This window comes from Phenylobacterium glaciei (genome assembly GCF_016772415.1).
In the GTDB taxonomy this organism is placed as follows: domain Bacteria; phylum Pseudomonadota; class Alphaproteobacteria; order Caulobacterales; family Caulobacteraceae; genus Phenylobacterium; species Phenylobacterium glaciei.
This window is the reverse complement of record NZ_JAGSGD010000001.1, coordinates 776,195-887,217: the sequence shown is the minus strand read 5'-3', so window position 1 is coordinate 887,217 and position 111,023 is coordinate 776,195. Positions and strand designations below refer to the sequence as shown.

Annotated in this window: 109 protein-coding genes, 1 tRNA gene and 2 pseudogenes (1 of these 112 cut by a window edge); 64 read left to right on the top strand and 48 right to left on the bottom strand. The window is 67.4% G+C overall.

The window, feature by feature from the left end; genetic code table 11:
* The 5 genes and pseudogenes from JKL49_RS04350 to JKL49_RS04335 form a co-directional block, all read left to right on the top strand.
* Positions 1-1,094: the 3' portion of an acyl-CoA dehydrogenase family protein gene (locus JKL49_RS04350; protein WP_215338485.1), read on the top strand. Its footprint begins 118 nt before the window's first position; only the last 1,094 of its 1,212 coding nucleotides appear in the window; its start codon lies beyond the left edge, outside the window; it ends in the stop codon at positions 1,092-1,094.
* Positions 1,095-1,164: 70 nt separating this feature from the next.
* Positions 1,165-2,382 (top strand): acyl-CoA dehydrogenase family protein, encoded by a 1,218-nt coding sequence (locus JKL49_RS04345; RefSeq protein WP_215338484.1) that lies wholly within the window; start codon positions 1,165-1,167, stop codon positions 2,380-2,382.
* 102 nt (positions 2,383-2,484) lie between these two features.
* Positions 2,485-3,696 (top strand): acyl-CoA dehydrogenase family protein, encoded by a 1,212-nt coding sequence (locus JKL49_RS04340; RefSeq protein WP_215338483.1) that lies wholly within the window; start codon positions 2,485-2,487, stop codon positions 3,694-3,696.
* An 18-nt stretch (positions 3,697-3,714) separates the two neighbouring features.
* Positions 3,715-3,836, top strand: a pseudogene (locus JKL49_RS21365) (hypothetical protein); the annotation flags it as partial.
* A 25-nt stretch (positions 3,837-3,861) separates the two neighbouring features.
* Entirely contained in the window at positions 3,862-4,950 is a 1,089-nt protein-coding gene (locus JKL49_RS04335; protein WP_215338482.1) for an acyl-CoA dehydrogenase family protein, read from the top strand.
* A 101-nt stretch (positions 4,951-5,051) separates the two neighbouring features.
* On the opposite strand, the gene JKL49_RS04330 is transcribed toward JKL49_RS04335, so the two are convergent.
* Both JKL49_RS04330 and JKL49_RS04325 read right to left on the bottom strand, forming a co-directional pair.
* Complete coding sequence (locus JKL49_RS04330; RefSeq protein WP_215338481.1) at positions 5,052-6,008, bottom strand: retron St85 family RNA-directed DNA polymerase; 957 nt, start codon at positions 6,006-6,008, stop codon at positions 5,052-5,054.
* Positions 6,005-6,922, bottom strand: coding sequence for a retron St85 family effector protein (locus JKL49_RS04325; RefSeq protein ID WP_283816658.1), 918 nt, complete (start codon positions 6,920-6,922; stop codon positions 6,005-6,007). Before JKL49_RS04325 ends, JKL49_RS04330 begins: the two co-directional genes overlap by 4 nt.
* Before the next feature lie 273 nt (positions 6,923-7,195).
* Here JKL49_RS04325 and JKL49_RS04320 point away from each other — a divergent pair, with 273 nt between their 5' ends.
* The 7 genes from JKL49_RS04320 to JKL49_RS04290 all read left to right on the top strand — a co-directional run bounded on the left by JKL49_RS04320 (position 7,196) and on the right by JKL49_RS04290 (position 12,633).
* Entirely contained in the window at positions 7,196-7,612 is a 417-nt protein-coding gene (locus JKL49_RS04320) for a PaaI family thioesterase (protein WP_215338479.1), read from the top strand.
* Positions 7,613-8,260: 648 nt separating this feature from the next.
* Positions 8,261-8,506, top strand: a complete 246-nt coding sequence (locus tag JKL49_RS04315) for a hypothetical protein (RefSeq protein WP_215338478.1) — start codon at positions 8,261-8,263, stop codon at positions 8,504-8,506.
* Between the two features lie 250 nt (positions 8,507-8,756).
* Positions 8,757-9,269, top strand: coding sequence for a hypothetical protein (locus tag JKL49_RS04310; RefSeq protein ID WP_215338477.1), 513 nt, complete (start codon positions 8,757-8,759; stop codon positions 9,267-9,269).
* A 116-nt stretch (positions 9,270-9,385) separates the two neighbouring features.
* Positions 9,386-10,003 (top strand): terminase small subunit-like protein, encoded by a 618-nt coding sequence (locus JKL49_RS04305; protein WP_215338476.1) that lies wholly within the window; start codon positions 9,386-9,388, stop codon positions 10,001-10,003.
* A gap of 119 nt (positions 10,004-10,122) precedes the next feature.
* The gene (locus JKL49_RS04300; RefSeq protein WP_215338475.1) at positions 10,123-10,449 is read left to right on the top strand and encodes a hypothetical protein; all 327 of its coding nucleotides are present in this window, start codon (positions 10,123-10,125) and stop codon (positions 10,447-10,449) included.
* A gap of 194 nt (positions 10,450-10,643) precedes the next feature.
* Complete coding sequence (locus JKL49_RS04295) at positions 10,644-11,420, top strand: EAL domain-containing protein (RefSeq protein WP_215338474.1); 777 nt, start codon at positions 10,644-10,646, stop codon at positions 11,418-11,420.
* 46 nt (positions 11,421-11,466) lie between these two features.
* On the top strand, positions 11,467-12,633 hold the full coding sequence (locus JKL49_RS04290) for a patatin-like phospholipase family protein (RefSeq protein ID WP_215338473.1): 1,167 nt from the start codon (positions 11,467-11,469) through the stop codon (positions 12,631-12,633).
* On the opposite strand, the gene JKL49_RS04285 is transcribed toward JKL49_RS04290, so the two are convergent.
* On the bottom strand, positions 12,630-13,823 hold the full coding sequence (locus JKL49_RS04285) for an NADPH-dependent FMN reductase (protein WP_215338472.1): 1,194 nt from the start codon (positions 13,821-13,823) through the stop codon (positions 12,630-12,632). The genes JKL49_RS04290 and JKL49_RS04285 overlap by 4 nt on opposite strands.
* An 87-nt stretch (positions 13,824-13,910) precedes the next feature.
* Between JKL49_RS04285 and JKL49_RS04280 the strand changes: the two genes are divergently transcribed.
* Together JKL49_RS04280 and JKL49_RS04275 are read left to right on the top strand one after the other, a co-directional pair.
* Positions 13,911-14,330, top strand: a complete 420-nt coding sequence (locus JKL49_RS04280; protein ID WP_215338471.1) for a CBS domain-containing protein — start codon at positions 13,911-13,913, stop codon at positions 14,328-14,330.
* Positions 14,331-14,407: 77 nt separating this feature from the next.
* Positions 14,408-14,638: a hypothetical protein gene (locus JKL49_RS04275; protein ID WP_215338470.1), complete on the top strand. Its 231-nt coding sequence runs from the start codon at positions 14,408-14,410 to the stop codon at positions 14,636-14,638.
* Here JKL49_RS04275 and JKL49_RS04270 read toward each other — a convergent pair.
* The 3 genes from JKL49_RS04270 to JKL49_RS04260 all read right to left on the bottom strand — a co-directional run bounded on the left by JKL49_RS04270 (position 14,635) and on the right by JKL49_RS04260 (position 17,630).
* Positions 14,635-15,654: a lysine-2,3-aminomutase-like protein gene (locus JKL49_RS04270; RefSeq protein WP_215338469.1), complete on the bottom strand. Its 1,020-nt coding sequence runs from the start codon at positions 15,652-15,654 to the stop codon at positions 14,635-14,637. The genes JKL49_RS04275 and JKL49_RS04270 overlap by 4 nt on opposite strands.
* 133 nt (positions 15,655-15,787) lie before the next feature.
* The gene (locus tag JKL49_RS04265) at positions 15,788-16,366 is read right to left on the bottom strand and encodes a hypothetical protein (protein ID WP_215338468.1); all 579 of its coding nucleotides are present in this window, start codon (positions 16,364-16,366) and stop codon (positions 15,788-15,790) included.
* Between the two features lie 253 nt (positions 16,367-16,619).
* On the bottom strand, positions 16,620-17,630 hold the full coding sequence (locus JKL49_RS04260) for a zinc-dependent alcohol dehydrogenase family protein (protein ID WP_215338467.1): 1,011 nt from the start codon (positions 17,628-17,630) through the stop codon (positions 16,620-16,622).
* A gap of 747 nt (positions 17,631-18,377) precedes the next feature.
* On the opposite strand from JKL49_RS04260, the gene JKL49_RS04255 reads away from it, so the two are divergent.
* Positions 18,378-19,802: a hypothetical protein gene (locus JKL49_RS04255; protein WP_215338466.1), complete on the top strand. Its 1,425-nt coding sequence runs from the start codon at positions 18,378-18,380 to the stop codon at positions 19,800-19,802.
* Between the two features lie 327 nt (positions 19,803-20,129).
* On the opposite strand, the gene JKL49_RS04250 is transcribed toward JKL49_RS04255, so the two are convergent.
* Entirely contained in the window at positions 20,130-21,905 is a 1,776-nt protein-coding gene (locus JKL49_RS04250; RefSeq protein WP_215338465.1) for a DUF885 domain-containing protein, read from the bottom strand.
* A 113-nt stretch (positions 21,906-22,018) separates the two neighbouring features.
* On the opposite strand from JKL49_RS04250, the gene JKL49_RS04245 reads away from it, so the two are divergent.
* The 4 genes from JKL49_RS04245 to JKL49_RS21170 all read left to right on the top strand — a co-directional run bounded on the left by JKL49_RS04245 (position 22,019) and on the right by JKL49_RS21170 (position 24,214).
* Positions 22,019-22,531 (top strand): MOSC domain-containing protein, encoded by a 513-nt coding sequence (locus JKL49_RS04245; RefSeq protein WP_215338464.1) that lies wholly within the window; start codon positions 22,019-22,021, stop codon positions 22,529-22,531.
* Between the two features lie 12 nt (positions 22,532-22,543).
* Positions 22,544-22,918: a GFA family protein gene (locus tag JKL49_RS04240; RefSeq protein ID WP_215338463.1), complete on the top strand. Its 375-nt coding sequence runs from the start codon at positions 22,544-22,546 to the stop codon at positions 22,916-22,918.
* Positions 22,919-22,933: 15 nt separating this feature from the next.
* Positions 22,934-23,839 carry a PhzF family phenazine biosynthesis protein gene (locus JKL49_RS04235; RefSeq protein WP_215338462.1) on the top strand — a complete coding sequence of 302 codons (906 nt, stop codon included), beginning with the start codon at positions 22,934-22,936 and terminating at the stop codon, positions 23,837-23,839.
* 240 nt (positions 23,840-24,079) lie between these two features.
* Positions 24,080-24,214 (top strand): hypothetical protein, encoded by a 135-nt coding sequence (locus JKL49_RS21170; protein ID WP_283816614.1) that lies wholly within the window; start codon positions 24,080-24,082, stop codon positions 24,212-24,214.
* Positions 24,215-24,220: 6 nt separating this feature from the next.
* On the opposite strand, the gene JKL49_RS04230 is transcribed toward JKL49_RS21170, so the two are convergent.
* Both JKL49_RS04230 and JKL49_RS04225 read right to left on the bottom strand, forming a co-directional pair.
* Positions 24,221-24,610: a response regulator gene (locus JKL49_RS04230; protein WP_215338461.1), complete on the bottom strand. Its 390-nt coding sequence runs from the start codon at positions 24,608-24,610 to the stop codon at positions 24,221-24,223.
* 148 nt (positions 24,611-24,758) lie between these two features.
* Positions 24,759-26,021, bottom strand: coding sequence for a cytochrome P450 (locus JKL49_RS04225; protein WP_215338460.1), 1,263 nt, complete (start codon positions 26,019-26,021; stop codon positions 24,759-24,761).
* Between the two features lie 93 nt (positions 26,022-26,114).
* Here JKL49_RS04225 and JKL49_RS04220 point away from each other — a divergent pair, with 93 nt between their 5' ends.
* From JKL49_RS04220 to JKL49_RS04210, 3 genes are all read left to right on the top strand, one after another.
* The gene (locus JKL49_RS04220; RefSeq protein ID WP_215338459.1) at positions 26,115-26,654 is read left to right on the top strand and encodes an AAA family ATPase; all 540 of its coding nucleotides are present in this window, start codon (positions 26,115-26,117) and stop codon (positions 26,652-26,654) included.
* A gap of 65 nt (positions 26,655-26,719) precedes the next feature.
* On the top strand, positions 26,720-27,211 hold the full coding sequence (locus JKL49_RS04215; protein WP_215338458.1) for a pyridoxamine 5'-phosphate oxidase family protein: 492 nt from the start codon (positions 26,720-26,722) through the stop codon (positions 27,209-27,211).
* A 356-nt stretch (positions 27,212-27,567) separates the two neighbouring features.
* Complete coding sequence (locus JKL49_RS04210) at positions 27,568-28,263, top strand: Crp/Fnr family transcriptional regulator (RefSeq protein WP_249778020.1); 696 nt, start codon at positions 27,568-27,570, stop codon at positions 28,261-28,263.
* On the opposite strand, the gene JKL49_RS04205 is transcribed toward JKL49_RS04210, so the two are convergent.
* From JKL49_RS04205 to JKL49_RS04195, 3 genes are all read right to left on the bottom strand, one after another.
* Positions 28,260-28,850 (bottom strand): sensor histidine kinase, encoded by a 591-nt coding sequence (locus JKL49_RS04205; protein WP_215338456.1) that lies wholly within the window; start codon positions 28,848-28,850, stop codon positions 28,260-28,262. The two genes, JKL49_RS04210 and JKL49_RS04205, sit on opposite strands and share 4 nt — an antisense overlap.
* A 200-nt stretch (positions 28,851-29,050) precedes the next feature.
* Positions 29,051-30,124 (bottom strand): ribosome small subunit-dependent GTPase A, encoded by a 1,074-nt coding sequence (gene rsgA / locus JKL49_RS04200; RefSeq protein ID WP_215338455.1) that lies wholly within the window; start codon positions 30,122-30,124, stop codon positions 29,051-29,053.
* A 307-nt stretch (positions 30,125-30,431) separates the two neighbouring features.
* On the bottom strand, positions 30,432-30,893 hold the full coding sequence (locus JKL49_RS04195; RefSeq protein ID WP_215338454.1) for an Lrp/AsnC family transcriptional regulator: 462 nt from the start codon (positions 30,891-30,893) through the stop codon (positions 30,432-30,434).
* Between the two features lie 114 nt (positions 30,894-31,007).
* On the opposite strand from JKL49_RS04195, the gene JKL49_RS04190 reads away from it, so the two are divergent.
* A complete protein-coding gene (locus JKL49_RS04190) occupies positions 31,008-31,244 on the top strand; it encodes a DUF6356 family protein (protein ID WP_215338453.1) in 237 nt (78 codons plus the stop codon).
* A gap of 159 nt (positions 31,245-31,403) precedes the next feature.
* Here JKL49_RS04190 and JKL49_RS04185 read toward each other — a convergent pair whose 3' ends face one another.
* The 4 genes and pseudogenes from JKL49_RS04185 to bla form a co-directional block, all read right to left on the bottom strand.
* On the bottom strand, positions 31,404-31,799 hold the full coding sequence (locus tag JKL49_RS04185) for a VOC family protein (protein WP_249778019.1): 396 nt from the start codon (positions 31,797-31,799) through the stop codon (positions 31,404-31,406).
* Positions 31,800-31,831: 32 nt separating this feature from the next.
* Positions 31,832-32,422, bottom strand: a complete 591-nt coding sequence (locus JKL49_RS04180) for a TetR/AcrR family transcriptional regulator (RefSeq protein WP_215338452.1) — start codon at positions 32,420-32,422, stop codon at positions 31,832-31,834.
* A gap of 48 nt (positions 32,423-32,470) precedes the next feature.
* On the bottom strand, positions 32,471-33,754 hold the full coding sequence (locus JKL49_RS04175) for a cytochrome P450 (protein WP_215338451.1): 1,284 nt from the start codon (positions 33,752-33,754) through the stop codon (positions 32,471-32,473).
* A gap of 94 nt (positions 33,755-33,848) precedes the next feature.
* Positions 33,849-34,622, bottom strand: a pseudogene (gene bla, locus JKL49_RS04170) (subclass B3 metallo-beta-lactamase); the annotation flags it as partial.
* 257 nt (positions 34,623-34,879) lie between these two features.
* Here bla and JKL49_RS04165 point away from each other — a divergent pair.
* On the top strand, positions 34,880-35,581 hold the full coding sequence (locus JKL49_RS04165) for a YgdI/YgdR family lipoprotein (protein ID WP_215338450.1): 702 nt from the start codon (positions 34,880-34,882) through the stop codon (positions 35,579-35,581).
* 25 nt (positions 35,582-35,606) lie between these two features.
* Positions 35,607-36,212, top strand: coding sequence for a hypothetical protein (locus tag JKL49_RS04160; protein ID WP_215338449.1), 606 nt, complete (start codon positions 35,607-35,609; stop codon positions 36,210-36,212).
* Between the two features lie 8 nt (positions 36,213-36,220).
* Here the strand turns inward: JKL49_RS04160 and JKL49_RS04155 are convergent.
* The 5 genes from JKL49_RS04155 to JKL49_RS04135 all read right to left on the bottom strand — a co-directional run bounded on the left by JKL49_RS04155 (position 36,221) and on the right by JKL49_RS04135 (position 38,659).
* A tRNA-Gly gene (locus tag JKL49_RS04155) sits at positions 36,221-36,295 on the bottom strand.
* Positions 36,296-36,362: 67 nt separating this feature from the next.
* On the bottom strand, positions 36,363-36,563 hold the full coding sequence (locus JKL49_RS04150; protein ID WP_215338448.1) for a hypothetical protein: 201 nt from the start codon (positions 36,561-36,563) through the stop codon (positions 36,363-36,365).
* A 252-nt stretch (positions 36,564-36,815) separates the two neighbouring features.
* Positions 36,816-37,844 carry a 2'-deoxycytidine 5'-triphosphate deaminase gene (locus tag JKL49_RS04145; RefSeq protein ID WP_215338447.1) on the bottom strand — a complete coding sequence of 343 codons (1,029 nt, stop codon included), beginning with the start codon at positions 37,842-37,844 and terminating at the stop codon, positions 36,816-36,818.
* A gap of 251 nt (positions 37,845-38,095) precedes the next feature.
* Complete coding sequence (locus JKL49_RS04140; protein WP_215338446.1) at positions 38,096-38,317, bottom strand: hypothetical protein; 222 nt, start codon at positions 38,315-38,317, stop codon at positions 38,096-38,098.
* 120 nt (positions 38,318-38,437) lie between these two features.
* Positions 38,438-38,659, bottom strand: coding sequence for a hypothetical protein (locus JKL49_RS04135; RefSeq protein WP_215338445.1), 222 nt, complete (start codon positions 38,657-38,659; stop codon positions 38,438-38,440).
* Positions 38,660-38,867: 208 nt separating this feature from the next.
* On the opposite strand from JKL49_RS04135, the gene metZ reads away from it, so the two are divergent.
* Complete coding sequence (metZ, locus tag JKL49_RS04130; RefSeq protein WP_215338444.1) at positions 38,868-40,052, top strand: O-succinylhomoserine sulfhydrylase; 1,185 nt, start codon at positions 38,868-38,870, stop codon at positions 40,050-40,052.
* Positions 40,053-40,092: 40 nt separating this feature from the next.
* On the opposite strand, the gene JKL49_RS04125 is transcribed toward metZ, so the two are convergent.
* From JKL49_RS04125 to JKL49_RS04115, 3 genes are read right to left on the bottom strand one after another with little or no spacing between them, the layout of a single operon-like run.
* A complete protein-coding gene (locus tag JKL49_RS04125; protein WP_215338443.1) occupies positions 40,093-41,811 on the bottom strand; it encodes a glucosidase family protein in 1,719 nt (572 codons plus the stop codon).
* Positions 41,805-42,791, bottom strand: coding sequence for a helix-turn-helix transcriptional regulator (locus JKL49_RS04120; protein ID WP_215338442.1), 987 nt, complete (start codon positions 42,789-42,791; stop codon positions 41,805-41,807). Before JKL49_RS04120 ends, JKL49_RS04125 begins: the two co-directional genes overlap by 7 nt.
* 55 nt (positions 42,792-42,846) lie before the next feature.
* Positions 42,847-43,389, bottom strand: coding sequence for an NADPH-dependent FMN reductase (locus tag JKL49_RS04115; RefSeq protein WP_215338441.1), 543 nt, complete (start codon positions 43,387-43,389; stop codon positions 42,847-42,849).
* Positions 43,390-43,546: 157 nt separating this feature from the next.
* Here JKL49_RS04115 and JKL49_RS04110 point away from each other — a divergent pair, with 157 nt between their 5' ends.
* Complete coding sequence (locus JKL49_RS04110; protein ID WP_215338440.1) at positions 43,547-43,942, top strand: hypothetical protein; 396 nt, start codon at positions 43,547-43,549, stop codon at positions 43,940-43,942.
* 48 nt (positions 43,943-43,990) lie between these two features.
* On the opposite strand, the gene JKL49_RS04105 is transcribed toward JKL49_RS04110, so the two are convergent.
* Positions 43,991-44,722, bottom strand: coding sequence for a hypothetical protein (locus JKL49_RS04105; RefSeq protein ID WP_215338439.1), 732 nt, complete (start codon positions 44,720-44,722; stop codon positions 43,991-43,993).
* Positions 44,723-44,788: 66 nt separating this feature from the next.
* Between JKL49_RS04105 and JKL49_RS04100 the strand changes: the two genes are divergently transcribed.
* A complete protein-coding gene (locus JKL49_RS04100; protein WP_215338438.1) occupies positions 44,789-45,280 on the top strand; it encodes a hypothetical protein in 492 nt (163 codons plus the stop codon).
* A gap of 58 nt (positions 45,281-45,338) precedes the next feature.
* Here the strand turns inward: JKL49_RS04100 and fghA are convergent, their stop codons facing one another.
* From fghA to JKL49_RS04075, 5 genes are all read right to left on the bottom strand, one after another.
* Entirely contained in the window at positions 45,339-46,163 is an 825-nt protein-coding gene (fghA, locus tag JKL49_RS04095) for an S-formylglutathione hydrolase (protein WP_215338437.1), read from the bottom strand.
* 2 nt (positions 46,164-46,165) lie between these two features.
* Positions 46,166-47,275, bottom strand: coding sequence for an S-(hydroxymethyl)glutathione dehydrogenase/class III alcohol dehydrogenase (locus tag JKL49_RS04090; protein WP_215338436.1), 1,110 nt, complete (start codon positions 47,273-47,275; stop codon positions 46,166-46,168).
* 68 nt (positions 47,276-47,343) lie between these two features.
* Positions 47,344-48,807, bottom strand: a complete 1,464-nt coding sequence (locus JKL49_RS04085; RefSeq protein WP_347340352.1) for an ATP-binding protein — start codon at positions 48,805-48,807, stop codon at positions 47,344-47,346.
* Complete coding sequence (locus JKL49_RS04080; protein WP_215338435.1) at positions 48,804-49,535, bottom strand: response regulator; 732 nt, start codon at positions 49,533-49,535, stop codon at positions 48,804-48,806. Before JKL49_RS04080 ends, JKL49_RS04085 begins: the two co-directional genes overlap by 4 nt.
* Positions 49,536-49,617: 82 nt before the next feature.
* Positions 49,618-50,163, bottom strand: a complete 546-nt coding sequence (locus JKL49_RS04075) for a Spy/CpxP family protein refolding chaperone (protein ID WP_215338434.1) — start codon at positions 50,161-50,163, stop codon at positions 49,618-49,620.
* A gap of 263 nt (positions 50,164-50,426) precedes the next feature.
* Between JKL49_RS04075 and JKL49_RS04070 the strand changes: the two genes are divergently transcribed.
* On the top strand, positions 50,427-50,741 hold the full coding sequence (locus JKL49_RS04070) for a GNAT family N-acetyltransferase (RefSeq protein WP_215338433.1): 315 nt from the start codon (positions 50,427-50,429) through the stop codon (positions 50,739-50,741).
* Here the strand turns inward: JKL49_RS04070 and JKL49_RS04065 are convergent.
* Together JKL49_RS04065 and JKL49_RS04060 are read right to left on the bottom strand one after the other, a co-directional pair.
* Positions 50,738-51,820, bottom strand: coding sequence for an acyl-CoA dehydrogenase family protein (locus tag JKL49_RS04065; protein ID WP_215338432.1), 1,083 nt, complete (start codon positions 51,818-51,820; stop codon positions 50,738-50,740). The two genes, JKL49_RS04070 and JKL49_RS04065, sit on opposite strands and share 4 nt — an antisense overlap.
* Complete coding sequence (locus tag JKL49_RS04060) at positions 51,820-53,013, bottom strand: acyl-CoA dehydrogenase family protein (RefSeq protein WP_215338431.1); 1,194 nt, start codon at positions 53,011-53,013, stop codon at positions 51,820-51,822. The genes JKL49_RS04065 and JKL49_RS04060 overlap by 1 nt, the downstream gene beginning before the upstream one ends.
* 471 nt (positions 53,014-53,484) lie before the next feature.
* Between JKL49_RS04060 and JKL49_RS04055 the strand changes: the two genes are divergently transcribed.
* The 15 genes from JKL49_RS04055 to JKL49_RS03985 all read left to right on the top strand — a co-directional run bounded on the left by JKL49_RS04055 (position 53,485) and on the right by JKL49_RS03985 (position 66,044).
* Positions 53,485-55,125, top strand: a complete 1,641-nt coding sequence (locus tag JKL49_RS04055; RefSeq protein WP_215338430.1) for a globin-coupled sensor protein — start codon at positions 53,485-53,487, stop codon at positions 55,123-55,125.
* The gene (locus tag JKL49_RS04050; RefSeq protein ID WP_215338429.1) at positions 55,125-55,433 is read left to right on the top strand and encodes an STAS domain-containing protein; all 309 of its coding nucleotides are present in this window, start codon (positions 55,125-55,127) and stop codon (positions 55,431-55,433) included. Before JKL49_RS04055 ends, JKL49_RS04050 begins: the two co-directional genes overlap by 1 nt.
* Positions 55,430-55,801 (top strand): response regulator, encoded by a 372-nt coding sequence (locus JKL49_RS04045; RefSeq protein WP_215338428.1) that lies wholly within the window; start codon positions 55,430-55,432, stop codon positions 55,799-55,801. Before JKL49_RS04050 ends, JKL49_RS04045 begins: the two co-directional genes overlap by 4 nt.
* Before the next feature lie 29 nt (positions 55,802-55,830).
* Positions 55,831-58,218: a chemotaxis protein CheA gene (locus JKL49_RS04040; protein ID WP_215338427.1), complete on the top strand. Its 2,388-nt coding sequence runs from the start codon at positions 55,831-55,833 to the stop codon at positions 58,216-58,218.
* A gap of 2 nt (positions 58,219-58,220) precedes the next feature.
* Positions 58,221-58,688 (top strand): chemotaxis protein CheW, encoded by a 468-nt coding sequence (locus tag JKL49_RS04035; RefSeq protein WP_215338426.1) that lies wholly within the window; start codon positions 58,221-58,223, stop codon positions 58,686-58,688.
* The gene (locus JKL49_RS04030) at positions 58,685-59,563 is read left to right on the top strand and encodes a CheR family methyltransferase (protein ID WP_215338425.1); all 879 of its coding nucleotides are present in this window, start codon (positions 58,685-58,687) and stop codon (positions 59,561-59,563) included. Before JKL49_RS04035 ends, JKL49_RS04030 begins: the two co-directional genes overlap by 4 nt.
* Entirely contained in the window at positions 59,560-60,609 is a 1,050-nt protein-coding gene (locus JKL49_RS04025; protein ID WP_215338424.1) for a protein-glutamate methylesterase/protein-glutamine glutaminase, read from the top strand. The genes JKL49_RS04030 and JKL49_RS04025 overlap by 4 nt, the downstream gene beginning before the upstream one ends.
* The gene (locus JKL49_RS04020; RefSeq protein ID WP_215338423.1) at positions 60,609-60,998 is read left to right on the top strand and encodes a response regulator; all 390 of its coding nucleotides are present in this window, start codon (positions 60,609-60,611) and stop codon (positions 60,996-60,998) included. The genes JKL49_RS04025 and JKL49_RS04020 overlap by 1 nt, the downstream gene beginning before the upstream one ends.
* Complete coding sequence (locus JKL49_RS04015) at positions 60,995-61,552, top strand: chemotaxis protein CheD (RefSeq protein ID WP_215338422.1); 558 nt, start codon at positions 60,995-60,997, stop codon at positions 61,550-61,552. Before JKL49_RS04020 ends, JKL49_RS04015 begins: the two co-directional genes overlap by 4 nt.
* Positions 61,552-61,917: a hypothetical protein gene (locus tag JKL49_RS04010; protein ID WP_215338421.1), complete on the top strand. Its 366-nt coding sequence runs from the start codon at positions 61,552-61,554 to the stop codon at positions 61,915-61,917. The genes JKL49_RS04015 and JKL49_RS04010 overlap by 1 nt, the downstream gene beginning before the upstream one ends.
* Positions 61,918-61,944: 27 nt before the next feature.
* Positions 61,945-62,541: a response regulator gene (locus JKL49_RS04005; protein WP_215338420.1), complete on the top strand. Its 597-nt coding sequence runs from the start codon at positions 61,945-61,947 to the stop codon at positions 62,539-62,541.
* Complete coding sequence (locus tag JKL49_RS04000) at positions 62,538-62,990, top strand: hypothetical protein (protein ID WP_215338419.1); 453 nt, start codon at positions 62,538-62,540, stop codon at positions 62,988-62,990. The genes JKL49_RS04005 and JKL49_RS04000 overlap by 4 nt, the downstream gene beginning before the upstream one ends.
* Positions 62,991-63,150: 160 nt before the next feature.
* Positions 63,151-64,188, top strand: coding sequence for a purine-nucleoside phosphorylase (locus tag JKL49_RS03995; protein ID WP_215338418.1), 1,038 nt, complete (start codon positions 63,151-63,153; stop codon positions 64,186-64,188).
* Positions 64,185-65,510 carry an NCS2 family permease gene (locus tag JKL49_RS03990; RefSeq protein WP_215338417.1) on the top strand — a complete coding sequence of 442 codons (1,326 nt, stop codon included), beginning with the start codon at positions 64,185-64,187 and terminating at the stop codon, positions 65,508-65,510. Before JKL49_RS03995 ends, JKL49_RS03990 begins: the two co-directional genes overlap by 4 nt.
* 69 nt (positions 65,511-65,579) lie before the next feature.
* The gene (locus JKL49_RS03985) at positions 65,580-66,044 is read left to right on the top strand and encodes a hypothetical protein (RefSeq protein ID WP_215338416.1); all 465 of its coding nucleotides are present in this window, start codon (positions 65,580-65,582) and stop codon (positions 66,042-66,044) included.
* A gap of 158 nt (positions 66,045-66,202) precedes the next feature.
* On the opposite strand, the gene JKL49_RS03980 is transcribed toward JKL49_RS03985, so the two are convergent.
* From JKL49_RS03980 to JKL49_RS03970, 3 genes are all read right to left on the bottom strand, one after another.
* Entirely contained in the window at positions 66,203-66,655 is a 453-nt protein-coding gene (locus tag JKL49_RS03980) for a hypothetical protein (RefSeq protein WP_249778018.1), read from the bottom strand.
* A gap of 165 nt (positions 66,656-66,820) precedes the next feature.
* Positions 66,821-67,603 (bottom strand): MBL fold metallo-hydrolase, encoded by a 783-nt coding sequence (locus JKL49_RS03975; RefSeq protein WP_215338415.1) that lies wholly within the window; start codon positions 67,601-67,603, stop codon positions 66,821-66,823.
* Positions 67,603-69,213 carry a tetratricopeptide repeat-containing sulfotransferase family protein gene (locus JKL49_RS03970; protein ID WP_283816610.1) on the bottom strand — a complete coding sequence of 537 codons (1,611 nt, stop codon included), beginning with the start codon at positions 69,211-69,213 and terminating at the stop codon, positions 67,603-67,605. Before JKL49_RS03970 ends, JKL49_RS03975 begins: the two co-directional genes overlap by 1 nt.
* Before the next feature lie 105 nt (positions 69,214-69,318).
* On the opposite strand from JKL49_RS03970, the gene JKL49_RS03965 reads away from it, so the two are divergent.
* The 3 genes from JKL49_RS03965 to JKL49_RS03955 all read left to right on the top strand — a co-directional run bounded on the left by JKL49_RS03965 (position 69,319) and on the right by JKL49_RS03955 (position 74,525).
* Positions 69,319-71,778 carry a TonB-dependent receptor gene (locus tag JKL49_RS03965; protein ID WP_215338413.1) on the top strand — a complete coding sequence of 820 codons (2,460 nt, stop codon included), beginning with the start codon at positions 69,319-69,321 and terminating at the stop codon, positions 71,776-71,778.
* A gap of 215 nt (positions 71,779-71,993) precedes the next feature.
* Positions 71,994-73,184 carry an isopenicillin N synthase family dioxygenase gene (locus tag JKL49_RS03960; protein WP_215338412.1) on the top strand — a complete coding sequence of 397 codons (1,191 nt, stop codon included), beginning with the start codon at positions 71,994-71,996 and terminating at the stop codon, positions 73,182-73,184.
* 69 nt (positions 73,185-73,253) lie between these two features.
* Complete coding sequence (locus JKL49_RS03955) at positions 73,254-74,525, top strand: metal-dependent hydrolase family protein (protein ID WP_215338411.1); 1,272 nt, start codon at positions 73,254-73,256, stop codon at positions 74,523-74,525.
* Here the strand turns inward: JKL49_RS03955 and JKL49_RS03950 are convergent.
* Positions 74,513-76,252, bottom strand: coding sequence for a tetratricopeptide repeat protein (locus JKL49_RS03950; RefSeq protein WP_215338410.1), 1,740 nt, complete (start codon positions 76,250-76,252; stop codon positions 74,513-74,515). The two genes, JKL49_RS03955 and JKL49_RS03950, sit on opposite strands and share 13 nt — an antisense overlap.
* 72 nt (positions 76,253-76,324) lie before the next feature.
* On the bottom strand, positions 76,325-77,779 hold the full coding sequence (locus JKL49_RS03945) for an NAD-dependent succinate-semialdehyde dehydrogenase (RefSeq protein ID WP_215338409.1): 1,455 nt from the start codon (positions 77,777-77,779) through the stop codon (positions 76,325-76,327).
* Positions 77,780-78,039: 260 nt separating this feature from the next.
* On the opposite strand from JKL49_RS03945, the gene JKL49_RS03940 reads away from it, so the two are divergent.
* The 6 genes from JKL49_RS03940 to JKL49_RS03915 all read left to right on the top strand — a co-directional run bounded on the left by JKL49_RS03940 (position 78,040) and on the right by JKL49_RS03915 (position 83,234).
* Positions 78,040-79,134: an ABC transporter substrate-binding protein gene (locus JKL49_RS03940; RefSeq protein WP_215338408.1), complete on the top strand. Its 1,095-nt coding sequence runs from the start codon at positions 78,040-78,042 to the stop codon at positions 79,132-79,134.
* A 12-nt stretch (positions 79,135-79,146) separates the two neighbouring features.
* A complete protein-coding gene (locus JKL49_RS03935) occupies positions 79,147-80,199 on the top strand; it encodes an ABC transporter ATP-binding protein (RefSeq protein ID WP_215338407.1) in 1,053 nt (350 codons plus the stop codon).
* Positions 80,196-81,089 carry an ABC transporter permease gene (locus tag JKL49_RS03930; RefSeq protein ID WP_215338406.1) on the top strand — a complete coding sequence of 298 codons (894 nt, stop codon included), beginning with the start codon at positions 80,196-80,198 and terminating at the stop codon, positions 81,087-81,089. Before JKL49_RS03935 ends, JKL49_RS03930 begins: the two co-directional genes overlap by 4 nt.
* Positions 81,086-81,901 (top strand): ABC transporter permease, encoded by an 816-nt coding sequence (locus tag JKL49_RS03925; protein WP_215338405.1) that lies wholly within the window; start codon positions 81,086-81,088, stop codon positions 81,899-81,901. Before JKL49_RS03930 ends, JKL49_RS03925 begins: the two co-directional genes overlap by 4 nt.
* Before the next feature lie 3 nt (positions 81,902-81,904).
* Complete coding sequence (locus tag JKL49_RS03920) at positions 81,905-82,633, top strand: hypothetical protein (RefSeq protein WP_215338404.1); 729 nt, start codon at positions 81,905-81,907, stop codon at positions 82,631-82,633.
* 109 nt (positions 82,634-82,742) lie between these two features.
* Positions 82,743-83,234: a CopG family ribbon-helix-helix protein gene (locus JKL49_RS03915; protein WP_347340351.1), complete on the top strand. Its 492-nt coding sequence runs from the start codon at positions 82,743-82,745 to the stop codon at positions 83,232-83,234.
* Here JKL49_RS03915 and JKL49_RS21165 read toward each other — a convergent pair.
* Together JKL49_RS21165 and JKL49_RS03910 are read right to left on the bottom strand one after the other, a co-directional pair.
* On the bottom strand, positions 83,231-83,353 hold the full coding sequence (locus JKL49_RS21165; RefSeq protein ID WP_283816609.1) for a hypothetical protein: 123 nt from the start codon (positions 83,351-83,353) through the stop codon (positions 83,231-83,233). The genes JKL49_RS03915 and JKL49_RS21165 overlap by 4 nt on opposite strands.
* A gap of 282 nt (positions 83,354-83,635) precedes the next feature.
* A complete protein-coding gene (locus JKL49_RS03910; protein WP_215338403.1) occupies positions 83,636-84,628 on the bottom strand; it encodes an isopenicillin N synthase family dioxygenase in 993 nt (330 codons plus the stop codon).
* A 253-nt stretch (positions 84,629-84,881) separates the two neighbouring features.
* On the opposite strand from JKL49_RS03910, the gene JKL49_RS03905 reads away from it, so the two are divergent.
* Genes JKL49_RS03905 through JKL49_RS03895 form a run of 3 tightly spaced genes read left to right on the top strand, consistent with a single transcriptional unit; the run spans position 84,882 to position 87,618 of the window.
* On the top strand, positions 84,882-85,979 hold the full coding sequence (locus tag JKL49_RS03905) for a putative urea ABC transporter substrate-binding protein (RefSeq protein ID WP_215338402.1): 1,098 nt from the start codon (positions 84,882-84,884) through the stop codon (positions 85,977-85,979).
* A gap of 47 nt (positions 85,980-86,026) precedes the next feature.
* The gene (locus tag JKL49_RS03900; protein ID WP_215338401.1) at positions 86,027-86,851 is read left to right on the top strand and encodes an ABC transporter permease; all 825 of its coding nucleotides are present in this window, start codon (positions 86,027-86,029) and stop codon (positions 86,849-86,851) included.
* Complete coding sequence (locus tag JKL49_RS03895; protein ID WP_215338400.1) at positions 86,848-87,618, top strand: ABC transporter ATP-binding protein; 771 nt, start codon at positions 86,848-86,850, stop codon at positions 87,616-87,618. The genes JKL49_RS03900 and JKL49_RS03895 overlap by 4 nt, the downstream gene beginning before the upstream one ends.
* A 33-nt stretch (positions 87,619-87,651) precedes the next feature.
* Here JKL49_RS03895 and atzF read toward each other — a convergent pair whose 3' ends face one another.
* The 5 genes from atzF to JKL49_RS03870 are packed head-to-tail and all read right to left on the bottom strand — an operon-like array spanning position 87,652 to position 94,974.
* Positions 87,652-89,430: an allophanate hydrolase gene (gene atzF, locus JKL49_RS03890; protein ID WP_215338399.1), complete on the bottom strand. Its 1,779-nt coding sequence runs from the start codon at positions 89,428-89,430 to the stop codon at positions 87,652-87,654.
* A 6-nt stretch (positions 89,431-89,436) separates the two neighbouring features.
* A complete protein-coding gene (gene uca / locus JKL49_RS03885) occupies positions 89,437-93,060 on the bottom strand; it encodes an urea carboxylase (RefSeq protein ID WP_215338398.1) in 3,624 nt (1,207 codons plus the stop codon).
* 5 nt (positions 93,061-93,065) lie between these two features.
* Positions 93,066-93,695: an urea amidolyase associated protein UAAP2 gene (locus tag JKL49_RS03880; protein WP_215338397.1), complete on the bottom strand. Its 630-nt coding sequence runs from the start codon at positions 93,693-93,695 to the stop codon at positions 93,066-93,068.
* Complete coding sequence (locus JKL49_RS03875) at positions 93,692-94,516, bottom strand: urea amidolyase associated protein UAAP1 (RefSeq protein ID WP_215338396.1); 825 nt, start codon at positions 94,514-94,516, stop codon at positions 93,692-93,694. The genes JKL49_RS03880 and JKL49_RS03875 overlap by 4 nt, the downstream gene beginning before the upstream one ends.
* Positions 94,513-94,974, bottom strand: coding sequence for a CopG family ribbon-helix-helix protein (locus JKL49_RS03870; protein WP_215338395.1), 462 nt, complete (start codon positions 94,972-94,974; stop codon positions 94,513-94,515). Before JKL49_RS03870 ends, JKL49_RS03875 begins: the two co-directional genes overlap by 4 nt.
* A 192-nt stretch (positions 94,975-95,166) precedes the next feature.
* Here JKL49_RS03870 and JKL49_RS03865 point away from each other — a divergent pair, with 192 nt between their 5' ends.
* The 3 genes from JKL49_RS03865 to JKL49_RS03855 are packed head-to-tail and all read left to right on the top strand — an operon-like array spanning position 95,167 to position 98,289.
* Positions 95,167-96,846 (top strand): sulfatase-like hydrolase/transferase, encoded by a 1,680-nt coding sequence (locus JKL49_RS03865; RefSeq protein WP_215338394.1) that lies wholly within the window; start codon positions 95,167-95,169, stop codon positions 96,844-96,846.
* 4 nt (positions 96,847-96,850) lie between these two features.
* Positions 96,851-97,858, top strand: a complete 1,008-nt coding sequence (locus tag JKL49_RS03860; protein WP_215338393.1) for an alpha/beta fold hydrolase — start codon at positions 96,851-96,853, stop codon at positions 97,856-97,858.
* Positions 97,855-98,289: a hypothetical protein gene (locus tag JKL49_RS03855; protein WP_215338392.1), complete on the top strand. Its 435-nt coding sequence runs from the start codon at positions 97,855-97,857 to the stop codon at positions 98,287-98,289. The genes JKL49_RS03860 and JKL49_RS03855 overlap by 4 nt, the downstream gene beginning before the upstream one ends.
* Before the next feature lie 81 nt (positions 98,290-98,370).
* On the opposite strand, the gene JKL49_RS03850 is transcribed toward JKL49_RS03855, so the two are convergent.
* Positions 98,371-98,781: a DUF1330 domain-containing protein gene (locus JKL49_RS03850; RefSeq protein ID WP_215338391.1), complete on the bottom strand. Its 411-nt coding sequence runs from the start codon at positions 98,779-98,781 to the stop codon at positions 98,371-98,373.
* Positions 98,782-98,784: 3 nt separating this feature from the next.
* Positions 98,785-99,687 carry a haloalkane dehalogenase gene (locus JKL49_RS03845; RefSeq protein WP_215338390.1) on the bottom strand — a complete coding sequence of 301 codons (903 nt, stop codon included), beginning with the start codon at positions 99,685-99,687 and terminating at the stop codon, positions 98,785-98,787.
* A gap of 98 nt (positions 99,688-99,785) precedes the next feature.
* On the opposite strand from JKL49_RS03845, the gene JKL49_RS03840 reads away from it, so the two are divergent.
* The 5 genes from JKL49_RS03840 (at position 99,786) to ppc (ending at position 107,628) form a co-directional block, all read left to right on the top strand.
* Positions 99,786-100,880, top strand: a complete 1,095-nt coding sequence (locus JKL49_RS03840; RefSeq protein WP_215338389.1) for an MBL fold metallo-hydrolase — start codon at positions 99,786-99,788, stop codon at positions 100,878-100,880.
* Between the two features lie 11 nt (positions 100,881-100,891).
* Complete coding sequence (locus JKL49_RS03835; protein WP_215338388.1) at positions 100,892-101,914, top strand: glutathione S-transferase family protein; 1,023 nt, start codon at positions 100,892-100,894, stop codon at positions 101,912-101,914.
* 61 nt (positions 101,915-101,975) lie between these two features.
* The gene (locus tag JKL49_RS03830) at positions 101,976-102,572 is read left to right on the top strand and encodes a TetR/AcrR family transcriptional regulator (protein ID WP_215338387.1); all 597 of its coding nucleotides are present in this window, start codon (positions 101,976-101,978) and stop codon (positions 102,570-102,572) included.
* A gap of 73 nt (positions 102,573-102,645) precedes the next feature.
* On the top strand, positions 102,646-104,826 hold the full coding sequence (locus tag JKL49_RS03825) for a penicillin acylase family protein (protein WP_215338386.1): 2,181 nt from the start codon (positions 102,646-102,648) through the stop codon (positions 104,824-104,826).
* A gap of 117 nt (positions 104,827-104,943) precedes the next feature.
* Complete coding sequence (gene ppc / locus JKL49_RS03820) at positions 104,944-107,628, top strand: phosphoenolpyruvate carboxylase (protein ID WP_215338385.1); 2,685 nt, start codon at positions 104,944-104,946, stop codon at positions 107,626-107,628.
* Positions 107,629-107,662: 34 nt separating this feature from the next.
* Here the strand turns inward: ppc and JKL49_RS03815 are convergent, their stop codons facing one another.
* On the bottom strand, positions 107,663-109,162 hold the full coding sequence (locus tag JKL49_RS03815) for a flavin-containing monooxygenase (RefSeq protein ID WP_215338384.1): 1,500 nt from the start codon (positions 109,160-109,162) through the stop codon (positions 107,663-107,665).
* A 98-nt stretch (positions 109,163-109,260) separates the two neighbouring features.
* Positions 109,261-110,919, bottom strand: coding sequence for a M28 family metallopeptidase (locus tag JKL49_RS03810; protein WP_215338383.1), 1,659 nt, complete (start codon positions 110,917-110,919; stop codon positions 109,261-109,263).
* Positions 110,920-111,023: the final 104 nt, after the last annotated feature.

Genomic DNA, 111,023 nt, shown 5'->3' with positions numbered 1-111,023 from the left:
TGGGCGGGACCGAGACCCCCGACGCCAAGGCGTGGCGCGAAGCCATGGGCGCCAAGGGCTGGGGCACGCCCACCTGGCCCGCCCAATACGGCGCCGGCGGCCTCTCCCGCGCGGAAGCCCGGGTGCTGGCCGAGGAGATGGCCGCCATCGGCGCCCGCAACCCCATCGGCGGCATGGGGGTGATGATGTTCGGCCCCACCCTGGTGGAGTACGGCACCGAGGAGCTGAAGGCCCAGCACCTGCCGGGGATCATCAAGGGCGAGGTCCGCTGGTGCCAGGGCTATTCCGAGCCGGGCTCGGGCTCGGACCTTGCGAGTCTTCAAACTCGGGCCGAGGACAAGGGCGACCACTGGCTGGTAAATGGTTCAAAGATTTGGACTTCTGGCGCAAATCTGGCTGACCGTTGCTTCTGTCTGGTACGTACCGATACCTCAAAGAAGCATGAGGGCATCAGCTTCCTGCTGATCGACATGACCGCGCCCGGCGTCGAGGTGCGGCCCATCAAGCTGATCAACGGCACCTCGCCGTTCTGCGAGACCTTCTTCACCGACGTGAAGGTGCCCAAGGACCAGCTGTTTGGCCCGCTGAACGGCGGCTGGACGGTGGCCAAGCGCCTGCTGCAGTTCGAGCGCGACAACATCTCGGCAGGTCTCGGCGGCGGCAATCTGGGCGCGGCCCAGGCGACCATGACCGTCAACGAGGCGGCCAAGCACTATGTGGGCGTCGACGAGGACGGCGTGCTGGCCGACACTGACCTGCGCCGGCGGATCACCGATCACCTGATGGAGACCCGCGCCTTCCAGCTGACGGTCCGCCGGGCGGCCGACGAGGCCCGCTCGAACCAGGGCCCCTCCTCGGCCACCTCGATCATGAAGTACGCCGGCGCCAAGATCGCCCAGGACCGCAACGAGCTGATGGTCGAGGCCATGGGTCACAGCGGCCTGGGCTGGGAGGGCGAGGGCTTCGAGGGTAACGAACTGGCCACCGTGCGCGCCTGGCTGCGCTCGAAGGGCAACTCCATCGAGGGCGGCACCTCGGAGATCAATCTCAACGTGGTGTCCAAGCGCGTGCTGGCTTTACCCGACCCCAAGTAACGGGGACTCCGAACGGGCGTGTTTTGTGTTATACTGATAGCTAAGATTTTGAATTCAGGGAGAATTTTAAATGGCTGATTTCGGTGGTGCTGATCTAGACGCTTTCCGCGCCGATGCGCGCGCATGGCTCGAGGCGAATTTCCCCGCGTCCCTGGGCAAGGATCCGGAGGCCCTGCAGGCCGCGGCGATGAGCCCCGAGGCCCCCACCGGCGACTACGCCGTGTGGAAGGAGCGCATGGGCGCCAAGGGCTGGGGCGTTCCCACCTGGCCGGCGGCCTATGGCGGCGGCGGCTTGTCGGCCGGCGAGGCCCGCGTGCTGGCCTCGGAGATGGCCAAGATCGGCGCCGTGAACCCGATCGGCGGCATGGGCGTGGGCATGTTCGGTCCCACCCTGCTGGAATACGGCACCGAGGAACAGAAGCGTAAGTATATCCCCGACATCGTCACCGGTAAGGTGCGTTGGTGCCAAGGTTTCAGCGAGCCCGGCGCCGGCTCTGATCTGGCCTCTCTTCAGACGAAAGCTGAAGACAAGGGCGACCATTTCCTGGTGAACGGAAGCAAGATCTGGACGAGTGGCGGCCAATACGCCGACATGATCTTCTGCCTGGTCCGCACCGACAGCTCCAAGAAGCACGAAGGCATTTCCTTCGTGGTCTTCGAGATGCACCAGCCGGGCGTCGAGGTTCGTCCGATCCGCCTGATCGCCGGCTCTTCGCCGTTCTGCGAAACCTTCTTCACCGACGTGAAGGTGCCCAAGGAAAACCTGATCGGCCCGCTGAACGGCGGCTGGACGGTGGCCAAGCGGCTGCTGCAGCATGAGCGTTCGGGCATGGGCGGTCGGCAGGGCGAGGGCGGTAACCGCTCCAAGGCCGACATCCTGGGCGTGGTGGCCAAGAAGTATGTGGGTGAGGACGCCCAGGGCCGTCTGGCCGACAGCGATCTGCGCCACCGCATCATCGCCAACGAGATCGACCAGCGCGCCCTGCAACTGACCGTGCGCCGCGCGGCCCTGGAATCCCGCAGCAATTCGGGTCCGTCGGCCGCCACCTCGATCATGAAGAACGCCAACATGAAGGTCGCCCAGGACCGGGCCGAGCTGACCCTGGAGTTCATGGGCAACCAGGGCCTGGGCTGGGAAGGCGCGAATTTCACGGCCGAGGAACTGACCGCCGTGCGTGGCTGGCTTTCCGGCAAGGCGGGTTCGATCTATGGAGGATCCAACGAGGTGCAGAACAACATCATCTCCAAGCGGATCCTGGGCCTGCCGGACCACATCCTGCAGCACTGATACTGGGGGCGTCGCGCGCGACGCCCCACGGTCGTCCTTCTCCCGCAAGGGGAGAAGGGCAACATGTTTTGAACGACCTGATTTTCAAGGAGACTTTCTAAAATGGCAGACTTTGGCGGCGGCGACCTGGACGCCCTGCGCACGGAGGCCAAGGAGTGGATCGCGGCGAACTTCCCCGCGGGCCTCAAGGGCGCCCCCAACCCGATGATGCGGGAAGAGCGTTCCACGCCCTCCCCCGAGCAAGAAGCCTGGCGCAAGGCCATGGGCGAGAAGGGTTGGGGCGTTCCCACCTGGCCCGCGGCCTATGGCGGCGGCGGCCTGTCGGGCGCCGAGGCCCGCGTGATCCAGCAGGAGCTCTCCCGCGCCGGGGCCTATAACCCCATCGGCGGCATGGGCGTGATGATGTTTGGCCCCACCCTGCTGGAATACGGCACGGAAGCGCAGAAGCAGGAACACATCCCGCCGATCGTGAAGGGTGAGCTGCAATGGTGCCAGGGCTTCTCCGAGCCGGGCGCCGGCTCTGACCTTGCCAGTCTTCAGTGCAAGGCTGAAGACAAGGGCGATCACTTCGTCATTAACGGCCAGAAGATCTGGACGAGCGGCGCACAATTCGCTGACTGGTGTTTCTGCCTGGTCCGCACGGATACTTCGAAGAAGCATGAAGGCATCTCCTTCGTCCTGTTCACGATGCATCAGCCGGGCGTCGAAGTCCGTCCGATTCCTCTGATCGCCGGCAACTCTCCTTTCTGCGAAACCTTCTTCACCGACGCGATCGCCGACAAGAAGAACCTGGTGGGTCCGCTGAACGGCGGCTGGACCATCGCCAAGCGCCTGCTTCAGCATGAGCGTGGCGGACTGTCCGGCGCCGGTGGCGGCGGCGGGTTCGGCATGGGCGGCCGCGGCATCGTGCAGATGGCCAAGGACTATGTGGGTACGGAAGATGACGGACGCCTGTCCGACAGCGACCTGCGCACGCGCCTGATCATGAACGAGATGGAGGGCCGCGCCTTCCAGCAGACCGCCGTGCGCTCGATGATGGAATCCCGGTCCAATTCCGGTCCGTCCTCGGCGACCTCGATCATGAAGAACGCCGGCACCCACTGGATGCAGCAGCGCGCAGAACTGACCCTGGAGATCATGGGTCACCAGGGCCTGGGCTGGGGCGGCGAGGACTTCTCCGCCGAGGAGTTGATGGCCGTGCGCGGCTGGCTCGGCGGCAAGGCCACCACCATCTATGGCGGCAGCCAGGAAGTGCAGAGCAACATCATTTCCAAGCGCATCCTGGGTCTGCCCGACCTGACCAACAACAGCTGATGAGACTCCTCACCACGTCATCCCGGCCGTAGCGTAGCGGAGAGCCGGGACCCAGGGGCCGGAGCAATCCCCCCTGGGTCCCGGATCGGCCTACGGCCGTCCGGGATGACGTGGTGGTTATTCAACCAAATCACATTTGAGAATTGAGCTAGGGAAACAACGAAAATGGCCGTTCTGAACGAAGAACAGAGCATGCTTCGCGACGCCGCGAAGAGCTGGACCCAGGAAAAGAGCCCGGTGACCGCCTTCCGCAAGATGCGCGATAGCGGTGTGGACGTCGGATATGACGCCGCCGCCTGGAACGAAATGGCCGAGATGGGCTGGGCCGGCGTGATCATCCCCGAGGAATACGGCGGATCGGACTTCGGCTACCTGTCCATCGGCCTGATCCTGGAAGAGCTGGGCCGCACGCTGACGGCCTCCCCGCTGCTGGTCTCCGCCGTCGGCGCGGCCTCGGCCCTGGTCCTGGGCGGCTCTGACGCCCAGAAGTCCGAGTGGCTGCCGAAGATCGCCGAAGGCACCGCCGTTGGCGCCCTCGCCGTCGACGAAGGCGCCCACCACAACCCGGCCAAGGTCGAGACCACCTTCTCGGGCGGCAAGATCACCGGCAAGAAGAGCTTCGTCCTCGAAGGCTTCAAGGCCGACGTGCTGATCGTCTCGGCCAAGGGCCCCGACGGCGTGGGCTTCTACCTGGTCCGTGGCGATGACGCCGGCGTCAGCCGCACCCGTCTGGCCCTGGCCGACAGCCGCGGCGCGGCCAATATCGAGTTCAAGGGCGCGGCCGCCGAGCCCCTGACCGGCGGCGCCGCCGTCGTCGAACAGGTCCTCGACCGCGTTCGCGCCGCGCTCTGCGCCGAGATGCTGGGCGCCGCCGTCCAGGCCTTCGAAGTGACCCTGGACTACCTCAAGGTCCGCGTTCAGTTCGGCCAGGTCATCGGCTCCTTCCAGGCCCTGCAGCACCGCGCGGCCAAGATGTTCACCGATCTGGAACTGGCCCGCTCGGCCGTCGAAGCCGCCCTCCAGGCGATCGACGCCGGCACCCCCGACGTGCCGGAGCTGGTCAGCCTCGCCAAGGCCAAGATGGGCGACACCTTCCACCTCGTTTCCAACGAGATGGTCCAGATGCACGGCGGCATCGGCATGACCGACGCCCACGACGCCGGCTTCTACCTGAAGCGCGCCCGGGCCGCGGAAGCCGCCTTCGGCAACCAGGCGTTCCACCGCGACCGGTATGCGAAGATCCAGGGCTACTAAGACGCTTCGACCCTCGGCTTGCCGAGGGTCGGGTTTAGCGTTGGGCTAGAATTGAGAGACCCCGTCGGTGTGAGCCGGCGGGGTTTTTCTTTGGGGCAATCCTATGGCCTTTCCGGCTCATTTCCCGGTCTGACCGCCTTCTTCAGCTCTTCGATCGCCTCAACACCGTATTTCTTTTTCAATCGGGCGAGGAAAAGTGGCTCGGCAACATTTACGTAGGCGAGCATTCCGGCGAGCTGTTCCCGCTCCGAGGTCTCCAAAAGCCCTAATGTCTCTCGATGGACTGCCGCTCTTATCAAACGCTTCTTATCGCGCCCTAACGAAACATGACCATCATTGGCCAATATTAGCCCCGTAACTTGCCTCCTGAACTTCTTGGTTGCAAGTACAGTCTTTTCCTCATTTATCTTCAGTCTCGGGCCCCCGGCCGAGCGCAAAATCGCGCGGAGTCCTTTTTCAATTCCATTCAAATACCCGGTTCGTCTCGCGGAAAATGTCAGGTCATCAGCGTAGCGTGTGTAGCTAACCTGCTCTCCATCAATCATTTCCGCGATTGCGGCATCAATGTCCCACATTAGTATGTTTGACAGCGCCGGCGATGATGGCGCGCCGATAGCCAGCCTCAAGACACTGCTTCCCTTTTCACGACGGAAAAAGATCTGCTGAGTCAGGTAGATATCCTCCTCCGTCTCAAGGAGCCCTTTCTTCTCGCAATACACCCTCCAGTCGCGCGCTCGAATTGAGGGGAAGAAGTCTTCAAAATCAAACTTCAGCACCGGACCGTTGTGAGCATGCCTAGCCGCGTTGTCGCGCACGGACAATCCGGGCCTGTAGGCGGTCGCTGATGGATGGACGGGAAGCGTGGATAGTAACTTCTGAACCAGCACACGCTGAATTGCTTTTAGCTCTCTCGCTGGCTGCTCAATTCTACGATTTTTCCCATTTCTCTTGGGAATGTAGAAGGTCTTATACCGAGAGGGAGCAGTATATATAATCCTCCGCAGGGCCGGCTCGTTAAGCGCCGTCTCTTCCATAAGGATCTGGATGATTTTACTCACCTCGCTCCTCCGGAAACTTGAACGATGCCGCGGTAGCGGTCTGCGTCTGCAACCTTCCAGTGCTCGCGGATTAGCAGTCTGCGCCGGGATTTGTCTCTGGCATCGGGGTCGCTAGGCAAGCTGAGTTGTGCCGCATCAGCCACTGGCTCGGCAAAATAGAATTCTTGAGAGCCCTTTTGCATCGGCCGCACCCATCCGACGGTTTCGGCACAAAGAAGATATCCAGATATTCTTTCAGGCGTCTCCAGAACGTTCGCGGCTACTAGTAAACCTTCAATCTCACCGATGGTTAGACCACCAAATTCCTGGATCAACCCTGTTATCAATTTGATTTTGTGGCCCGATTTGCCCGGATCAAAGGTGGTGGGATTTCTGATACCGGACAACCGCTCTTCGATAGGACCCTGCAATCTATCTCGAACCGCATCCAAGTTTACTCTAGATGCGCTATTTCCGTTCATACCGATGTCATCGTCGTCCAGCACATATACAGATCTGGCACCAAACCTATTGGTTAGTGCGAGAAGAGGACCAAGTTTTACAAATGATTTTTCGGTAAATTTTTTGTCCCTTGGAACAACTAACAGACGTTCAGAAATCTCTTCAATTACCGAGAACGCTCCGAGCTCAGCAATACTTCCTTCGCTCTCCGGGAATATTATTACCAGCTCACACACTTGGGCCAGATCAGTTTCGAAGGACAAAAGGTCTCGATAGGCGGCCCTCGATAAGTAGTATACGTTCACGTCTTCAGCCATTATCATATGGCGCCCCTTAAGAACGGGGTTATCTATGATTTTGTAGAACGCATCTCTTAAGGACTGCGGATTTTTTATCTTGAGGTCGCTTATCGCGCCACCACACAAGAATACAACGGGCGTCGGAGCTTGGACGCGAATTGTATTCGCGTCCAAGTGGTCCGAGAACCAGTTCAACAATTAGCTTACCTCAAGAGACCCGAAAGAGCGGGATGGGTTATCGAGCGGAGCGTCCCGCTAGGGCGATAAACTATCGCGCTCTTTCGGGGCAATAAAACTCCGCAATCAGATGAGGTCCGGCGAAACGCCAGACCAAACGCCGAGGCGTTCAACGCGTAAGCCAGGAAAGAATTGGCTACACACCTCCAAGTGTCAAGGACTGTACGATCAACTATTCGATCTGAGAAATTGGGACCCGGGATGACCATCATGACGACCCTCAACGAAACCCTCGGCCAGCAGCGCGTGGTGTCGAACGCCGACGGGCGGACGGTGATCGAGTATCTGGCGGGGGCGCATATGTGCCACTCGGGCGGGGTGGTGCAGGGCGGATTCATCTCCGGCTGGATCGATGCGGCCATGGCGCATGCGGCGATGAGCGCCGCCGGGGGCGAGGTGACGCCCATGTCCCTGGAGCTGAAGGTCAGCTTCTTCGCGCCGGCGCGACCGGGCCTGGTGATCGCCGAGGGCTGGGTGGAGCGGCAGGGGCGCTCGGTCTGCTTCCTGGAGGGGCGGCTGACGGACGCGTCCGGCGCCGTGCTGGCCAAGGCCTCCTCCACGGCGCGGCTGATGGACCGGTCCCGGGTCGAGGGGGCGGCGCGGGCGGCGAGCACGACTCCTACCTGACCGTCATCCTCGGGCTCGTCCCGAGGATCACCGTCGAGGTCCAGAGCGTGAGGTGGCGCCGCGTGCGCCCTCCCCCCGACGCGGAGTCTATGGGTCCTCGGGACAAGCCCGAGGAGGACGGTTGAGGGGTGGGTGATGGATCGCGCGCGGGTCGAGGGGGCGGCGCGGGCGGCGACGAGGGCTCCCCCCACCTGACCGTCATCCTCGGGCTCGTCCCGAGGATCCATAATCACTGTCGAGGTCCAGAGCGTGAGGCGCCGCCGCCTGCGCCCTTCCCCCGACGCGGAGTCTATGGGTCCTCGGGACAAGCCCGAGGATGACGGTTGAGGGGCGGCTGATGGATCGCGCGCGGGTCGAGGGGGCGGCGCGGGCGGCGAGCACGACTCCTACCTGACCGTCATCCTCGGGCTTGTCCCGAGGATCCATGATCACCGTCGAGGTCCAGAGTGTGAGGTGGCGCCGCGTGCGCCCTCCCCCCGACGCGGAGTCTATGGGTCCTCGGGACAAGCCCGAGGATGACGGTTGAGGGGCGGCTGGTGGATCGCTCACGGGTCGGGGGGGCGCCTGGGCGTGAATTACGCCTTGGGATGGAACCTTGGCCGCCGTTACGCGATCACGCTTCATCCGGGAAATTTTTGGAGAGCTATCATGCGTAACATCCTTCTTGTCGCCACCGCCGCCTGCGCCGCCCTCAGCCTCGCCGCCTGCGAAAGCAAGGCCGACAAGGTCGCCGAAAAGCAGGCCGACGCTCTGGAAGCCCAGGCGGCCGCCACGCCGAATGAAGCCAAGGAGACGCAACTGAACGCCAAGGCCGACGCCATCGAGCAGCAGGCGGGCAACGCCGACGGTGGCGCCACCACCGCCAACACCCCCGACACCTCGCCGTCGAAGTAATCGATCCCGCTTCGACCCGCTGGCCGACGCCGGGCAGGGCCGCTGTTTCCGGACGCAACCGGAGGCGGCGGCCCTTTTCGTTGGGCGCTGTCGGCGCCGGTGGCTGGGGGCCCTCCGTCGCGGCGCTCCGTCCACCGGCTCCAGGTCCTTGGGGGCGGTGGCGCGGCGGGTCCTGGTCTGGATTTGGGCGGCAGGCGCTTGGCAGGGTCGGTGCGAGAGGTAAGCTGAGGCGCGCACGGAGACGCCGACCATGCTCGCCGCCCTGATCCTGGCCGCCGCGGCCGCCGCCTGTTCGCCGCCGGAGAGCAAGCTGGCGGCGCAGATGAGGCTGACCTACGAGGCCTTTGACGGGCGCGAGGCGGCCGACGGCTGGCGGAGCCTGAACGGGGAAGGGTGCACCGACGCGGCCGTGGCCCTGCTGAGCCGCTATGGGGCGGCCAACGCCGGGCGGCTGAGCGGCGAGCAGCGGCGCGAACTGGCATTCCACATCGGCCAGACCCTGGCCTTCGCCGGACGCAAGGCGCAGGCGATCCCCGCCTTCGAACAGGCCGACGCGCCCGAGGCGACGGCGGAGTGGCGGGCCTATGTCGCCGCGACCCTGGCCTTCCTGCGCGCGGACCCGGTGGCCCTCAAGGCGGCGCGGGCGCGCTATGCGGCGGTGGCCCCGGGCTCCATGCGGCTGAAGATGATCGACGGCTTCATCGCCTGTCCCCAGGCCGACTACATGACCGCGGCCTTCTGCCCGGCGGCGCCGTCGTCCTGATATTTGTTCTTGTTTTGTTCGACGAACCGTGAACCCTGTGGCATGCTGCCCCGGTGTCGAGGTTCGATGAGAATTGGGGGCCGACGAACCCGTGGCGGCATCCGCGGGATCGCTGCGTGCCGGACTTCGACCATACCGGCGGGTGGAAGCCCTCGGCCTACCGGGCGGCCATCGGGCGGGTGATCCTGGCCCGGGTGGAGGTGGGGGAGACCATCACCTCCATCGTCGCAGATCCGGAGATGCCCTGCCGGGCGACCCTGTACCGTTGGCTGAAGATGCATGAGGACTTCGCCGCCGAGTATGGGCAGGTGCGGCGGGTGCTGGCGGAGAACGCCCTGTGGTCGCGCGACCATGTGCAGGGCCAGCGGCGCGACTATGCGGTGCGGTTCGGCAAGGGCTTGCATAAGGGCGGGCAGAAGAGCCGCTACACCCTGTGCCGGGCCTGGGCCTTCTGCGAGGCGGTGGCCGACGGGATGACCCTGGCGCAGATGGCGCAGGACCCGACGCTGCCGACCCCGAAGATGGTCTATCGCTGGCTGCGGCAGCGGCGCGAGTTTCGGACCATGTATGAGCGCGCCCGGGCGACGCAGCGGCAGATGCTGCTGATCGATATCGACATGGTGGTGGACCGGGTCATGGGCCCCGGCGACCTGCCCGCCGCCAAGCGGCAGGTGGCCTGGCTTGAGGGCCGGATCGGGCGGCTGACGCCGAAGATGTACCGGACGCGGCTGTAGGGTCTCGCCCACCGCTCATCCCGGCGAAGGGCCGTTAGGGTGACGGTGCATTCCGCGGCGCGCTTCACGATCGGCGCCAGCGGCGCTATCATCGAACAACGTTCTGCGGAGGATCGGCGATGCGTCGAATTTGTGGGCTGCTGGTGGTGCTGATGACCCTGTCGGGCGGCGCGCGGGCCGAGACCTGGGTCGACACGCGACACATCACCTATGTCGATGTCGACAGCTTCCAACGCGGCGCCGACGGGCTGATCTACTATATGGAGAAGGACAAGTACGGCGACGATCACACGCCCCGGCAGGCGGCTGTCGATTGCGTGCGCCGACTGGCCTATTCGTCCTACGATCTCAAATACACGCCCGACTGGCGGTCGAAGGGCGAGGGGGTCATTCCCCGGACCATGGGCGAGGAACTGCTGGATTTCGTCTGTTCGCGGGTCCGGTAAGAGGCGTCACCTGGCTGAAGCAGCATCCAGACGATGCTCATCAGTCCTATGGGGATGGGATCTGGGCCGGGCTAAGGGACGTTTACGGCCGCTGAAGATGGCCGCGGCCGGGGCTGTGGGCTCGCGGTTGACGACCGATCCTTAACCGCTGTCCGGTAGGCTGGGATATTGGTCATCTCCTGGAGCGTATTTCCGTGTCCCGCCCCCTCCCCTGCGCCGGCTGCCGTGACGGCGAGGCCGTCGAGTTCGACATCGCCATGGCCTTCCAGCCGATCATGGACCTGCAGACCGGCGCCCCCTTCGCCTATGAGGCCCTGGTGCGCGGTCCCGCCGGGGAATCGGCGGCCAGCGTCCTGGCCAAGGTGACCCCGGAAAACCGCTACGCCTTCGACCAGCAGTGCCGGGTCAAGGCGATCCAGGGGGCGGCGCGGGCCGGCCTGCTGGAGGGTCCCGCCAAGCTCTCCATCAACTTCCTGCCCAACGCGGTCTATTCGCCCCAGGCCTGCATCCAGCTGACCCTGGCCACCGCGGCGGCGATCGATTTCCCCACAGAGCGGTTGATCTTCGAGTTCACCGAGAACGAGGAGATGGCCGATCCCGCCCACGTGGCCAACATCGTCGCCAGCTACCAGAAGATGGGCTTCGGCGTCGCCCTCGACGACTTCGGCGCCGGGCACGCGGGGCTGAACCTGCTGGCCCGGTTCCAGCCCGACATCATCAAGCTGGACATGGAGCTGATCCGTGGCCTGGACGCCAGCCTGCCACGGCGGATCATCATCGACGGGGTGATGAAGATGTGCGCGGCCCTGGGGATCGAGGTGATCGCCGAGGGCATCGAGACCCGCGAGGAGCTGGACGCCCTGCGCGAGATCGGGGTGCGCTACATCCAGGGTTATCTGTTCGCCAGGCCGGGCTTCCAGAGCCTGCCGGCGGTGGACCCGGTGGACCTGCGCGCCGCCCGCGCCGCCTGACGCCGCGCGTTGAGCCTGCGCCCGCGATGTGGTCTGGATATCGGCCATGTCCGACCGACACATCACCAAGCGTAGCGGCCTGTTCCGCACCCGCCTGCCCGCGCCGGCCGCCGGGGTGCGGGCCATGCTGCCGGGGTTCGAGGGGGTGCGGTTCAGTGTCGAGCAGGCCGAGGACAGCCTGAATGCGGCGGCCGACCGGCTGTCGTTGCCGCGCTCGGCGGTGGGGCGCAAGGACTTCAACATCCTGGCGATCTCCGGCGGGGCGGCGGGGGGCGCCTTCGGGGCCGGGGTGCTGGTGGGGATGACGCTGGCCGGCAAGCGGCCCGAGTTCGCCATCGTGACGGGGGTGAGCACCGGGGCGCTGATGGCCCCTTTCGCCTTCCTGGGCCCCAGCTGGGACGCGCGGCTGACCGACGCCTATACCGGCGGCCACGCGGCCGACCTGCTCTCCCTGCGGCGGCTGGCGCCGGCCTTTGGGGCCGGCATCTTCCAGGCGGCGAACCTGGAGGGGCTGGTGGACTCCTTCATCGACGCCGCGGTGGTCGAGGCCGTGGCGGTGGAGCACGCCAAGGGGCGCCGCCTGCTGGTGGCCACCACCAACCTCGACAGCCAGCAGACCGTCATCTGGGACATGGGGGAGATCGCCGCGCGGGGCGGCGAGACGGCTCTGGCCCTGTTCCGCGACATCCTGGTGGCCTCGGCCAGCCTGCCGGGCCTGTTCCCACCCCGCAGCTTCCCCTGCGAGGCCGAGGGCGTGGCCTATGAGGAGATGCACGTGGACGGCGGGGTCAGCGCCCCTCTGTTCATCATGCCTGAGGCCATGCTGCGGTGGAAACAGCTGGGCCGCAGGCTGAAGGGCGGGCGGATCTATGTGATGGTCAACACCGTGCTGGAGCAGGCGCCGCGCACCACCAGCCCGAACCTGGCGGCCATCCTGGTGCGCAGCTTCGACACCATGCTGCGGTTCTCGTACCGCAACGCCCTGTCCAATGCGGCGACCTTCTGCGCGGGCGTCGACCTGCCGCTCAGCTTCACCTCGATCCCGGACGCGGCGGAGAACGGCAACATGCTGTCCTTCGACACCGCCAACATGAAACGCATCTTCGACGAAGGCGTGGCGGCCGCCCAGGGTCCCGGCCTGTGGGTCACGCCGACGCCCGAACCCCCGACGCTGGGGCGGCTGATCGAGAGCCTGACGCGGCCGAAGGTCTAGCGGCCGAACAGCTTGGCGAGCCAGGAGCGTTTCGGCGACGCCTCCGACGGACCGGCGCGCGTGAATTCGACCTCGCCCCAGGCCTCGTTGTCCTGGTCGGGTCGCCAGCCGCACAGGGTGGCGGAAATCTCGCTGGCGATCTCGAAGACGTAGTCGGTATCGGACTCCTCCCCGCCCTCGGCGGCCTGCAGAGCCGCCAGCCGCGCGCCGATCGCCGCCAGTTCCGGCGGGAAATCTCCCTCCACGAACAGGTCGTCGGGACCTTGGCTGGGATCGTGGATGACGGACCAGAGGCGCTTGCCCTCAAGCCAGGCCTCGGCCCTGCTGCACATGACGGTCTCCGACATCCAGGCGGCAAGGACCCGGCCGTCGGCGGAGAGCCGCGCCATGGTCTTGGGCTTGAAGGGGCCTTCGTCGCCGTCGGCCAGGACCGTCCAGCCATTGGGCAGTTCCGCGCAGGCTTGGCCGCGCACCCCCGCGTCCGTTGGCTCTCCCGTATCGGTCAGGCCGGCGAGCGTCAGCACCTCCGCCTTGCCGCGTCCCTCGAACGCGAACCACGACATCTTGAACCCCACGCCATCCTCCCGGCCAAGCTTTGTCCGGCAGCCTAATGTTCCGCATTCGTTCTCGTCAAGCCGCCTTGAACTGCGCCACCCACGCCGCGAAGGCGACCGGGCGCTGGCCAGATACTTCTCAGTCGTCTCGTCGGTGAGCTTGCCGTCGGCGTCGAACTTCTCGTGGGCGCGGAAGACCAGCAGTTCGGGCTGGGGCATGGCGTAGGAGTTGGTGAACTCGAAGGCCTGGCGCAGCTGGCTCTGGCCGCGGGCCGAGCCGGTCATGCCGGGGCTGGCGCCGATGATCCCCACGGGCTTGGCGTCCAGGGCGGCCCCGCGCGGCGGGCGCGAGGCCCAGTCCAGGGCGTTCTTCATCACCGCCGGGACGCCGTGGTTGTACTCTGGCGTCACGAACAGCACCGCGTCGGCGGCGCGGATGGCGGCCTTCAGGGCGGCCACGCCCTCGGGATCGCCGGCGGCCTCGACGTCACCGTTGTAGAGCGGCACCGGCAGCAGATCGAAGGCCGCGATGGTCATGCCGGCCGGCGCGGCGGCCTGGGCGGCGCGCAGCAGGGCGCGGTTGTAGGAGGCCTGGCGAAGGCTGCCGGCCAAGCCCAGCACGCGGAGTTCGGTCATGGTCGTCAGGGCTCCTGCTGGGGGCAAGCGGAACGGGGAGCGGGTTTGCGGGTTTCGGTGTCTACTTCAACACACAAGGACGATCCCATGAAAGTCAGTGAAGCCATGACGGCCCAGGTCGCGACCGCCGGGCCGGCCGACAGCGTCCAGAAGGTCGCCGGCATCATGCTCAGCATCGAGACCGGCGCCGTGCCGATCGTCGAGGATGACAAGGTGGTGGGCCTGATCACCGACCGCGACATCGTCCTGCAGGTGGTGGCCAAGGGCGGCGCGCTCACCACGCCGGCCAGCGATGTGATGAGCGGCGACGTGCAGACCTGCAAGGAAGACGACAACCTGGCCGACGCCGCCGCCCAGATGGCCCATCACCAGATCCGCCGCCTGGTGGTCGCCAACGATGCCGGCAAGCTGGTGGGCATCCTGTCGCTCGGCGACATCGCCGTGGACTACGGCGCCAAGGTTGTCGGCAAGACGCTGGAAGAGATTTCGACGGACAACGACGCCTAAACCGATTTGACGCGCGTCAAGGCGCAGCCGCCCCCGCCGCGCCAGTCTCCAGGGGCCATCGCACCTGGAGACCCGCCATGGGTAACCTCGCCTATCGCGTCATCGCCATCGTCACCGCCGTGATCGGGCTCGCCATCGCGATCTTCGCGCTGATGGCGGCCTACCGCACCGAGGACGCGTGGTCGCGCCTGCTGTTCACCCTGGGCCTGCCCGCCAGCCTGCTGCTGCCGGCCGTGGGGGCCCTGTTGGTCATCGTGGGCGTGGTGATGTTCATCCACGCCGTGCGCGGCATGGAACGCAGCGACTAGGGCCGGTAGGGGTGGAAGGTCCCGTTCGGGTCCTCCACCGCGCCGTCGTTGGCCAGATAGTCCGGCCCGACCGGGACCTTGCCGTGACCGCCGGGGATATCCAGGACGTAGGTGGGCTGGGCTAGGCCTGAGAGCCGGCCGCGAAGCTCTCGCATCACCGCCTGGCCTTCAGCCAGGCTCGTGCGCAGGTGGCTGGTGCCGCGGGCGAGATCGCCGTGGTGCAGGTAGTAGGGCTTGATCCTCGTCTCCACCATGGCCCGCAGCAGGGCCTCCAGCACCGCAGGGTCGTCGTTGACACCCTTCAGCAGCACCGTCTGGCCGACCATCGGAATGCCGGCGTCGACGAATTTGGCGCAGGCCGACCGCGCCGCCGGCGTCAGCTCGGCGGCATGGTTGGCGTGCAGGGCGACATAGACCGCCTTGCCCTCCACTCTGAGTGCGGCCACCAGCTCATCGGTCACGGCGGCGGGATCGACGGCCGGGACGCGGGTGTGGATCCGCATCACCTTCACATGATCGATGGCCGCCAGCCGAGCCATGATGCTCGCCAGCCGACGCGGCGACAGCACCAGCGGATCACCGCCCGTGAGGATCACTTCCCAGATTTCCGGGTGTTCGGCGATGTAGGCGATGGCCGCGTCCAGGGCCTGGGCCGACAGGGCCGGAACCTCGCCCGTCGGCCCCACCATCTCGCGGCGGAAGCAGAACCGGCAATAGACCGCGCAGGTGTGGGTGACCTTCAGCAGCACCCGGTCGGGATAGCGGTGGACGATCCCCTCCACCGGCATGTGGGTGTTGTCGCCGACCGGATCGGCGTCCTCGCCGGGCAGAACGTTCAGCTCGGCCACGTCGGGCAGGAACTGGCGGGCGATATGGGCATCGTCCATCAGGTCGGCCATGGCGGGCGTCACGGCCACGGCGTACTGGGCCGCCACCCGCTCCAGGGCGGGCAGGCGCGCAGGCTCGATGAGGCCGGCTGCGGCCAGGGCCGGAAGGGTGCGGAGGGTGGCGGTCACGGGCCGCCCCTATGACGCAAACGGGGCCGCGCGGCAATGTTGCGAGGGGAGTTTGGTCGGGGCTGTAGGGGCTGACAGGCTCTAGCTCCCTCCGTCTCGGCGTTGTTCGCGCCGCGGAGGAATGGGAAGGCCCCTACCCGTCCCTGCCCTTCACCACCCGCTCGGCCGCCCGGTCCTCGAGATGGCGCTGTGCGTAGGTCTTGTCCTTCGGCGCGGTGGGCCAGCGGACGTCGCAGGTCCAGGTGGTGGCGGCGCATTTGGGGCAGGGCTTGGTGATCTTGGTGATCAGGTCGGTGTGGAGGGTGGCGGCGGCGCCGGTCTTGGCGGCGGTCAGCTGGGCGATGGCCTGGCGGGGCGTGACCAGCTTCTCCCACTTGCAGCCGCCGCAGCGGAACAGGATGCGGACCTCACGGTTGGCGGCCAGGCGCGAGAGGGGCAGGCCCGAGCCGGCCTTGTCGGCCTGGAAGGTCATGCTGCAGCCGCCCGGCATGTGGCAGAGCAGCAGGCGCTGGATCTCGGTCATGGCGACGGCGGCGTAGCCGCGCCGCAGCAGCAGTTCGAAGTCGAGGTGGTAGTTGCGCCGGCAGTCGCGGGTGTAGCAGGCGCCGCGCACGACCTGCTTGCGATGCAGATAGCCCCAGAGCGTGGGGTCGGGGACCAGCCGACCGTTGAAGACGCGCCAGCCCTTGGGCGGGGGAATGTACTCGCTCATGGACAGGCCTGCTCCGGTGTTGGAACAAACGCAGAACATGCCGTTATGGGCGACTCCGCCCTGGCTGTATTTTGGGGGGCGGCACAACCCGACCCTTACCCCCGCTCATCCCGGCGAAGGCCGGGACCCAGATACATCCACTGCTTTCAGGATTCCTGGTTCAGGTTCGTGACCTATGACCTGGGTCCCGGCCTTCGCCGGGATGAGCGGGGTTTGGGTGGCTGCGCTCAGCGCCCCTGCGGCCGACCTGCGATCAGATATCCACCACGATCTTGCCGAAGTGGGTGTTGGAGGCCTGGTGGCGGAAGGCGTCGGCGAGGTTTTCCAGGGGGAAGTGCTTGTCCAGCACCGGGCGGTAGCCGGCGACGTCGATGGCGCGGATCATGTCGAGCTGGTGGCGGCGGCTGCCGACGGTCAGGCCCTGGACCTTCAACTGCTTGCCCATGATGGCCACCGTCGGGACCGGACCGGCATAGCCCGCCAGGACGCCGATCAGGGCGATGTGGCCGCCGTTGCGGGTGGCGTTGATGGACTCCGGCAGGGTGCCCGAGCCGCCGATCTCCAGGATGTGGTCGACGCCGCGGCCGCCGGTGAGCTTGGCCGCCGCCGCGCCCCAGGCGGGCTCCGACTTGTAGTTGATCAGGTGGTCGGCCCCCAGCGCCTTCAGGCGCTCCAGCTTCTCGTCGGAGGAGGAGGTGGCGATGACCGTGCAGCCGAAGGCCTTGGCGATCTGCAGGCCATAGATGGAGACCCCGCCGGTGCCTTGGACGAGCACGGTCTCGCCACCCTTCAGCGCGCCGTCGGCCACCAGGCCGCGCCAGGCCGTGACGCCGGCGCAGGTGATGGTGGCGGCCTCGGCCGCGCTCCAGCCCTTCGGCGCGTGGGTGAAGGAGGTGGCGGGCGCCGTCACCTGTTCGCGGGCATAGCCGTCGGCGCCGTCGCCGGGCACGCCGGAGAAGCCGCCGTCCGGCGCGTCGACCCCGTCCAGCCAGGCGGGGAAGAAGGTGGAGACCACCAGGTCGCCCACCGCGAACTCGCGCACGCCCTCGCCCACCGCGGTCACCTCACCGGCCCCGTCGGACATGGGGATGCGGCCCTCGGGCGTCGGGATGGCGCCCAGGACCACCATGTAGTCGTGATAGTTCAGCGAGCTGGCCCGCAGCCGGACGCTGATCTCACCGGGACCGGGCGCCTTGGCGTCTGCGATATCGGCATAGCGCAGGGTGTCGAGGCCGGTGGGGTGGACGGTCTGGATGGCCTTCATGGGGGTCTCGCCTCGCCTTTTGATTTGTCGCGTTGGAGGCAGTGAGGCGCGGGTATCGTGGGGGAACGCAAGGGCGGTAGACCTCTGTCGCACGAAAGGTCCGGCGCGAAGGGCTAGGCTGGTGGCATGACAGGCAGGCCGTATGCGAAGCGCTCCGCAGTTTGGTGTTCAGGTTCCCTCCGGCGGAAGAGTCCGTCTAGATATTGCGCCGCTGCACCCGCTGCCAGCAGGGCCGGAAGCTTCCGCCTCACCGCCTACTAATGGCCGGTCCAGACGAGGTCCGCTCTGTGGCGGCGACCACCTTCCACTTCTTCCCCACAAAGCAAACGGTGATAACCTTCTATCAAAGCGGGAACTCAAAGCGTGAAAAATCAGGCAGGCCAGTGGATCGCTAGGACTCTGAGATCGGCCTTTGCTCACCTCCCACGACTCTCCCCCGCAGGGTGGCTTCTAGTTGCTCTTCCGGTATGGATCTTCCTAAGTTTCGTCGTAAGCGTGGGTCCCTCGCTACAGCATTCCGTCTTCTCTGCAATAGGAAGCGAAGCTCCAAATATCTATACAGCGGCATACTCTGACGACGTTGCGCGATTTCCGGAACTACAGGATTGGCTCCTAGGGGGCTTTTATTGGTTTTATCTTTCAATTTCCGCAATAATTGCGCTGATAGCTTTGGGGTCTGGATCCATTGGACGCGCACTGGTCAACGTTTGGGTAGGCTCCCTGGCCATTTGGAGCGTTGCGGATCTTTTGACCGCGAACGAAATTCACGTAGATGATCAAGTCGTCAATCTAGTTGGCAATTTCATTGGCGGCGCTCTAATCGCCGCTTTGCTTGGCTTAGCTCTAGCGATCTACGCTCTCGCTAAGAACTCGTTGCACTGGCGTCCATTCGTTAACGCGACAGCCGCTGGCGTATTGATAGTCTTACTCGGCGCCGGCATCTCTACCACCGCCTACTATGGGCTAAGGCTCTTCTATCAGCCGCTCCCTGCCAACTTCAGCGTCCTCCTCACACCCCCGGTTCAGGGGTTTTACTGGCCCAAGCCAACGGCGCTCGTAGGATCAGAGATAGCCGCCCGGTCGGATCGGCCATTCGATTTCTTGCCTACCGGCAGCACACGGGGCGCCGTGAGTGCCACGGGTAGCATTGGGGCGCTCGAGATTGAGTGGTTAAGGAAAGCCAAGGCCGGGCCCTACGATCTAGAAGTTCGCCTCACGGGGGACTGCCTATTCGACAACCTTGAGAAGGTCGAGGGAGGCCCTATCCTCATTCGAAAGCCCAACGTCCGACACATCAAAATCTCGCTCGACGAGGGCCTAAGCGATGTTCGTATTTCTAATATCAACCACCAAAATATTTCGTACAAGCCCAACAACGCGACATTCTATTGGCTTGATAATACTGAACCGATCACTCAGGGAAATATAAACGTTAAATATTTCACCTCTCAAGGAGATGAATTTACTTCTTCTTCTTCTGATCCATTCCAGATTCTCGCGGGTATGACTTTACTGAAGCCCGGAGATGGGAAGCTAATCTCAACACCGCGCACTCTAACGCTCAACGTGGATGGAAAATCCTCGATATATAAATTCACCACCCCGCGCCTCCGTCGAAGGGACGCCAAACTGGTATGTCATCCCCTTGCGCTACCAGCTTCTCAGGCTGGATCTCGCGCCCTGCGAGAGGTGCACCTAGGGATTTTGGTAGCGCTGAAGCGTCCACCCCAACCTACCGAGTACTTCGGAGATTCTGAAAGCACACTGAAGATTGGTGGATATCTGGGTTCCACGAATGTGGAGCTTGTGCCCTCAGAAAATCTTGCACGCTCTACTGGTGGCAAATTGGAGATGATATCGGCTCGTGGAAATTTATCCGAGTTCACGGTCGATGATCGGGAAATTACACTCAGGGCTCAGGACAATTTAGTTGCGACGGGCGAGGTCGATGCCACCTACGGTGACGAAGGTCGGCTTCGTCTGACTGGGAGGTCGGAGGCGCTTTGGAAGAATTCGACCCGGCTCAATACTACCCGTTGGGAGCGGTTGCCAAACGACATGCGCCTGTGGGTACTTGGCGCCATCATCGCGACGCTTGGCGGCATATTCACTTGGACCTCTGCAAGAGTTCGCCGCTTTCATGGCGAGGATATGCGCAATTGGGTCCTTTGAGCCGCGTTGCATTCCGTTTCCTTAAGCGCGCTGCGTCTAGATTCGCCGCCCAGCCGCTCGCAGTTGATCTCCCAGGGGGAACGCAAGGGCCCTCCGACGCCCGCTCTCTCTCTCCGGCGAAGCAGGGGCCCAGTTTCTTTCTCCAGGATTGGGCGTGATCCTCGTTCGTGGGTTCGTGAGGTTCGTGGTTCCATTCTTCAGCCTGTGAGGCGTCGAGGCCTATCAGGTTGATCACGAACCTCACGAACCTCACGAACAAGGGATCCTGATCGGAGGCCGTAGGTGAATCTGGGTCCCGGCCTTCGCCGGGATGAGCGGATCTGAGCGCTACGCGATCGGCAAATCAAACAGCAGCTGGCCGGCGAACCGCGCCGGGGGCGAGCCGTAGGCGAGGATGCCGTCGTGGTAGCGCTTCAGGGTGAAGGCCTTGCCCCACTTGGCTTCGGCCTGTTTGCGCAGGGCCTTGTGCTCCTCCCAGCCAACGAAATAGGTGGGCAGCTGGGCCTGGCTGAGCTGGGCGCGGACCCACTTGCCGGCGGCCTCGCGTTCCTGCTGGAAGGCCTGGACGGTCATCAGCTTCATGGCGTCATCGCGGCTGATCCCATCGACGTGGACGGCCTGGTCCAGCAGGGCGTTGGCGCAGACCCGCAGCTGCAGCTTCAGGTGGACCAGCAGGTAGAGGGGGTCTCGGTCCAGGTAGCCCTCGTCGGCCATGACGTCCTCGGCATAGCAGGCCCAGCCCTCGACGAAGGAACCTGACGACAGCACCGCGCGCAGCACCGAGGGGTAGGCGTTGGCGTGGGCCAGCTGCAGGTAGTGGCCGGGCATGGCCTCGTGGACGGTGACCTCCTGGATACCCAGGCTGTTGTATTCGCGCAGGAAGCTGTCGGCCTGGGCGTCGGTCCAGTCGTCGGGGATGGGGGAGATCTTGTAGTAGGTCTGCTGACCCTTATCGAGAGGACCCGGCGCGTCACAATAGGCCACAGCGACGCCGCGCTGGAACTCCGGCACCAGGCCGATCTTCACCGGATCGTTGGGGACCGTGACGATGTTCTTTTCACGGACGAAGGCGGTGGCCTGGACCAGGCAGGCCTCGGCGGCCTCCACCAGCTTGGTGCGGGGCGGCTTCTTGGCATAGGCGAATTCGAGCGCGGCCTCGATGGCGGCCTGACGCTCACCTTCGGTGGGGCTTTGGGGGGTCGGCGGGGCGCCGGGCTTGCCCACCAGGACCTTGGCCGAGATCGCGTACATGGTGGCGCGCAGGGCGGTCATTTCGGCGAGCGCCCGGGTCTTGATCTCGGCGCGGCTGAGGGGGGAGTTGAGCGCGAAGGCCAGCTTGGCGTCGTAGAGCTCGGCGCCCAGGCGGAACTCGCCCTTGGCGGCGGGGACCAGCACGGTCTCCAGCCATTTCTGGTGCTCGTCGATGGCGGCCTTGCAGGTCTTGGCGGCGGCTTCGAGCCGGGCGCGGTCTGCAGGCGGAAGTTTCGCTCCGTCGGCGACGATGCCATCCACCAGGGAATGGAGGCCCTTGTTCTGGCCCACCACGGTGTCGGCGTGGATTTTCGGTACGCGGGCCGGGACGAGGTTCGCCCGCGCCTGGGCCAGGAAAGCCGGCAGCCTTTCCATCCGCGCCGTGGCGCTGCGCAGGCGCACATCGAGGGGGGCGAATTCGCGGGCGGTGAGGGTGTAGAGGGCGCCGCCGGCCACCGCGTTCCAGGTCAGCGGGTCCCAGGCGTAGGGCTGCAGGGTCTGGGTGGTCCAGAGGTCGCTGCGGACCTGGTTCTCCAGGATGGCGGCGTCCACCTGGTTGGCGCGGCTGAGCTGAGCCCGCGGGGTGGCCTGCAGGGCGGTGAGAGTCTCGGTCGCGAGCTTCACCACCGCGGCGCGGCCCTTGGGGCCCATGTCGTCGATCAGGTCGTCGAAGCGGTGGTCGCCGATCTGGGTGGCGCCCACCGGGGAGAGCCGCAGAGAGGCGTCGACCCAACCCTTGGCCAGGGCCTCGAACTTCGCATCGGCCGGGGTGGCGGCCTGGGCGAGGGCGCCGAAGGTGAAAGGCGCCGCGGCGGTCATGCCGAGCAGGGTGCGGCGAGAGAAGTGGGGCATAGCGTTTCCTCAGACGTGTTACGTCGAGTGTTACCAAGGCTCAGGGAACGGGGGAATGGCTGGGCGTCTTAACAATCGGTCATCCCGCTGGAAGTCATCGCAGGCGGTGTGGCATGGACCGCCCCATGCTCAATCCCGACTCGCCGCTCGCCCGCCTGATGACCGCCCCGGTGCGGGCGGGCAGCATCACCTGGATCGGGCTGCGGCCGGCGGCGCACGCGCCGATGACGCCGGTCCCGTCCGCGACCCTCGTGGCCAGCCAGGGCATGGAGGGCGACCGCTACCGCACCCGCAACAACGGCGGCCGACAAGTGACCCTGATCCAGGCCGAGGACCTCGCGGCCATCGCCAGCTATCTGGGGCGGGACGCCGTCGGGCCGGAGGCGCTGCGCCGCAACATCGTGGTGCGGGGGATCAACCTACTGGCGCTGAAGGAGAAGCGGTTCCGGCTGGGCGGAGCCCTGTTGGCCTATAGCGGCGAGTGCCATCCCTGCTCGCGGATGGAGGCGATCCTGGGGACCGGCGGCTACAACGCCGTCCGCGGCCACGGCGGCATCACGGCGCGAATCCTGGATGGCGGGGCGGTGCGGGTCGGCGATAGTCTCGAGGTCCTGCCCGCCGACTGAGGAGACGTCCGCATGATCCAGGCCGCCTGCCATTGCGGCGCGGTGACCTATGAGGTCGAAACCGCGCCAACCGAGGTGACCGACTGCAACTGCAGTCTCTGTCACAAGCACGGGGCCTTGTGGGCCTATTACAGGCAGGGGGTGACGATCACCGGCGAGACGGTGGCCTACCTGCAGGGGGACAGGACGCTGACCACCCACCATTGCCCCACCTGCGGCTGCATCACCCACTGGAAGTCGGTCGATCCGGCCTATCTGCGCATGGGGGTGAACTCCCGTCTGATGCCGCCGGCGGTGCTGGAGGGCATGCCGGTGAAGCGGCTGGACGGCGCCCACGACTTCGAGACGCTGGGGCACTACGTCTTTGGAACTTTGCCAATTGGCTAATTCATGGCAAAGGCCGTGAAGCTTCACCGGAACACCACCATGCCCACCTACGCCTTCGTCACCCTCGACGTCTTCACTGACGCCATGTTCGGCGGCAACCCGCTGGCGGTATTTACCGACGCGCGCGGCATGAGCGACGCCCAGATGCTGTCCCTGGCCGGCGAGATGAACCTGTCGGAGACCACCTTCATCCTGCCGCCCGCCGATCCGGCCAACACGGCGCGCGTGCGGATCTTCCACCGGTCGGGCGAGATGCCCTTCGCCGGGCACCCCAGCATCGGCACCGGCTATGTGCTGGCCACGATGGGACATGCGGGCGCCCTGACCCTGGAGATGATCGCCGGCCTGGTGAAGGTGGAGATCGACCGCGACGCCGCGGGCGCCCCCAGGGGCGCGGTGATCGCCGCGCCGCAACCGCTCACCACCAACGGGGACATTCCCGCCGCCGAGGTGGCCGCCTGCGCGGGGTTGGCGGTGGCCGACGTGCTGAGCGCCAACCACGCCCCGATCCTGGCCACGGTGGGGGTGCCCTTCATCATCGCCGAGGTGGCGGCCGAGGCGCTCAGCCGCGCCGAGCCGGACGTGGCGGCGTTCCGCAAGGCCGAGGCCGAGCGGCCCGACCTGGCCGGGCGCTATTCCCTGCTGATCTATACCCGGCAGGGCCAGGACATCCGGGCCCGCATGTTCGCACCGCTGTCGGGCACCTATGAGGACCCGGCCACCGGCAGCGCCAATGCGACGCTGGCGGCCCTGCTGGTGTCGCTGGCCGGCGTGGACCAGGCCGCCTTCACCATCAGCCAGGGGGTTGAGATGGGGCGGCCCAGCGTGCTGAAGGCCGCCGCGCGCCGGACCCCGGACGGGGTGCGGGCCACAGTCGGCGGCGGCTGCGCGCCGATGTTCCGTGGCGAGGTGACGCTCTGAACGCTACCCGCTCATCCCGGCGACCGATCTTCGGCGGCGCGAAGCAGCCAAGGCCGGGACCCAGGTGAAACCACCGGATTCCGATACGAATTCGAGGCCGAGCCTGGGATAAATATCGAGCATCGAGGATGAATCTGGGTCCCGGCCTTCGCCGGGATGAGCGGTTGTCAGTGTGTCACGCTTGCGGCGCGGGGTTCGATACGCCAGATAGGCGACTGACTTGCAGGAGAGCGGCCCACAATGGCGCGGACACCCAACTACAGCTTCGAACGGATGGAACGCGACAAGGCCAAGGCCGCCAAGGACGCGATCAAGGCCGCCGCCAAGGCCGAGAAGAAAGCCGCCGCGGCCGCCGAGAAGGCGCCGAAGGACTAGCCGCGCTCAGGCGGCCATCGCCCGCCCCAGGGCCTCGGCGATCTCATAGGGCTCGAAGGGCTTGGAGACGAACTCCGACCCCGAGACGCCTTCGGCCACGTGACGGCCTGCCGCCGTGCCCGAAATGAACACCACAGCCAGGGCCGGATAGGTGGCGCGGGCCACCCGGGCGACCTCGAACCCGTCGGGGCCGGGCCCCAGGTCGACATCGGTGACCAGGGCGCCGAGCGGCGTACGCCGACTTAGTGTGTCGAAGGCGCCGTTGGCGTCATAGGCGTTCACGACATTGTAGCCGAGTTCCCGCAGCGTCGCCGTGGTCTCGAGGGAACAGATCGCGTTGTCATCGACGAACAAGATCGGGTCGTCATCAATGAAAGTGACGGGTGCGGTGGACATGGCCTGAACCTCTAGGAGGCCATACAACCATCCGTGGAAGTTTTGTTTCCGTCGTTCTCAGATTTATTTGTCGGATATGTGACTTAGTTCCTGTGAAGCTTGAACAAGATCTCGACACCATTCCAGCCAAGCTTGCGATTAGTTCATATTACTTTGGGATACGCACAGGCAGGTATTCGTACCCCTTCACGAAGTTGGAGGTCAGGCGCCGCGGCTCGCCCACGACCTCAATCAGCGGGAAGCGCTTCATCATCTCTTCCCAGACCACGCGCAGCTGCATCTCGGCCAGGCGCTGGCCGACGCAGCGATGAACGCCAAAGCCGAAGGCGACATGCTGGCGGGGCCGCTCGCGGTCGATGATGAAGGCGTCGGGGGTCTCGATGGCCGAGGCGTCGCGGTTGCCTGAGACGTACCACATGACCACCTTCTCGCCGGCCTTGATGGTCTTGCCGCCGATCTGCGCATCGGCCATCGCCGTGCGGCGCATGTGGGCCACGGGGCTCTGATAGCGGATGATCTCGGGGATCATGCCGCCGATCAGGCCGGGGTCGGCCCGCAGCTTGGCGTACTGGTCGGGGTTCTCGTTGAGGGCAAGCAAGCCGCCGGTGATGGAGTGGCGGGTGGTGTCGCTGCCGGCGACGATCAGCAGCACCAGGTTGCCGACGAACTTGTAGGGGTCGCCGCCGCCGTTGGTGGCCGGGTCATGGGCCAGCATGGAGATCAGGTCGTCATTGCGCGGACTGGCGGCGCGCTCGGCGAAGATTCCCACCAGCCGGCCGAAGGTGGCCATCAGCTCGGCCTGGCGGGCCGGCTCCCCGGCCGGCGAGCCGCCGCCCAGGATGGGGGCGGCCAGCAATAGGTCCGACGCGCGCGGTAGCAGGCGGCGCTCCTCGAAGGGGAAGTCCATCAGGGTGGCCAGCATCTGGGCGGTGAGCTCGACCGACACCTTGTCGACGAAGTCGAAGGTCTCTCCGCGCGGCAGCTCGTCGAGGATGGCCGCCGCCCGACTGCGGATCAGCGGCTCCATGCCCATCATGGCGCCCGAGGTGAACATCGGCGTCACCACCTTGCGCTGGGCCTCGTGGCGCGGGCTGTCCTGGCTGATGAAGCTGGCGCCGGCCGGGTCCTCGAAGGAGTCGCCCAGCGCGATGCCGCCCCTGTCCGAGGCTGAGGAGAAGGTGTTGTGGTCGCCGTCGACGGCGACGATGTCCTCGAACCTGGTCACCGACCAGTAGGGGCCGAAGGGGCTGGCCTTGCAGTAGTGGACCGGGTCCTCGGCGCGCAGCCGCTCGAACCAGGGCCAGTGGGTGTCGGTGCGGAACAGCTCCGGGTCGCCGACGTGGAAATCCTCAAGCGGGGTGGAATAGGCCCGGTCGCGGGCCTCCGCTGCAATGCGCGCGCCGTCGGCCATCTCGGCCTCCCTTCGATTGTGCGGCCTGAGCTTGACCGTCGTTGGCGAGATCAGAGACCATCGCCGCCGCACTGTCCATCGTGAGAGAGACCCATGCCGGGCCGCATCATCCTGCTGACCGGGCCGCCGGGCGCCGGCAAGACCACGACGGCGCCCCTGCTCTGCGCCAATGCGCCGGGGCCGCTGGCCGTGCACCTGGAGACCGATGTCTTCTACCGCAGCATCAAGAAGGGCTGGCTGGCGCCCTGGACGCCGGAGTCCCACCGCCAGAACCAGGTGGTGGTCGAGGCCATACTGGCGACCGCCGTGACCTACGCGCGAGGAGGCTATGAGGTGGTGGCCGACGGGATCATCACCGACTGGGTCAAGCAGCTGTTCGTGGACGGTGCGCGGGCGGCCGGTGTCGCCCTCGACTTCATCGTGCTGATCCCCGACCAGGCCATCGCCGCCGAGCGCGGCCGCACGCGGAGCGCCGATCCCCTGCCCCACTACAGCCCGTACGAGGCTCTCTACGGCAAGTTCGCCGCGGAGGACGCAGCCCATGCGGTGGACACCGGAAACGTGACGCCGGGGGACCTCGCGGCGGGCCTGCGGGAAGGGATCGCGGCTGGGCGGTTCAGGCTGGCGGGCTAGGAGAAGATCGGAACAAGCGCCCGGCTCCCGGGTTGATTCAGCAACCCCAACCCAAGGAGCTATCCATGAGCACCGACCAGCGCACCGACGCCGAACGCCGGCTGTGGGATGAGATCGAGAAGCACAATACCGGCATGCTGGGGGTCACCGGCGGCGCGGCGCATCACACCCAGCCGATGACCGCCTTCGCCGAGCCCAAGACCAACCAGATCTGGTTCTTCACCCGCACCGACACCGACCTGGCCCGCGAGATCGGCGAGGGGAAGAGCGCGATGTTCGTCCACCAGCAGAGGGACTTCCAGGCCTGCGTCGGCGGCCAGCTGACCCTGCAGCACGACACCGCTCGGGTCGACAAGTACTGGAACGCCGTGGTGGCCGCCTGGTACCCGGAGGGCAAGGCCGACCCGCGCCTGACCCTGCTGTGCCTGGACTGCGACGACGCCCAGGTCTGGATCAGCCAGGGCGGCCCGGTGAAGTTCTTCTGGGAAGTGGCCAAGGCCAACGCCACCCACACGACGCCGGACGTGGGCGTCAGCGCGAACGTCAACTTCCACTAGGATCTCCGGTTCCACGTGAGCTCGCCCCGCCGTCCCGCACGGCGGGGCGTTCTATTTGACGTCAGGGCGAATGATCTCACCAAGTTGGGGGACGCCAGATCCGCAGCAAGGTCAGAGCAGGCTCCGCAAAGCTTCTCAAACAACTCAAGAAACGCGAGATCAACGACCTCTGCCATAGGCGTGAATGTTTCTCGGCGACGTGGCGTTTTTCACTAGCGATCCTGTCATCGATTTTTACTGACTGCATTTCAGATTTGTGTCGAGTTCTCGACAGTCGATGTCGGGTGACCTCGATAACTTGCAACCTTCGCAGTCCGGCGACGTTTCGATTCCCCATGCAAAGGCTCCTTCTTTCCTTGCAAAATCGTCTGCTCGCCGCCCTGCCGCCGGCCGACCACGGGCTTGTGGGTCCCTACCTGACTCATCTCGACCTGGACCGCGGGCGCCTGCTCTATGACCCGGGCGATCCCATCGACATGGTCTATTTCCCCCATGACGGGGTCATCTCGCTGATGACCCTGACGGAAAACGGCGCGGCCATCGAGAGCGCCACCATCGGCCGCGAGGGCGCGCTGGGCCTGATGGCCGCGGTGTCGCCGCGCCAGTCGCTGTCGCGGGCCATCGTCCAGACCCCGTGCCGGGCGGCGCGCATCAGCGCGGCGCAATTGCACGAGGCCTGGGAGAAGAGCCCGGCCATCCGCCACCTGATCGACCACCACACCGAGGCCCTGTTCGGCCACGCCATCCAGTCGGTGGCCTGCAACGCCCTGCACTCGGTGGAGGCGCGGTTCTGCCGCTGGCTGCTGACCTGCCACGACCGGATCTCCACCAACACCGTGGCCCTGACCCAGGAGTTCCTGGCCGACATGCTGGGCGTGCAGCGGACCACGGTGACGGCCGTCGCCCGCGCCCTGCAGGAGCGCGGCTATATCCGCTATCGGCGGGGGATTGTGGACATTATCGACCGCGCCGGCCTCGAGGCCATGACCTGCGAGTGCTACGGCGTCGTCAAGCGCACCTACGAGCGCCTGTTGCCGGGCACCGACTTCTAGAGGCTGAAGACCAGCTTGGCGGTGCAGCTGGGCTGGGAGGTCAGGGTGAACTCGCCGCGCACCTGGGCCGCCAGGCTGCGCACGAACCACAGGCCGAACCGCTCGCGGGCCCGCTCCGGATCAAAACCCTGGCCGTCGTCGGTGACGGTGAGGTCGTGGCGGCCATCGGCGCCTTGGGTCAGGCTGATCTCCACCAGGCCGGGACGGTCGTCAGGGTAGCCGTGGGCGAGCGCATTGCCCACCAGCTCCTGGGCGATGAGGGCCAGCGTCGAGGCCGCGGTGTCGGGCGCCAGGACGGGGATGGCGGTGACCCGGACCTCGGCCTTGCGCCCAGCGTGGCGGCGGCGCCAGACGGGCGCCATCTCGGCGATATAGGCGGTGAAATCGACACCCTCCGGGGTGCGGTGGCGCTCCAGGGCGCCCAGGGAGCCTATGGCGTCGGCCATCCACAGCAGCTGGCGACGCGCCTCGGGATCGCCGGCCCGCTGGCTGCGCATCCGGCCAAGCGCCGACATCAGCTGGAAGGTGTTGGCCATCCGGTGCCGCATCTCGGAGGCGGCGCGTGCTTCAATGCTGTCGTCGCTCATGCAGCCGCAGCCCCACGCGGTTATGACCGCAAGTAAAATGTGACCGATGGACCTCGTCCGTCGCCCGTCCGACAGACTACTCAGGAATTCGTCATCAGCCCCACAAATTCAGCATCTTGCGACGAATCGTCAGCCCGTTGGGGGGGTATCGCCCAGGCTGGGTATCCTCCGTCGGTTCTCCCTGGTCTGCCGGTAACAAATCACTCCCCGCCCCTGTGTTTGTGTTTCAGGTGGGCGCGGGCGGCCTTGTTGCGGCCGATCCAGACCTTGCGCACCTCGGCGCGGGCCAGTGGGTCGTCCTTGAGGTCCAGGTGAGCCAGTTCGCGCTGCAGCTTGCCGAAGCTCTTCCAGCGGCCCTCGTCCAGGCTCCCGTCCTCCAGGGCGGCGCGGACCGCGCAGCCGGGCTCGGTGCGGTGGGCGCAATCGTGAAAGCGACACTGGGCGGCCAGGGCCTCGATGTCGCCGAAGGCCGCGGCCACGCCGGCCTCGTTGTCCCACAGTCCCAGCTCGCGCATGCCGGGCGTGTCCAGAACCAGGCCGCCCGACGGCAGCAAGATCAGCTCGCGGTGGGTGGTGGTGTGGCGGCCGCGCGCGCCCTCGTCGATGATGGCCTGGGTCGCCATCAGGGCTTCGCCTGCCAGCGCATTGACCAGGGTGGACTTGCCGACCCCTGACGAACCCAGCAGCACGGCGGTCTGGCCCGGCCCCAGCAGGGCCGCCAGGGCCTCGAGCCCCTGGCCCGTCACCGCCGAGACGGCGTGGACCGGGCAGCCGAAGGCGATGGACTCCACCTGCGCCACCAGGGCGCCCACGTCCTCGCAGGCGTCGGCCTTGGTGAGCACGACGACCGGCGCGGCGCCGCTCTCCCAGGCCACCGCGAGGTAGCGTTCCAGCCGGCGCAGACTGAGGTCGGCGTTGAGGGAAGCGGTCAGCAGGGCGATGTCGACATTGGCCGCCACCGTCTGCGGCGCGACGTTGGGGCCCGAGGCCCTGCGCACGAAGACGCTGGAGCGCGGCAGGACGGCGTGGATGGTGGCCGCGCCCTCGGCGGGCCGCGTGGCGCAGGCCACCCAGTCCCCGGCCACGGGATAGCCGCCCTCGCCGGCCTCATGGGCGAGCTTGCCGGAGAGCTCGGCGGAGAGGTCGCCGTCCGGGGTGGCGAGGCGATAGAGCCCGCGCTGCTGCACGGTGACCCGGCCGGGCGTGAGGCCGCGGTCGGCATGGGTCTGGAATTGGGCCTGGAGCTTGTCGCTCCAACCATAGGAGTTGAGCAATGGGATGATCCGTCGATCGGAAGGGACGTCTGAGCGCCCGGCCGACGGAGGAGTCTAGGGTATCAGAATACCCGGTCGGCGGCGCGGCGAAGGGGGGTCTGGATGAGCACAGTCATGGCGAAACCCTCCTTTCGAGGCGTGTTGGCGACGCGATGAGGCTAGGCGCGGGATTTCACAAGGTCAAGTCACAGCCAAATCCAGTCCGTCATCCCGGCCGTAGCGTAGCGGAGAGCCGGGACCCAGGGGCGGTGCGCTGGGCCCCTGGGTCCCGGATCGGCCTATCGGCCGTCCGGGATGACGGGATGGGTTACAGCGGCAGGGCCGTCGTGAACTTGATCTGCTCCATGGCGAAGGAGGAACTGACGTCGCCCAGTTCCGCCGTCGCGATCAGGCGCTTGTAGAATCGGTCATAGGCGCCGATGTCGGAGACCACGACCTTGAGCAGGTAGTCGGTCTCGCCGCTCATCCGGTAGAACTCTACCACCTCGGGCAGGGCCGAGGCGTTCCTGGCGAAGGCCGTCAGCCAGGCCTCGTCGTGGCGGGCGGTGCGGATGGAGACGAAGACCACGAGACCGAGATCCAGTTTCTCGCGGTCCAGCAGGGCGACGCGGCGCTCGATGACGCCGTCGTCGGTGAGGCGCTTGACCCGCTTCCAGCAGGGGGTTTGGGACAGGCCAACGATCTGGGCCAGGTCGGCGATGGAGATCGTGGCGTCGGTCTGCAGTTCCCGCAGGATCCGCCGGTCGATGGGATCGAGACCATCACTCATGCGAATGACCCTCTAGAGAGAATTCTATTCTCTTCTACCGGAGATTGGCGGCGAAATCGACAATGAATCTCTTGGTCGCCCAGGGCATCCTGTCTTCCGCAACGGGGTCCGGCCATGATCGAGAACTTCACCAAGCATCCGCATCAGGTCGGCGAGACCTATGGCGAGCACCTGGGCGCGGCGGCCGGCTTCGGCGCGACGCTGATCGCGGCGGGCATCGCCTGCGTGATCCACGCGGTCTTCCCCTTCCTGTTCGAGAAGACCGCCAGCCACTGCGTCGCCCGCCTGCATGGGAGCATGTCGCTGAGGGGACGGTTGCCCCGGCATGATGAGACGGTGGTGCAGATCTAGGCGGCGGGTGGCGCACCCCACCTCTCTGATCGTCATGGCCGGGCTTGTCCCGGCCACCCATGATCTCCGTGATGCAGCAAGCTAATCCGGCGGGCGCCGTGCGACCTGCGGCGAGGCGGAGATCATGGGTCCCCGGGACAAGCCCGGGGATGACGATTGTTACTGGGCGGGCGCTGGCGGCTCGATCAAATCCCAGCGGTTGCCGTAGAGGTCCTGGAAGACCACCACCACGCCATAGGGCTCCGTGCGTGGCGCCTCCAGGAAGGTCACCCCGGCTGCGGTCATCCGCGCATGGTCGCGGGCGAAGTCGTCGGTGTGGAGGAAGCCCATGACCCGGCCGCCGGTCTGGTGGCCGACGCTGGCCACCTGGGCCGCGCCGGAGGCCTGGGCCAGCAGCAGGCCCGCCCCGCCGCCGCCCGACGGCGTCACCACCACCCAGCGCTTGCCGCCGCCCATGTCGGTGTCCTCGGTAAGGGTGAAGCCCAGGCCGTGGACGTAGAAGTCGATGGCGTCGTCATAGTCGGCGACGACGAGGGTCATAAGGGCGATGCGCATGCCGCTCCCTCTAGCCGACCGACACGCCCGCGTCAGTCGGCGAAGCGCGGGGAGAGCAGGAAGCCAAAGCCTGCGATCACCTTGGCCACCAGGCGGCCGGCGGCGGCCGGATCGTCGTCGCCCTGCATCAGCACCGCCGAGGCGATGCCGCGCCCCAGGACCCAGATGGTGAGCGAGACCTCCTCCACCCGCTCGGGCGGCACCCGGTCGTCGCCCTGGAACGAGGTCTGGAAGGTGGCGAAGGCGGCCCGTTCGGCGGCGCGGACGGCGTCGTTGGCGGCGAGCGCCTGCTCGGTCTGCATCAGGGCGTAGAGCTGCGGGTTGCGGCGGATGAAGGTGAGGAAGGCGCGCGAGGCCGCGTCGATGCGGTGGGGAAACTTGCCGCTGCCCATCGCCTGGTCGATGGCCCTGGCCAGCTCCTCCCAGCCCTCGATGGCCAGAGCCGCCAGCAGGGCGTGCTTGTCGGCGAAGTGGTGGTAGAGGGTGGCGACGCCACTGCGCACCTCGGCGGCGATGGCGCGAAGGTGCAGACCATCGACGCCGCCGGCCTCCAACAGCATGCGCGCCGCGTCCAGGGCGCGGCGGCGCAAGCTTCCGGCGATCGCCCTCAGTTCATCCGGCACGGCGTCCTCCCGCGCGCAGCATGGGCGAGGACGCGCGCCGGGGCCAGCCTAGAGCTTGGACGGCAGGACGACCTTCATCTCTTCATAGCCCTTCACGAAGATCGAGAAGGAGCGCTTGGGCTCCTCCAGCAGCTGAATGTCGGGGAAGCGTTTCATGATCTCCTCCCAGATGATGGTCAGCTGCAGCTCGGCCAGGCGGTTGCCCACGCAGCGGTGGATGCCGAAGCCGAAGGACATGTGCTGGCGCGGCCGCTCGCGGTCGATGATGTAGCTGTCGGGGTTGGCGATGACGCTCGCATCGCGGTTGCCCGAGACGTACCACATGGCCACCTTGTCGCCCTGGTGGATGGTCTTGCCGCCAAGCTCGAAGTCCTGGGTCGCGGTGCGCGCCATGTGGGCCAGCGGCGTCTGCCAACGGATGGTCTCCGACACCATGGACGGGATCAGCGACGGATTGGCGCGAAGCTTCTCGTACTGGTCGGGATTCTGGTTCAGGGCCAGGACCGAGCCGGAGATGGTGTTCCGCGTCGTGTCGTTGCCGCCGATGATCAGCAGGGCCACGTTGGCGTGGAACTCCTGCTGCGTCATGTTGCGGGTGTCGGCCCCGTGAGCCAGCATGGAGATCAGGTCCCCGGCCGGCTCGGCGTTGACCCTCTGGTTCCAGAGCTCGGTGAAGTAGCCGAAGCACTCGGCCATCATCGCCCGCATCTCCATCAGGTCCGCGGCGGGGCCGAAGCCCGGCGCCGTGGTCATGACATCCGACCAGCGGGTGAGCTTGCGCCGCTCCTCGAAGGGAAAATCAAACAGGGTGGCGAGCGTCATGGTGGTGAGCTCTTTGGAGACCAGGTCCACCCAGTCGAATTCCTCGCCGATCGGCAGGCTGTCGAGGATCAGGCCGGCCCGCTCACGGATCAGCGGGGCCATGATCGACAGTGCGTGCGGCGAGACCGCCGGGCTGACCGTCTTGCGCTGCACGTCGTGGCGCGGCGGGTCCATGGCGATGAAGTTGGTGGCGGTGTTGTTGGGGTCGCGGAAGCCCTGGGCGGCCTTCGGCGTGAGCGTGATGCCCTTGGCCGAGGAGAACACCTGGTGGTTGGAGTCCACCGCCAGGATGTCGTTGTACTTGGTGATCGACCAGAAGGCCCCGTAGTTGCTGTCGGCCGTGTAGTGGACCGGGTCTTCGTTCCGCAGCCGCTCGAACATCGGCCACATGGCGTCGTCCCGGAACAGCGAGGCGCGCGCCGGGTTCAGCTCCTCGATGGGGGTCTCGTAGGCGGACTTGCGCGCGGCGGCCCGCTTGTCGTTCAGGATGTCCACGGCGCCGTCAGCCATCGAAAAGTCTCCTACCCTCAGGCGCGGTTGGTCCGCGCTTGCCCGCTATCGAGACCTTCCGAACACAGTTCGACAAGTGCGGTGTTGGCAGCAGCTACTTCGCCGCCTTGGCCTTGGCCTTGGCCAGCGCGTCCTCGAAGCCCTTCTGCTGGGCGTCGATGACCTTCAGGTAGCCAGCGCGGTCGATGAAGGGATTGGGGCCGGGCCGGCCGAGGCGGGCCTGCTTGGCGCCCGCGTCGAAGAACTCCGCGTGGGGGGCCAGGAAGACGTCGCCGGGGATGGATCGCGCGGTGGCGAAGGTGTGGCGGTAGTCGGCGACGATGCCGGGATACTGCTCGGGAACCAGGCTGTTGGCCGCGACACTGGCGCTGCAGAAATAGAGCGCGGTGTGGGCGCTGCCGTCCTTGTCCTTCACCGGCCAGGTCCAGGTGGTGCAGCCCTGGGTGTGGCCGGGCGTCAGGTGGGCCGTCAGTTTTAAGCCCCCCAGCTCGACCACGCCGCCGTCCTTCACCGCCCGGTCCACCTTCACGCCGGGAAAGTTCATGGTGGTGACCTTTTCCGAGCCCGGATAGACCCCCTTCTCCAGGGCGTAGCGCTCGGCTTCGGCCGCGATCATGGTCGCCCCGGTGTCGGCCTTCAGCTTGGCCAGGCCGCCCGAATGATCGAAGTGGCCGTGGCTGGTGAGCAGGATCTTCACGTCGCTGAGCTTGAAGCCCAGCTTGACGATGTTGGCCTCCACCAGGGCGGCGTTCTGCGGGAGCCCCACATCCAGCAGCACGGCGCCCTTGGGCGTCACGATCAGCAGGGCCGTCAGCCCCGCCGAGCCGACGGAATAGGTGTTGTCGATGATCTTGTAGGGGGCCGCCGGCTGGGCCCAATTGGCCTGGGCGAAGGCCGGGCGCGGCGGTCAGGGTCAGGGCGGCGGCGAGCAGGAGGGTCTTCATGGGAGGCTCCGCTGGAGGTGTCTTGAACCGACGGCAACTCTGGTGACGCGCATAGCTCGTGTCGATGCTGGAAAAGTTAATCTCAACAGATCCGTAGAGGTTCGGTGAACTACTGCCGCTTCCAACCAAAACTTGCGACGGCACGCCTCTCGCCCATAGGGTGAGGCAGGGGGAAATTCTGATGCTCAAAAAAATTACGCTGGCGATGGCAGCACTTAGCCTCGCGGGGTGCGTGAGCACTCAATCGGTGATGACACGCACGGACATGATCAATCGCCCGCCGCTCGATGTGGTGGCGCAGGCCGAACTTGGCGACACCATAGTCGAGAAGGGCAAGCTCACGACCTACGAAGGTCTGGATTTGAGAAACGAACTCACCTGGGGCGACGGCTGGCTGCTGAAGAAGTTCACCATCTCGCCCGGCAAGCTCAGAGCCCGGCAACAGGATGCCAAGTTCACATACTTCTACTCCGACAAGATGACCGTCTACGACGGCCTCCTGGGAACAGCGCCATACGGCGCTGGAGGCCTTTGCACGAAGAAGGTCGATCCAACTTTTGTCCGGGCTTTCATCGTGACCGGCGCATGTGGTGTGAATCCCAAGACCGCGCCTGAAGTACGTTCGACACGGGTTGTCGATCTCGATGCTCCGAACTTCCGGCAGGAGCTGATCTACAATGGGCGGTCAGGGGAAACCGTGAAGTTCCTCTACAGGGAATTCTCCGGTGACTATGCGCGTCCGCCGTTCTCCCAAGATGTGCAGTACGACCTAAAGGACGGCAACATGATTGGCTTCAAGGGGGCTCGGATCGAGATCGTGGAAGCATCCAATACGAAGCTCTCTTACCGCGTCCTCTCGTCATTCCCAGACCCGGCGGTCTGAATCTTTTCAGGTGAGCCAGACTTCAATGAAACACCCACTGGAGAGCGACGCCGAGCGCGCATTCGAACTGCTAAAGCAGACAACCGAACATGGCGTGCGGCAGGGCGTTCAGCTAGGAACCTGGTTGGTCGTAGGCAACGGCGGCGGGCTGGTCTTAACGATGCAGGCCATCATTCAAACGAATTCCTCGGCTGCCACACACCTCCTGCAACCGGCTGCCTACAGCTTTGCGCTTGGAGTCGTCCTGGCCTTCAGTGCGGCGATCATCACTTACGTCGCCTGGATTGCTGCCGTTAGTTGGATGACGCTTAGGTACGATGGCTTGGCTGGCATTGCCGCGGCTGACTTCATCGAGCGCGAAGGGGTGATCATTGAAGAAGGTTCGGAAACTCATCAACTAGTTGAGAGGTCCAAACAACGCGCTGGCAATACAAGCGGGGCGTTATGGACCGGCGCAGTCAGCGGCGCTGCGGTCGCCCTGCTTTTGGCCTCAGGAATATGTTTTGCTGCAGGCGTATATGGACCTCTGAAGGACATTCAAGTCCTCCAATCGCAGGCGGTAACCTCCGCGAAAAATTCCCCTAGAACCGAGCCGGAACGGGTGACTGCAAAACCTCGCATCCAAAAGTAGGTAAGCATTGGAGCGGGCGATGGGATTCGAACCCACGACATTCAGCTTGGGAAGCTGACGCTCTACCCCTGAGCTACGCCCGCGAAGGCCTTAGCGGGTAAGGCTTGCAGTGGGGGTTCTCTAGCGGGTCTCGCAGACCCACTCAAGCGCCTAACCGGTGATGACCCATTCGGCGACATAGGCCTGGGCCTTGCGGGCGAGGCCCGGGGGGCCGGAGAAGTAGAACTCGCTGCCGAACAGGGTGCGCTGTTCGCGCCAGGCCAGCGGGCCGGTGTCCTCGGTCTGCAAGATCTGCCGCAGGCGGTCGCGCTTTGCGGTGGGTACGAAGGCGATGTAGGTCGCGTCGGACATGGCGGGTTTTCCTGGTCCCTCACGCTCCAGAAAACCGCGAGTCGAACTTAAATATGGTTAACGCGATCAACAGCTTGGCTGTGGCGGCCTGCCGCAGGGTGCAATAAAACTCCGCTCATCCCGGCGAAGGCCGGGACCCAGATTTCATCCGTAGCCCCACAAGATGGCCCTCCCGCGGCAACCCGGGTCCGCATGAATCGGAATGGGCTTCACCTGGGTCCCGGCCTTCGCCGGGATGAGCGGAGAAGGTGGTCAGGCGTTAGTCGGCCAGCGTTGGAAGTGCTTGGAGAGCTTCAGGCCCTGGCGCTGGTAGTGACTGCCCTGGTCGCCGTAGAGCCGCGAGGGCTTGGCGGTCAGGGGCTCATAGACCAGGCGGGCGACGGTCTGGCCGTCCTCCAGCAGGAAGGGGGTCTCGTGGCTGCGGACCTCCAGCACGCCCTTGGAGCCCACGCCCTGGGCTTCCTCGGTGCCGAAGCCGGGGTCGAAGAAGCCGGCATAGTGGACGCGGAACTCGCCCACCGAGGGGTCGATGGGGGTCATCTCGGCGGCCTGCAGGACCGGGATCTCGATGGCCTCCTTCGAGGCCAGGATGTAGAACTCGCCGGGATCGAGCAGCAGTTCGCCATTCTGCGGGATCAGCGGCTCCCAGTAGTTGCGCGGGTCGTGGCCGTCGACATTGTCCATGTCGATGACGCCGGCATGGCGGCGCGCGCGGAAGCCGGCGATGCCGTCGGAGAGGTCGACGCCGACGCTCTTGGTCAGCAGCTTGGCGGGACTGCCGCGTTTCAGCCGCAGCTGGTTCAGCCGGGTGCCGGTGCGCACCAGGATGGAGAAGGTCTGGGGCGCGATCTCGATATAGGTGGGACCATCATAGCCCTCGATCACGTCGTCGAAGGCCGGCTGGTTGTCCGACAGCAGGCGCACGAAGACGTCGACGCGGCCGGTGGAGCTCTTGGGGTTGGCCCGGGCCGAGACGCCCGGCGGCAGGTGCAGGCGCTCCTGCAGCTCGGCGATATAGACGCAGCCTTTTTCGAGTACGGCCCCTCTGGTGAGATCCAGTTCGTGCATGGCCACGTCGGCGATGCGGCTGGCCACCGTGCGGCCCAGGCGGGGCAGGAAGCTCGCCCGTACCCGCCAGCAGCGGGCGGCCAAGCGCAGGTCGAGACTGGCGGGCTGCACCTGATCGGCGTCGAAGGGCGTCGCCGAAAGGATGGCGCCCTGGGTGATCAGCTCATCGATGGATTGGCAGGGGAGAATCCCCGCGCGGGTCGCGTCGGTCATCGGCGGGACACTCGCCGGGAGGGGCTGGATTGGCAAGTGCGGCGTGTTGGTTGGGGGGCGAGCTCATCCAACACAGGCCGTCATCCTCGGGCTTGTCCCGAGGATCCATGATCTCCGCCTATCCGCAGAGAGCGAACGTCGCCGCCGAGACCGATCTTCGCCACGGCGTTTATGGATCCTCGGGACAAGCCCGAGGATGACGGCCAGGTAGGGAGAGGGGGCTAGGGACTCTCCTCCCCTGCCCCGTCCGCCTAGTGCTTGCTCTTCCCGACCTTGCCGGCGATCTCCGACAGCATGGCGACGGCGGCGCCCACCCCGAACAGGGCGAGCGCCTCACCGAAGGTGGCGGCCGGGCGCAGCACCGCGGGAACCACGCTTTGCAGGGGGTCCGACAGGGCCAGGATCACGAGATTCAGCGCCCCGAAGAAGGTCAGGATCAGGCTGAAGACTCGGATCGCGAAATTGACCGGCATGGGGTCCTAGACCCTTTCCGGATCAGGTTGAATCAACCTGACCGGATAAAAAGGGTCTACCTTCCTGAACTTAGAGCATGTCCGGGCGGCGAACCGGTTCCCACTTGCGCCTGACATGCTCTAGTAGCTCTTGGCCGGACGCTTGGCGGCGATCTCAGCCAGCAGGTAGATCATGGCGCCGAGGCCGAGCAGGCTCACCGACTGGGCGAAGCCTTGGGTCAGCACCAGCTGAGCCGGAATCTTGGCGGTCATCGTCGCGGGCAGGAAGCCCAGGGCCACATTGAGCAGGCCCAGCACGACCATGATCAGGCCGAGAAGGCGAAACAGCATATTGAGCGGCATTTTGTAGTGTCCTCCCTATAGTTCACCGCAGGTTGCTCCGTTTTTAAGCAGACGCGAAGCCGATTCAGCCGCACGGCGAACGGCCAAGCTTGACCGGCACGTCCTGCTTGAGGTTCATGCCGCCCTCCCTGAAGGGCTTCGCAGGAAAACTGGATTCCGGTTTGGCGCGCGAGGGCGCTTTGTGCGGACGTCTGAAGAGGAGCGCCTCATGGCCGAAGATCCGAACACCTGGCAGCAAGAGACCAAGCTGGTGCGCGGCGGTATGGCCCGTTCCCCCTATGGCGAGATCTCCGAGGCGCTCTACCTGACCCAGAGCTTCGCCTATGAGAGCGCCAGCGCCGCCGACAAGCGGTTCTCCGGCGAGGAGCCGGGCTTCATCTACCAGCGCTTCGGGAACCCCACGACCCAGATGTTCGAGGACCGGCTGGCGCTTCTTGAAGGCGCTGAGCAGTGCCGGGCCACCGCCTCGGGCATGGCCGCGGTGCATGTGGCCCTGCAGGGGCTGGTGCGGACCGGCGACCACATCGTGGCGGGCCGGGCCCTGTTCGGCTCCTGCCGCTGGATCCTGTCGGAACTGATGCCGCGCTACGGGGTGGAGGTGACCTTCGTCGACGCCACCGACATCGAGGCGTGGAAGAACGCGGTACGCCCCAACACCAAGGTCTTCCTGGTGGAGACGCCTGCCAACCCGCTGCTTGAGGTGACCGCCATCGGCGCGGTGGCCGACGTGGCCCATGCCGCCGGCGCCAAGCTGGTGGTGGACAATGTCTTCGCCACCCCGATCTTCCAGAAGCCGCTCGCGCTCGGCGCCGACATTGTCGTCTATTCGGCCACCAAGCATATCGACGGCCAGGGCCGGGTGCTGGGGGGCGCGATCCTGGGCGCCAGCGAGCTGATGACCGAGAGCTACAAGGACCTGCTGCGCCACACCGGCCCGGCCCTGTCGCCCTTCAACGCCTGGGTGCTGCTGAAGGGCCTGGAGACCCTGGACCTGCGGGTGCGCCGCCAGACCGAGAACGCCGCCAAGATCGCCGACGCCATCGGCGCGCACGCCAAGTGCAATCAGGTGATCTATCCGGGCCGTCCCGATCACCCCCAGGCGGCCATCATCGCCAACCAGATGTCGGGGGGTGGCAATGTGGTGGCCTTCGACCTGGGGAGCCGCGAGGCCGCCTGGCGGTTCCTCGATACGCTCGCCATCGTCGACATCTCCAACAACCTGGGCGACGCCAAGTCGATGGCCACGCACCCGTCCACCACCACCCACCGCTCCATGCCCGAGGCCGAACGCCTGAGCATCGGCCTGACCGAGGGCTGGGTGCGTATGAGCGTCGGGCTCGAAGGCGCCGGGGATCTGACCCGGGACGTCGAACGGGCCCTCGACGCGGCCTAGAGATCTGACCACGTCCTCTCCCGCGCGGGAGAGGACGTGGTCAGTCGAGATCGCCCTTGAGCACGACGTCCTTGTGCGCCAGGGCCACCGCCGCCGGCAGGCTGGACCAGCCCTGCAGCAGCGACCCGCGGCCCCAGGGCGGGGAGAAGTATTCCACCGCCCCCATCCAGCCCTGGCTGAGGCAGAATTCCCACCAGCGGACCATCGGATAGCGCCAGCCCGGCAGGCCGCGCCGCAGGCGCTCGCCGGCATAGAGCCCGTCCAGCCAGGGCCAGTCGGAGCCGTTGTGGTAGCGGAACGGGAACACGGTCTTCGACCTCAGGTCGCCGCGCCGGCTGAAGGGCGGATAGGCGCAGAGCATGCCCCAGTCTCCGAAGCCCTGGGCGGCGTTGTGGCGGCTCTCCAGATCGCGGCGGACGCGCTCCAGCACCTCCAGGGCGTCGGTCTCCGGCACGGCGTCGTGGCGCAGCAGGGTCAGGCTGTCGAGGGTCAGGTGGTCCTCGGCGACGCCGGCCGGCCCGTCGAGATAGTCGGGATAGCCGCCATGCGGCCGCTTCATCTGGGCCGCCACCGCCGCCCGCGTCTCAACCGCCGTCGCCCTGGCCTCCGCCGCTAGCGCCGGGTCCTGCGCCGCTCCCAGCGCGACGATGGCGTCCAGGGCGCCGACCCACAGGCCGATATCGTAGCTCACCAGGCCCGAGCGATAGACGTTGTCGGCCCAGTCGCGGTCGTGGCGCGGCTTCACCGGAAGGCCGTTCACGGAAAGTCCGAGATAGCGTTCGTAGATCGCCCGCACGAAAGGCCAATTCCGGTCCACCGGCTCGGTGTCCCCGGTGGCGCGGACGTAATCTCCCAGGGTCAGGACGAAGAACAACGGCGAGTCGAAGTGGTCGCTCCACCAGTCGGCGCGGCGCCTGTGGATCCAGTCGAAGCCGAACACCGTGGTGCGCAGCGCCTCCCAGGCCTGGGCCATCTCGGGACCGGAGACGATCACCCCGCTCGGGGCCTCACCGTCGGGCTGGATGCCGGCCGCCAGCAGGTCGATCTGGGCGTGGACCACCGCCGGCGCGGCCGTCAGCAACAGTTGCAGGGTCCAGTAGCCGTCGCGGAAATAGGTCCGGGCCGGCGCGCTATAGGCCAGGCCCGCGGCCAGGCCATCGAACCGCCCGCGCTCGTCGCGCCGCACCGCCGAGAGCGCCGCATGGGTTCCCTGCATAACCATGGAGCGCAGCACCGGATCGGCCTCCGGCAGCTGGTCGCAGTGGGCGGCATAGTGCTCGGCCTCGGTAAGGATGGTCTCCACCGTCAGGCCAAGACCGCGCTCGGCCTCGTCGACGTGGGCGCCGGCTGAGATCACCAGGTCGGGACCGCGCGTCTCCAGCAACACAACCGCCCATGGCAGGTCGATCCGCCGCCGCTCGCCTTTGCGAGTCACCTTGGATTTCGGATGCGCGGTGCGGTCCCACGAGGCGCATTTCCGCGCCGGGGTGAAGCCACGATAGGCCACGCCCTTCAGCACCAGCACCGGGTCGGACTGGGCCGCATAGGCCCCGCCCGTAGGCGTGGTCACCAGGTTCGGGGCGTGGACGTAAGGTCCGGCCAGGGCGGAGAACCGCAGCCGTCCGAGGTCGCCGGCGCCCCATAGGGCTAGCTCCAGCCGGCCGTCGGGATGCAGCTCGCCCTGCAGGCGCGGCCCCATGATCGGCAGCAGAACCGGGACCGTGCTCTCCACCCGGCCGTCGGCGCGCGGGGTCAGCATGGCGCGCCGTGGGCGGCGAGCGCCACGGCGAGTTCATCACGCATCATCTGCTTCAGCCGCTCAGGGCCCAGGATCTCCACCTTGTCGCCCCAGGTGAACAGGTGCCAGGCCAGCTCCCGCATGCCGCCGGCGTGGAAGGTCGCCAGCACCCCGCCGTCGGCCAGGGGCTCCAGCCTCTGGGTCGGGTGGAATCGCCAGCCCATGGCCTCCTCCGCCCCGTGGGGCAGGATGCGCAGCCGCACCTCTTCGACCTCGTCCTGATAGATGCCGAAGGAGCGTTCGACGAAGGCCTGCAGGGTGAAGTCCTCCGGCTTGGCGCCGAAGGTCTCGGTGACCTCCAGGTCGGCCACCCGGTCCAGCCGCCAGGTGCGCGGCTCCTTTGAATTCCCCTCCGCCCCCACCAGATAGTTGGACCGCCCGAACAGCACCCCGAACGGGGTGATCTCCCGCACCCGCCCAGGCGTCGAGCCGCCCTGGTATTTGAAGCGCAGGCGCCGCAGGGACTTGATGGCGTCGCGGATCGCGCCCAGCACGCTCTCGTCCTCGAAGGGCCGGGGGCCAGCGTGGATGGAGATGGCCTCGGCTTCCAACAGAGCCTCCAGGTCCGGGGCGAGCTTGCGGCGCACGCCGGCCCGCATGGCCGACAGCACCTTCTGTTCCAGGTTCAACAAGGCAGCCGACCGCCCGGTTGCGCCCATGGCTCGGAACTGTTCGGCCGCGGCATGCAGGGCGGCGAACTCATCGGCGGTGGGCGCCTGGAAAATGCCGTCGAGGCCGGAGGGGATCTTGAACCGCTTGGTGGGGGGGTCGTCGATCTCGTCCATCTGCGGGAAGGCGTCGCGCACCGCGTCGCGCATCCGCTCGGCGGTGCGCCGTCCCACCCCCATGGCCTGGGCCATCTCATCGAGGGTCAGCCCCTCGGCGGAGGAGGCCAGAAGACGGGCCAGCTCCAGCAGCCGTGTCGCCTTCTCATGCCGCAAGCCCTGTCCTCCGTCTTGATCCTCTTATCCTTTATCTGGTTGGCGAGGTCACCGGCTACCGGTCCGCGCGAGGCTCGGCGCTGATCGCCGCGGCCAGCCGCGCGAGACCGCTGGCCAGGGCCTCCGACAGCGCCGGATCGGCGGCGATGGCCCCGGCGTCCAGAGGCCGCCCGCGCAGAGGGAGCGCCACGAAGGCCTCCTCCACCAACCGCGCCGACATGGTGGTGAGGATTTCCCGCAGTTGGGCGGGCGCGTGGACAGAGGCCGGCGAGGTGCTGATCAGTATGGTGGGGGTGTCGGCGAACTCCAGGCTGGCCACCAGCCAGTCCAGGCCGTTCTTCAGGGCGCCTGGCACGCCATGCGCATATTCCGGCGAACTGATCAGCAGACCATCGCTGGCCCCCACCGCCCGACGCAGTTCGGCGACCGGTTGCGGCGGTGTGTCGGTGTCGAGATCAGGATTGAAATGCGGCAGCTGGGCCAGGCCGTCATAGAGGAGGACCTCCACACCGGCCGGCGCCAGCAGGGCCGCGGCCTCCAGCGCCGCGCCATTTGAAGAGACAGCCCTCAGGCTGCCGCAGAGGGCGAGCAGGCGCATGCGATGTCCCCGGCAACCTTGAGAGTCGTGGATCGTTGATACGCCGAGTCGGTCCGCGTGCCTGGACCACGGAAATTGAGAACAGAGCGAAAACACACGACCGTTTCTGACGCACCCCCCGCCTAGGGTGATCCTGCCGAAACGAAAGGAGCCACACATGCCCAACGTCGCTCAACTCCGCCGCCCTCGCGCCGTCCGCTCCGAACCGTTGTTCCTGTTCGACGTCCGCCGCCCGGTGGAGGCCGCCAACGCCGACATGATCGCCAAGGTCATCACCCACGCCGACATCGCCGTGCGCCAAGCCGGCGGCCGCATGAAGCTGCGGGTCTCCGCTGAGATGGTGGAACGGCTGCAGATCCAAGGTCGCCTGGCGCGCGGCGACCACCGCCTGGCCGACCTGACCGTGGTCTGGGACGAAGCCCAGGGCGAAGTGGTCAGCGTCCGCGACGACGCCCGCCTGCGCGACGCCAACGCCCGCTTCGCCGAATGGGACTCCCTCTGGGACGAAGCGAGCTACGAGTTCGCCGACGAGCGGCAGTCGGTGGCGGCCTAGTGCCAAGTCGGGAAATTGAAGATCGACCTTTGAAGTCTAGTCTGCCGCCTAAGTCCGATCGCGAAGAGCACGAAGCCCCGTGATCGTCCACTGGACCTTTGACACCCTAAGGGCGTCAAAGCCCGCATCGTGATTTCTGTTCGACATCCGAGTCCGGGCTTCAGTACGGAAGAGATCTGTCGCCTCAACCGTGTTGCTCTCCCATGCCGAGGCGGGAATTCGATGCACAAGCCCCAGCGATTGAATCTTCTCGCCCCACACGGCTATGCGCCCATCGAAGGCAAGCTGGTGGAAGGCCTTGAGCGCTTCCCAAAGCTCGTCGGCGGTGACGGGCTCGCTATCCGCGTCGCTACCCCAGCGTCCGGTGATTAAGTACATGATGGCTTCGACAAGCTTGGTGTCAGGACCGACGATTTGCATGGTCGCGGCCGCAGCAGCAGCGCCAGCCCCCGTCATAGGGGACGGCGATTTTGCCGGCTTTAGAACTTTCGTGGGGAGAGCATCGAGCTTCTCCTTACTGAGGTGTGTGAGCTGATCATCTCGGAGCGAGAGCCGCGCGTTCAGGGCGTCGATCTGCACCCCATACTGCCAGCGCAGCACGATCCAGATAACCGCCGTCACGGCCAAGACGCAGAGGGCGAAGCTCCATGGCGCATGGAGGATCACCACGCCTTCTGCTCGCAGAGTCTCGATTGGCTCCATAACCTCGATATCCCGCGATTTCGGGCCCGGTTGCAAAAAGACAATAACAGGACGGAGGTCGGAACAAAAAAAGAACATCTACCTATTAGTTGCGAATCATTCTTAAGAGCAGTAACGAGAAGGCTTCTGAAGGAGTCGCGCCCCATGCCCTGCGAAACCGCCCACCTCCGCGACCTGAGTCAGGGCGAGCACATGCTGGTCTGGGGGTTCCGGGCCATGGCCTTTGGGGTCGGCGCCTGCCCGCTGGTGCAGCGGTCGTACGAGCGGGCCTGCGGGGTGATGGGGAGCGAGGCGCTGGGTGCGCTGCAGGTCTTCGTCCGCGAACTGGCCCGGCGCGGCAAGCGCAAGGTCACCCTCTGCGTCCCCGGCTCCTACCGCCTCAGCCGCGACGAGCAGCTGATCGTGGCGATCTTCGCCGCCGCGCAGATGGAGGACTATCCGCGTCTGGAGGCTCACCTTGCCTGGCTATTGGCCGACGCCTGCCAGCCCCCCTTCCCCGCCGCCGCCTGCCTGGTGGCCCAGGCCTTCGCGATGAACGGCCTGATCCTGCGCGTGCCGGACATGGCCCCGCCGCCGGTGGCGTTGGAGGCCTACGAGGCCGACGACGTGGTGGTGCCCTTCCGCCGGGCGATCTGACTCCTTTGCTCCCGCTCCTTGCAGCAGGATAGACACCACCTGACGCCGGTGTCAGGCCTCAGAGCCGCGCCGCGTGCCAGGCGACATGGTCGGCGATGAAGCTGGTCATGAAGAAGTAGGAGTGGTCGTAGCCCGGCTGCATCCGCAGGGTCAGCGTCTGGCCCGCGGCCTTGCAGGCCGCCGCCAGCAGCTCCGGCTTCAGCTGGCTTTCCAGGAAGTCGTCGCCGGTCCCCTGGTCCACCAGGATGTCGTCGAACTTCGCCGCGCCCGCCTCGATCAGTACGCAGGCGTCGTGCGGCATCCAGGCGGTCTCGTGCGCCCCCAGATAGGCGGTGAAGGCCTTGCGCCCCCAGTCGCAGCGGCTCGGCGAGCAGATCGGCGCAAAGGCCGAGACCGACCGGAACAGGTTCGAATGGCGCAGCGCCAGGGTCAGCGCCCCGTGCCCGCCCATGGAGTGGCCGGAGATTCCGACACGGGCGAGGTCCACCGGGAAATCCTGCCCCACCACCGCCAGCAGGTCGCCGGTGATGTAGCTCTCCATCTGGAAATGCTTCGCCCAGGGCTCTTGCGTCGCGTCCACATAGAACCCCGCCCCTTGGCCGAGGTCATAGGCCAGGTCGTCAGCCACGCCCTGCCCGCGCGGGCTGGTGTCGGGCGCCACGATGGCCAGGCCCGCCGCGGCCGCCGCGCCATAGGCGCCGGCCTTGGTGGTGAAGTTGTCCTCGGTGCAGGTCAGGCCCGAGAGCCAGACCAGCAGGGGAAACGGCCCCTCCCCCGCCGGAATGAAGATCGAGAAGGTCATCGGCGTGCCGGTGGCCTCGCTGGCGTGCCGGCAATAGCTCAGCGTCCCGCCATGCACCTTGTGCGACTTGAGGATTACCACCCCTAGAACACCACCACCGAGCGGATGCTCTCGCCCGAATGCATCAGGTCGAAGGCCTTGTTGATGTCCTCCAGCGGCATGACGTGGGTGATCATCGGGTCGATCTCGATCTTGCCGTCCATGTACCAGTCGACGATCTTCGGCACGTCGGTGCGGCCCCGGGCGCCGCCGAAGGCCGTGCCCTTCCAGACCCGCCCGGTGACCAGCTGGAACGGCCGGGTGGCGATCTCCTTGCCCGCCTCGGCCACCCCGATGATGATGCTCTCGCCCCAGCCGCGATGGCAGGCCTCCAGCGCCTGGCGCATCACCGTGGTGTTGCCGGTGCAGTCGAAGGTGTAGTCGGCGCCGCCGTCGGTCAGGGCCACCAGATGGGCCACGATATCCCCGTCGAGGGTCTTGGGATTGACGAAGTGGGTCATGCCGAACCGGCGGCCCCATTCCTCCCGGTCGGGATTGATGTCGACGCCGATGATCATGCCGGCCCCCACCATCCGCGCGCCCTGGAGGACGTTCAGGCCGATGCCGCCCAGGCCGAAGACCACCACACTGGCGCCCGGCTCGACACCCGCCGTGTTGACCACCGCGCCGACCCCCGTGGTCACCCCGCAGCCGATGTAGCAGGCCTTGTCGAAGGGGGCGTCGTCGCGGATCTTGGCCACCGCGATCTCGGGCAGGACGATGTGGTTGGCGAAGGTCGAGCAGCCCATGTAGTGGGCGATGGCCTGGCCCTTGTAGGAGAACCGGCTGGTCCCGTCCGGCATCAGGCCCTTGCCCTGGGTGCCGCGGATCGCTGTGCACAGGTTGGTCTTGCGCGACAGGCAGCTTTTGCACTGGCGGCATTCCGGTGTGTAGAGCGGGATCACGTGGTCGCCGGGCTTCACACTGGTCACCCCGGGGCCGACCTCCAACACCACCCCGGCCCCTTCATGGCCCAGGATCGAGGGGAAGAGACCCTCGGAATCCAGCCCGTCCAGGGTGTAGGCGTCGGTGTGGCAGATGCCCGTGGCCTTGATCTCCACCAGCACCTCGAAGGCTTTCGGCCCCTCCAGGTCAACCTCGACGATCTCCAGGGGCTGCTTGGCTTGGAAGGCGACGGCGGCGCGGGTCTTCATGGGGGAGTCTCCGGGGTTGCGCCGGAACATGTCGGGCCGCCGCGATAGAGGCAAGCGGCGCCGGCCCCTTAGCGCACAGACAACGGCAATCGCACCCGCGCGGTAAGCCCTGCGGCCGACGAGACCAGCACCACGTCCCCGCCGTGCGCCCGGGCGATGGACCGCGCCACGGCGAGACCCAGGCCCACCCCGCCACCGTCCAGAGTGCGCGCCGCCTCGGCGCGGTAGAAGGGCTGGAACACGCGCTCCAGATCGCCGGCGCCCAGCCCCGGCCCGTCGTCGGCGATTTCCACCACCGCGTGGCCGTCGTCCTGGAAAACCCGCACCCGCCCCCGCGCGCCGTACTTCACCGCATTGTCCAGCAGGTTGCCGAACAGGCGCTGCAGGCCGAGCGCGTCAGCCTCCACGGTGACCGGGACGCTCGCCTCCAACACGCTCAGGTCCTGGCCTCCGGCGTCGTCCACCAGGCATTCCAGCAGCGACAGCAGGTCCAGCCGTTCGCGGGGCCTTGCTGCGCTGGCGTCGCGGATAAAGGCCAGGACCGAGGTGATCATCGCCTCCATCTGGGCGACGTCGGCCAGCACCGCGTCCTTCACAGGCTTGGGCGCCCCCTCCAGCTTGAAGCGGATGCGGGCCAGCGGCGTGCGCAGATCGTGGGAGATGGCGCCGACCATGGCGGTGCGGTCGTCGATGAAGCGTTTCAGCCGCACCTGCATGTCGTTGAAGGCGCGCGCCGCGGCGCCCACCTCGGCCGGTCCCGACAGCGCCATCAGCGGGCCGCTGGGATCGCGGCCCAGGGTCTCGGCGGCGCGGGCGAACCGGTCCAGGGGCGCGGTGATCCGGCGGGCGAAAAAGTAGCCGAGCGGCGCCACCAGCAGCAGGCAACCGGCCAGCCACAGCAGCACCCGCCCCTGCCAGTCATTGAGGAAGGGTTCGGGCTGGGGGCGCACCACCAGCCACCGGCCGTCGCTCTGGCGGACGGCGGCGCTGAACTCGCCGAACATCGGCGGGCCCATTTCGCGGAGGGCCATCATCGGCGGCGGGCCTCCGGCCGGCCCGGCGATGAACACTCTGAACCGCCTCCGGCCTGGCGGTTCGCCGGGCGGGGGCGGTTCGAGGGCGCCGGCCATCATGGTCTCGTGGCGGACCTCCATGGCCTGGCCGCCGATGCCAAGGGTGCGGTGGAGCCGGCCTGGGAAGGTCAGGTGCTGGGTCAGCCGGACATCGTCCTCAGGGACCGATAGCAGGACCGCCAGCTGCCGACGGGCGTGCGCGCTCGGGGCGGGCGGATCGGCGGGCTCGGGCGGCGGCGCGGGAAGCATTTCGCGCACCAGGGGGCGTCCGAAGCGCGGGGTGAGCGAACCGCCTTTCAGGGCCTGGGCCACGTCCTCCAGCCGGTAGACGGCCTGCGGCGGCGGCGGCATCAGCACGACGACGGCGAAAGTCATCACCTGGGCGGCGACCAGGCTCACCAGCAGCAGGGCCACCAGTTGCAGGCCGATGGGCGCGCCGGAGCGCCCGTTCGGCGTCACGAGCGGGTGACCTTGGCATCGAACAGATAGCCCGCGCCGCGATAGGTCTTGATCACCTCGGCCGGCGCGCAGTCGTGCAGCTTGCGGCGCAGACGGCTGATCTGCACGTCGATGGCGCGGTCGAAGACGTCGGCCTCGGTGCCCCGGGCCTTCTCGATCAGCTCGTCCCGCGACAGGATCCGCTGCGGGTTGTCGAGGAAGACGCTGAGCAGGGAGAACTCCCCGGCGGTCAGCAGGAGGCTCACCCCGTTGGGCGCGCGCAATTGGCGGCGCACCCCGTCGAGGGTGAACCCCAGGAACGAGTAGGCCTTGCCCTTGGGTGGGCCGGGATTGCGGGCGTCCTCCCGGCGGCGCAGCACGGCGCGCACCCGGGCCAGCAGCTCACGGGGGCTGCAGGGCTTGGCCAGATAGTCGTCGGCCCCCAGCTCCAGGCCCAGGATGCGGTCGATCTCCTCGCCCATGGCCGACAGCATGATGATGGCCGGGCCGCCGCCATCGGCGATGCGCCGGCAGATGGAGAGACCGTCCTCGCCCGGCAGCATCAGATCGAGCACGATCAGGTCGATGGTCGCCCTGGCCAGAACCTGCTCCATCGACGCCGCGTCGCTCGCCTGAGCCACCGCGTAGCCGTGCTGGGCGAGATAGTCGGCGATCCCCACCCGCAGCTCCGCGTCGTCGTCGACGACCAGGATCTGCGGGACGGAGAAGGCGTGGGCGGCCGGGGTCATGGAAGCGTCAGTGCAGGCCAAAAGTGGCGGCTCTATCGCACGCCCGCCACAATTGGCTCCTGCTTCCACCGGTCGCGCAAGCTCAGTCGTGCGGACCATCGCCGCCGGGCATCATCATCATCATCTGGCGGTGCATCATCATCGGCGGACCGCCTGCACCGTGCATCATCATGCCGGTCCGGTGAAGGGCGTCGAACACCGCCTGCTGGTCCGGCGACAGGGCGGCATAGAAGGCCCGGGTGGCGGCCGCCACCTTGGCCTGGCGCGCCTGGTGCTCGGCGGCCATCCTGTCCATCTCATCAAGACGCTGAAGCGTCGTCTGGCTGGCCTTCGGCGGGCCCATCATCATTTTGTCGGGCCCGTCCGCCGGGTGCATGGCGTCGCGCAGCGCGCGCCAGGCGGTCTCCTGCTCAGGACGCAGCCGCAGGATGGTGTGCATGTCCTTGTCCATCTGCGCCATGTGTTCGGCCATGTGCGCCTTCATCATCGCGGGATCAGGCATCCCTGGCATCCCTCCCATGCCGTGCATGCCGGCCATCCCCGCAGGCGGGGGACCGGGCGGCTGCGCGGCGGCAGGGCCGGCGAGAGCGAAGAGGCCGATGGCCGCGAGGGCCGCGTAGTTGGACATGAGTGTCTCCCTGAAGATTCCGCACTCAAGCTCCCACATCCGGGGTCCGCATTGATTTCAGTCACAAACTCAGCGGTGAAACAGAACTGCAACAGAGCGCTCGGCTTCAGCCGTCAGGGGGCGGCGGTGTGCATCCGGCCTGGGACCAAGAATGAACGCGTGAGCGAGCCTCCCAGACGAGCGGCAAAGGCGCTGTGCGAATAACGCTTTGACCCTGACCGATCGCCCGGCTTGATTGCATGTGCAGATTCCAGGAGGCCCAGATGTCGGACGACGAAATCGCGGTGGTGATGAACACCGACACTCATCGGTTCGAGGCGCAGCTCGGTGGCGCGACCGCCTTCGCCGAGTACCAGCTGGGCGACGACACCATCACCTTCCCTCACACCGTCGTGCCCGACGCCTTCGCCGGCAAGGGCGTGGGCGGCAAGCTGGTCCAGGCGGGCCTGGCCTATGCCCGGGAACACAAGCTGTGGGTGCGGCCCACCTGCGCCTTCTTCCACGCCTACATCGCCAAGCGGCCGGAACTGCACGAGTTGGTGCATCCCGACATGCGCGAGGGGCTCAGTGTTCCTTAAGCCGTCAGGCCCTGCATCTGGGCGGCCAGGGCTCGGACCCGCTCGGGACCGCCCAGCAGCTGGCGGTTGAGGCCCACCCGCTTGAACCAGAAGTGCAGGCCCAGCAGGTCGGTGATGCCCATGCCGCCGTGCACCTCGGTGGAGGTCCGGGCGATGAAGCGGGAGACCTCCGACAGGTGCGCCTTGGCGTGGGCGGCCACCAGGGAGCTTTCGTCGGGCGCGGCGTCGAAGGCGTAGCCGGCGTACCAGACCAGCGACCGGCAGGGTTCCAGCTCGGCGGCCATCTCGGCGCAGAGGTGCTTGACCGCCTGGAACGAGCCGATGACCCGGCCGAATTGCTTGCGCTCCTTGGCGTAGGCCACGGCCTTCTCGATCATCACGTCGCAGGCGCCCAGCGTGTCGGCGGCCAGCAGCACCCAGCCGGCGTCGCGCAGGCGCGCCAACACATCCTTGCCGCCGGTGAGCGGCTCGGCGGCGACCTTGTCGAAGGTCAGCTCGGCCATGCGGCGGGTCAGGTCGATGCCGGTCATGATCTCGCGGGTCAGGCCCGCGGCGCCGCCCTCAACCAGATGCAGGGCGCCGCCGGTGTCAGCGACGATCAGCAGGTCCGCGCCCAGGCCGCCCGGGACGAACAGCGCCTTGCCCGAGAGCTTGCCGCCGGACGCGGTGACGCCCGCGCCGTCGCGCGCGCCGGCCACGGCTTCCGAGATGGCGACCGCCGCTGTCACCTCGCCCGAGGCGAGCTTCGGCAGCCACTTGGATTGCTGCTCTGCCGACCCCGCCAGCCGCAGGGCCAGGGGCGCCAGCACCGTGCCCATGAAGGGAACCGGCGCCACCGCCCGTCCCAGCGCCTCGGACATCAGGGCGGCGTCCAGCAGGGTCAGGCCCAGGCCGCCATATTCCTCGGAGATCACGATCCCCGGCAGTCCGAAATCGGTGAGCGCGGCCCAGACATCGGCGCCCCGGTCGGTGGGGTCCCCGGCGAATTTGCGCACGCGGTCCAGGGAGGCCGCCTCGGCCAGGGTGCGGCTCAGGCTCTCCTGCATCATCCGCTGGTCTTCGGTGAGGGAGAAATCCATCAGACCACCGCCAACTTGGGTTCGCGCGGCAGGCCCAGGCCCCGCTCTGAAATGATGTTCTTCTGGATCTGGGCGGTGCCGCCGCCGATGATCAGCCCCAGATCGAACATGTAGTTGCGCTGCCAGCTGCCCTTGGCGCGCAGGTGCGGCCCGTCCTCGTAAAGCACCCCCAGTTCCCCCAGGGCGTCGATGGCGAGCGCCGCGATCTGGTGGTTCAGCTCGCACCCCTGCAGCTTGACCACCATGCCCGCCATGCCGGCCGACTCTCCGGTCATCGAAGCGGTCAGGGTCCGCAACCCATTGAACTTCATGGTCATCAGCCGGGCCTGCAGGGCCATCAACCGGTCGGCCATCACCGGGTTGTCGATCAGCCGCTGGCCGTCGACGGTCTCACTCTTCATCAGGTCGATCAGGGCGGCGAACCGCGCCTCCGTCGCATTGGGGTCCCCCAGCATGCCGCGCTCATGCTTCAGCGTCGCATTGGCCACGAACCAGCCCCGCCCACGCCCGCCGACCACCGCGCTCTGCGGCACGCGGACATCGGTGAAGAACACCTCGTTGAACTCCGCCGACCCCGTCATGGTCTTAAGCGGCCGCACCTCGATCCCCGGCGTCGTCATCGGGAAGAGGATGTAGGAAATCCCGTCGTGCTTGGGCGCCTGCGGCTCGGTGCGCACCAGGCAGAAGATCATGTCGGCCTGGGCCGCGGTGCTCGTCCAAATTTTTTGGCCCGAGATCAGGAAGTCCTCACCGTCCTCGACGGCCTTGGTCTGCAGGTTGGCGAGGTCCGATCCGGCGCCCGGTTCCGAGTAGCCCTGACACCAGACGGTCTCGCCGCGCAGAGTGGGCGAGATCCAGCGGGTCTTCTGCTCCTCGGAGCCCACCTCCAGCAGGGTCGGGACCAGCATGGAGATGCCCTGGTTGGCGAAGCCGCGGGGCGCGCCGGCGGCGGTGAATTCCTCGGCGATGATCCGCGACTTCAGGATGTCGGGCTGCGCGCCATAGCCGCCATAGGCCTGGGGGATGGTGCGGGCCGCATAGCCGTTGTCGATCAGCAGGGCCTGCCATTCCATGGCCGCCTCACGGGGGCGATCAGCGCCCGCGCCCGGCGCATAGCGGTCCTGGTGGGCGACCAGGAAGCCGCGCACCTCGTCGCGGAACGACTCCATATCGGGCGTAAGCCTCAGGTCCATGGCGTCATCCTCCGGCGGTCTCTTGTCGGCCGACAGGCCAGCACCGTACGGCGCGCTCCGCAAGTCTGACCTCGCGGAACCCCCGCCCCCTTAAGTCTTAACCCCGATCACGCGCGCCAGATTGTCGCGGAGGCCCTCAAGTCTCGGCTTTTGTTGGGGAACCGCCCCACGGCCAAGTCGGGCCAAGATTCCGGTAACCATTTCTTCAAGCCAAACACCGTACCCAATTCAGACATCCGATCGAACTGGCCTTGGCGCGCTCGTCGCCTTCACAGAATTCGATGCAGATGGGTGGATCAGAGGGGGACACATCGATGATAGATCATAGTATATCGAAGTATTCCCAGCTGGTCGCCAGCATCACGGCGGCGCCCCTGAGTCTCGCCGGGTTCGAAGAGTCACGCTCGCCGAGTCGCCGACTCAAATCCGGCGCCAGGCCTTTCGCGGCTGCTCAGAACGCCCGGCGCCCGCATGGCTGACACCAAGGCTATCGCCCTCGACCGTCGCCTCGACTTCATCGGCTTGGACGCCAAGGCCCGCGCCGCGCTGGTCGACGCGCGCCCGGTGGTGGAAAAAGCCCTGCCTGTGGCCATCGGCGCCTTCTATGAGCAGCTCGCCCGCCACGACGCGACCCGCAGCGTGTTCGGCGGGCCCGAGCACATGGAAAAGGCCCAGCAGCGCCAGATCGGCCGCTGGGGCGGCGTGCTTACCGCGCGCTACGACGAGGCCTACCTCAAGGACGTGCGCACCATCGCGGAAGCCCACGTCAATATCGGCTTCAAGCCCGAGTGGGCGATCGGCGGCTATGCCCGCATCCTCGACGAGATGGTGCGCTCCATCCTGGCCGCGCATTGGCCCAAGGGCTTCGGCGCCAAGACCGCCCAGCGCGACAAGGCCGCCGACGCCATCGGCGCGGTCATCAAGGCCGCCCTCCTGGACATGGACCTGCTGCTGTCGTTCCAGAACGACATCGTCGAGCACCAGCACCTTGAGGCCGCCGGCCTGCGCAGCGAAACCGACCTGGAGCAGAAAAAGGCCATTCACGGCCTGGCCGGCGCCCTGCAGGCGCTCAGCGAAGGCGACCTGCGCCACCGCATGAGCCAGAACTTCACCGGCGAGTACGCCAAGCTCGGCGCCGACTTCAACAAGGCCATCGGCCACCTGGAAGAGGTGATGGGGGCCATCGCCGGCAACGTCTCGGGCATCCACGCCGGCGCCGGCGAGATCAGCACCGCCGCCGACGACCTCTCGCGGCGCACTGAACAGCAGGCCGCGACACTGGAAGAGACCGCTGCGGCCTTGGACCAGATCACCGTCACCGTCCGCAAGACCGCCGCCGGCGCCAAGGCCTGCGCCGAGGTGGTGGTGGCCGCCCGCGGCGACGCCCAGACCAGCGGCGACGTCGTGCAGCAGGCCGTCGCGGCCATGAGCCAGATCGAGAGCTCAGCCCAGCAGATCAGCCAGATCATCGGCGTCATCGACGAGATCGCCTTCCAGACCAATCTGCTGGCCCTGAACGCCGGGGTCGAGGCCGCCCGCGCCGGGGAAGCCGGCCGCGGTTTCGCGGTGGTCGCCTCCGAGGTCCGGGCGCTCGCCCAACGCTCGGCCGAAGCCGCCAAAGAGATCAAGACCCTGATCAGCGCCTCGACGGCCCAGGTGAGCTCCGGCGTCCAGCTTGTGGGCCAGACCGGGGACGCCCTGCAGCGTATCGTCAGTCGGGTCGCCGAGATCGACAGTCTGGTGACCGAGATCGCCGCCAGCGCGCAGGAACAGTCGGTCGGGCTCGCCCAGGTCAACACCGCCGTCAACCAGATGGACCAGGTGACCCAACAGAACGCGGCCATGGTGGAGGAGTCCACCGCCGCCAGCCACAACCTTGCCCAGGAAGCCCAAGGACTCGCGGGCTCCGTCGGCATGTTCCAGATCGGCGACCAGCACGCACCGCCGCCGGCCATCGCCCGCAACGCCACCACCACGCCCGCTCGCCGTCCCCCGGCCGCGGCCTTCGCTGCCCGTCATGGCGCGCCCCAGGTCCGCACCTCCGCCCGCGACGGCGCCGCCCTCCGCAAACCCGCGCCGCTATCGGGCGCCGATGAATGGGAAGAATTCTGATGGCCACGGACACCGCAACCGTCGCGGACCGGGCGACGGTCAGCCTCGCTCCGGTTCTGGACCTGCAGGCGGCTGAGCCGCTGCGGGCCGAGCTGATGGCCCTGCGCGGCCGTCCGCTGGACCTCGATGCGTCTCAGGTCACCCGCATGGGTGGTCTATGCCTGCAGGTTTTGATGTCTGCGCGCAAAATCTGGTCCGAGGACGGCGTCTGCTTAACGGTGGATCAACCGTCTTTGGCGTTTTCAGAGCAATTGGCGGCGTTCGGTGAACCCGAGCTTCAATTCGAACCGCAAGGGGAACTTTCGTGACCAAGACCGTACTGACGATCGACGATAGCCGCACCATGCGGGAGATGCTGAACCACGCACTGGTGGAGGCGGGCTACCGCGTCATCCAGGCTGTGGACGGCGTCGATGGCCTGGAAGTCCTGCAAGCCAACGCCGGCATCGTGGACGTGGTGATCACCGACATCAACATGCCCCGCCTCGACGGCTTCGGCGTGATCGAAGGCGTCCGCGCCAATCCCGAGCACCGCGCCACGCCGATCCTGGTCCTGACCACGGAAAGCGATGCGGCCAAGAAGGAACGGGCCCGTTCGGCCGGCGCCACCGGCTGGATCGTCAAGCCTTTCAATCCTGTGAAGCTGGTCGACGCCGTTCGCCGCGTCGCCGCCTGACCCTCTAGAAGCCGTTTCGGAGCGTTCCGTTGGATCCGTTCGAGAGCATCAAACAGACGTTCTTCCAGGAGTGCGATGAACTCCTGACCGACGCCGAACAGGGCCTGTTGGCCATGGAGTTGGGCGAGGCGGATGACGAGACGATCAACGCCGTCTTCCGCGCCGTCCACTCGGTAAAGGGCGGGGCGGGGGCCTTCGGGCTGGAAGACCTGATCCGCTTCGCCCACGTCTTCGAAACGGTGATGGACGAGATCCGCTCCGGAAAGATGGAACTGACCGACGAGGTCGCCAAGACCCTGCTGCGGGCCTTCGACGTCCTGGCCGACCATGTGGCCGCCGCCCGCGACGGCGGCAAGGTTGAAGAAGGCCGCTCGCAAGGCGCCTACAGTGAACTTCGCGGCCTGATCGGCGGCGAAGACGAGGAAGACGACGCCATGGGCGGCGGTGACGAGGACTTCGGCTTCGTCCCCCTGACCCTTAGCATTGAGGGCGACGAGGCCCCCGGCGGCTTCATCGACCTTGACGCCCAGAACGCCGAGGCCGGCGTCGAGCTTCCCGTCGCGGACGCCGCCCCCGAGGAGGCGCTGTCCTCCTGGACCATCGAGTTCTCTCCCAAGTCGGAAATGTACGCCAAGGCCAACGAAGCCGGCCTGGTGTTGCGCGAACTGGCCCGCCTGGGCGAGACCCGCGTCACCCTGATCGACGAGGCCTTGCCGCCCCTCGACCAGCTCGCCGCCGAGCAGGCCTATGTGAGCTGGCGCATCCAGCTGTTCACCGACTCCGACGAGGCCTCCATCCGCGAGGTCTTCGAGTTCGTCGAAGATGACTGCAACCTGACCATCACCTGTGACGGCGCCGATCCCGCCGCCGCCGCGCCCGCCGCCGCCGATGACGGCCTGAGCGAGGACGACCGCGCCGCGGCGGCCTCGGCCTCCGCCGATCTCGATATCACCGCCCTGCTGGCGCGGGTCGGAGGCGGCGACGCCGCCCCCGCCGAACCGGAAGCCCTCCCCGAAATCGTCGCCGAAGCGCCCGTCGAGCCCGCGGCGCCCGCCGAGGACGTCGCCGCCTTGATCGCGCGCGCCCAGAGCGTCGAGGCCCCGCCTGCCCCGCCGGCCCTCAAAGCCGCCGCCCCGGCGCCTGCGCCGGCCGCCCCCCCGGCGACAGCCCCGGCCGCAGCCGCCGCCAACGCCGCGCCCGCCGCGGCGGCCAGCGTCACCATCCGCGTGGATCTGGACCGGGTCGACCGTCTGATCAACGCCGTCGGTGAGCTGGTCATCCAGCAGGCCATGCTGTCGCAAAGGGTCCTGGAAAGCGGTCTGGCGCGCTCTTCCAACGTCGCGCTCGGCCTTGAGGACCTGGAGCTGCTGACCCGGGAGATCCAGGACAGCGTCATGGCCATCCGCGCCCAGCCCGTGAAGTCCGTGTTCCAACGGATGCCGCGTCTGGCCCGCGAAGTGGCGGACATGACCGGCAAACGCGTCAAACTGGTGATGGAAGGCGAAGGCACCGAGGTCGACAAGACGGTCATCGAGCGCCTGGCCGACCCGATCACCCACATGCTGCGCAACGCCATCGACCACGGGCTGGAAGATCCCGAGGGCCGCGCCGCCGCCGGCAAGCCTGCTGAGGGTCTGGTGCGCCTGCGCGCCCTGCACCGCGGCGGCCGCATCGTCATCGAACTGCAGGACGACGGTCGCGGCATCAACCGCCCCCGCGTCCGCGGCATCGCCGTGGCCAAAGGCCTGATCACCGAGGATCAGGTGCTGTCGGACGAAGAGATCGACAACCTGATCTTCCTGCCCGGCTTCTCCACCGCCGAGGTGATCTCCGACATTTCCGGCCGCGGCGTCGGCATGGATGTGGTCCGCCGCTCCATCCAGGGCCTGGGCGGCCGCATCTCCATCTCGTCGGAGCCCGGCAAGGGTTCGAAGTTCACCATGTCCCTACCCCTGACCCTGGCGGTCCTGGACGGGATGGTGGTGACCGCCGCCGAGCAGACCCTCGTGGCCCCGCTCTCGGCCATCGTCGAGAGCCTGACCCCACGCACCGAGGATGTGCACTATATCGGGGGCAAGGACGCGGTGATCCGCATCCGCGACATCTTCGTGCCGCTGATCGACGTGGGCGTGGCCCTCGGCTTCCGCGAAACCGCCATCGACCCCGCCTCCGGCGTCGCGGTCCTGGTGGAGAGCGAAGGCGGCGGCAAGGCGGCCCTTCTGGTGGAAGCCATCCAGGGCCAGCGCCAAGTGGTCATCAAGAGCCTGGAAGCCAACTACCAGCAGATCGATGGCGTGGCCGCCGCGACCATCCTGGGTGACGGCCGGGTGGCCCTGATCCTCGACGTCGACGCCCTCGTCACCACGCAGCGCCGCAAGCCGGCGGCGCGACCCAGCGAAAAGCGAATGGCCAGCTGAGCATGACCACGCCTCTGACAACCTCCACGAGCCCCTCCCGGGAGCTCATCGCCTTCCGGATCGCCGACCAGGAGTTCTGCGTCGACATCATGCAGGTGCGAGAGATCCGCGGCTGGACGACGGCCACGCCCCTGCCCCGTACGCCAGCCTATATGAAGGGCGTCATCAACCTGCGCGGCGCGGTGCTGCCGATCGTCGACCTGGGCGCGCGCCTGGGCCTGACCACCGCCGAACCCAGCGCCCGCCACGTGATCATGGTGGTCAACCAGGGCCACCGCACGCTCGGCCTGCTGGTGGAGGCCGTTAGCGACATCATCAATGTCACCGAAGACATGGTGCAGCCGACGCCGGACGTGGCCTGCGACCAGGTGAAGACCTTCGTGAAGGGCCTGTTCGCCATCGACGGGCGCATGGTCAGCCTGATCTCGCTGGACCGCGTCCTGCCGGAAATCGAAGCGGAGGCCGCATGAGCAGTTTCCCCAGCAAGACCGGCAGCCTCGTCGAGGGGGAGTTCCTCTTCACCAACGAGGATTTCCAGCAGATCGCCCACATCCTGCATTCCCACGCCGGCATCGCGCTGGCCGAGGGCAAGGCGGCGCTGGTCTATTCGCGCCTGGCCAAACGCCTGCGTTCGCTCGGCCTGCGCTCGTTCCGCGAATACTGCGCCCTGGTGGAGGACGTCCGCGAGGTGGACGAACGCCAGGCCATGATGGCGGCGCTAACCACCAACGTGACCCGCTATTTCCGTGAGCCGCACCACTTCGATCACCTGCGTGACGTGGTCCTGCCGCCGCTGGTGGACCGCGCCCGCAAGGGCGGGAAGATCCGCCTCTGGTCAGCAGCCTGCTCCAACGGCCAGGAACCCTATTCCATGGCCATCACGGTCCTTTCGGCCCTGCCGGAAGCCGCCAACCTGGACGTGAAGATCCTGGCCACCGATATCGACCCCAACATGGTCGCCGAAGGCCGCGCCGGCATCTATCGCGAGGACGCGGTGGCCCCAGTTCCGGTGGAGCTGCGCCGCCGCTGGTTCAAGAAGCCTACGACGGGCGGCCAGGACGGCCGCTGGGAAGTGGCCGACGAGCTGCGCGCCCTGGTGTCCTTCCGAGAACTGAACCTGATCGGCGACTGGCCGATGAAGGGCAAGTTCGACACCATCTTCTGTCGGAACGTCGTGATCTATTTCGACGAGCCAACCCAGGAACGCATCTGGAGCCGTTTCGCCCCGATGCTGAACCCCGGCGGCACCCTCTATATCGGCCACTCTGAACGGGTGACCGGCGCGGCCACCAACATCTTCGAGACCACGGGTCTCACCACCTATTCTCTGAGGAGCGGCCGATGACGGTTGGAGTCCTCGTCGTTGATGATTCGGCGACCATGCGCGGTCTGATCGCGGCGGCCCTGAAGCGTGACCCGGACATCGAAGTCCTGGGCTTCGCCAACGATCCGCTGGAAGCGCGCGAGCAGATCAAAAAGCTCAATCCCGACGTCGTCACCCTGGACGTCGAGATGCCGCATATGAACGGCATCGAGTTCCTGGAAAAGATCATGCGCCTGCGGCCGATGCCGGTGGTCATGGTTTCGACCCTGACCCAGAAGGGCGCCGAGATCACCATCGAGGCCCTCGAGCTGGGCGCGGTGGACTGCGTCGGCAAGCCGGCGCCCGGCAACGGCTTGACCCCGCACGAGGCCTTCGCCGACCTCGCCGAGAAGGTGAAGGCCGCCGCCCGCGCGCGGGTCCGTCCGTACAGCGGCCCGGTCGCCCCGGTGGAGCGCGACAAGAACTATGCCGCCGTCGGCGAACTGATCCTGGCGATCGGTTCGTCCACAGGCGGGGTCGAGGCCCTGATGACCATCCTGGCCAACTTCCCAGAGACCTGCCCGCCGACGGTGATCACCCAGCACATGCCGGCGACCTTCACCAAGAGCTTCGCCGAGCGCCTGAACCGCATCTCCGGCGCCACGGTGGCCGAGGCCACCGATGGCGCGCGCCTGTTGCCGGGCCACGTCTATGTCGCCCCGGGCGGCGCGGCCCACCTGGAGGTCATCTCCTCCACCCATCCAGTCTGCCGGCTTCGGGAATCCGAGCCGGTGAATGGACACCGTCCGTCCGTGGACGTCCTGTTCGAGTCGATTGCGAAGCTGAACCGTCCCTCGGTCGGGGTCATCCTCACAGGGATGGGCCGCGACGGCGCCGTGGGCCTGGCGTCAATGCGCAAGGCCGGAGCCCGCACGCTTGGTCAGGACGAGTCCAGCTGCGTCGTCTATGGCATGCCCAAGGCCGCCTTCGAGATCGGAGCGGTGGAAAAGCAGGTCGGCCTGTCGCGCATGGGCCCGGCCATTCTCAATGTCTGCTCGGCCACGGCCGAGTCTCAAAGGAGCGTGTGATGCCTGCCGCGTCCGCCCTGAAAACCTTGATTGTCGACGACCAGCAGACCATGCGGTCGCTGATCCGCACCAGTCTGCACGCGCTTGGGATCACCCAGACGCGGGAAGCGCCCGATGGTGAGGAAGCCCTGCGCGCCATGCTGAGTCTGCCGGTGAACCTGGTGATCACCGACTTCAACATGCCCAAGCTGGACGGTTTGGGCCTGCTGCGCGCCATCCGCGCCCACGGCCCGACCTCGAAAGTGGCGGTGATCATGCTGACCGGCCGCGCCGATCGCGAGCTGGTTCAGCGGGCGGTTCAATTCGGCGTCAACAATTATCTGGTCAAACCGTTTACGACGCAGACCTTAAAAGAAAAAATCGAAGCGGTGTTTGGGCCCCTTTCATGATCGTTGAGAACGTCTCGAACCGTCCCGGAAAACGGGTCCATGTCGTCCAGGGGGAGCACCATGTGTCTTCCGACCCGGACGTCGTGATGACGACGATTCTCGGCTCTTGCGTCGCCGTCTGCCTGCGTGACACCGAGATCGGTATCGGCGGGATGAACCACTTCCTGCTGCCAGAGGGTAAGGCGGAAGGCCTGGACGAGGGCCGCCGCTACGGCGCCTTCGCCATGGAACTGCTGATCAACGAACTGCTTCGCAACGGCGGTCGCCGCGAGCGCATGGAAGCCAAGCTGTTCGGCGGCGCTCGCATGTTCGGCGGCCTCTCCGACGTGGGCGCGTCCAACGCCGCCTTCGCCGAGAAATTCCTGCGCGACGAGGGTATTCCAGTGGTGGGTGGCAGCCTCGGGGGCTTGAGCGCCCGGCGGGTGCAGTACTGGCCGACCAGTGGCCGCGCGCAACAACGCACTGTCACCGACACCAACGAGGTGGCGAGCCTGAAGGCTCCGCCGAAGCCCGTTCCGGTGGTCGAGGACGATGGGGATCTGGAGCTGTTCTGATGAGCCACGCCACCGCCCAGACCCCACAAGTCCTCGCCTCCCTGGCCGACGAGCTGGAACATGCCGGCGCGCTGTGCGACCGGCTGGAGATGCTGGTCACCCAGCTTGTCCGCGCCAGCCGCGGCGAGACCCTGGAGATCGCCCTGCACGAGGCCCAGACCGTCGATGTGCTGACCCAGCACCTGGCGGCTCTGGCCACCTTCACCCGCAAGCTCTCGACCCAGGCCCAGTCCGGCGGCGAGTATGACCTTTCCGACGCCATCGCTGGCGTGACCCTTGGCGACCTCGCCATGCGTCTGGCCCAGGTGACGCGCGAGGCCGAAGCCTTGTCCGCCGCCGAGTCCGGCGACCTCGACCTCTTCTAAGCCCCCAGAGCGAAACCCCCGCGCGCCATGGCCCTAGACCCCAACATCCGGATCAACCTCGATCGCTCGGTCGTGCTGCTTGTGGATGACAATCCGCAGGCGCTTGAGGCCCTGAGCGCGATGGTCCGCGGGTTTGGGGTGCGCAAACAGTTCAAGTGCGGCTCGGGCGCGGAGGCCATGCACTACGTGAAGAATCAGGAACTCGACCTGATCATCACCGACGCCCAGATGCCCGACATGGACGGCTACGATTTCATCCGCTGGCTGCGCCGCGACGCGCCCCCGGAGCTGATCTTCACGCCGGTCATCATGCTCACCGGCCACGCCCCGCGCAGCATGGTCGAGAAGAGTCGCGACTCCGGCGCCAACTTCATCCTCACCCGGCCGTTCACGCCTGAGATCCTGCTGCAGCGGATCTTCTGGGTCGCCCGGGACGAACGCCAGATGGTCAAGGCCGAGAAGTATGTGGGCCCCGACCGTCGCTTCAAGAATCTCGGCCCTCCCCTTGGGATCAAGGGCCGCCGTAAGGACGATCTGTCCACCCACGTCGGCGCCGCCACCGATCCCAACATGGATCAGAACGAAGTCGATATGCTTATGAAGCCTGCACGGGTGCAAATTTGAGCAAGACCGAGTTCATCAAGGTCCAGAACCGCCTGTCCCAGCAGGTGGCCAAGCCCGGCGGCATGACCGCCGACATCGCCACCCAGCGCGCACGCCGCGAACTGGCCGCCCAGGCCGGCGACGCCAAGAAGTCGCTGGGCGTCACCATCGGCCGCATGGAAGCCATGTGCGCCGAGAAGACCGCATCGGCCGACGACATCTATGTCGAGAGCGCCGTGGTGCTCGACATCGCCGGCATGTTCGATATGCGCACCCTGTGCGACGCCTCCTACAGCCTGTGCGAGCTGACCGACCGTCTGCGGACCAAGAACCGCCAGGACTGGGGTTCGGTGGGCGTGCATGTAAACGCCCTGCGCCTGATCTGGAGCAAGGACGACAAGGACGCCGAACAGCTGAAGTCAGTCGTCGACGGCCTCTGGGCCATCACCGACCGCCTGGACATGTCCTGAAGGCCAAGCTTTCGCTCTCCTTTCAGGGCCGGAGGCGGACGCGATAGGGCTGGCGCCTGCCCTGGAGGCGTCCTGGCGGACCGGCGCACAATCCCGACGCAGGGGCTTGCCCGGCGGGGCCGGCTCAGGCTGACTGCCGGCAAGCTTCGCCGGAGTCCCGATGCGCCGTCTCCTCATCCTGGCCGTCACGTTGCTGGCCTGCGCAGCGCCCCTGGCCGCGGGCGCGGCGCCCATCTCCATCAAGGTGGTGGTTCTGACCACCTTCGAGTCCGGCGCCGACACCGGTGACCGGCCCGGCGAGTTCCAGTTCTGGGCCGAACGCCTGCCCCTCACCCACACCCTGACCGTGCCGGGCATCGAGCGCCCGGTCAGATATTCCGATGACGGAGTATTGGGCGTCGTCACCGGTATGCGAGGCCGGGCGCGGGAAAGTGTGGCGGCCCTGGCCCTGGATCCACAGCTCGACCTGACCCAGGCCTACTGGATCGTCGCCGGCATCGCCGGGGTAGACCCGCGCGTCGGCTCCATCGGCAGCGCGGCCTGGGCCAGCTATGTCGTCGACGCCGACCCGATCTTCGAGATCGACGACCGGGAGGCGCCCGCCGACTGGCCCTATGGCCTCTATTCCCTAGGAGCCGCAAGGCCGGGGATCAAGGGTTCGGCGGCGGGGTCGAGCGACATGGTCTGGAAGCTCGACCCGCAGCTCACCAACTGGGCTTTCGCGATGACCCGGGACATCGCCCTGCCCGACACCGCCGTCCTGCAGAAGGATCGCGCCGGCTATCCCGAAGAGCTCACAGCTCAGCGGCCGCCCTTTGTCTTCCTCGGCGACGCCCTGGGCGCCACCCGCTTTTGGCACGGCCAGCGGCGCACCCAGTGGGCGCGGGACTGGGTGAAGCTGTGGACCGACGGGCAAGGGGTCTTCGCCATGACCGACTGCGAGGATCAGGGTGTGCTCGACGTGCTCAGTCTCTATGGCCGGCTTGGCCGGGTCGACGTCCGCCGGGTGCTCGTCCTTCGCACCGCCAGCAACTATTCCTACGAGCCGCTCGGCCAGAGCCAGGCGGTGCGGTTCGCCGAGGGCGGCGCCCTGGCCGGGTTCGAGGCCGCCTACCGGGTCGGTGCGCCGGTGGTGAAGGCCCTGGTGGCCGGTTGGGACCGCTACGCCACGACCCTGCCGGGGGAGGCCAAACCATGACGCGCCTGGATCGTTTCTTCCAGTTGACCGCACGCGGAACATCGGTGCGGACCGAGGTCCTGGCGGGGGTCACCACCTTCCTGACCATGGCCTATATCGTGGTGGTGAACCCCTCGATCCTGGGACAGGCCGGCATGCCGGTGGCCGCCGTCGCCGCGGCCACTTGCCTGGCGGCGGGGGTAGGCTGCATCCTGATGGGCCTGGCGGCCAACTATCCCATCGCGCTCGCCCCCGGCATGGGGCTGAACGCCTATTTCGCCTTCACCGTGGTGCAGACGATGGGCATCCCCTGGCAAACCGCCCTGGGCTTGGTCTTCCTCTCCGGCTGCCTGTTCCTGATCCTGACGGTCGCGGGCGTGCGGCAGTTGATCGTGACCGCCATCCCCCGCGCCCTGTTCTCGGCCATCGCCGCGGGCATCGGCCTGTTCATCGCCTTCATCGGCCTGAAGGGCGCCGGCATCGTCACCGCCAACCCGGGCACCACGGTGGGCCTGGGCGACCTGCACAATCCCACCGCCCTGCTGGCCCTCCTGGGCTTGGCCATCATCGGGGTGCTGGAGGTGCTGAAGGTTCGCGGCGGCATCCTGATCGGCATCCTGCTGACCTCGGCAGTCGGCTGGCTGCTGCACCTGGTCCACTGGACGCCGGCCCCCTACAGCGTCGCGGAAATGACCGCCACGGCCTTCCAGCTGGACATCCCAGCCGCGCTCGGGATCGGCGGCAAGGGGTTTGGCCTGGCCCTGCTGGAGATCCTGTTCGTCTTTCTGTTCGTCGATCTGTTCGACAATGTCGGCACCCTGGTGGCGGTGACCAAGAAGGCCGGGCTGGTGGCGGCGGACGGGTCCATTCCGCGCCTCAACCGCATTCTGTTCGCCGACGCCACGGCCACCGTGGTGGGGTCGCTGGCGGGGACATCGACGGTGGTAAGCTATATCGAGAGCGCCTCGGGGGTCTCGGCGGGCGGCCGCACGGGGCTGACGGCCATCGTCACGGGCCTGCTGTTCCTGGCCACCCTGCTCGTCGCTCCCTGGGCCCAGGTGATCCCGGCGGCGGCCACGGCCCCGGCCCTGATCCTGGTGGGGGCGATGATGATGGCGCCGCTGTCAGAGATCGCCTGGGATGATCCGGTGATCGCCATCCCGGCCTTCCTGACCCTGATCACCATTCCCCTGACCTTCTCCATCGCCAACGGCCTGGCGTTCGGGGTGGTAGCCTATGCGGTGCTGAAGTTGGCGGCCCGGCGGTTCGAGACGGCTGACTGGCTGCTCTTCGCCCTAGCCGCCCTGTTCGTCGCCCGCTTCATCTATATGGCGACAGCCTAGGCCCGGAGACCTTTGGGCGGCCGCAGCGTTCGGCTATAGTGAATCCGGACGGGTGGGACGGAGATGGCCATGATCGCGCTACTGCTCGCCCTCGCGGGGGCCGCGCCTCCGGAAGGCGAGCACGCGACACTGCAGTCCTGCGAGATGACCCCCAGCGGCTGGGTCTGCACCTACACCATTCCCGCCGTCACTCTGCTGGGCACGGCCAACGCGCCGCCGCCCCAGGTCGTCCTGACTCCGAGGCCCCCGCCCCCGACCACCGCCGCCGCGCCTGCCCAGCCGGACAAGATCGAGGCCGCCCGCCAGGCGCGGCTCATCGCCAACTGCGCCGATGCGGGCTGGATGTCCTTCTGCCTGCCCAAGGATCGCCGCGAAGCTCGCCGGCTGAAGGCTGCGGCCACGGCCAGCGCCGCCCTGCGGACCCAGGTCACCCATCTGCTGAGCGAAAACAAATGCCCTGAGGCGGTGAAGACCGCCCTGGTGGCGGGCGACATGACCCTGGCGCGCGAAGCCCGGGCGTTCTGCACACCCTGACATGACTATAGGCCGGGCTCTCGCCCGACCTAGGTCACGTTCGAAGGCGGGTCTGTCTAGAGCCTGATGGCTTCTCTCGAAGCCTGAATCAGGCTCTAAACTCTTGAATCGAGAGCACGATTCAACGATCAGACGATTCCGTCTGATCGCATCTTGCTCTAGTGGCGCGGACCGCCGCCCGGGGGCAGGGGCGCGCAGGTCGTGCCGTCCTCGCAACCCGAATAGTGGATTTGCGGCGGCTCCACCGTCACGTCCGACGGGCGGACATAGACCTGAGGCCGGTGCAGGTAGATCTGCGGCGCGGCGATGCGCACGGGCGGCGCATCGACATAGACCGGCGGACCTTCGACATCGATGCGGCCCGAAGCGATATAGACCGGGCGGCCATAGACGCGGACGCCGGGGCTCTGGACATGGATGTCGGCCCACGGCCCGGACGGGCGATAGAAGACGGCTTCCTTGTCGCAGAGGCACCCGTCCTCGGGACGATGATAGGCCTCGGTCGGGCAGTCGCGGACCATCTGCGGCCGGTCATAGCCGTAGCGGTCCTGCGCGCCGGCGCTGCCGGCGGACATCAGGAGCGCCGCTCCCGCGATCAGTACATACTTCATGAAAACCCCCACCAGATCGAAACGAGCCGCGCCCTTGGCGCCGCCTGGAAACCCAGGGCCGGCAGAGGGCGTAGCTTCACCCTAAAGGCCCCGTTAACCATCTTACAAGGCAATGCACCTCTGGGTGACCGAGTTCCAGAGACCCCGCACATCTGGGTAGAGAATTTACATTTCAGACTGCTCGGTGCGCCTCAGATAGGCCTCCGCGATCACCTTGAGGCGTTCGGCCCCGAAGCTGTCGTCGTGACCGCCGTGGACGACCTCTACGGGCAGGCGCAGCAGGCGCTCCATGGTGTTGCGATAGGCCGGGATGTCGGCCCCCGCGATCTCGTCCAGCAACGGCCCGTCATAGATGGCGTCGCCGGAGAACAGCGTGCCCGTAGCGGCCTCCCACAGACCGATACTGCCGGGAGAATGGCCCGGCAGGTGCAGCACCTCGAAGGCGCGGTCGCCCAGGTCCACCACGTCGCCCTCTGCCAGGATCCGGGTCGGCTCGCAGCCTTTCAGCACGTGGGCGGCGGGGCGGTAGCCGGCGCGTGGCACGGCGGTGAGCAGGCCGCCCGCGATGTCGTAGCCGGCCTTGGCAAGGCGGGCCTGGGATTCGGCGCTGAAGTCGGCGAGATCGAGAGAGTAGGAGTCGCGGCCCTGTGCCAGGGCGTCGGCCTCTGCGCCGTGGCAGAGGCGGCACTCGAACTCGTGCAAACCGCCGACGTGGTCGCCGTGGGCGTGAGTGGCGACGGCCAGCAGAGTTGTCTCAAAGAGGTCGGCGCCCGCCTCCCGCAGGCTGGTGATGCCCATGCCGGTGTCCACCAGCAGGTCGGCGTCCCGGCCCCGCAGCCGCCAGATATTGCAGCGGAGCAGTGGGTGGACGTGGGGCTCCCGGATCAGGGTCAGGTCGGCGCCGACGTCACGGCGCTCGAACCAGCGCTCGGCGATGGGCAGGCTCATCAGGCGTCTCCAACCAGACCGGCGTCCGCCAGCACGCGGCGCATCGGCGCCAAGCCTTCGCCATAGCGCCGCCAGCGGCCGACGGAAGACGAATAGAGCGGCTGGCGCACCTGGACCGAGCTGGCGGTCGCCACCGGAGCGGTGTTCTCGTGGAAGGACAGGCAGCGCGCGTCCCAGGTCAGGCCGCAGAAGGCCAACAAGCGCCGGGTCTGCGCCTCCTGGTCGGTGACCATGTCCTCGTAGCCGACCTCCATGAACCGGTCGGCGGGCAGGACCGCGCGCCAGCGGGCGACAAGGCGGTCGAAGCCGACATAGTAACGAGCCACGTCCTCCAGATCGAAGGCGTAGTTGTAATAGGAGAAGGTGGTGGCGAAGAGCTGCCGGAAGTTCGACAGGCAGACATCCATCGGATCGCGGCGCAGGCAGACGATCCGCGCATTGGGCAGGGCCCGGTGGATCAGGCCCGCATAGAGGATGTTGAGCGGCATCTTGTCGGTGAAGCGCGGCGTGACCCCGGTCAGCGGCCGGGTGCTGGCCACATAGTCTGCGCCCAGGCGGGTCAGGTCGACAGCTTCGGCGGCGGCGAAGGTCTCTACATCCATCACCAGGTTCGACGGCGTGCCCGCCGCCCGCTTCAGCAGCAGGGCGAAGTTGCTGAGTTCGCCGGCCGAGGTGACGTCCGGGTGGCTGGAAAGGATGCGGTCGATCAGGGTGGTCCCGCTGCGGGGCAGGCCCACCACGAAGATCGGCTCGGCCGACGGGTCGCCGTCCGGCACGGTCCCGGCCGGGAAGCTCGCCGCCGCCGCGGCGAACAGGGCGGCGTCTTGGTCGGGCGCGTACCCGATCACCTTGCGCTTGGCGGCCTTGGCCCGAAGCAGCCAGTCGAGCGAGGCGGGATGGTCACCGAGGTCCTCGTGCGTCTTGGCGAGCGCATGTCCCAGGTGCAGAGCGCAGTCGGGATCGGGAGAGGCCGGATCAAGCAGGGCCTCGATCTCGCGCGCGAAATTGTGTTCCGGCGTCTGGCGGGCCAGTTGCACCCGCGACGACCAGGCGCGGTAGAGCCCCGGATCAATGGCCAGAGCCTGTTCATAGGCCGCCTCGGAGGCCTCGAAGTCCCCGGCGAACTGGCGCGACGCGGCCAGATTATAGAGGAAGCTGGCATTGTCCGGCATCGCGGCGACCGCGGCCTCGAAGAAGGGCAGGGCCCGGACGTGGTCGCCGGCCCGGGTGAAGACCACGCCGATGGTGTCCAGGGTCAGGGCGTCGGTGGGCGCCAGGTCGACGGCCCGCTCCGCCGCCGCCAGGGCGTCCGGGCGCCGGTTCAGGGCGATCAGGGTGCGGGCCAGATAGGCGTGGTGACGGGCCGCGTCCGGCCCCAGATCCACGGCCTTGGCGAACAGCTCGGCGGCGCGGACCGGGTTGTCGTGATCGGCCGCGATCACCCCCAGAAGGAACCAGGCGCGACCGTCCGCGGCGTGCTCGCGTAGCGCCTCAAGACACAATTTGTGGGCCTGCTCATAGGCGCCTTGAGCCATCAGCCCCTCGGCGCGATTCAACAAACCGGGCGTTTCAGCCACGTTGCACGCCCTCTTTCCATGCGACGAGCGCATACGTTTTGGCCAGAATGGGCATAACGGCGCTGCACCGCACCATTGCACTTGAGGTGCACGCCGCCGTCAACCGAGCCTCTCCTCAATCTGTAGATGGAGGGGAATATGTTCCTACGATCGATATCGCGAAAAGCGCTTCTCAGTTCGATTAGCGCCCTTGCCCTGCCTCTGGTCGCCATTGCGGCGCCCCAGCTCGCCTTCGCCGCCGACGCCGCCGATGGGCCGAGCGTCTCAGAACTGATCGTCACCGCGACCCGTCGCGACACCACGATCCAGGACACGCCGGTGAACATCGCCGCGGTCGGGGCCGAGGAGATCAAGCAGCAGGGCTTCGACAACCTGGCCGAGGTCACCCGCTTCGTGCCCGGCATCTTTGTGGTCGACGGCGGCGCCCGCCAGGGCAACACCATCATCGTGCGCGGCCTGAACGCCACGGCGCTCGGTTCCAACGACGGCAACAATGACGGCGGCGGCACGGTCGCCACCTATCTCGGCGACATCCCGTTGTTCGTGGACCTGAAGCTGAACGACATCGAGCGGGTCGAATTCCTGCTGGGTCCGCAGGGCACCCTCTACGGCGCCGGCACCCTGGGCGGCGCGATCCGCTATATCCCCACCCGGCCGCACCTGGGCTCGTGGGACGGCGCCGTCCGCGGCGACGCCTATGGCTACACCCACGGCTCCAACCCCAGCACCGACTTCGGCTTCACGGTGAACGCGCCTGTCGGCGACACCTTCGCCGTGCGCTTCAATATCGACTACCTCAATGACCAGGGCTTCATCGACCAGCCCTTCCTGGTGAACGAGGTCGGCGTCTCCGATCCCGATCCCGACTTCAAGAACCCCACGGCGGTCCGCGCGAACCTGCACCGCAAGACAGACGTCAATACCGAGGAGACCCTGTCGGGCCGGCTCGGCTTCCGCTGGAAGCCCACCGACGCCGTCGACCTGAACCTCACCTATTACTACCAGAACGCCAAGGTCGGCGGCCGCCAGATCAGCGGCAGCGGCGTTACCAGCTTCCCGGTCAAGGTGGACAAGTGGCAGTCCCTGACCCGGGTGCCCGAACCCAACGAACTCACCAACCAGCTGCTGGCCCTGGAAGCCAGCTTCGACCTGGGCTTCGCCGAACTGACCTCGGCCACCGGCGCCTCGAAGTACAAGGCCCTGGGCCACCGCGACCAGACCGACCTGCTGATCGGCCTGGAATACAGCTACGAGGCCTTCCCCAGCTTCACCGCCTTCACCCAGGAGGACCGCGAGGACAAGGGCTTCACCCAGGAGTTGCGCCTGGTCTCCAAGGGCGACTCCGCCCTCAGCTGGATCGTCGGCGCCTTCTACAACAAGAAGGACATCGACTCGTCGTCCAAGGAGTTCACTCCCCATTACGACGCCTACCTGAAGTCGGTGTTCGCCAAAGGCCCGCTGCGTCCCGACTCGGTGGAGTACTACAGCGTCACCAAGAGCAAGCTGACGGAGTCCGCGGGCTTCGGTGAACTCAGCTACCAGATCACGCCCGCCTGGCAGATCACCGGCGGCGCCCGCTACTACACCTATGACCTGGCGGTTCAGAGTGGCACCGACCTGCCGCTATACAACACCACCGTTGGCGGTCGCACCCCGGTCGACGCCCTGGTGGTCGCCTATTCCACCGTCGGCCAGAAGGACAAGGGCTGGCTCTACAAGTTCAACACCTCGTACAAGTTCAGCGACGACGTGATGACCTACCTGACCATCAGCGAGGGTTACAGGATCGGCAGTGACAACGGTGTCACCGCCTGCCCCGTCCCGCTGCCGACCAACAAGCAGATCGTCTGCGCCCTGCCCAACGAGATGGCCTACCAGCCCGACAAGACGGTCAACTATGAACTCGGCGTCCACAGCCAGTGGTTCGATAAGCGTCTGACCCTGAATGCGGCCCTTTACTACATCCAGTGGAAGAGCCCGCAGGTGGACAGCGCCACGGCCAATGGTCTGCAGCCGATCACCATCAACGGCGGCGACGCAGAATCGAAGGGGGTGGAGGTCAACTTCGCCGCCGACCTGTTCCAGGGCTTCAGCCTGCGCGGCAGCTACATGCACAATCAGACGGAGTTCGTGGCGGCGACCCCGAACCTGATCCCCTTCATCAATCCGCCGGGCTTCCAGAGTACTCTGAAGTACGCCGCCGGCGCGCCGGGTGACCGACTGCCGGGCTCGCCCCAGGACCAGGGCAGCATCTATGCCCGCTATGAGGTTCCGATGTTCGACGGCACGGTGGCCTTCGGCTACGGCGTCACCGCGGCGGGCGACGTCCTGACCCGGGCCGGGAACAAGGGCGGCGGGGTCACGCTGCCGGCCTACGCCGTGCACAACATGCAGGTCGAGTACGTGGCCGACATGTGGAAGGCGACGCTCTACGCTGACAACCTGTTCGACACCTTCGTGCGGACCGGGGTGCGCAACACGCCCGCCTACAATCAGATCGTCACCGACGACACCGGCGCCAATGTCTATCAGCGAGGGTTCTTCTACTCCGTCCTGCCGCCCCGTCGGGTCGGCATCCGCTTCGAGCGGAGCTTCTAGAGGCTCCCCCTTACCGGCGCCCTACCGCCCCGACTCAGGCCGATGGCCTGGGTCGGGGTTTTTGCTTGTGACGCTTGAAAATCCTGGACGTCTCGGCGGCGCCCACTGAGTACGACCTGAGCAAAACGTGTTACTTTCGCGGTTCGTGCAGTCTTCTCGTTACAAGCCGCGCGTGGTAGATCAGGGTCTGCTGGACAGTGTGCCAGGAGCCCGTGATGAGCCCGCCGACGACCGCCGCGATCCGTGAGCCGCAAGCCGAACCGGCCACCGCCGAGATGGGCGCCAAGCTGCTGGCCTTCTCCTCCATTCCCGTGATCGACATCTCGGCCCTGCGCGGGACCGACCGCGCGGCCCTGGAGGCCACCGCCGCCGAGATCGGCCGGGCCTGCGAGACGGTGGGCTTCTTCTACATCAAGAACCACGGCATCCCCGAGGCGATGATCGAGCGCACCTACGAGCTCTCGCGCCAGTTCCACTTTTCGCCCAAGGACCTGAAGCAGCAGGTCCACATCTCCAACTCGCCCGGCACCCGCGGCTGGATCCCGGACGGCGACAAGGACGAGGACGGCGACCCGGAGCTCTACCGTCTGGTGGAGCCCAATCCCGACCACGACTACCTGACCAAGCCGCGCCTTCATGCCGCCTTCGACGTCTCCATCGAACTGCCGGAGACCGACCCGGACTTCCTGGCCGGCAACCTGATGCTGGTGCCCAACCAGTGGCCCGACTTCATCCCTGGTTTCCGCGAAGAGGTGATGGCCTATTACGACGCGGTGACGCAGGTGGGCGACAGCCTGTTCCACGCCTTCACCGTGGCGCTGGGCCTGCCCGAGGACTTCTTCGCCAAGCTCACCAAGAAGCCGCCGTCGCAGCTGCGCCTGCTGCACTATCCGCCCAACGACCGGCCGATGGACAACGACAACCTGGGCATCGGCGCCCACTCTGACTTCGAGTGCTTCACCATCCTGCACCAGGGCGGGCCCGGCCTGCAGGTGATGAACGCCGCCGACGAGTGGGTCGCCGCGCCGCCGATCCCCGGCACCTTCATCGTCAATGTCGGAGATCTGATCGAGGGCTGGACCAATGGGCGCTTCAAGGCCACCCAGCACCGGGTGGTGAACACCGGCAAGGAACGCTTCTCCATGCCGCTGTTCTTCGCCGTGGATTATCACACGGTGATCGAGCCCCTGCCGCAGTTCGTCTCCGACGAGGCTCCGGCCAAGTACAACCGCATCGTGGCGGGCGATCACCTTGCGGGCTTCAGCGTCAACGGCGCCAAGCACCTGCGCAAGAAGATCTGCCTGGGCGAACTCACGATCGACTTCCCGATCCACAAGGAGAACCCGTTCAAGCGCAAGGCCGTGAACGAGTTCCCAAGCGCCCCCAAGGTCGAGGCCGCCCGCTAAAAGCCCCGCGACAACGCCGGGCATGAAAGGCATCGTCCCCAGACGTCAGCGTCCGGGGAGAGACCGACCTTGAAGACCATCGCCACCCTCGCCGCGGCTTTGCTGCTGTCGGCCGGCTCGGCCCAGGCCGCGAGCTATGTGCTCGAGCCGGACGGCGTCTGGTCGGCGGGTGACGCCACGCCGCACAAGGGCTGGGCGGTGGTGGTCGACGGCGAGAAAATTGTCGCCGTGGGACCCGCCGCGACCATCTCACGGCCCGCCGCCGCCGAGGTGGTGAAGCTGCCGGGCGCGACCCTGATCCCTGGCCTGATCGAGCTGCACTCCCACCTGCTGCTGCACGCCTACAATGAGACCCTGTGGGACGATCAGGTGCTGAAGGAGGCGCCGGCCTATCGCACCCTGCGGGCCGGGCGTGACGCAACCACCACCCTGATGGCCGGCTTCACCACCCTGCGCGAACTGGGCACGGAGGGCGCGGGCGACGCCGACGCCTCCCTCAAGAAAGCCATCAACGATGGGGTCATCGTCGGGCCCCGCCTGTTCGTCACCACCCGCGCCATCGTCGCCACCGGGACCTACGGGCCCCGCAAGGGCTTCCGCAACGACATGGATTTGCCGCAGGGCGCCCAGGAGGCCAGCGGCGAGGCTGAGATCCTGACCGCCGTGCGCGAGCAGTCGGCGGCGGGCGCCGATTGGATCAAGGTCTATGCCGATTACCGCACCGGTCCCGACGGCTCCACGCGCCCGACCTTCAGCCAGCACGAGCTGGATATCCTGGTCGAGGCCTCCCACAGCTCGGGCCGCCCCGTCGCGGCCCACGCCTCCAGCGAGGAGGGCATGCGCCGCGCGACCCTGGCCGGGGTCGACACCATCGAGCATGGCTATGGCGGGACCGAAGCCACCTTCAAGCTGATGAAGGCCAAGGGTGTGGCCTATGTGCCGACCCTGACGGCGAGCGAATCCACCTCCACCTATTTCGGCGGCTATGTCGCCGGCAAGACTCCGCCGACGCCCGCCATGCAGGCCGCCGAGCGCGCCTTCCGCCTGGCTCGGCAAGTCGGCGTCACCATCGGCTCGGGTAGCGATGTGGGCGTCTTCCCGCACGGCCAGAACGCCCGCGAACTGGTCTGGATGGTCAAGCTGGGCATGACGCCCGTCGAGGCGCTGACGGCCGCCACCGCGGTCAATGCGAAGGTGCTGGGACAAGGCGACAGGCTGGGCGCGGTCCAGGCCGGCTATCTCGCCGACCTCGTGGCGGTGTCCGGCGATCCGACCACGGACATCGCGGCCACCAAGGCGGTCACCTTCGTCATGAAGGGCGGGACGATCTACCGGCGCTGAGGCGCGAGCACCTTCGCCTTCTCGCGAAGGGCGGCGGCCTGCGCGGTCTTTCCCTGGGCGTCCAGGGCCCGCGCCCAGATCTGCAGGGCGTCGGGCCAGCGCGGCGCCGCCTTGGCCGCCGCCTCGGCCTTCTCCGCTGCGGCGGCGGCATTCCCGCGGCGCAGCAGCATGTCGGCCCAGTCGGCATTGGCGAAGGGCGAGGAAGGCGCCAGCCTGACCGCCCAGGCGAAGCGGGCGGCCGCCCGATCCGGATTGCCCGCTAGGTCCGCGATCCGCCCCGACATTCGCACGCAGAGGACACAGGTGTTCGACGTCTGCCGGATCATCGCCTCCGCGCCTTCGATGTTTCCCGACCGCGCCATGGCGTAGGCCAGCCAGGGGCGCAGATAGACCCTCGCCTTGATCCGGCCCATGCCGCCGGCGCCCTCCGCGGCGTCCACCGCGGCGTCCAGGTCTCGCTGGGCGGCAGGCCAGTTGGAGGTCGCCTCGGCCAGCATCACGCCGGGCAGGCGCGGGGTCCAGAGATAGGGCTGGACCACAATCCAGGCGTCGGTCGCCTCGGGCAGCCCCGCCAGGACCGCCCTGGCGCCAGCGACGTCCCGGGCGCCTGCCAGGTCAGCGGCTCGCAGATAGGGCGCCTCTCCACCGACGATCGTGAGACCCTCAGACAACTCCTCGAGGGACTGGGCATGTCGGGCCGCCCCGGCATAGTCGCCCAGGTCGGCGGCGATGTTCTCCTGCAAAGAGGCCCGCATGGCGGCGGCGACGGCGGGGTCCACCGACCGAGGCCTTCCCTGCAGGGCCGCCAGGGCCTTGCGGTTGTCCCTCAGGAAGGCCTCGGTGTCGCCCCGCGCGTAGTCCGCCGCGGCGAGGTTCATCCAGGCCGCGGGCAGGGTCGGGTCCAGCTTCACCGCCTTGCGTCCCGCGGCCGTCGCGGCATTCTCATCGCCGACCAGCAGGTAGGTGTAGGCGAGCCCGGCCTCGGCCCAAGCCCGCTCGCTGGCGGCGCCGGTCGCGGCCATGCGCCTGAAAAGGGCGATGGCGGCGTCGTAGCGTCCGGTGTTCCTCAGGTGGTTCGCGTACCGGTACGGCTGAGTCTGGCCATAGAGACCCTCGGCAGCCTGACCGATCAGGGCCTCGATCTGATCCTCCGGACCGGTCACGCTGACCGCGGCCCGCGATCCGGCGCGGGCCGCCACGGTCACCTTGCCGGGGGCCGGCCGATAAACCTGGCCCGTGATGTGGGTGCGATCGCCCAGGGTGTCGCGGAGGGCGGCGTCGAGCTGATTGACGGAGACGCCGCTGCCACCGATCTGCAGCGACAGGTCGCGGCCCCAGTTGGTGGCGTAACTGTCTGGAGCCCGGAATGAGACGGTGGCCTCCTGCAGCAGGATCAGCTTGTCCAGCACCCGGGCCGCCACCGCCCGTCCGCCGAGCCCCTGGGCCGAGAGGTCGGCGGGCGCGGTAAACTCCTCCACCACCAGACCCCGGTCGTGGGCCGCCGACCACAGCCACGCCGCGGCGACGATCGCCGCGACCGCGGCCGCGAGCGCGATTAGAATCCGGGTCGCCAGCAGGAAGCGGTCATTGAGGATCTGCAGGCCGATCTGCCGGAGCTGCGCCCGGGTGAGCTGGGCCTGGACCTCGAGCAGGGCGCCGGCGGCGGCGTCGGTCTCGCCAGCCGCGTCCATGGCGAGATCGACGGTGTTGATGCTCTCGTGGTTCACGCGCGGCCCCCGGGACTGGGGCCATTCATAAACCGGGGGTCGGCGATCTGTCTCGCCTCGGCTTGCCGACGTCTAGCCCGGGATCTGGGCCACCACCTTGGTGGTGAGGTAGGCGTCGATGCCCTCCATCCCGCCTTCGCGGCCATAGCCGCTTTCCTTGATGCCGCCGAAGGGCGCCTCGGCGCCGCCGACCGCGAAGGTGTTGATCCCCACCATGCCGCTCTCGAACCGGCGGGCCACGAACGCGGCGTCCTCCTGGCTGCGGGTGAAGGCGTAGGCGGCCAGGCCGAAGGGCGTGGAATTGGCGCGCACCATGGCCTCCTCCCGGTCGGTGAAGGGCGACAGCACCGCAATGGGGCCGAAGGGCTCGTCCTGCAGCATCCGCGCGGTCTCCGGCACGTCGGTCAGCACGGTGGGCCGGTAGAAGTAGCCAGTATTGCCAATCCGCTCGCCGCCGGTGCGCAGGGTCGCGCCCTTGGCCAGCGCGTCGGCGACCATGGCCTCCACCGAGGCCAGGCGGCGGTCGTTGGCCAGCGGCCCCATCTCGGTGGCCGGGTCCAGACCGTCCCCCACCACCAACGCCTTGGCCCCCTCCACGAAGGCCTCGACGAAGGGTTCGTAGATCGACTGGGCGATCATGAAGCGGGTTGGCGAGACACAGACCTGGCCGGCGTTGCGGAACTTGCCCATCACCATGGTCTTCGCAGCGGCTACCGGGTCGACATCGCCGAACACCAGCACCGGAGCATGGCCGCCGAGCTCCATGGTGCAGGGCTTCATCTGGGCCGCGGCCAGCCCCGCCAGATGCTTGCCCACCGGGACCGAGCCGGTGAAGGACACCTTGCGGATGATCGGCGAGGCGATCAGGTGCTCGGAGATCTCTGGCGGGCGGCCAAACACCAGGGTGAAGACGCCGGGCGGCAGGCCAGCGTCCACCAGGGCCTGGGCCAGGCCGACGCAGCCACTGGGGGCGTCCTCAGGACCCTTGAGGATAATCGAGCAGCCAGCGGCGATGGCGCTGCCGATCTTGGCGGCGGCCTGGGAGGCGGGGAAGTTCCAGGGGGTGAAGGCCGCCACCGGCCCCACCGGAAAGCGGCCCGTGGTCCACATCAGGCCCGGGGTGTTGGAGGGGATCACCCGGCCATAGGTGCGGCGGCCCTCCTCGGCGGCCCAGTCGAAGGCGCGCGCGCAGCCCTCGATCTCCATGCGAGCCTGGGCGAAGGGCTTACCCTGTTCGCGGGTGAGCGCCGTGGCCAGAGCATCGGCCCGTTCAAGGATCAGGGCCGCGGCGCCCCGCAACACCTGGGCGCGGGCCAGGGGGCCGACATCGCGCCACATGAGGAACGCCGCCTGGGCGCTGGCCAGGGCGTCGTCGAGGTCGGCGCTGGTGGCCACCGCGAACCGGCCCAGCACGCTCTCGTCCACCGGATTGAGGATCGGCAGCCACTCCCCGCCCCCGCCGGCGCGCCAGACATTGTCGATCAAGAGCGGGCGGTCGGCGGCGTCGATTTCGGTGTCGAAGGGCATGGGTCGGGCCTCACGTGAACAGAACTCGCGCCCATCATTCCGCGCTTCCAGCCGCCGCGCCGCTATGGCCTGCTGGTCGAACGGGAGTCTCTGGCGCGGCGCCTGCTCAGTAGTACGAACTGCTCGAAACGTAGTCGCCGGGCGCCCCTTCCTTGCACGGGTTCAGGGCAATCGGGGCGGCGGCCCATGGCCACGTCCGGCAGGCTTTGCCAGCCCTCCCACGCGGATCGACTGTCACGAGGTACCGATGGAGCGTGGCTATGGACGCAGACGAAGACGGCCGACGACAGGGCCTGCTGAACCGACGAGGCCTGCTTCTGGGGGCCGCGGGGCTGACGCTTGCGGCCTGCGCCCCCAAGGCCTCCGGCGGCGGCGCCAACGCCCTGAAGGTGTCCAGCTACGGTGGCAACTTCGAGGAGGCGATGTCGAAATACGTCTACCCCGTCTTCGAGAAGGCCAGCGGCATCAAGGTGGAGTCGATCCCCCAGCCGGCCGGCCTCCAATTCCTGCTCCAGCTCATCGAGGCCAACAAGGCCGGCATCGCCCCGATGGACCTCTGCATCTCCACGGCCGTGGACATCAACCGCGGCCGCAACGCCGGCCTCTGGCGGATTCGCGATCCCAAGCCCCTGACCAACCTCGGCAACCTGCCGCCGCAGTACGTCTCCACCGGTCCCCAGGGGATCGACGGGGTGGGCGCGCTCGGCTGGTTCCTGGCGCTCGTCACCAATCCCGACCAGATCAAGACCGCCCCCACGAGCTGGACGACGCTGTGGGACCCGGCCTACCGCGACGCCTGGGGCCTAGCCGGCGCCGGCACCAGCCCGCTGTTCGACATCGCCGCGGCGACCTATTTCGGCGGCGGGGACATCCTCAACACCGAGGCCGGGATCATGCAGGTGATCAACAAGATCGCCGAGCTGAAGCCCAACACCAAGCTGTGGTGGGACTCCGAAGGCACCATGCAGACCGCGCTGGAGAACGGCGAGGTGAAGGGCGGTGTCTATTTCGCCGACGTCGCGGCCACGCTGAAGGCCAGCGGCACCCCACTGACGATCACCTTCCCCAAGGAGGGCGCCGTCATCGACTTCGGCTGCTGGTGCCAGCCCATGGCCTCCAAAAAGGTCGCCCAGGCCGACGCCTTCATCAACTTCATGTGCACCCCGGAGGCCCAGCAGCTGATCGCGCGCAAGGTCAATGCGCCGCCGCTGATCAAGCGCGAGCTGATGAACCTCACGCCGGCGGAGTTCAACAAGGTCTCCAGCGACATCCCGCCCATCAACATCAACACCAAGGCCCGCGCCGAGCACCTCGATTTCATGTCGACCCAATTCAACAAGATGATCTCGAGCTGAGGAGCGGCCGTCATGTTCGGACTTGAGATCAGTAGGGTCACCAAGACCTTCGGCGCCCACACAGCGGTCGACGACGTGTCGATGTCGATCCCCCAGGGGGAGTTCGTCTGTTTCCTTGGCCCCTCGGGCTGCGGCAAGACCACCCTGATGCGGATGATCGCCGGGCTGGAGTCGCCGGGTGAAGGGGCCATTAGCCTCAACGGCCGCGACATCACCCGGCAGCCGGCCAATGTCCGCAAGTTCGGGATGGTCTTCCAGTCCCTGGCCCTGTTCCCTCACCTGTCGGTGGGCGAGAACGTCGCCTTCAGCCTGCGCCTGCAAGGCCGCGACGCCCGCCAGCGCAAGGCCCGCGTCGACGAACTTCTCACCCTGGTGCGCCTGCCCGGCATGGAGAATCGGGCGGTGAGTCAGCTCTCCGGCGGTCAGCGCCAGCGCGTCGCCATCGCCCGGGCGCTCGCCCAGGAGCCGCCAATCTTCCTGCTGGACGAGCCCTTCTCGGCCCTGGACGCCAAGCTGCGGGAGGAGATGCAGATCGAGCTGCGGCTGCTGCAGAAGCGCCTGCAGATCACCACCATCCTGGTGACCCACGACCAACGCGAGGCCATGTCCATGGCCGACTCCATCGCCGTCATGGGCGACGGCAAGATCCAGCAATACGGCAGCCCGCTGTCGATCTATCGCGCGCCCTCCAACAGGTTCGTGGCCAACTTCATCGGGCTGTCCAACCTGCTGCCGGTGGAGGTGCTGGACCACGAGACGGTCCGTTTCGGCGCCAATATCCTCAAGGTCGCCCCCATGATCCAGCCGGCGGTGGCCAGCCAGGCGACCCTGTCGATCCGTCCCGAGGACATCCAGCTCACCGCCGCCAATGGCGAGGGCGGCAACACCGTTTCAGGCCGCATCACCTTCATCCGTGACATGGGCTCCAGCGTGGAGGTCCATCTCGACTGCGACGGCCGCGATGTGTTGAGCGTCGTCCAGCCCCGCGACTGGATGGGCGCCGGGACCGGCGACATCGCCCACCTGCGCCTGCCGCAGAACCAGTGCCGCGTGCTGGCCGCATGACCGACCTTGCCGCCCCGCTGAAGGCCGACGACACCGAGCCCCGCAACCCCGACCAGATGGTGCTGGCGGGCCTGCTCTCCCTGCCCACCCTGTTCCTGGTGATCCTCTGCCTCGTGCCGCTGTTCCTCTTGGTGCAGCTGAGCTTCGCGCACCGCGAGGACGGCGGCCTGTGGCGCGCCGGACTGGAACTCACCCAGTACCGCCAGCTGCTGAACCCGCAGTTCCTGAGGGTGGCCCTGTTCTCCTTCACCCTGGCGCTCACCACCGCCCTGATCAGCGTGATCCTGGCCTTTCCCGTCGCCTATTTCATCAGCCGCATGAAGCGCCGGGCGCAGATCACCTGGCTGGTGGGCCTGCTCTCTACCCTGTCGCTGTCGGAGGTGCTGATCGTCTTCTCGTTCCAGGTGCTGCTGTCAGGCAGCGGCGGCCTGGTGAAGGTCCTGGTGGCCCTGGGGGTCATGGAGTCCGCCCACTCGCTCTATCCCAACTTCGCCGCCGTCATGGTCTGCCTGGTCTATCTGGTCCTGCCCTACATCATCCTGTTCCTCTATCCGGCCATGTCGCAGCTGGATGACGACATGCCGGCGGCGGCGGCCACCATGGGCGCCTCGCCGCTGCGAGCCTTCCTGACCGTGGTGGCGCCGATGGTGAAGGGTCCGCTGCTGTCGGCGGGCCTACTGGTGGTGATCTTCACCGTCGGCTCCTACCTGACCCCCCTGGTGCTCGGCCGGCCGCAGCAATGGACGGTGGGCATCCTCATCTCCAACGGGGCCATGACCACCGGCAACCTGCCGCTGGCCGCCGCCCAGGCCGTGGCGCTGGTGTCGCTGATGGTGGGCCTGCTGGGCCTCGTGCGCCTGCTCACCAAGGCCGGGAGCCCCGCGTCGTGAACGATGGCCTGATCTCGACGGTCCTGCGGCGTGGCTTCCTCAGCCTGGTGGCCCTGTTCATCGCCGCCCCCCTGGTGGTGGTGATCGGCGTCTCCTTCAACCAGACCCGTCGGATGAGCTTCCCCCCCACCGAGCTCAGCCTGAAATGGTACAAGGCCTTCTTCACCGACGCCGGCTGGATGAAATCCCTGGAGACCTCACTGACCATCAGCCTGTTGGCCGCGCTGATCGCGGTGACCATCGCTCTGCCGATCGCCTATGCGGTCTGGCGCTACAACTCCAAGGCGGCCAAGGGGCTGGCAGGCGTCGGCTCGGGGCTGTTCCTGCTGCCGGGCGTGGTGACCGCCCTGATGTTCTCGGCCTTCTGGGGCATGGTGGGCCATGTGGGGCGCATCGAGAACGTCATCCTCAGCCACTCGGTGATCCTGCTGGGCGTCCCGGTGGCCATGCTGTCGGTGGGCTTCCAGTCCATCGAGAAGGCGCTGATCGAGGCCGCCCACACCATGGGGGCCGGCGACGCCGAAGCCTTCCGCATGGTGGTCCGCCCGGCCATGACGCCCTACATCCTCTGCGCCCTGGTCTATGTCTTCGTGCTCAGCCTGAACGAGTACCTGATCGCCTACATGGTGGCCGGCTTCTCGGTGCAGACCCTGCCGATCCGCGTGTTCACCGCCCTGCGCTCGGGCTATGAACCCACCATGTGCGTGGGCGCCGTGATCTTCATCCTGTTGGGGTTCGCCGCCTTCAGCCTGCTGGCCGCGATCGGCGACCTGCCCAAGCTGATGGGCCGCAACCGGCCCCTGGAGGCGTAATCCATGTCGGCCCACGTCCCCCCCGAACTGACCGGCCTGTGGCGCCGCGAGGTGATCACCACCCCCAAGGGCTATCGCGACGAGACCACCCGGGTGCTGTGGCTGCAGACCCGCTCCTGGTACGCCGACATCCGGGTGAAGGCCGACCGGCCCAAGCGCGAGGGCGCTACGGGCTTTGCCGAGTATACGGACGCCGAACTGATCCAGATGGCCGCCGTCCAGGGGTTCGCCGGGGAGCTGAGCGCCACCGGAAACGTCTGCCTGTGGCGCCGCGACCTCGACTACCAACCGCCCAACGACTCGGTGGACGAGGCGACCTTCGCGGTGGCGGACGGCGTCATGATCGAGGACGGCATCCACTCGGAGTACCAGGAGATCTGGCGTCATCAGGCGCCCAGCGCCACCCCGCTGGCGGCCTACAGTCTGGTCGGCGAGACCAAGGGCCTGCTGGTGATCGCGGGCGACTATTTCCTCGAGATCCGCGACCGGGCCACGCCCATGGCGCCCGCCGAGTCCCTCACTGCCTATGTCTCCGAGGCCCTGGCCAAGGGCGAGCGCGACGCCGCCGTCGCCGCGCTCTCCATGCGTATCTGCCACGGCCAGCTGGGGGGCGCCTCGCGCCGGGTGACCCTGTCGTCATATCCCTGGCTCGAGGGGACGGACCTGGGCGAGGTGGACCCCGCCGAGTGGACCCTGATCGACTGCGACGTGCCGGCGCCTGCCCTCTCCTGATGCGGGGCGGCCAAGGGGCGATCAAAACGACCTCCGCGCGTTGATCGCTGCATACTGCCCATGCAACTGTTATGCGCGGCTGAGCCGTCAGTCATAGTTGGATTACGCCGTGGACCAGGACCTGCTTCCCCAACTCGCCCGTATCGGCATCAGCCTGCCCAGCAAGCTGCTGGCCCAACTGGACGCCATGGTTTCGCGGCGCGGCCTGCCCAGCCGCTCGCAGATGATCGCCGAGCTGATCCGCCATGAGCTGGCCGACACCGAGGACGGCCTGGCCGACGGCGTCATGGCCGGCACCATCACCCTGATCTACCGCGCCGAGAGCGGCCGCGTGCGCCATGCCCTGGCGCGGGTCCAGAGCGAGTACCTGCCGGAGGTTATCTCCTCGCAACACGTCTTCCTGGAGGAGGACCGGTCGCTGGAGGTGCTGCTGGTCCAGGGCTCGGCCGAGCGGCTGCAGCAGCTGTGCGACCGGCTGCGGCGGGTGCGGGCTGTTCAACAGTTGAAGCTGGTGACGACGCGCTCGCTGCTGCCGCCGCTGCACGCGCACGGCTCCAGCGAGCCCGAGGCGCCGCTGCGCCGCCGGGCCGGCGCCCGTTAGCCGAGCCGGTCGGCGCGGACGGTCATGGCCTGGAACAGGGCCGAGCGCAGCAGCACGACCCAGGGGACGGCGGCCAGCGGCTGAGCAGCCTTCGGGGCGGCGGCTTTTCGAGGGGTCATGGGAACCTCCAGGCGAGGCTCGAGGGTAGGCTTCGAGTGAGAAGCGGCCACGGCGTCCGGCCCAGCAGGCTGTGAAGTCAAAGCGCCTGCCTAAAGCCTGGGCAGGAAATCGGCTGGACGCCACGATCCAGGGCGTCGCCTCTTGTCCTCTCCCACTTGAGGGAGAGGGTAGGGTGAGGACTCTCTCTGATGCGCCGTTGTTGTTCCGGGGCCGGAAGACCTCCGCTGCGCGGAGGCCCCCTCACCCTACCCTCTCCCCCAGGGGGGCGAGGAGTGCGGCGGCTAGACCTTCGCCTCTTGCCCGAAAGCTGGCGTCGTGGGCGCCTCGCCGCGGCGACCCTGGAGATACCCGAACGTCGCGATGGTCTGGGCCATGAGGTGGTCGCCGGAGACGAGGGCCGGATAACGGGCGGGGCGCTTGGGCGTCACGAAGGCCGGGTGCGGCGCCACCACGGTCCAGGAGTCACAGGTGGCGAAGAAGGGGAGGCTGTAGCGCGCCTCGCCGACCTTGCGGACCCGGTGCGAGGTGGCCACGAACTCGCCATTGGTCCAGGCCTCCAGCATGTCGCCGATATTGACCACGAAGGCGCCGGGGATCGGCGGGCAGTCGATCCAGCGGCCCTCGCCGTTCATGACCTCCAGGCCGGGCGCGGTGCCGTGCAGCAGGGTGAAGAACTCATAGTCGGTGTGGGCGCCGATCCCCTGCTGGTCGGGCTCGGCGTGGGGATCGAAGGGATAGTGGATCACCCGCAGCTGGCTGGGGGGACAGGTCAGGTGGGCCTCGAAGGCGTCCTGCGGCAGACCGAGCGCCAGGGCGAAGCCGCCGAACAGGCGCCGCGCCAGGGTGGAGATCGCGGAATAATAGGCGCCGGCTGCGGTTCTGAAGCCGGCGTCGTCCGGCCAGAGGTTCGGGCCCAGCATCGGCGCGCGCGGGTCGCCGGCCGGCCAGTCGAGGCCGATGTCATAGGCTTCTTTCTTGTCGATCTTTCCGCCGGGAAAGACCTCCTCGCCCTCCGGGACGTAGCCGGAGTGGTTGGTGGAGCCGCCGATATAGGAGGCCATTTTCGCCGGCATCGGCTGAGCGAAGTAGCGTTGGGCCGCCTCCAGCAAGTCCTCGATCAGGACGGGGTCCAGGCCATGGCCGGAGACATAGAGGAAGCCCGCCTCCCGCGCCGCGCGACCCAGGGCGTCGGCGACAGCCTGGCGATCCGCCGCGGCGGTCGAGCGCAGGCCGGCGATATCGACCACCGGCACAGTCTGGAAATTGCGGGTCACGAGCGGTCTCCCAGGCTTTGGGCGTATTACCAATCGAACGGTTCGTATTCACGTATGCGAGGCGTCAACCGGCCGTAACAGGCCCGCGGATTGACGCCTGGACGTTCATCATGGCGCCTCGCTGCCTCGTTTTGCGGCGCCTTTCCGGCTCGCCGGCCCACACGCACCGGAGCCGTGGATTATTACGATCTGCCCACTCAGTAATATCGCTCGAAAGACGGGCGAGGGCGCGTCTGCGGAACAGGGGATCGATATGACCAAGTGGCTTACCGGAGTGAAAGTCGCCGCGACGGCGGCCCTTGTCGGCCTGGCGCTCGCCGCCTGTAGCCCCAAGACCGAGACCAAGACAGCCGCGGCCCCCGCCGCCAAGACCTACACCGTCGGCTGGACCATCTATGCTGGCTGGATGCCCTGGCCCTATGCCGAGCAGGCCGGGATCGTGAAGAAGTGGTCCGACAAGTACGGCGTCGATATCAAGCTGGTGCAGATCAACGACTATGTCGAAAGCCTGAACCAGTTCACCGCCGGCAAGCTGGACGCGGTGACCTCCACCAACATGGACGCCCTGACCATTCCCGCCGCCGCCGGGAAGGACACCACCTTCGTGATGATCGGCGACTATTCCAACGGCAATGACGGCATCGTCCTGAAGGGCGGCGCGACGCTCGCCGACATCAAGGGCCGTCCGGTCAACCTCGTCGAGAACTCCGTCTCCCACTACCTGCTCGCCCGCGGTCTGGAGAGCGCCGGCCTGAAGATGACCGACGTGAAGGTGGTCAACACCTCCGACGCCGACATCGTGGCGGCCTTCTCGGCGCCGGAAACCAAGGCCGTTGTGCCGTGGAATCCGCAGCTGACCGAGATCAAGAAGCTGCCGGGCGCCAAGCAAGTTTTCGACTCGTCCAAGATCCCCGGCGAGATCCTCGACGGCATGATCATCTCCACCGAGGTGGCCAAGGCCAACCCGAACCTGGCCAAGGCCCTGGCCGGCATCTGGTACGAGACCACCATGCTGATGAACCAGCAGGACGCCGCCGGTAAGGCCGCCCGCGAGGCGATGGCCAAGATCTCCGGCACCGACCTGGCCGGCTACGAGAGCCAGCTGAAGACCACCTACCTGTATTACGATCCCAAGGCGGCGCTCGCGGCCACCGTCAGCCCCGACCTGGTCGCGGCCAACGACAAGGTGCGCAAGTTCAGCTTCACCAACGGCCTGTTCGGCCAGGGCGCCAAGTCGGTGGATGACATCGGCATCGAGTTCCCGGGCGGCAAGATCCTGGGCGACCCGAAGAACGTGAAGCTGCGCTTCGACCCGACCTACGTGCAGATGGCCGCGGACGGCAAGCTCTAGCCCCCGCGTCCCAAGTCCCCGCTTACCCCTCTGGAGGTGACCTTCCGATGCGCCGTCTGCTGAACGCGCGGCCGCGTGTCGGGGGTCGCCTCCTTCTGGGCCTGCTGCCGATCCTGGCCCTGGTCCTGCTCTACCTGGTGATCGCCACCGCGCGGCACACCGAGAACCCCCGCGACAAGATCACCCCTATCCCGGCCGCCATGGCCGCCGGCATCCAGACCATGGCCTTCGAGCCCGATCCCCGCACCGGCGAGGTTCCCCTGGTGGCCGACACCAAGGCCAGCCTGAGCCGTCTGGGGATCGCCGTCGGCCTGGCGGCGGCCACCACCCTTGTACTTGGCCTGACCATCGGTCTGCTGCCCTATGTGAGGGCCAACCTCGGGCCGCTGGTGGCGACCATCTCGGTGATCCCGCCCATCGCGGTTCTGCCCATTCTCTTCATCGTCTTCGGGCTGGGGGAGACCTCCAAGATCGTGCTGATCTTCGTGGGCATCACCCCGGTCATGGTCCGCGACCTGGCGACCCACGTCGCCGCCATCCCCGAGGAACAGATCGTCAAGGCCCAGACGCTGGGCGCCTCCACCTGGCTGACCCTGCTGCGGGTGGCCCTGCCCCAGGCCCTGCCGCGCCTGATCGATTCCTTGAGGCTCTCGCTCTGCCCGGCCTGGGTCTATCTGATCTCGGCCGAGGCCATCGCCTCCGACGTCGGCCTCGGCTACCGGATTTTCCTGGTCCGCCGCTACCTGGCCATGGATATCATCCTTCCCTACGTCGTCTGGATCTCACTGCTGGCGGTGATCATGGACCTCGCCCTGCAGGCCTGGAGCCGCACCAGCTTCGCCTGGGCCCACCCGCCGCGGAACGTCCGATGAGCGTGCTGTCCTTCCGAAACGTCTGGGTCGAATATGGCTCGAAGATCGTCCTGGAGAAGGTCGACCTGAACGTCGCAGACGGAGCCTTCGTCTCCATCATCGGACCGTCGGGCGCGGGCAAGTCCACCTTCCTGCGCCTGGCGCTCGGCCAGGAGGCGCCGACCCGAGGCTCGATCCTGCTGGACGGGGAACCGCTGTCGCCGGAGCCGGGACCCGACCGCGGCGTGGTCTTCCAGCGCTACTCGGTGTTCCCGCACATGAATGCGCTCGACAACGTCACCTTCGGCCTGGACTGCGCGGGCTCCCCCGTCCGCGGCCGGCTGGGGGGCAAGGACAAGAAGAAGGCCCGCGAGGCGGCCAAGGCCCTGCTGGCCCGGGTTGGCCTGGAGCACAATTTCAAGACCTATCCCCGGGCGCTGTCGGGGGGCATGCAGCAGCGCCTGGCGCTCGCCCAGGCCCTGATCACCCGGCCCCGCATCCTGCTCTTAGATGAACCTTTCGGCGCGCTGGACCCTGGCGTGCGCCTGGACATGCACGCCCTGATCACCGAGCTGTGGACCGAGCACAAGCTGACCATCCTGATGGTCACCCACGACATCAAGGAGGCCTTCAAGCTGGGCACCCGCGTGGTGGCCTTCGACAAGCGCCGCCACGACCCCCACGCCCCGCACCGCTATGGCTCCACGGCGGTCTACGACTTTCCGCTGGACAACAAGAAGAGCCGCGCGGTGCCGCCGGTGTTGAAGGGGTTGGTCGCCTCCGTCTGAACCCTCCCCCATCGAGGGGGAAGGCCGGGAAAGCTAGGCCGGCAGGCCGGCGATATACTTGCGCCAGCCACCCAGGGCCGTGATGTCCTCGGCGCCCACGATGGCCCGGGGTTCGGCGACGAAGCCCTTCACCGAGCCGCCGCCCTCCAGGGTGACGGTGCCGATGGCTAGCGGCGCCGGCACCTCGACGACGAAGCTGCCGAAGGCTTCGACCCCCAGTTCATAGACCTCCACCTCGATGGCCCCGCCGCCCTCGCCGACGTGGATCAGGGCCGGCTTGAACGGCGTGGTGTTGGTCATGGCGAACAGCTTGTAGGCCGGGGCGGTCTTGGTGCGGCTGACCAGCTTGGCGTCGCGGGAGGTGAGCTGCCAGTGCAGGGGCATGCCGGCCAGGTGGGCGCCGACCACGGCCAGCTTCACGGTCTGGGGCTTGCCGGCGGTGTCGAGCGCGGGGGCGTCGGGCATGGGGGAGATCTCCTCGTAGCGGCGGGCCAGGTCGAGCAGGACGTTGTCGGCCCAGGCCTGGCCGACCAGGGTGACGCCGAAGCCGGTGTCGTTGTCGCGGAACCCGGCCGGCACCGCGATGGCGCTCATGTCCAGCAGGTTGACGAAGTTGGTGTAGAGGCCCAGCGCCCCGTTCAGGGCGAAGGGCTCGGCCATCACCTCGCGCAGGCGGTAGATGGTGGGCGTGGTGGGCAGCAGCAGGACATCGACCTGGGGCCAGATCGCCTCGGCCGCCCGGGCATGGTCGGCGAGCGCATAGAGCCCGCGGAAGGTGTCGACGCCGGTGACCCCGAAGCCGCCCTGCAGGATGGCGCGGACCGTCGGGTTCACCGCCGCCGGGGTCTCGCGCAGCAGGGTCTCGATGGCGGCGGTCCGCTCAGCCACCCAGGGCCCGCTGTAGAGCAGCTTGGCGGCTTCCAGCAGCGGCTCGATGTCGATCTCGACGGGGACGCCGCCGGTCTGGGTCAGCCGGGTTACGGCCTTGGCGTAGAAGGCCTGGGCCTGGTCGTCGCCCATGAAGATCAGTTGCTCCGCCTTCGGAATGCCGAAGCGGAAGCTCGGCCCCAGCAGGGCGGGCGCCGCCGGCGCGGGCCGAGAATAGCTGTCGGTGGGATCAAAGGCGGCCACCACGCTGTCCACCAGCGCGGCGTCGGCGACGTCGTTGGCCAGCACCGTCACGCAGTCCAGGGAGCGGCAGGCCGGCACGACGCCGGAGGCGCTCCAGCGGCCCTTGGTGGGCTTGAAGCCGATCAGGCCGTTGAAGGCGGCCGGAACCCGGCCCGAGCCCGCCGTGTCGGTGCCCAGCGCGAAGGCCACTAGGCCCGCCGCCACAGCCACAGCCGAGCCGGAACTCGACCCTCCGCTGACATAGGCGAGATTGTAGACGCACCCCGGCGCGCCATAGGGGCTGCGCGCGCCCACCAGGCCGGTGGCGAACTGATCCAGGTTGGTCTTGCCCATCAGGATCGCGCCAGCCGCCAGCAGCCGGGCGACGACGGTGGCGGTGGCTTCCGGCTCATAGGCGTAGGCCGGGCAGGCCGCCGTGGTGGGCAGGCCCGCCACGTCGATATTGTCCTTTACCGCGAAGGGCACACCAGCCAGGGGCAGCTGTTCCCCCGCCGCGATCCGGGCGTCCACGGCGCGGGCCTGGGCCAGGACCGCCTGGGGGTCGGGCCGCATGATCCAGGCGTGGGCCTGGACCTCGTCATAGGCGGCGATGGAGTCCAAGGCCTCGGCGATGACGGCTTCGGCCGAGCGCTTGCCGCTGGAGACGTCGGACGCGATGGCGGTGATGGAGAGGCGGGTCATGGGATTTCAGGCCGGTTCGAGGGCGATCATCGGGGCGCCTGGCGCGATGGGCTGGCGTTCCTGGGCGTAGACCTGGCGGACGACGCCGGCGCTGGGGCTGGCCACGTCGCACTCGGTCTTCATGGCCTCGATCACCGCGATGATCGCGCCCTTCTCCACGCGGTCGCCGACCTCGACGAGCATCTTCCAGACGCTGCCGCCGAGGGGGGCCTCGACGAATTCCGAGCCGCCGGGAGCCTCGAAGGTGGCGGCCGGCGCATCATCTATAGCTTCGCTGGACAGCGCCTCGACCCGGGCGAATTCACCCTTCACCTCCCAGTCGGCGCGCTCGGCCTCGAAGGCCGCCTGGCGGGTGGCCTGAAAGGCTTCGATGCTCTCGGCGTTGTCGGCCATCATCCTGCGATAGTCGGAGAGCTTGAAGGTCTCCTCGTCGATGCGGATCTCGCGGCGGCCCAGGGGGAAGTCGCGGCGCCATTCGGTCAGTTCGTCGTGGCTGACCGGGAAGAACCGGATCTGGTCGAAGAACCGCAGCAGCCAGGGCTTGCCCTCGGTGAAGGCGTTGGTCTGGCGATAGGTGTTCCACACCTGGATGGTGCGCCCGAAAAGCTGGTAGCCGCCCGGGCCCTCCATCCCGTAGATGCACATGTATGCCCCGCCGATCCCCACCACGTTCGGTGGCGTCCAGGTGCGGGCGGGGTTGTACTTTGTGGTCACCAGGCGGTGGCGCGGATCGACCGGTGTGGCCACCGGCGCGCCCAGATAGACGTCGCCAAGGCCCATCACCAGGTAGCGGGCGTCGAAGACGATGCGGTGGACGTCGTCCTCGCTCGCGAGCCCGTTGATGCGCCGGATGAACTCGATGTTGTCAGGGCACCAGGGGGCGTCGTCGCGCACCGAGGCCATGTACTTTTCGATGGTCTCGTAGATCGCCGGGTCTTTCCAGGACAGCGGCAGGTGGATCACCCGGCTGGGGATCTCGAAGTCGTCGAGGCCGCCCAGGCGCTCCTCCATGTCGGCCAGGGCCTGCAGCAGGCGGACCTGGGGCAGGACGCGGCTGTCATAGTGGACCTGCAGCGAGCGGATGCCCGGTGTGATGTCGATGACGCCGGGCAGGGCCTGGTCTCGCAGTTCCAGCATCAGGGCGTGGATGCGCAGGCGAAGTTCCAGGTCCAGCACGATGGGGCCGTATTCCACCAGGAGGTGGCGATCGCCCTGGCGGCGGTAGACCACCCCGGGCCGGTGACCGACGGCCTCGATGGTCGCCAGGATCGGATTGGTGATCCCGTCGTCGAACAGGTCACGGTGCGGCGTCTTGGCCGGCGGCAAGCCTGGCTCGAGGCTGGCCACCAGCCGGTCCTGCTCAGTCTCGGCCAGGGTGGCGGCGGTGTCGTCCACCAGGTCGAAGGTGACGGTGTCGCCGGGCGCGAGCTGGCCCACCTTCCAGAGATCGGCCTGGATCACCACGAAGGGACAGACAAAGCCTCCGAGGGACGGACCGTCCGGCCCCAGGATGATCGGCATGTCGCCGGTGAAGTCGACCGCCCCGATGGCGTAGGCGTTGTCGTGGATGTTGGAGGGGTGCAGCCCCGCCTCGCCGCCGTCGCGCCGCGCCCAGTGGGGCTTGGGCCCGATCAGCCGCACGCCGGTGCGGTTGGAATTGTAGTGCACCTTCCACTCGGCGGAGCGGACCATGGCGATGTCGCCGGGGGTGAAAAAGTCCGGCGCGCCGTGGGGACCGGCCAGGACGCGGATCGCCCAGGTCTTGCCCAGGCTGGGCCGCGCCGCGGGCGCCAGGGGCTGGGCCACATCCTCGACCTGCGCGTCGCCCAGGTGCAGCACGTCGCCGGCTGCGAGGGTGCGTCCCGCATGGCCGCCGAAGCCGCCCAGGGTGAAGCTGGAGCAGCTGCCCAGATAGGCCGGGATGTCCAGCCCGCCGCGCACCAGCAGATAGGCCCGCAGGCCCGCGCCCTTCACCCGGGCGATCTTCAGGGTCTGACCCGCGGCGATGGCGATCGGGGCGTAGGTGGCCACCGGCGCGCCGTCGAGGCTGGCTTCCAGCTCGGCGCCGGTGAGACAGACCACGGCCTCGTGGTTGAAGATCAGGGTGGGACCAAGGGCGGTGATCTCCAGCCCCGCCGCGCCCTCGGGATTGCCCAGAAGCTTGTTGCCCAGCCGGAAGGCCAGCGCATCCATCGGCCCCGACGGCGGCACGCCCACGTCCCAGTAGCCGAGGCGGCCGGGATAGTCCTGCACCGTGGTGGCCGGCCCGCCGCTCAGCACACGGATGGTGCGGGGTTTGAACACGATGTCGGCCAGGGCCCGGGTCGAGACCTGGCCGCTGACGAAGGCCTCGCTGCGCGCCACCTGGCGCAGCCATTCGAGGTTGGTCTCCAGGCCGTAGAGGGCGGTGCGGTCGAGCGCCTGCTGCAACGCTCGGACGGCGGCGGGCCGGTCGGCGGCGGTGACGATCAGCTTGGCCAGCAGCGGGTCGTAGTGGGCGCTGACCTCCGAACCGTCGGTGATCCAGGTGTCCACCCGCACGCCCTGCGGGAAGCTCGCCTTGGTGAGCACGCCCGACGAGGGGCGATAGTCCTGGCCCGGATCCTCGGCATAGAGGCGGGCCTGGATCGAGGCGCCCTTCGCCTTACCGTCGAAGGTTTCGAGGAAGCCGTAGTCGCCGGCCGCGCCGCGGATCATCCATTCGACAAGGTCGACGCCGGTGACCTGCTCGGTGACCCCGTGCTCCACCTGAAGACGGGTGTTCACCTCCAGGAAGAAAAAGTCGTCGCGCTCGGCGTCGTAGAGGAATTCCACCGTGCCGGCCGAGCGGTAGTCGGCGGCCTCGCATAGGCGCACGGCGGCGGCCATCAGGGCGGCGCGGGTGGCGGCCGGCAGGTGCGGGGCCGGGGTCTCCTCGATGACCTTCTGATTGCGGCGCTGCAGGGAGCAGTCGCGTTCGCCGAGCGCCACGACCTTGCCCGCGCCGTCTCCGAACACCTGGACCTCGATGTGGCGGGCCTGGCGGACATAGCGCTCCAGGAAGACGCCCGCGTCGGAGAAGTTGGAGCCCGCCAGCCGCACCACGGCGGCGAAGGCCTCGGCCACCGCCTCGGGAGTCTCGCAGACCCGCATGCCGATGCCGCCGCCCCCGGCGGTGGCCTTCAGGATCACCGGGAAGCCGATGCGTTCGGCGGCGCTCCGCGCGGCTTCCGCGTCGGTCAGCAGGTCGGTGCCGGGGGCCAGAGGCACGCCCTGGGCGTGGGCCAGGTCGCGGGCGGTGTGCTTCAGGCCAAAGGCCAGGATGTTGGCGGGCGTCGGGCCGATGAAGGCGATCCCTGCGGCTTCGCAGCGCTCGGCGAAGATCGTGTTCTCGCTGAGGAAGCCATAGCCCGGATGGATGGCCTGGGCGCCCGTGGCCTTGGCGGCGGCCAGGATGGCGTCGATGTCGAGATAGGACTGGGCGGCCGGCGCGGGGCCGATGCGCACCGCCTCGTCGGCCTGGGAGACGTGCAAGGACCCGGCGTCGGCATCGGAGAACACCGCGACCGAGCCCACGCCCATGTCCTTCAGGGTGCGGATGATCCGGCAGGCGATGGCGCCCCGGTTGGCGATCAGGACCTTGGTGAACACTGGTCCTACCCCGCGATGATCATGCGCACGGGCGTCGGATTGAAGCCGTTGCAGGGATTGTTGATCTGCGGACAGTTGGACACGATGGCCACCAGGTCCATCTCGGCCCTCAGGTCCACATAGAGGCCGGGCGCCGAGATGCCGTCGACGATGCCGAGCGCCCCGTCGGCCTCCACCGGCACGTTCATGAACCAGTTGATGTTGGAGACCATGTCGCGCTTGCCCCGCCCGTGCTTGGCGTTGGCCTGCAGGAAGTTCTCGACGCAGGCGTGCTGGCTCTTGGTGTGGTGGCCGTAGCGCAGGGTGTTGCTCTCGCAGGAACAGGCGCCGCCGATGGTGTCGTGATAGGCCACCGAGGTGCCGGTGACTGTGGCCATGGCCTGGCCCTCGTTGGAGAGCAGCACAGACCCCGTCCGCAGGAAGATGTTGCCCTGGGCCGCCATGGTGTCCTGGGCCGAGTAGCGCTCGGCGTCGTCGGCGAGCGCGTACATTAGGAAGTCCACGGCCTGGTTGCCCTCCAGATCGACGATGCGCAGGGTCTGGCCCTTACGCACCACCGCGTCCCATGGCGCGCGGGCGGGGACTACATCGTCGCGGACAATTGCGCCGGTCAGGCCGCTCACAGGTTCACTCATCGGCTGTACTCGGCCTCGACGTTCAGGAAGGCGCGCAGGCCCTCCGGGGTGGCGTTGCGGATCGGGTCTTCGAGCAGGGTGACGGGACCGCGCCAAGCGGCGACCCGCAGCGGGGTGACGCTGTAGTCGGGCCGCGAGTCCAGCACGTGGGGGCAGTTGGCCAGCACCACGATCAGGTCCATCTCGGCCCGCAGGGTCAGGCTGCGGCCAGGGACGAAGGGGCCGTGCTGCGGGGTCAGCGACCCGTCTTCCTCAACCTTCACGCCCTTGAACCAGTTGAGGCAGGGGTGGATGTCGCGGCGGGCGAGGCCGAACTTCGCGACGCCCAGACTGAACCGGTCGCGGGCATTGGGATGCGGGCCCCAGTTGTCGCCGGTCCCGTATTTCGCGGCGTTGGTGGCCAGGTTCGACGCCCCGCAGAAGGCGTCGTGGGTTCCCGCCCCGTCCTCCAGCACGCTGAACATGACCTTGCCCATGTCCGACAGGACGAGTTTCCCAGCGCCCAGATAGGCGTTCCACTGGACCTTCAGGGTATCGGCCACGTTCAGCCGCTCGATGGGCCGCTCGGCATTGAAGATCAGCATCGAGGCGCAGGCGTCACCGGCGACGTCGGTGAGCTGCAGCCGTGCGCCGCGGTCCAGCCGCTTGGCGCCGTAGCCGCCGGGCGCGATCGTCTCGGCCCAGACCATGTCGGCGGAAGACACACCGGCCGGCAGGTCGCTCGCCGCGCTGGCGGGCAGGGTCGGCATGGCCTCGACCTGAGTCCCGGCCATGGCCCGGGCATGGGCCTGGGCGGCATAGGGGTTGGCTGTGTCGCTCATGACGCGTCCTCGGGATCGAACAGGGCATGCAGGGGCGGCAGCAGGGCGGTGGTGGTCACCAGCTTGATCTGCTGCACGCCGCGGATCTTGCGCAGCTCGTCACAGAGGTCGCGCAGGTGCTCTGACGGCCCCTGGACCAGCAGCACCTCCAGGGACTGGTCGTCCTCCAGGAAGACGTGCTGCGAGGAGATCACCTCCTCCAGATAGGCCTGCTGGGCCTGGGCCAGGGCCTGACGGACCCGGCCGCTTTCGGTGCGGTAGATGAGCGTGATGGTGCCGGCCAGCACCACGCCGGCCCGCTCCTCGCCATGCTCGGCCAGTTCGTGGCGGATCAGTTCGGCGATCATCTGCGAACGGCTGGGCAGGCCGCGCTCGGTGACCATGGCGTCGAGCTGGGCCACCAGTTCGGCGGGCATGCTCAGACTCAAACGCGCCAGGGGAAGGCTTTCGACGTTCATGAGCCGATGTGTGTTCGGTATTACGATCCAATCAAATCGTAATACGGGAGCGGCGGCGACGAAGGTGCGGGCGCCCTTGTCTTAGGCAGCGTCCGCTCCGGGCGCCTAAGGCTGCGGCGACGGAACGCTTGCCGTCCAATCGATATAGTGACACGTTTGATGCCAATAGATACGCGCAGGCGGGGAAACACCATGAAGAAGCGCATCTGGCTTGGCGCCACAGCCCTGGTCATCGCGGCTGGCGTCGGCGTGGCGGCGATGAACAAGCCGGCCATCCTGGGCATGATCGCCCACGCTCGCCTGCCCCATATCGAGCCCAACCATCCGGTGACCTGGGCCCAGGGCCCCGCCGTCCCGGCGCCTGGCGAGCGCCCCCCGAACGTCGTCTTCATCCTGGCCGACGACATGGGCTTCAACGACATCACCTTCAACGGCGGCGGCGTGGCCGGCGGGGTGGTCCCGACCCCCAACATCGATTCCATCGGCCATGACGGGGTCGACTTCACCAATGGCTATGCCGGCAACGCCACCTGCGCGCCTTCGCGGGCCGCCATCATGACCGGCCGCTACCCCACCCGCTTCGGCTTCGAATTCACCCCCGCCCCCGTCGCCTTCGAGAAGATGGTGGGCACCGCGGCCGAGCCGGGCGCCATCGTCGCGCCGAAGTTCTTCCACGACCGGGTCAAGGACATGCCCGCCGGCAGCACAGCCCCCTCGCCCACCGCGGTCAACACCCTCAGTGTTCCGGCTAGCGAGCTCACCATCGCCGAGGTGCTGAAGGCCCGCGGCTATCACACCATCCATCTGGGCAAGTGGCACCTGGGCGGCGCGGAGGGATCGCGTCCCGAGGCGCAGGGCTTTGACGAGAGCCTGGGCTTCATCGCCGGCGGCTCGATGTACCTGCCGGAAAAAGCGCCCGACGTCGTCAACTCCAAGCAGCCCTGGGACCCCATCGACCGCTTCCTGTGGCCGAACCTTCCCTACCAGGTGCAGTACAACGGCTCGGCGATGTTCGCGCCGAAGGGCTACATGACCGACTACCTGACCGACGAGGCGGTGGCGTCGATCAAGGCCAACAAGAACCGACCGTTCTTCATGTACTACGCACCCAATGCGATCCACACGCCGTTGCAGGCCACCAAGGCCGACTACGACGCCCTGCCTCAGATCAAGGATCACCGCCTGCGGGTCTATGGCGCCATGGTGCGCAACCTCGATCGCAATGTCGGGCGCGTGCTGCAGACGCTGAAGGATGAGGGCCTGGCCGACAACACCCTGGTGATCTTCACCAGCGACAACGGCGGCGCGGGCTATATCGGCCTGCCCGAGGTCAACCGGCCCTATCGCGGCTTCAAGTCCACCTTCTTCGAGGGCGGCATCCACGCGCCGTTCTTCATGCGCTGGCCCGGCAAGATCCAGCCGGGATCGCGCTACGCCGCTCCGGTCAGCCACATCGACATCTTCGCCACCGCCGCCGGGGCGGCTGGAGCTGCGGTTCCCATGGACCGGGTGATCGACGGCGTTGACCTGGTTCCCTACGTACAGGGCAAGGCCACGGGCCGACCGCACCAGACCCTGTTCTGGCGCTCGGGCCAGTACGAGACCGTGCTGGATGGCGCCTGGAAGCTGCAGGTCAACGGCGCCCGCGACAAGGTCTGGCTCTACGACCTGGCCGCCGACCCCACCGAGCAGCACGACCTGTCCAAGGCCAAGCCCGACAAGGTGGCGGCCCTGAAGGCGATGATCAAGGCGCAGGACGCCCAGACGAAGGCGCCCATGTGGCCCTCCCTGCTCCAGGGTCCGGTGTTCATCGACCACCCGAGCGGCCGGCCGCAGAAGGCGGGCGAGGAATACATCCTGTGGGACAACTAGGCCCATGCTCCAGGTCCTCACCACCGGCGAGGGCGTCCCCTTCCTGCGGTCGCCCGAAGCGAGCTTCCAGGGTCTAGCCGACTACCCCTTCGCGCCCCGCCACATCCTCTTCGAGGGGTTGCGTTTGGCCTATGTAGACGAGGGCCCCCGCGACGGGCCGGTCGCCCTGCTCATGCACGGCATGCCGACGTGGAGCTACCTGAACCGGAAGATCATCCATCGGTTGGTCGCCGCGGGATGGCGCTGCGTGGCGGCCGATCACATCGGTTTCGGCCGCTCTGACAAGGTGACCGACGACCGCTGGTACTCCATCGCCCGGCACGTGGCGGCCCACCGGTTGCTGATCGAGACCCTGGACCTGAGGGAGGTCACCCTGTTCTGCCAGGACTGGGGCGGCCCTATCGGCCTGGCCCAGGCCGCCGAACAGCCGGAGAGGTTCTCTCGGCTCGTGGTGATGAACACCTGGCTGCACCACCCTGCCTACGCCTACACCGACGCCCTGAGACAGTGGAACGCCCAATGGCAGACCGACGGCCTGTTCGGGATCAACGTCCCGGAGAAGCTGTCCCTGGGCTGGTTCATGATGCTTCCGCTTGGCCACATGAAGCCGGCCGACCTGTTTGGCATCATCGCCACGGGGACCTATCCCACCCTGACGGCGGAACAGGAGGCCATCCGTCGCGGCTACGATGCGCCCTTTGTCGGCCTTGATCGTGCTGGCCATGCCGGTCCGCGGCGGTTTCCCCTCAGCCTGCCCTTCGACAACCCGGAGGGCGGGGCCGCCGAGGCCCAGGCGCGCTGGTTCGACGCCCTGCTGGACTGGCCAAAGCCGATCCATTTCATCTGGGGGGGCAACGACGCGGTGTTTACCGAGGACTGGGGCCGGGCCTGGGCGGCCAACTACAGCCAGGCCAGCTTCCACCTGCTGCCCGACGCCGGTCACTTTCTCCAAGACACGCACGGCGAGGCCATCGCCGAGATCGTGCTTGAACAGATGAAGGCCAAGCAATGAGCTTCTTTCCGCCCTCGACCAATTCTCAGTACCTCGGGGCTCGGAGTTCGGTCTGGTTCCTGGGACTATCAGCGGTTCTGACCCTGGTCCCCGGCCTGATCCACAGCTTTCTCCCCGACGGCGGAGCCGGTGTGATCGGGGGCCTGGATATGGGTGACCGGCGCGACATGGTGATCGGTCTGTTCCGATGGGAGGGCGCGACCCAGCTGGCGCTGGGAATGGGACTGCTGGTGGTGGCCTTGCGCTATCAGACCCTCACGGCGCTGTTCCTGGCCTTGGTGATCGTTGAGCGCGGCCTGATGAGCCTGCACGGCTGGGTGCTGTCGCCGCCGGCCAGCGGCCACCACCCTCCAGCCCACTATGGCAGCCCAGTGTTTGTGGCCCTGGCCCTGGTGTTCCTGATTCTGGCCCTGCGTTCCCGCAGAGCCTAGTTTGCCACAACGGCGAGGCGCCCGGCGACCGGCCTAGCCCGGGCAGCGATCGATACGGCGCGAGAGCGTGCAAAAACGCCCCTATCCCGCCGGCTTGGTCTTGATGTTGAGCTGGCCGGCCAGGCCCGCGACGCGGTGATGCTCAATGGCGTGCATGGCCGGCGACATGGCCATTTCACGGAAGGCGGCCAAGGACGGGTATTCGGCCAGGGCCACCATGTCCCACAGGTCCTCGACCTCACCGATCATCAGGCCGGTGACCTCACCGCTATAGCGGACCTTTCCCCCAAGCTCCTGCACCAGCTTGGCGACTTCCTGGCCGTAGCGGGCATAGGCCTCGCGGCCGGTGAGGTGGGCGTCGCTGCCGTCGGCGTACTCGGCCTTCGGCTTGAACTTCAGCAGGTTGACCATGACGAAGGGCCCGTCCTCGGGCGCCCCGAAGAATTCCATCGCCTGGGCCATCGGCGGCAGGACAGCGTTCTCGACCTTCATGGTTCAGCTCCGAGTCTTGATCATGGTGTCGAGGATCGCCGCGATCTCGTCGGGGCAATCCTCCTGCAGGAAATGGCCGCCCTTGGTGGTGATGTGGGGCTGGCCCTTGGCGCCGGGGATGCGGGTCTGGAAGACGGCGTCGCCGCCTCGGCTGACGGCGTCGCCGTCGCTGAAGGCGGTGACCACCGGACGGTCGAACCGCTCCAGCACCTCCCAGGCGGCCTTATTCTCCGTCACCTGGCCATGCTCGGGGGTCACCGGCACCAGGGTTGGGAACTGGCGGGCGCCCTCCTTGTAGGTCTCGTCCGGGAAGGGCGCGTCATAGGCGGCGATCTCGGCCAGGGTCAGCTCGCGGCCGGTCCCCATGTTGACGATCATGCCGATCGGCATTTCCGGGATCGACTGGCTGAACTCCAGCCAGGCCTTGAAGCCCTCGGTCAGACCCGTTCCCGTCGGCAGGCCGGTATTGGCGATCACCAGGCCGGCGAACCGCTCGGGGAAGGCCGCCACCAGACGCAGGCCGATCAGTCCGCCCCAGTCCTGGCAGAAGAGCGTGACGTCGCTCAGGTTCATCTGCGTGAACCACTGGCTCATCCAGTCCACGTGGCGGCCATAGGTGTAGTCAGTGCGCAAGGTCGGCTTGTCCGACCGCCCGAACCCGATCAGGTCGGGCGCGATCACCCGATGCCCCTTGGCGGCCAGGATCGCGATGATCCTGCGGTACAGATAGGACCAGGAGGGCTCGCCGTGCATCAGCAGCACCACGGCCCCGTCGCGCGGACCTTCGTCGACATAGGCCAGGCACAGGTCGGTCCCGTCGGCGTCCCTGATCTGCGCGTAGTGCGGCGCGAAGGGCCAGTCGGCCAGGCCGGCGAAGCGTTCGTCCGGGGTCCTCAGAACCTGCATCGCGTTCCTTTCGCCAGTTCTCTCTGGCTCTCGATCAAAACTAGTGACAATATGAATGCCAATATATTCCCGGGTCAAGCCGGGTGGGAGGACAAGAGATGTCGAAGCGGCGGACGGCAGCCCTGGTTCTGGTCGGTGTGGTGGCGTTGGTCCTGGCAGGCGCCTGGCTGATGCGCGGCAAACTGGCGACCGCGGCGATGGAGAAGGTCTATCTCCGGGCCATGGCCAGCGATCCCTATGCCGGCCTGCCCGACGGTCTGTACGTCGGCCTCTGCGGCTCCGGCTCCCCCATGCCCGACCCGACCCGCGCCGGCCCCTGCACTGTGGTCCTGGCGGGCAAGAAGCTGTTCGTCGTCGACTCCGGCGCCGGCAGCACCAAGAACCTCTCCCTGATGAACCTGCCGCCGGCCCGGGTGAACGCGGTCTTCCTGACCCACTTCCACTCCGACCACATCGATGGCCTGGGCGAACTGATGCTGCAGCGCTGGGCCAGCGGCCCCAACACCAGCCCACTGCCGGTCTACGGCCCCACCGGGGTCGACCAGGTGGTGGCCGGCTTCCAGTCAGCCTATGTCCTCGACAGCGGCTACCGCGAGGCCCACCACGGCCCCGTCGTCGTGCCGCCCTCCGGCTTCGGCGGCGCGGCCCATCCCTTCGAGGCGCGGCCCGACCTGCCCAACGTCACGGTGATCGACGAGCCGGACCTGAAGGTCATCGCCTTCCCGGTGCACCACAATCCGGTGGACCCAGCGGTTGGATATCTCTTCATCTACAAGGGCCGCCGCGTGGTGATCAGCGGCGACACCACCGCCTCGCCCCGCCTGGAGGCGGCCGCCAAGGGCGCCGACCTGCTGGTCCACGAGGGACTGGCGCCCAACCTCGTGGCCCTGCAGCGCAAGGCCGCCCTGGCCGACCGCCGCGCCAACCTGGCGGCGATATTCCACGACATCCTCAGCTACCACACCACCCCGGAACAGGCGGCCGGCATAGCTCAGCGGGCGGGCGTCAAGTATCTGCTCTTCACCCACATCATCCCGCCCCTGCCCGTGCGGGCCCTGGAGGGCCCGTTCCTCGGCAAGTCGCGGGAGATCTATTCCGGTCCCATCCGCGTGGGCCATGATGGCGACCTGATGAGCCTGCCGGCCGGCTCCACGGAGATCACATATTCCAACCGGCTCAAGACCTTCCGGTAAGGAGACACGCCATGACCGACCTCGTCGCCCTCTCCGGCGCGCCCGGCTCGCCCTATACCCGCAAGATGCTGGCGGTGCTGCGCTACCGGCGCATCCCCTATCGCTTCCTGATGTCGGGATCGGCGGCCCAGGCCGCCATGCGGCAGCCGAAGGTGCAGCTGCTGCCCACCTTCTACCTACCCGACGAGACCGGGACCCTGCAGGCGGTCACCGACTCCACCCCGATCATCCGGCGGCTGGAGCGGGAACATTCCGGGCGTAGCATCCTGCCCTCCGATCCGGCCCTGGCCTTCCTCGACGAGCTGATCGAGGACTATGCCGACGAATGGCTGACCAAGGCCATGTTCCACTATCGCTGGGCCTATCGCGACGACATCAACAAGGCTGCGGCCATTCTGCCCTGCTGGCGCGGCTACTGCGTGCCTGACGCGGAGTTGGCGGCGAGGGGCAAGATGTTCGCCGATCGCCAGATACCGCGCCTGCGCTATGTCGGCTCCAACCCGACAACGGGGCCGGTGATCGAAGCGGCCTACCAGCGATTCCTGCGGATCTTCGACGCCCACCTGACCCACCAGCCCTATATCCTGGGCGCCCGCCCGGCGGCCTGCGACTTCGCGGTCTTCGGACAGATGACCCAGCTCGCGGAGTTCGACCCGACCCCCATGGCCCTAACCCTAAAGGTCGCGCCTCGGGTCACCGCCTGGGTCGGGATGATGGAGGATCAATCCGGCGTCGAGCCCACCGACGACGGCTGGAATGACACCGACGCCCTGCCTGCGACCCTGACCGCCCTGCTCACCGAGATCGGCCGGGTCTATCCGCCGGTGATGCTGGCCAATGCGCGGGCGGTGATGGCCGGCGCGGCGGAGGTGGCGGCGGTGGTCGATGATCAGGCGTGGACCCAGCAGCCCTTCCCCTACCAGGCCAAGTGCCTGCAGTGGCTGCGCCAGTCGCGGGCGGAACTGGAGGCGGGCGCCCGCGCGCGGGTCGATTCCGTACTTGCGACGACAGGATGCATGGCCCTCTTCGCCTGAGCACTGGCGCGACTGCGCGAGCGGCCCTAATCACCGGTTGTGGCTGGATGAGTGAGATCGCGTGGCGAACCTTGCGGACCTGAAGATTGCCGAGCCTGGGGGCTCGTCGGACGGCCGGCGGCGGCGGGGCGAGGACAACCGCGCCCGCATCGTCGCGGCCATGCTGGAGATCGTGCAGTCGGGGGAGGTGGCCCCCAGCGCCGAGCAGGTGGCGGTTCGCGCCGACGTCGGCCTGCGCACCGTCTTCCGCCACTTCAGCGACATGGACAGCCTCTATCGCGAGATGTCCGAGGCTATCGAGGCCGAGGTGCAGTCTGTGGCCGACCAGCCCTTCAGGGCGCCCGACTGGCGCGGCCGGGTTGTCGAGTTGGTGGGCCGGCGCGGCGCGGCCTTCGAGAAGATCGGGCCCTTCCGCAAGGCGGCCGACGCCTTCCGCCATCGCTCCCGGTTCCTGGGGGACGACGCCAGCCGGCTGTCACAGCGGCTACGGAAAATCCTGGAGCGGGTGGTGGACGGCGCGGTCGACGGCCACACCTTGGAAGCCCTCGACCTGCTGTTGAGTTTCGAGGCCTGGTCGCGGCTGCGGGAGGAGCAGGGTCTCTCCGTCGAGCAGACGCAGGGCGTGCTTGAGGCCGCCGCCCGGCGCCTCATCGCCTAGCGACCGTCAGCCCGGCGCCGATTTCTGGCGCGGCGGCGTTGCCGCGCCAGCCGCCAGACCCTAGCGTCACGGCATGCAAATGCTCCCGCGCGCCCTCGCCTTCGCCGCCCTGATCGCCCTCGCCTGCCCGGCCGCCGCCGCGACCGACAACGCCCGATGGGAAAAGCAGGCGGCGGGGATCCGTATCGTCCGCGACGACTGGGGCATCGCCCATGTGCACGGCAAGACCGACGCCGATGCGGTGTTCGGCATGGTCTACGCCCAGGCCGAGGACGACTTCAACCGCGTCGAGACCAACTACATCAACGCCATGGGCCGGCTGGCCGAGGCGGAGGGCGAGAAGGCCATCTGGCAGGACCTGCGGATGAAGATCTTTATCGATCCCGCCGACCTGAAGGCCGACTACGCCAGGAGCCCGGCCTGGCTGAAGACCCTGATGACCGCCTGGGCCGACGGCCTGAACTACTACCTGGCCACCCACCCCAAGGTGACGCCGAAGGTCATCAAGCACTTCGAACCCTGGATGGCGCTCTCCTTCACCGAGGGCAGTATCGGCGGCGACATCGAGAGCGTCTCGCTGTCCCAGCTCGAGGCCTTCTATGGCGGCCGTCAGACCTCGATGGCGCAGGAACAGTTCGCGCTGGCCCAGTTCAAGGAGCCGTCGGGCTCCAACGGCTTCGCCATCGCGCCGGGCAATACGGCCGCCGGCCACGCCCTGCTGCTGATCAACCCCCACACCAGCTTCTTCTTCCGCTCCGAGCAGCAGGTCAGCAGCGACGCGGGGTTGAACGTCTATGGCGCGGCGACCTGGGGGCAGTTCTTCATCTACCAGGGCTTCAACGCCAAGGCCGGGTGGATGCACACCACCAGCGGCCTGGATTCCATCGACGAGTTCGCCGAGACGATCGCGGGCTCCGGCGACAAGCTGACCTATCGCTACGGGACCGAGAACCGCCCGGTCACCACCTCTGTTATCGCGGTCCCCTACCGCGCCGCCGACGGGTCGATGAAGGCCAAGAGCTTCACGGTCTATCGCACCCACCACGGTCCCATCGTCCGCGAGGCCGGGGGCAAGTGGATCGCCGTGGCCCTGATGAACAAGCCGATCGCGGCGCTGAGCCAGAGCTATCTGCGCACCAAGGCCGTCGACTATGCCAGCTACATGAAGGTGATGGCCTTCAAGGCCAACTCCTCCAACAACACCCTGTTCGCCGACGCCAAGGGCGAGGTGGCCTACCTGCACCCGCAGTTCATTCCCAAGCGTGACGACCGCTTCGACTACACCAAGCCGGTGGATGGGTCGGACCCCGCCACGGACTGGAAGGGGCTCCACGCGCTGACGGAAGCGCCGCACCTGCTGAACCCCGCCAACGGCTGGATCGCCAACACCAACAACTGGCCCTATTCGGCGGCGGGCGCGGAGAGCCCGAAGAAGGCCGACTATCCGCGCTATATGGATAGCGCCGGCGAGAACCCGCGCGGGATCCACGCCAATCTGGTGCTGAAGGACCGCAAGGACTTCACCCTGCCGACCCTGATCGCGGCGGCCTACGATCCGCGCCTGACCGCCTTCGACCAACTGATCCCGCCGCTGATCGCGGCCTATGACGCGACCCCAGCCATCAGTCCGCTGAAGGGAAAGCTCGCCGACCAGGTCGCCCTGCTGCGCGGCTGGGATCACCGCTGGTCGGCCACTTCCGAGGCGACCTCGCTGGCGGTCTTCTGGGGCGAGCAGCTGTGGAGCGAGGTGGCCGTCGCCGCCCGCGCCGAGCATCGCTCGGTTTATGACGATATGGTCAGCCGCACGACGCCCGATCAGAAGCTGACGGCCCTGGCTGTCGCCTCGGACCGACTGGCGGCGGACTTCGGGACCTGGCGCACGCCCTGGGGCGAGATCAACCGCTTCCAGCGCCTGACCGGCGAACTGGTCCAACCCTTCAACGACGCCGGCCCGAGCATCCCCGTGCCCTTCGCCTCGGCCCAATGGGGATCGCTGGCCTCCTTCGGGGCGGGCCGCAAGCCGGGGACCAAGAAGTACTACGGGACCAGCGGCAACAGCTTCGTGGCGGTGGTGGAGTTCGGCGACAAGGTCCACGCCCGGGCGGTGACGGCCGGCGGCGAGAGCGGCGATCCGGCCTCCAAACACTTCAACGACCAGGCGGGCCGCTACAGCACGGGCGATCTGCGGGAGGTCTATTTCTATCCCGAGCAACTGACCGGCCACACGGAAAGCAGCTATCGACCAGGCCAGTAGTTTCGGCAGTGGATGCCGAACCATTGGGGATTGAGGAACCGTTGACACCGGTATCATAACTCAATTCCCGCTCTATTGTACGATAATTAGACCCTCGCCATCGTCGGAAGCTTGTCCATGCCCCACTCCCTGCCCGTCCAGCTCCGCGCCACGGTGCGATTCCTTGGGCGTATCCTGGGCGACGTGATCCGGTCGGAAGACGGGCAGGCGGTGTTCGACGAGATCGAGCAGATCCGCCAGGCCTCCGTCGCCCTGCACCGCAACGGCCCGGAGGCGGGCGGCGACGCCGTCGAATCCCGGCTGAGCGAACTCTCCCTGCCCGAGGCCGTGCGGTTCGCCCATTCCTTCGCCTGCTTCCTGCAGATCACCAACATCGCCGAGGACCAGATCCAGCGCCGCCGCGGGCGCGAGGGCGAGGGCCGCAGCGACACCCTGGCCGGCGCCATGCGCACCCTGGCCGGCGCCGGCATCGGTCCGGAAAAGGTCGCCGACCTGTTGGCCAACGCGGTGATCGCCCCGGTGATCACCGCCCACCCCAGCGAGGTGCGCCGCAAGAGCCTGCTGGACCGCGCCCACGCCATCATGGAGGCCCTGGAGGCCCACGACACGCCGGACGAGGACGCCCGCGCGGCCCACGAGCGCGAGCTGGTCCGGCAGATCGCCATCATCTGGCGCACCCGGCTGCTGCGCGGCGTGAAGCTGGGGGTCACCGACGAGATCGAGAACGCCGTCTCCTATTTCGAGCGCAGCTTCCTGACCGAACTGCCCAAGGTCTACGCCGGGTGGCGCGGACTGATGCCTGGGACGCAGCTGCCGAGCTTCCTGCGCATCGGCTCCTGGGTGGGAGGCGACCGCGACGGAAACCCCTTCGTCACCGCCGACATCATGCGCCACGCCTTCGCCCGTCAGGCGCGCGCGGCCCTGGACAGCCACCTGGCGCGCATCAACGACCTAGGCGCCGAGCTTTCGATCTCCGCCAGCCTGGCCCAGACCACGCCGGAGCTGCAGGCTCTGGCCGATCGGTCCCCCGACACCTCGCTGAACCGGGCCGACGAGCCCTATCGGCGGGCGCTCACCGGCGTCTATGCGCGGCTGGCGGCGGCCTATCCCGGCCTGACCGGCGGCTCCACCCGCGTGTCGCCCTTCCTCAGCCCGCCCTATACGAGCCCCGACGAGCTGAAGGCGGACCTGCAGGTGCTGCAGGACTGCCTGATCTCTCAGCACGGCGAGGTGTTCGCCGAAGGCGCCCTGCCTGACCTGATCCGGGCCGTCGACTGCTTCGGCTTCCACCTGGCCACCCTGGACATGCGCCAGAACTCCGCCGTCCACGCCCGGGTGGCGGCCGAGCTGCTGAAGGTGGCCGGGGTCTGCGCCGACTACGAGGCCCTGCCCGAGGCGGAACGCTGCGACCTGCTGGTGAAGGAGCTGTCCCACGGACGCCTGCTGCATTCGCCCTATGCCGCCTACAGCGAGGAGACGGCCAAGGAGTATGGCGTGCTGCAGGCCGCCGCCGAGGCCGTCCGCCTCTACGGGCCCGAGGCGATCAAGGCCTATATCGTCTCCAACACCACCTCGGTCTCTGACCTCCTGGAGGTCTATCTGCTGCTCAAGGAGGTGGGCCTCTACATGCCCTCCGATCCCGCCGGCACGCGGATCTTCGCCGAGCCGCTGTTCGAGACCATCGCCGACCTGCGCGATGCGCCGGCCACCATGACCCGCTATCTCGCCCTGCCCCTGGTGCGCGCCCTGCTGGCGGGCAAGGGTCGGCAGGAGGTGATGATCGGCTATTCCGACAGCAACAAGGACGGCAGCTACCTCACCTCCACCTGGACTCTGCACCAGACCTCGACGGCCCTGGTGGCGGCGACCAAGGCCGCGGGTCTGTCCCTGCAGTTGTTCCATGGCCGCGGCGGCACGGTTGGGCGTGGCGGCGGGTCGAGCTTCGACGCCATCCTGGCCCAGCCGGCAGGAACCGTGAACGGCCACATCCGCATCACCGAACAGGGTGAGGTGGTGGCCAACAAGTACGCCGATCCGCAGCTGGCCCGGCAAAGCCTGGAGACCCTGACCGCCGGGGTGGTGCTGGCCTCCCTGCGCAAGCGCGACGTTTCCACGCGGGACGCCTATGGCGTGATCATGGGGCGGCTGTCGGACGAGAGTTTCCGCGCCTACCGGGCCCTGGTCTACGAGACCAAGGGCTTCGCCGACTACTTCTTCGCCGCCACCCCGATCGCCGAGATCGCCGACCTGAACATCGGCAGCCGGCCCACCTCACGCCAGGCGAGCCGGACCATCGAGGGTCTGCGCGCCATCCCCTGGGTGTTCTCCTGGTCCCAGGCCCGGGTGATGCTGCCCGGCTGGTACGGCTTCGGCTCGGCGGTAGAGGCCGCGGGCCTGCCGCCCGAACAGCTGCAGGAGCTGCACCGCAACTGGCCGTTCTTCTCCACGACGCTCGCCAATATGGAGATGGTGCTGGCCAAGGCCGATATCGCCATCGCCCGGCGCTATTCCGATCTGGTGGAGGACCGCGCCCTGTCGGGCGCCATCTTCGGCCAGATCAGCGCCGAGTGGGAGCGCACCACCGCCGCCCTGCTCTCCATCACAGGTCAGTCATCCTTGCTGGAGAACAACCCCGACCTGGCCGCCATCATCCGTTCGCGCCTGCCCTATATCGACCCGCTCAACCACCTGCAGATCGAACTGATCCGCCGCCGGCGGGCTGGCGAGGACACGCCCGAGGTGCGCGAAGGCATCCACCTGGCCATCAACGGCGTGGCGGCGGGGCTACGGAATTCGGGGTAAAACCCATTCTCCCGCAAGGGGAGAAGGATTCCAGTTACTTATAGACGAAGGCCTTGTCGTCGAGGTCGATGAGCGGGAACGCTTCCTTCTCGGCCAGATAGTCCTGGCTGTGGCGCCATTCGGGCTTGTCGCCGCTCTTGGGTAAGAGGTGCATGCCGCGCATCAGGTAGCCGGGGTTGAAGTTCTCCGGGTCGATCCAGGGCAGCAACGGCATGTTGTCGTCCTGCTCGCGCAGCGCGACCTCCACCTTCTTCACGTGCTTCTCGTCCATGTGCTTGAGCAGGCGCAGGACGAATTCGGCCACCATGTCGGCCCGCAGGGTCCAGGAGGCGCGGAAGTAGCCGAACACCCAGACCATGTTGGGGACGCCGGTGAACATCATGCCGCGGTAGGTGACGGTCTTGCCGAAATCCAGGGTCTTGCCGTCGATGGAGAAGTCGATGTCGCCGAGGACGGCCAGGTCGAAGCCGGTGGCGGTGACGATGATGTCGGCCTCCAGGGTCTCGCCGGATTTCAGCGCGATGCCCTTTTCTGTGAAGCGGTCGATCTCGTCGGTGACCACCGAGGCCTTGCCCGAGGCGATGCCCATGAACAGATCGCCGCCGGGGATGAAGGCGATACGCTGGCGCCAGGGGCGGTAGCGGGGTGTGAAGTGCTTTTCCACATCGAAGTCGTCGCCGAGGAAGGCGCGGACCCCGGCCAGCAGTTCGGCGGTGACGGCCTCGGGCTCCTCCTGGGCGCGGCGGGCGAAGGCGGCGCCGTCATGGACGATCTTGCGGCGGACGATCTCGTGGATCCAGGTCTCGTCGATCTTCAGTTCGCGCAGGGTGTCGGCCAGCTCGTTGGCGTTGCGGCCAGGGATGAAATAGGTCGGCGAGCGCTGCAGAAGGGTCACGTGAGCGCAGTCGTCGGCGATGTTGGGCACCAGGGTCGCGGCGGTGGCGCCCGAGCCGATGACGACGACCTTCTTGCCCTTGTAGTCCAGGTCCTGCGGCCAGGTCTGGGGGTGGACGATCTTGCCCTTGAAGTCGGCCATGCCCGGCCATTCCGGGGTGTAGCCCTTGGAATGGCGGAAGTAGCCCTGGCACATCCACAGGAAGTTGGTGGTGAAGCGCAGTTCCTCGCCGGTGTCGGTGCGCACCGCCTCCAGGGTCCACAGGTTGTCCTGGCTGGACCACGAGGCCTTGGTGATCTTGTGCTTGTAGCGGATGTGGCGGGCCAGATCGTTGTCGTCGATCACCTCGCCCATGTAGCGCAAAATCTCCTCGGCCGTGGCGATGGGGGCGCCGACCCACGGCTTGAAGCTGTAGCCGAAGGTGTAGAGGTCGCTGTCTGAGCGGATGCCCGGATATTTGTGGGTCGCCCAGGTGCCGCCGAAGGTCTCCTGCACATCCAGCACCACGAAGCTGGAGCCAGGCCGTTCCTTGGCCATGTGATAGGCGCCACCGACGCCGGCGATCCCCGCGCCCACGATCAGGACGTCGAAGTGCTCGGTCTTCTGAGCGGTGCGGGTCAGGGTGGCGGCTTCGGACATGTTCAGTCTCTGTGTGCTGCAGCTAACTGAACGCTGATAACAAATCTTTCGGGGGCCTGTCGACGCTCTTCCGTGTCATGCCGCGCTAAGGGCTTGCGCTACCGCCGCGCCCCCGCCGTCCGCTCGCGGATGGCCTTGAACTCCGACCCGTCCTTCCAGTCGGGCCAGTCCTTGGGATCGGACGCGATGGCCTGGCCCATGACGTAGAGCAGCTGCACGTCCTGGGCCGCGCCGCGCAGGTCCCAATCGGGGCTCCAGGCGTCGCAGGGCTGGTGGTAGCAGTGGGCGGTGTAGTCGCTGACCCACCTGTCGCCGGCTTCGCGGCCGCCGGCGACCAGGTCGGGCCCGCCGCCCAGACCCATCATCAGCATCACCGGCACCCCCTGCTTGGCCAGGCTGAAGTGGTCGGCGCGGAAGAACAGGCCGCGCTCCGGATGGGCGTCGGGGGTCACCACGCGATTCTGCGCCTTGGCCGCGGCGATCAGCCGGTCGTCCAGTTGGCTCTGGCCGTAGCCCACCAGCACCACGTCCTTGGAGGGGCCGGCGGTCTGCAGAACGTCCATGGTGAAGTTGGCCGCCATCTGGTCCAGAGGTGTCGTGGGATGGACGCCGTAATATTCCGACCCCAGCAGGCCGCGCTCCTCGGCGGTCCAGGCGGCGAACAGGGTGGTGCGGGCCGGGCGCGGACCGGCGGCGAAGGCGCGCGCGATCTCCAGCACGCCGGCCACCCCGATGGCGTCGTCGGCCGCCCCGTGGCGCACCTTGTCGCCATTGATCGGCGCCCCCAGGCCGAAAGCGTCCCAGTGTGCGGAGAACATCACGCTCTGAGTCGGCCTGCTGGCGCCGGTCAGCTTGGCGATGACGTTGCGGCTGGTCACTTGGCTATGGGTGACGCCGTAGTCGGCGGAGAAGGTCGCGCCGGTCAGGGCCACCGGCCTGAAGTCGGGGGAGCGGGCGGAGGTTTTCAGGGCCTCGAAATCCAGGCCCGCCTGCTGGAACAGATCGACGGCGGTGTCGCGCGCGACCCAGCCCTGCAGCAGTAGCTTGTCCTTGCCGGGATCAGGCCGGACGATGTCGAAGCTCTCGCCGTTGGAGGCCGCCACCGTCGACCATCCATAGCCGGCGCCCGGGGTCTCGTGGACGATCAGAGCGGCGATGGCGCCCTGGCGCACCGCCTCCTCGTACTTGTAGGTCCAGCGCGCGTAATAGGCCGCCGCCTGGCCGCCGAACTTGCCGGCCACCGGCTCGCCGGCCTTGGCCTCGAAGTCCGGGTCGTTGATCAGGAAGACCGCGACCTTGCCCTTGAGGTCATAGCCCTTGAAGTCGTCCCAGCCGCGCTCGGGGGCCTTGACGCCATAGCCGACAAAGACCAGCGGCGCGCCCGCGATGGCCACGTGGTCCACCGGCCGCAGGGTGGCGACATTGATCTGCTGGGCCTGTTCCAGAGCGGTGGTCTTGCCGCCGACCGAGACGCTGAGCTTGGCGCCCGGCTGCACCTGAAGGCGCTGGAGCTGGACCTCCTGGGTCCAGCCGCCCTTGTCCCCGGCCGGCTCCAGCTTCAGCGCCTTGAACTGGCCGATCAGGTAATCGACCGTCCTGGCCTCCCCCGGCGATCCGGGCGAGCGGCCCTCGAACGCATCCGACGCCATGACCTTGACGATGGCCGACAGCCGCGCCGGATCGATGGGGCCGGACGTCTGAGCCTGGGCGGTCGTCGCCAGCAGAACGGCGGCGAGGGTGAGGGACGGAAGCTTCATAGGGCCGGACTCCGAAACAGGGTCCGATCCTAGAGCCTCGCGGCCGAAAGTGCATACCGGTTCAGGCGCCACCCCCCCACCGCTCATCCCGGCGACCCTAAGGG

Bases quoted from the DNA above. Each gene is read 5' to 3' on its own strand.
- JKL49_RS04345 (WP_215338484.1), top strand. From the start codon at position 1,165: ATGGCTGATTTCGGTGGTGCTGATCTAGACGCTTTCCGCGCCGATGCG.
- JKL49_RS04340 (WP_215338483.1), top strand. From the start codon at position 2,485: ATGGCAGACTTTGGCGGCGGCGACCTGGACGCCCTGCGCACGGAGGCC.
- JKL49_RS04335 (WP_215338482.1), top strand. From the start codon at position 3,862: ATGGCCGTTCTGAACGAAGAACAGAGCATGCTTCGCGACGCCGCGAAG.
- JKL49_RS04320 (WP_215338479.1), top strand. From the start codon at position 7,196: ATGACGACCCTCAACGAAACCCTCGGCCAGCAGCGCGTGGTGTCGAAC.
- JKL49_RS04315 (WP_215338478.1), top strand. From the start codon at position 8,261: ATGCGTAACATCCTTCTTGTCGCCACCGCCGCCTGCGCCGCCCTCAGC.
- JKL49_RS04310 (WP_215338477.1), top strand. From the start codon at position 8,757: ATGCTCGCCGCCCTGATCCTGGCCGCCGCGGCCGCCGCCTGTTCGCCG.
- JKL49_RS04300 (WP_215338475.1), top strand. From the start codon at position 10,123: ATGCGTCGAATTTGTGGGCTGCTGGTGGTGCTGATGACCCTGTCGGGC.
- JKL49_RS04290 (WP_215338473.1), top strand. From the start codon at position 11,467: ATGTCCGACCGACACATCACCAAGCGTAGCGGCCTGTTCCGCACCCGC.
- JKL49_RS04285 (WP_215338472.1), bottom strand. From the start codon at position 13,823: ATGACCGAACTCCGCGTGCTGGGCTTGGCCGGCAGCCTTCGCCAGGCC.
- JKL49_RS04280 (WP_215338471.1), top strand. From the start codon at position 13,911: ATGAAAGTCAGTGAAGCCATGACGGCCCAGGTCGCGACCGCCGGGCCG.
- JKL49_RS04275 (WP_215338470.1), top strand. From the start codon at position 14,408: ATGGGTAACCTCGCCTATCGCGTCATCGCCATCGTCACCGCCGTGATC.
- JKL49_RS04265 (WP_215338468.1), bottom strand. From the start codon at position 16,366: ATGAGCGAGTACATTCCCCCGCCCAAGGGCTGGCGCGTCTTCAACGGT.
- JKL49_RS04260 (WP_215338467.1), bottom strand. From the start codon at position 17,630: ATGAAGGCCATCCAGACCGTCCACCCCACCGGCCTCGACACCCTGCGC.
- JKL49_RS04250 (WP_215338465.1), bottom strand. From the start codon at position 21,905: ATGCCCCACTTCTCTCGCCGCACCCTGCTCGGCATGACCGCCGCGGCG.
- JKL49_RS04245 (WP_215338464.1), top strand. From the start codon at position 22,019: ATGGACCGCCCCATGCTCAATCCCGACTCGCCGCTCGCCCGCCTGATG.
- JKL49_RS04240 (WP_215338463.1), top strand. From the start codon at position 22,544: ATGATCCAGGCCGCCTGCCATTGCGGCGCGGTGACCTATGAGGTCGAA.
- JKL49_RS21170 (WP_283816614.1), top strand. From the start codon at position 24,080: ATGGCGCGGACACCCAACTACAGCTTCGAACGGATGGAACGCGACAAG.
- JKL49_RS04230 (WP_215338461.1), bottom strand. From the start codon at position 24,610: ATGTCCACCGCACCCGTCACTTTCATTGATGACGACCCGATCTTGTTC.
- JKL49_RS04225 (WP_215338460.1), bottom strand. From the start codon at position 26,021: ATGGCCGACGGCGCGCGCATTGCAGCGGAGGCCCGCGACCGGGCCTAT.
- JKL49_RS04220 (WP_215338459.1), top strand. From the start codon at position 26,115: ATGCCGGGCCGCATCATCCTGCTGACCGGGCCGCCGGGCGCCGGCAAG.
- JKL49_RS04215 (WP_215338458.1), top strand. From the start codon at position 26,720: ATGAGCACCGACCAGCGCACCGACGCCGAACGCCGGCTGTGGGATGAG.
- JKL49_RS04205 (WP_215338456.1), bottom strand. From the start codon at position 28,850: ATGAGCGACGACAGCATTGAAGCACGCGCCGCCTCCGAGATGCGGCAC.
- JKL49_RS04195 (WP_215338454.1), bottom strand. From the start codon at position 30,893: ATGAGTGATGGTCTCGATCCCATCGACCGGCGGATCCTGCGGGAACTG.
- JKL49_RS04190 (WP_215338453.1), top strand. From the start codon at position 31,008: ATGATCGAGAACTTCACCAAGCATCCGCATCAGGTCGGCGAGACCTAT.
- JKL49_RS04185 (WP_249778019.1), bottom strand. From the start codon at position 31,799: ATGCGCATCGCCCTTATGACCCTCGTCGTCGCCGACTATGACGACGCC.
- JKL49_RS04175 (WP_215338451.1), bottom strand. From the start codon at position 33,754: ATGGCTGACGGCGCCGTGGACATCCTGAACGACAAGCGGGCCGCCGCG.
- JKL49_RS04165 (WP_215338450.1), top strand. From the start codon at position 34,880: ATGCTCAAAAAAATTACGCTGGCGATGGCAGCACTTAGCCTCGCGGGG.
- JKL49_RS04160 (WP_215338449.1), top strand. From the start codon at position 35,607: ATGAAACACCCACTGGAGAGCGACGCCGAGCGCGCATTCGAACTGCTA.
- JKL49_RS04150 (WP_215338448.1), bottom strand. From the start codon at position 36,563: ATGTCCGACGCGACCTACATCGCCTTCGTACCCACCGCAAAGCGCGAC.
- JKL49_RS04145 (WP_215338447.1), bottom strand. From the start codon at position 37,844: ATGACCGACGCGACCCGCGCGGGGATTCTCCCCTGCCAATCCATCGAT.
- JKL49_RS04140 (WP_215338446.1), bottom strand. From the start codon at position 38,317: ATGCCGGTCAATTTCGCGATCCGAGTCTTCAGCCTGATCCTGACCTTC.
- JKL49_RS04135 (WP_215338445.1), bottom strand. From the start codon at position 38,659: ATGCCGCTCAATATGCTGTTTCGCCTTCTCGGCCTGATCATGGTCGTG.
- metZ (WP_215338444.1), top strand. From the start codon at position 38,868: ATGGCCGAAGATCCGAACACCTGGCAGCAAGAGACCAAGCTGGTGCGC.
- JKL49_RS04125 (WP_215338443.1), bottom strand. From the start codon at position 41,811: ATGCTGACCCCGCGCGCCGACGGCCGGGTGGAGAGCACGGTCCCGGTT.
- JKL49_RS04115 (WP_215338441.1), bottom strand. From the start codon at position 43,389: ATGCGCCTGCTCGCCCTCTGCGGCAGCCTGAGGGCTGTCTCTTCAAAT.
- JKL49_RS04110 (WP_215338440.1), top strand. From the start codon at position 43,547: ATGCCCAACGTCGCTCAACTCCGCCGCCCTCGCGCCGTCCGCTCCGAA.
- JKL49_RS04105 (WP_215338439.1), bottom strand. From the start codon at position 44,722: ATGTTCTTTTTTTGTTCCGACCTCCGTCCTGTTATTGTCTTTTTGCAA.
- JKL49_RS04100 (WP_215338438.1), top strand. From the start codon at position 44,789: ATGCCCTGCGAAACCGCCCACCTCCGCGACCTGAGTCAGGGCGAGCAC.
- JKL49_RS04090 (WP_215338436.1), bottom strand. From the start codon at position 47,275: ATGAAGACCCGCGCCGCCGTCGCCTTCCAAGCCAAGCAGCCCCTGGAG.
- JKL49_RS04080 (WP_215338435.1), bottom strand. From the start codon at position 49,535: ATGACCCCGGCCGCCCACGCCTTCTCCGTCCCGCAGATCCTGGTCGTC.
- JKL49_RS04075 (WP_215338434.1), bottom strand. From the start codon at position 50,163: ATGTCCAACTACGCGGCCCTCGCGGCCATCGGCCTCTTCGCTCTCGCC.
- JKL49_RS04070 (WP_215338433.1), top strand. From the start codon at position 50,427: ATGTCGGACGACGAAATCGCGGTGGTGATGAACACCGACACTCATCGG.
- JKL49_RS04065 (WP_215338432.1), bottom strand. From the start codon at position 51,820: ATGGATTTCTCCCTCACCGAAGACCAGCGGATGATGCAGGAGAGCCTG.
- JKL49_RS04060 (WP_215338431.1), bottom strand. From the start codon at position 53,013: ATGGACCTGAGGCTTACGCCCGATATGGAGTCGTTCCGCGACGAGGTG.
- JKL49_RS04055 (WP_215338430.1), top strand. From the start codon at position 53,485: ATGGCTGACACCAAGGCTATCGCCCTCGACCGTCGCCTCGACTTCATC.
- JKL49_RS04050 (WP_215338429.1), top strand. From the start codon at position 55,125: ATGGCCACGGACACCGCAACCGTCGCGGACCGGGCGACGGTCAGCCTC.
- JKL49_RS04035 (WP_215338426.1), top strand. From the start codon at position 58,221: ATGACCACGCCTCTGACAACCTCCACGAGCCCCTCCCGGGAGCTCATC.
- JKL49_RS04030 (WP_215338425.1), top strand. From the start codon at position 58,685: ATGAGCAGTTTCCCCAGCAAGACCGGCAGCCTCGTCGAGGGGGAGTTC.
- JKL49_RS04025 (WP_215338424.1), top strand. From the start codon at position 59,560: ATGACGGTTGGAGTCCTCGTCGTTGATGATTCGGCGACCATGCGCGGT.
- JKL49_RS04020 (WP_215338423.1), top strand. From the start codon at position 60,609: ATGCCTGCCGCGTCCGCCCTGAAAACCTTGATTGTCGACGACCAGCAG.
- JKL49_RS04015 (WP_215338422.1), top strand. From the start codon at position 60,995: ATGATCGTTGAGAACGTCTCGAACCGTCCCGGAAAACGGGTCCATGTC.
- JKL49_RS04010 (WP_215338421.1), top strand. From the start codon at position 61,552: ATGAGCCACGCCACCGCCCAGACCCCACAAGTCCTCGCCTCCCTGGCC.
- JKL49_RS04005 (WP_215338420.1), top strand. From the start codon at position 61,945: ATGGCCCTAGACCCCAACATCCGGATCAACCTCGATCGCTCGGTCGTG.
- JKL49_RS03995 (WP_215338418.1), top strand. From the start codon at position 63,151: ATGCGCCGTCTCCTCATCCTGGCCGTCACGTTGCTGGCCTGCGCAGCG.
- JKL49_RS03990 (WP_215338417.1), top strand. From the start codon at position 64,185: ATGACGCGCCTGGATCGTTTCTTCCAGTTGACCGCACGCGGAACATCG.
- JKL49_RS03985 (WP_215338416.1), top strand. From the start codon at position 65,580: ATGATCGCGCTACTGCTCGCCCTCGCGGGGGCCGCGCCTCCGGAAGGC.
- JKL49_RS03980 (WP_249778018.1), bottom strand. From the start codon at position 66,655: ATGAAGTATGTACTGATCGCGGGAGCGGCGCTCCTGATGTCCGCCGGC.
- JKL49_RS03975 (WP_215338415.1), bottom strand. From the start codon at position 67,603: ATGAGCCTGCCCATCGCCGAGCGCTGGTTCGAGCGCCGTGACGTCGGC.
- JKL49_RS03970 (WP_283816610.1), bottom strand. From the start codon at position 69,213: ATGCGCTCGTCGCATGGAAAGAGGGCGTGCAACGTGGCTGAAACGCCC.
- JKL49_RS03965 (WP_215338413.1), top strand. From the start codon at position 69,319: ATGTTCCTACGATCGATATCGCGAAAAGCGCTTCTCAGTTCGATTAGC.
- JKL49_RS03960 (WP_215338412.1), top strand. From the start codon at position 71,994: ATGAGCCCGCCGACGACCGCCGCGATCCGTGAGCCGCAAGCCGAACCG.
- JKL49_RS03945 (WP_215338409.1), bottom strand. From the start codon at position 77,779: ATGCCCTTCGACACCGAAATCGACGCCGCCGACCGCCCGCTCTTGATC.
- JKL49_RS03940 (WP_215338408.1), top strand. From the start codon at position 78,040: ATGGACGCAGACGAAGACGGCCGACGACAGGGCCTGCTGAACCGACGA.
- JKL49_RS03935 (WP_215338407.1), top strand. From the start codon at position 79,147: ATGTTCGGACTTGAGATCAGTAGGGTCACCAAGACCTTCGGCGCCCAC.
- JKL49_RS03930 (WP_215338406.1), top strand. From the start codon at position 80,196: ATGACCGACCTTGCCGCCCCGCTGAAGGCCGACGACACCGAGCCCCGC.
- JKL49_RS03920 (WP_215338404.1), top strand. From the start codon at position 81,905: ATGTCGGCCCACGTCCCCCCCGAACTGACCGGCCTGTGGCGCCGCGAG.
- JKL49_RS21165 (WP_283816609.1), bottom strand. From the start codon at position 83,353: ATGACCCCTCGAAAAGCCGCCGCCCCGAAGGCTGCTCAGCCGCTGGCC.
- JKL49_RS03905 (WP_215338402.1), top strand. From the start codon at position 84,882: ATGACCAAGTGGCTTACCGGAGTGAAAGTCGCCGCGACGGCGGCCCTT.
- JKL49_RS03900 (WP_215338401.1), top strand. From the start codon at position 86,027: ATGCGCCGTCTGCTGAACGCGCGGCCGCGTGTCGGGGGTCGCCTCCTT.
- JKL49_RS03895 (WP_215338400.1), top strand. From the start codon at position 86,848: ATGAGCGTGCTGTCCTTCCGAAACGTCTGGGTCGAATATGGCTCGAAG.
- atzF (WP_215338399.1), bottom strand. From the start codon at position 89,430: ATGACCCGCCTCTCCATCACCGCCATCGCGTCCGACGTCTCCAGCGGC.
- JKL49_RS03880 (WP_215338397.1), bottom strand. From the start codon at position 93,695: ATGAGTGAACCTGTGAGCGGCCTGACCGGCGCAATTGTCCGCGACGAT.
- JKL49_RS03875 (WP_215338396.1), bottom strand. From the start codon at position 94,516: ATGAGCGACACAGCCAACCCCTATGCCGCCCAGGCCCATGCCCGGGCC.
- JKL49_RS03870 (WP_215338395.1), bottom strand. From the start codon at position 94,974: ATGAACGTCGAAAGCCTTCCCCTGGCGCGTTTGAGTCTGAGCATGCCC.
- JKL49_RS03865 (WP_215338394.1), top strand. From the start codon at position 95,167: ATGAAGAAGCGCATCTGGCTTGGCGCCACAGCCCTGGTCATCGCGGCT.
- JKL49_RS03860 (WP_215338393.1), top strand. From the start codon at position 96,851: ATGCTCCAGGTCCTCACCACCGGCGAGGGCGTCCCCTTCCTGCGGTCG.
- JKL49_RS03855 (WP_215338392.1), top strand. From the start codon at position 97,855: ATGAGCTTCTTTCCGCCCTCGACCAATTCTCAGTACCTCGGGGCTCGG.
- JKL49_RS03850 (WP_215338391.1), bottom strand. From the start codon at position 98,781: ATGAAGGTCGAGAACGCTGTCCTGCCGCCGATGGCCCAGGCGATGGAA.
- JKL49_RS03845 (WP_215338390.1), bottom strand. From the start codon at position 99,687: ATGCAGGTTCTGAGGACCCCGGACGAACGCTTCGCCGGCCTGGCCGAC.
- JKL49_RS03840 (WP_215338389.1), top strand. From the start codon at position 99,786: ATGTCGAAGCGGCGGACGGCAGCCCTGGTTCTGGTCGGTGTGGTGGCG.
- JKL49_RS03835 (WP_215338388.1), top strand. From the start codon at position 100,892: ATGACCGACCTCGTCGCCCTCTCCGGCGCGCCCGGCTCGCCCTATACC.
- JKL49_RS03825 (WP_215338386.1), top strand. From the start codon at position 102,646: ATGCAAATGCTCCCGCGCGCCCTCGCCTTCGCCGCCCTGATCGCCCTC.
- ppc (WP_215338385.1), top strand. From the start codon at position 104,944: ATGCCCCACTCCCTGCCCGTCCAGCTCCGCGCCACGGTGCGATTCCTT.
- JKL49_RS03815 (WP_215338384.1), bottom strand. From the start codon at position 109,162: ATGTCCGAAGCCGCCACCCTGACCCGCACCGCTCAGAAGACCGAGCAC.
- JKL49_RS03810 (WP_215338383.1), bottom strand. From the start codon at position 110,919: ATGAAGCTTCCGTCCCTCACCCTCGCCGCCGTTCTGCTGGCGACGACC.